The sequence below is a fragment of the Methylobacterium sp. ARG-1 genome (genome assembly GCF_001262595.1).
Lineage (GTDB): Bacteria > Pseudomonadota > Alphaproteobacteria > Rhizobiales > Beijerinckiaceae > Methylobacterium > Methylobacterium brachiatum.
Map to the genome: position 1 here is coordinate 223,120 of NZ_LHCD01000004.1, position 88,050 is coordinate 311,169.

Annotated in this window: 89 protein-coding genes and 2 pseudogenes (1 of these 91 only partly in view); 36 read left to right on the forward strand and 55 right to left on the reverse strand. The window is 68.2% G+C overall.

Annotation, left to right across the window (positions count from 1 at the left end):
* Both AKJ13_RS06895 and pdeM read left to right on the forward strand, forming a co-directional pair.
* A protein-coding gene (locus AKJ13_RS06895; protein WP_050732685.1) for a ligase-associated DNA damage response DEXH box helicase crosses the window boundary here: on the forward strand, positions 1–881 show its 3' end. It extends 1,636 nt beyond the left edge of the window; only the last 881 of its 2,517 coding nucleotides appear in the window; its start codon lies beyond the left edge, outside the window; it ends in the stop codon at positions 879–881.
* Positions 882–922: 41 nt separating this feature from the next.
* The gene (gene pdeM / locus AKJ13_RS06900; protein ID WP_007567852.1) at positions 923–1,636 is read left to right on the forward strand and encodes a ligase-associated DNA damage response endonuclease PdeM; all 714 of its coding nucleotides are present in this window, start codon (positions 923–925) and stop codon (positions 1,634–1,636) included.
* A 7-nt stretch (positions 1,637–1,643) separates the two neighbouring features.
* Here pdeM and AKJ13_RS06905 read toward each other — a convergent pair whose 3' ends face one another.
* From AKJ13_RS06905 to AKJ13_RS06915, 3 genes are all read right to left on the reverse strand, one after another.
* The gene (locus AKJ13_RS06905) at positions 1,644–2,033 is read right to left on the reverse strand and encodes a DUF3455 domain-containing protein (RefSeq protein WP_050732686.1); all 390 of its coding nucleotides are present in this window, start codon (positions 2,031–2,033) and stop codon (positions 1,644–1,646) included.
* A 199-nt stretch (positions 2,034–2,232) separates the two neighbouring features.
* Positions 2,233–3,693: a PAS domain-containing methyl-accepting chemotaxis protein gene (locus tag AKJ13_RS06910; protein ID WP_050732687.1), complete on the reverse strand. Its 1,461-nt coding sequence runs from the start codon at positions 3,691–3,693 to the stop codon at positions 2,233–2,235.
* A gap of 196 nt (positions 3,694–3,889) precedes the next feature.
* Positions 3,890–4,876 (reverse strand): CorA family divalent cation transporter, encoded by a 987-nt coding sequence (locus AKJ13_RS06915; RefSeq protein WP_050732688.1) that lies wholly within the window; start codon positions 4,874–4,876, stop codon positions 3,890–3,892.
* A 210-nt stretch (positions 4,877–5,086) separates the two neighbouring features.
* Between AKJ13_RS06915 and groES the strand changes: the two genes are divergently transcribed.
* A complete protein-coding gene (gene groES, locus AKJ13_RS06920) occupies positions 5,087–5,377 on the forward strand; it encodes a co-chaperone GroES (protein ID WP_007567860.1) in 291 nt (96 codons plus the stop codon).
* Positions 5,378–5,449: 72 nt separating this feature from the next.
* Complete coding sequence (groL, locus tag AKJ13_RS06925; protein WP_050732689.1) at positions 5,450–7,093, forward strand: chaperonin GroEL; 1,644 nt, start codon at positions 5,450–5,452, stop codon at positions 7,091–7,093.
* Positions 7,094–7,173: 80 nt separating this feature from the next.
* Here the strand turns inward: groL and AKJ13_RS06930 are convergent, their stop codons facing one another.
* The 8 genes from AKJ13_RS06930 to AKJ13_RS06965 all read right to left on the reverse strand — a co-directional run bounded on the left by AKJ13_RS06930 (position 7,174) and on the right by AKJ13_RS06965 (position 15,208).
* Positions 7,174–7,992: a prephenate dehydrogenase gene (locus AKJ13_RS06930; RefSeq protein ID WP_050732690.1), complete on the reverse strand. Its 819-nt coding sequence runs from the start codon at positions 7,990–7,992 to the stop codon at positions 7,174–7,176.
* A 370-nt stretch (positions 7,993–8,362) separates the two neighbouring features.
* Entirely contained in the window at positions 8,363–8,872 is a 510-nt protein-coding gene (gene fae / locus AKJ13_RS06935; RefSeq protein ID WP_007568574.1) for a 5,6,7,8-tetrahydromethanopterin hydro-lyase, read from the reverse strand.
* 239 nt (positions 8,873–9,111) lie between these two features.
* On the reverse strand, positions 9,112–9,945 hold the full coding sequence (locus AKJ13_RS06940; protein WP_050732691.1) for a triphosphoribosyl-dephospho-CoA synthase: 834 nt from the start codon (positions 9,943–9,945) through the stop codon (positions 9,112–9,114).
* Positions 9,942–10,850, reverse strand: a complete 909-nt coding sequence (locus AKJ13_RS06945) for a RimK family alpha-L-glutamate ligase (protein ID WP_050732692.1) — start codon at positions 10,848–10,850, stop codon at positions 9,942–9,944. The genes AKJ13_RS06940 and AKJ13_RS06945 overlap by 4 nt, the downstream gene beginning before the upstream one ends.
* Positions 10,851–11,097: 247 nt before the next feature.
* Positions 11,098–12,072, reverse strand: coding sequence for a methenyltetrahydromethanopterin cyclohydrolase (gene mch / locus AKJ13_RS06950; RefSeq protein ID WP_050732693.1), 975 nt, complete (start codon positions 12,070–12,072; stop codon positions 11,098–11,100).
* On the reverse strand, positions 12,072–13,220 hold the full coding sequence (locus AKJ13_RS06955; RefSeq protein ID WP_050732694.1) for an ATP-grasp domain-containing protein: 1,149 nt from the start codon (positions 13,218–13,220) through the stop codon (positions 12,072–12,074). Before AKJ13_RS06955 ends, mch begins: the two co-directional genes overlap by 1 nt.
* Positions 13,221–13,242: 22 nt before the next feature.
* Positions 13,243–14,136: an NAD(P)-dependent methylenetetrahydromethanopterin dehydrogenase gene (locus AKJ13_RS06960; protein ID WP_050732695.1), complete on the reverse strand. Its 894-nt coding sequence runs from the start codon at positions 14,134–14,136 to the stop codon at positions 13,243–13,245.
* 91 nt (positions 14,137–14,227) lie between these two features.
* Positions 14,228–15,208: a beta-ribofuranosylaminobenzene 5'-phosphate synthase family protein gene (locus AKJ13_RS06965; RefSeq protein WP_082316884.1), complete on the reverse strand. Its 981-nt coding sequence runs from the start codon at positions 15,206–15,208 to the stop codon at positions 14,228–14,230.
* A 297-nt stretch (positions 15,209–15,505) separates the two neighbouring features.
* On the opposite strand from AKJ13_RS06965, the gene AKJ13_RS06970 reads away from it, so the two are divergent.
* The 16 genes from AKJ13_RS06970 (at position 15,506) to folK (ending at position 29,178) form a co-directional block, all read left to right on the forward strand.
* Positions 15,506–16,585 (forward strand): formyl transferase, encoded by a 1,080-nt coding sequence (locus AKJ13_RS06970; RefSeq protein WP_050732697.1) that lies wholly within the window; start codon positions 15,506–15,508, stop codon positions 16,583–16,585.
* The gene (locus AKJ13_RS06975) at positions 16,579–18,210 is read left to right on the forward strand and encodes a formylmethanofuran dehydrogenase subunit A (protein ID WP_050732698.1); all 1,632 of its coding nucleotides are present in this window, start codon (positions 16,579–16,581) and stop codon (positions 18,208–18,210) included. Before AKJ13_RS06970 ends, AKJ13_RS06975 begins: the two co-directional genes overlap by 7 nt.
* A 27-nt stretch (positions 18,211–18,237) precedes the next feature.
* Positions 18,238–19,185: a formylmethanofuran--tetrahydromethanopterin N-formyltransferase gene (gene fhcD / locus AKJ13_RS06980; RefSeq protein WP_050732699.1), complete on the forward strand. Its 948-nt coding sequence runs from the start codon at positions 18,238–18,240 to the stop codon at positions 19,183–19,185.
* Positions 19,186–19,188: 3 nt separating this feature from the next.
* Positions 19,189–19,983, forward strand: a complete 795-nt coding sequence (locus AKJ13_RS06985; RefSeq protein ID WP_050732700.1) for a formylmethanofuran dehydrogenase subunit C — start codon at positions 19,189–19,191, stop codon at positions 19,981–19,983.
* 130 nt (positions 19,984–20,113) lie between these two features.
* The gene (locus AKJ13_RS06990; RefSeq protein WP_050732701.1) at positions 20,114–20,320 is read left to right on the forward strand and encodes a hypothetical protein; all 207 of its coding nucleotides are present in this window, start codon (positions 20,114–20,116) and stop codon (positions 20,318–20,320) included.
* Positions 20,321–20,366: 46 nt separating this feature from the next.
* The gene (locus tag AKJ13_RS06995; protein ID WP_050732702.1) at positions 20,367–22,001 is read left to right on the forward strand and encodes an ATP-binding protein; all 1,635 of its coding nucleotides are present in this window, start codon (positions 20,367–20,369) and stop codon (positions 21,999–22,001) included.
* Entirely contained in the window at positions 21,998–22,702 is a 705-nt protein-coding gene (locus tag AKJ13_RS07000) for a response regulator transcription factor (RefSeq protein ID WP_007564433.1), read from the forward strand. The genes AKJ13_RS06995 and AKJ13_RS07000 overlap by 4 nt, the downstream gene beginning before the upstream one ends.
* A gap of 222 nt (positions 22,703–22,924) precedes the next feature.
* Positions 22,925–23,014, forward strand: a complete 90-nt coding sequence (gene pqqA, locus AKJ13_RS07005) for a pyrroloquinoline quinone precursor peptide PqqA (protein ID WP_007564431.1) — start codon at positions 22,925–22,927, stop codon at positions 23,012–23,014.
* A 34-nt stretch (positions 23,015–23,048) separates the two neighbouring features.
* A complete protein-coding gene (gene pqqB / locus AKJ13_RS07010) occupies positions 23,049–23,948 on the forward strand; it encodes a pyrroloquinoline quinone biosynthesis protein PqqB (RefSeq protein WP_050732703.1) in 900 nt (299 codons plus the stop codon).
* A 186-nt stretch (positions 23,949–24,134) separates the two neighbouring features.
* Positions 24,135–25,220 carry a pyrroloquinoline-quinone synthase PqqC gene (pqqC, locus tag AKJ13_RS07015; protein WP_050732704.1) on the forward strand — a complete coding sequence of 362 codons (1,086 nt, stop codon included), beginning with the start codon at positions 24,135–24,137 and terminating at the stop codon, positions 25,218–25,220.
* Entirely contained in the window at positions 25,217–26,362 is a 1,146-nt protein-coding gene (gene pqqE, locus AKJ13_RS07020) for a pyrroloquinoline quinone biosynthesis protein PqqE (RefSeq protein ID WP_050732705.1), read from the forward strand. The genes pqqC and pqqE overlap by 4 nt, the downstream gene beginning before the upstream one ends.
* Positions 26,359–27,069: a hypothetical protein gene (locus tag AKJ13_RS07025; protein WP_082316880.1), complete on the forward strand. Its 711-nt coding sequence runs from the start codon at positions 26,359–26,361 to the stop codon at positions 27,067–27,069. Before pqqE ends, AKJ13_RS07025 begins: the two co-directional genes overlap by 4 nt.
* Positions 27,050–27,412 (forward strand): hypothetical protein, encoded by a 363-nt coding sequence (locus AKJ13_RS07030; protein ID WP_050732706.1) that lies wholly within the window; start codon positions 27,050–27,052, stop codon positions 27,410–27,412. Before AKJ13_RS07025 ends, AKJ13_RS07030 begins: the two co-directional genes overlap by 20 nt.
* A gap of 88 nt (positions 27,413–27,500) precedes the next feature.
* The gene (gene folP / locus AKJ13_RS07035; RefSeq protein ID WP_050732707.1) at positions 27,501–28,337 is read left to right on the forward strand and encodes a dihydropteroate synthase; all 837 of its coding nucleotides are present in this window, start codon (positions 27,501–27,503) and stop codon (positions 28,335–28,337) included.
* Positions 28,334–28,711: a dihydroneopterin aldolase gene (folB, locus tag AKJ13_RS07040; protein WP_050732708.1), complete on the forward strand. Its 378-nt coding sequence runs from the start codon at positions 28,334–28,336 to the stop codon at positions 28,709–28,711. The genes folP and folB overlap by 4 nt, the downstream gene beginning before the upstream one ends.
* A complete protein-coding gene (gene folK / locus AKJ13_RS07045; protein ID WP_082316881.1) occupies positions 28,708–29,178 on the forward strand; it encodes a 2-amino-4-hydroxy-6-hydroxymethyldihydropteridine diphosphokinase in 471 nt (156 codons plus the stop codon). Before folB ends, folK begins: the two co-directional genes overlap by 4 nt.
* 6 nt (positions 29,179–29,184) lie before the next feature.
* On the opposite strand, the gene xoxJ is transcribed toward folK, so the two are convergent.
* The 6 genes from xoxJ to AKJ13_RS07075 form a co-directional block, all read right to left on the reverse strand.
* Positions 29,185–30,030, reverse strand: coding sequence for a rare earth element methanol dehydrogenase accessory protein XoxJ (gene xoxJ, locus AKJ13_RS07050; RefSeq protein ID WP_050732709.1), 846 nt, complete (start codon positions 30,028–30,030; stop codon positions 29,185–29,187).
* A complete protein-coding gene (locus AKJ13_RS07055; protein WP_050732710.1) occupies positions 30,030–30,641 on the reverse strand; it encodes a c-type cytochrome, methanol metabolism-related in 612 nt (203 codons plus the stop codon). The genes xoxJ and AKJ13_RS07055 overlap by 1 nt, the downstream gene beginning before the upstream one ends.
* A 132-nt stretch (positions 30,642–30,773) precedes the next feature.
* The gene (xoxF1, locus tag AKJ13_RS07060; protein ID WP_007564409.1) at positions 30,774–32,579 is read right to left on the reverse strand and encodes a lanthanide-dependent methanol dehydrogenase XoxF1; all 1,806 of its coding nucleotides are present in this window, start codon (positions 32,577–32,579) and stop codon (positions 30,774–30,776) included.
* A 795-nt stretch (positions 32,580–33,374) separates the two neighbouring features.
* Complete coding sequence (locus AKJ13_RS07065; RefSeq protein ID WP_007564406.1) at positions 33,375–33,662, reverse strand: hypothetical protein; 288 nt, start codon at positions 33,660–33,662, stop codon at positions 33,375–33,377.
* A gap of 205 nt (positions 33,663–33,867) precedes the next feature.
* The gene (gene rnd, locus AKJ13_RS07070) at positions 33,868–35,055 is read right to left on the reverse strand and encodes a ribonuclease D (protein ID WP_050732711.1); all 1,188 of its coding nucleotides are present in this window, start codon (positions 35,053–35,055) and stop codon (positions 33,868–33,870) included.
* Positions 35,056–35,143: 88 nt separating this feature from the next.
* The gene (locus tag AKJ13_RS07075; RefSeq protein ID WP_244471528.1) at positions 35,144–35,542 is read right to left on the reverse strand and encodes a hypothetical protein; all 399 of its coding nucleotides are present in this window, start codon (positions 35,540–35,542) and stop codon (positions 35,144–35,146) included.
* Positions 35,543–35,675: 133 nt separating this feature from the next.
* On the opposite strand from AKJ13_RS07075, the gene aspS reads away from it, so the two are divergent.
* The 4 genes from aspS to AKJ13_RS07095 are packed head-to-tail and all read left to right on the forward strand — an operon-like array spanning position 35,676 to position 39,805.
* The gene (gene aspS / locus AKJ13_RS07080) at positions 35,676–37,520 is read left to right on the forward strand and encodes an aspartate--tRNA ligase (protein WP_050732777.1); all 1,845 of its coding nucleotides are present in this window, start codon (positions 35,676–35,678) and stop codon (positions 37,518–37,520) included.
* 13 nt (positions 37,521–37,533) lie between these two features.
* Positions 37,534–38,406: a glycosyltransferase family 2 protein gene (locus AKJ13_RS07085; protein ID WP_050732712.1), complete on the forward strand. Its 873-nt coding sequence runs from the start codon at positions 37,534–37,536 to the stop codon at positions 38,404–38,406.
* On the forward strand, positions 38,403–39,479 hold the full coding sequence (locus AKJ13_RS07090) for an acyltransferase (RefSeq protein WP_050732713.1): 1,077 nt from the start codon (positions 38,403–38,405) through the stop codon (positions 39,477–39,479). Before AKJ13_RS07085 ends, AKJ13_RS07090 begins: the two co-directional genes overlap by 4 nt.
* A gap of 41 nt (positions 39,480–39,520) precedes the next feature.
* Positions 39,521–39,805 carry a hypothetical protein gene (locus AKJ13_RS07095; RefSeq protein ID WP_050732778.1) on the forward strand — a complete coding sequence of 95 codons (285 nt, stop codon included), beginning with the start codon at positions 39,521–39,523 and terminating at the stop codon, positions 39,803–39,805.
* Between the two features lie 64 nt (positions 39,806–39,869).
* Here the strand turns inward: AKJ13_RS07095 and AKJ13_RS07100 are convergent, their stop codons facing one another.
* Positions 39,870–40,166, reverse strand: coding sequence for a hypothetical protein (locus tag AKJ13_RS07100; protein WP_144426200.1), 297 nt, complete (start codon positions 40,164–40,166; stop codon positions 39,870–39,872).
* Positions 40,167–40,908: 742 nt separating this feature from the next.
* On the opposite strand from AKJ13_RS07100, the gene AKJ13_RS31300 reads away from it, so the two are divergent.
* Positions 40,909–41,592, forward strand: a complete 684-nt coding sequence (locus AKJ13_RS31300) for a hypothetical protein (RefSeq protein ID WP_144426201.1) — start codon at positions 40,909–40,911, stop codon at positions 41,590–41,592.
* Positions 41,593–41,605: 13 nt separating this feature from the next.
* On the opposite strand, the gene AKJ13_RS07110 is transcribed toward AKJ13_RS31300, so the two are convergent.
* Positions 41,606–41,860 carry a DUF3297 family protein gene (locus AKJ13_RS07110; protein ID WP_050732716.1) on the reverse strand — a complete coding sequence of 85 codons (255 nt, stop codon included), beginning with the start codon at positions 41,858–41,860 and terminating at the stop codon, positions 41,606–41,608.
* 44 nt (positions 41,861–41,904) lie between these two features.
* Complete coding sequence (locus AKJ13_RS07115) at positions 41,905–42,522, reverse strand: CatB-related O-acetyltransferase (protein WP_050732717.1); 618 nt, start codon at positions 42,520–42,522, stop codon at positions 41,905–41,907.
* Between the two features lie 78 nt (positions 42,523–42,600).
* Here AKJ13_RS07115 and AKJ13_RS07120 point away from each other — a divergent pair, with 78 nt between their 5' ends.
* Positions 42,601–44,928 (forward strand): NADP-dependent malic enzyme, encoded by a 2,328-nt coding sequence (locus tag AKJ13_RS07120; RefSeq protein ID WP_050732718.1) that lies wholly within the window; start codon positions 42,601–42,603, stop codon positions 44,926–44,928.
* 56 nt (positions 44,929–44,984) lie between these two features.
* Here AKJ13_RS07120 and AKJ13_RS32205 read toward each other — a convergent pair.
* From AKJ13_RS32205 to AKJ13_RS07145, 5 genes and pseudogenes are all read right to left on the reverse strand, one after another.
* Positions 44,985–45,317, reverse strand: a pseudogene (locus AKJ13_RS32205) (methyl-accepting chemotaxis protein); the annotation flags it as partial.
* A gap of 245 nt (positions 45,318–45,562) precedes the next feature.
* A complete protein-coding gene (gene ppx, locus AKJ13_RS07130) occupies positions 45,563–47,116 on the reverse strand; it encodes an exopolyphosphatase (protein ID WP_050732720.1) in 1,554 nt (517 codons plus the stop codon).
* Between the two features lie 285 nt (positions 47,117–47,401).
* The gene (locus tag AKJ13_RS07135; protein ID WP_050732721.1) at positions 47,402–49,990 is read right to left on the reverse strand and encodes an RNA degradosome polyphosphate kinase; all 2,589 of its coding nucleotides are present in this window, start codon (positions 49,988–49,990) and stop codon (positions 47,402–47,404) included.
* A gap of 91 nt (positions 49,991–50,081) precedes the next feature.
* Positions 50,082–50,792, reverse strand: coding sequence for a hypothetical protein (locus tag AKJ13_RS07140; protein ID WP_050732722.1), 711 nt, complete (start codon positions 50,790–50,792; stop codon positions 50,082–50,084).
* Positions 50,793–50,812: 20 nt separating this feature from the next.
* Positions 50,813–51,943 (reverse strand): AI-2E family transporter, encoded by a 1,131-nt coding sequence (locus AKJ13_RS07145; RefSeq protein ID WP_050732723.1) that lies wholly within the window; start codon positions 51,941–51,943, stop codon positions 50,813–50,815.
* Positions 51,944–52,099: 156 nt separating this feature from the next.
* Here AKJ13_RS07145 and purM point away from each other — a divergent pair, with 156 nt between their 5' ends.
* Positions 52,100–53,167 carry a phosphoribosylformylglycinamidine cyclo-ligase gene (gene purM, locus AKJ13_RS07150; RefSeq protein ID WP_050732724.1) on the forward strand — a complete coding sequence of 356 codons (1,068 nt, stop codon included), beginning with the start codon at positions 52,100–52,102 and terminating at the stop codon, positions 53,165–53,167.
* The gene (gene purN, locus AKJ13_RS07155) at positions 53,167–53,817 is read left to right on the forward strand and encodes a phosphoribosylglycinamide formyltransferase (protein WP_050732725.1); all 651 of its coding nucleotides are present in this window, start codon (positions 53,167–53,169) and stop codon (positions 53,815–53,817) included. Before purM ends, purN begins: the two co-directional genes overlap by 1 nt.
* 58 nt (positions 53,818–53,875) lie before the next feature.
* On the opposite strand, the gene AKJ13_RS07160 is transcribed toward purN, so the two are convergent.
* Both AKJ13_RS07160 and ndk read right to left on the reverse strand, forming a co-directional pair.
* Complete coding sequence (locus AKJ13_RS07160) at positions 53,876–54,241, reverse strand: hypothetical protein (RefSeq protein WP_050732726.1); 366 nt, start codon at positions 54,239–54,241, stop codon at positions 53,876–53,878.
* A 168-nt stretch (positions 54,242–54,409) separates the two neighbouring features.
* Positions 54,410–54,832, reverse strand: coding sequence for a nucleoside-diphosphate kinase (gene ndk / locus AKJ13_RS07165; RefSeq protein WP_050732727.1), 423 nt, complete (start codon positions 54,830–54,832; stop codon positions 54,410–54,412).
* Between the two features lie 269 nt (positions 54,833–55,101).
* Between ndk and AKJ13_RS07170 the strand changes: the two genes are divergently transcribed.
* Positions 55,102–55,566 carry a DUF2147 domain-containing protein gene (locus AKJ13_RS07170; protein WP_007564362.1) on the forward strand — a complete coding sequence of 155 codons (465 nt, stop codon included), beginning with the start codon at positions 55,102–55,104 and terminating at the stop codon, positions 55,564–55,566.
* 3 nt (positions 55,567–55,569) lie between these two features.
* On the opposite strand, the gene AKJ13_RS07175 is transcribed toward AKJ13_RS07170, so the two are convergent.
* The gene (locus AKJ13_RS07175; RefSeq protein WP_050732728.1) at positions 55,570–56,205 is read right to left on the reverse strand and encodes a glutathione S-transferase N-terminal domain-containing protein; all 636 of its coding nucleotides are present in this window, start codon (positions 56,203–56,205) and stop codon (positions 55,570–55,572) included.
* 236 nt (positions 56,206–56,441) lie between these two features.
* Here AKJ13_RS07175 and AKJ13_RS07180 point away from each other — a divergent pair, with 236 nt between their 5' ends.
* The 5 genes from AKJ13_RS07180 to AKJ13_RS07200 all read left to right on the forward strand — a co-directional run bounded on the left by AKJ13_RS07180 (position 56,442) and on the right by AKJ13_RS07200 (position 60,731).
* Positions 56,442–56,735 carry a hypothetical protein gene (locus tag AKJ13_RS07180; RefSeq protein WP_050732729.1) on the forward strand — a complete coding sequence of 98 codons (294 nt, stop codon included), beginning with the start codon at positions 56,442–56,444 and terminating at the stop codon, positions 56,733–56,735.
* A 119-nt stretch (positions 56,736–56,854) separates the two neighbouring features.
* Positions 56,855–58,891 (forward strand): FUSC family protein, encoded by a 2,037-nt coding sequence (locus AKJ13_RS07185; protein WP_050732730.1) that lies wholly within the window; start codon positions 56,855–56,857, stop codon positions 58,889–58,891.
* 24 nt (positions 58,892–58,915) lie between these two features.
* On the forward strand, positions 58,916–59,110 hold the full coding sequence (locus AKJ13_RS07190; RefSeq protein WP_050732731.1) for a DUF1656 domain-containing protein: 195 nt from the start codon (positions 58,916–58,918) through the stop codon (positions 59,108–59,110).
* Positions 59,111–60,166 carry an HlyD family secretion protein gene (locus AKJ13_RS07195; RefSeq protein ID WP_050732732.1) on the forward strand — a complete coding sequence of 352 codons (1,056 nt, stop codon included), beginning with the start codon at positions 59,111–59,113 and terminating at the stop codon, positions 60,164–60,166.
* A gap of 79 nt (positions 60,167–60,245) precedes the next feature.
* Entirely contained in the window at positions 60,246–60,731 is a 486-nt protein-coding gene (locus AKJ13_RS07200) for a DUF3280 domain-containing protein (RefSeq protein WP_050732733.1), read from the forward strand.
* A 525-nt stretch (positions 60,732–61,256) separates the two neighbouring features.
* Here the strand turns inward: AKJ13_RS07200 and gatB are convergent.
* The 5 genes from gatB to AKJ13_RS32210 all read right to left on the reverse strand — a co-directional run bounded on the left by gatB (position 61,257) and on the right by AKJ13_RS32210 (position 65,372).
* Positions 61,257–62,729 (reverse strand): Asp-tRNA(Asn)/Glu-tRNA(Gln) amidotransferase subunit GatB, encoded by a 1,473-nt coding sequence (gatB, locus tag AKJ13_RS07205; RefSeq protein WP_050732734.1) that lies wholly within the window; start codon positions 62,727–62,729, stop codon positions 61,257–61,259.
* A gap of 229 nt (positions 62,730–62,958) precedes the next feature.
* Positions 62,959–63,258 carry a hypothetical protein gene (locus AKJ13_RS07210; protein ID WP_050732735.1) on the reverse strand — a complete coding sequence of 100 codons (300 nt, stop codon included), beginning with the start codon at positions 63,256–63,258 and terminating at the stop codon, positions 62,959–62,961.
* Positions 63,255–64,733 carry an Asp-tRNA(Asn)/Glu-tRNA(Gln) amidotransferase subunit GatA gene (gene gatA, locus AKJ13_RS07215; protein WP_050732736.1) on the reverse strand — a complete coding sequence of 493 codons (1,479 nt, stop codon included), beginning with the start codon at positions 64,731–64,733 and terminating at the stop codon, positions 63,255–63,257. Before gatA ends, AKJ13_RS07210 begins: the two co-directional genes overlap by 4 nt.
* 74 nt (positions 64,734–64,807) lie before the next feature.
* On the reverse strand, positions 64,808–65,095 hold the full coding sequence (gene gatC, locus AKJ13_RS07220) for an Asp-tRNA(Asn)/Glu-tRNA(Gln) amidotransferase subunit GatC (RefSeq protein ID WP_007564343.1): 288 nt from the start codon (positions 65,093–65,095) through the stop codon (positions 64,808–64,810).
* A 136-nt stretch (positions 65,096–65,231) separates the two neighbouring features.
* Positions 65,232–65,372 carry a hypothetical protein gene (locus tag AKJ13_RS32210; protein WP_165486560.1) on the reverse strand — a complete coding sequence of 47 codons (141 nt, stop codon included), beginning with the start codon at positions 65,370–65,372 and terminating at the stop codon, positions 65,232–65,234.
* A gap of 171 nt (positions 65,373–65,543) precedes the next feature.
* Between AKJ13_RS32210 and AKJ13_RS07230 the strand changes: the two genes are divergently transcribed.
* The gene (locus AKJ13_RS07230; protein ID WP_050732737.1) at positions 65,544–66,110 is read left to right on the forward strand and encodes an SMI1/KNR4 family protein; all 567 of its coding nucleotides are present in this window, start codon (positions 65,544–65,546) and stop codon (positions 66,108–66,110) included.
* A gap of 9 nt (positions 66,111–66,119) precedes the next feature.
* Complete coding sequence (gene ruvX / locus AKJ13_RS07235; protein ID WP_007564337.1) at positions 66,120–66,614, forward strand: Holliday junction resolvase RuvX; 495 nt, start codon at positions 66,120–66,122, stop codon at positions 66,612–66,614.
* Here ruvX and dprA read toward each other — a convergent pair.
* The 22 genes and pseudogenes from dprA to AKJ13_RS07345 all read right to left on the reverse strand — a co-directional run.
* Positions 66,604–67,806, reverse strand: a complete 1,203-nt coding sequence (gene dprA / locus AKJ13_RS07240; RefSeq protein WP_050732738.1) for a DNA-processing protein DprA — start codon at positions 67,804–67,806, stop codon at positions 66,604–66,606. The two genes, ruvX and dprA, sit on opposite strands and share 11 nt — an antisense overlap.
* Before the next feature lie 37 nt (positions 67,807–67,843).
* Positions 67,844–68,449, reverse strand: a complete 606-nt coding sequence (gene plsY, locus AKJ13_RS07245) for a glycerol-3-phosphate 1-O-acyltransferase PlsY (protein ID WP_050732739.1) — start codon at positions 68,447–68,449, stop codon at positions 67,844–67,846.
* Positions 68,449–69,753 carry a dihydroorotase gene (locus tag AKJ13_RS07250; protein ID WP_050732740.1) on the reverse strand — a complete coding sequence of 435 codons (1,305 nt, stop codon included), beginning with the start codon at positions 69,751–69,753 and terminating at the stop codon, positions 68,449–68,451. Before AKJ13_RS07250 ends, plsY begins: the two co-directional genes overlap by 1 nt.
* The gene (gene hisF, locus AKJ13_RS07255; RefSeq protein ID WP_050732741.1) at positions 69,750–70,553 is read right to left on the reverse strand and encodes an imidazole glycerol phosphate synthase subunit HisF; all 804 of its coding nucleotides are present in this window, start codon (positions 70,551–70,553) and stop codon (positions 69,750–69,752) included. The genes AKJ13_RS07250 and hisF overlap by 4 nt, the downstream gene beginning before the upstream one ends.
* A gap of 18 nt (positions 70,554–70,571) precedes the next feature.
* A pseudogene (locus AKJ13_RS32570) lies at positions 70,572–70,964 on the reverse strand (DUF29 domain-containing protein); the annotation flags it as partial.
* A gap of 97 nt (positions 70,965–71,061) precedes the next feature.
* Positions 71,062–71,805: a 1-(5-phosphoribosyl)-5-[(5-phosphoribosylamino)methylideneamino]imidazole-4-carboxamide isomerase gene (gene hisA, locus AKJ13_RS07265; RefSeq protein ID WP_050732742.1), complete on the reverse strand. Its 744-nt coding sequence runs from the start codon at positions 71,803–71,805 to the stop codon at positions 71,062–71,064.
* Between the two features lie 37 nt (positions 71,806–71,842).
* Complete coding sequence (gene hisH / locus AKJ13_RS07270) at positions 71,843–72,502, reverse strand: imidazole glycerol phosphate synthase subunit HisH (protein ID WP_050732743.1); 660 nt, start codon at positions 72,500–72,502, stop codon at positions 71,843–71,845.
* 19 nt (positions 72,503–72,521) lie between these two features.
* Positions 72,522–73,001, reverse strand: coding sequence for a DUF2628 domain-containing protein (locus AKJ13_RS07275; protein ID WP_050732779.1), 480 nt, complete (start codon positions 72,999–73,001; stop codon positions 72,522–72,524).
* Positions 73,002–73,077: 76 nt separating this feature from the next.
* Positions 73,078–73,665, reverse strand: coding sequence for an imidazoleglycerol-phosphate dehydratase HisB (gene hisB / locus AKJ13_RS07280; RefSeq protein WP_050732744.1), 588 nt, complete (start codon positions 73,663–73,665; stop codon positions 73,078–73,080).
* Between the two features lie 88 nt (positions 73,666–73,753).
* On the reverse strand, positions 73,754–74,629 hold the full coding sequence (locus tag AKJ13_RS07285; RefSeq protein ID WP_050732745.1) for an S-methyl-5'-thioadenosine phosphorylase: 876 nt from the start codon (positions 74,627–74,629) through the stop codon (positions 73,754–73,756).
* A gap of 297 nt (positions 74,630–74,926) precedes the next feature.
* Entirely contained in the window at positions 74,927–75,838 is a 912-nt protein-coding gene (locus tag AKJ13_RS07290) for a cytochrome c1 (protein ID WP_050732746.1), read from the reverse strand.
* Positions 75,839–75,856: 18 nt separating this feature from the next.
* Positions 75,857–77,143 (reverse strand): cytochrome b N-terminal domain-containing protein, encoded by a 1,287-nt coding sequence (locus AKJ13_RS07295; protein ID WP_050732747.1) that lies wholly within the window; start codon positions 77,141–77,143, stop codon positions 75,857–75,859.
* 13 nt (positions 77,144–77,156) lie between these two features.
* Positions 77,157–77,750, reverse strand: coding sequence for a ubiquinol-cytochrome c reductase iron-sulfur subunit (petA, locus tag AKJ13_RS07300; RefSeq protein WP_050732748.1), 594 nt, complete (start codon positions 77,748–77,750; stop codon positions 77,157–77,159).
* 203 nt (positions 77,751–77,953) lie between these two features.
* Entirely contained in the window at positions 77,954–79,819 is a 1,866-nt protein-coding gene (locus AKJ13_RS07305) for an ABC transporter ATP-binding protein (protein WP_050732749.1), read from the reverse strand.
* Positions 79,820–79,982: 163 nt separating this feature from the next.
* On the reverse strand, positions 79,983–80,564 hold the full coding sequence (locus AKJ13_RS07310) for an AprI/Inh family metalloprotease inhibitor (RefSeq protein WP_050732750.1): 582 nt from the start codon (positions 80,562–80,564) through the stop codon (positions 79,983–79,985).
* 165 nt (positions 80,565–80,729) lie between these two features.
* Entirely contained in the window at positions 80,730–81,554 is an 825-nt protein-coding gene (locus AKJ13_RS07315; RefSeq protein WP_050732780.1) for a succinate dehydrogenase iron-sulfur subunit, read from the reverse strand.
* A 93-nt stretch (positions 81,555–81,647) separates the two neighbouring features.
* Positions 81,648–83,465: a succinate dehydrogenase flavoprotein subunit gene (sdhA, locus tag AKJ13_RS07320; RefSeq protein ID WP_050732751.1), complete on the reverse strand. Its 1,818-nt coding sequence runs from the start codon at positions 83,463–83,465 to the stop codon at positions 81,648–81,650.
* Between the two features lie 32 nt (positions 83,466–83,497).
* Positions 83,498–83,917 carry a succinate dehydrogenase, hydrophobic membrane anchor protein gene (sdhD, locus tag AKJ13_RS07325; RefSeq protein ID WP_050732752.1) on the reverse strand — a complete coding sequence of 140 codons (420 nt, stop codon included), beginning with the start codon at positions 83,915–83,917 and terminating at the stop codon, positions 83,498–83,500.
* Between the two features lie 10 nt (positions 83,918–83,927).
* Positions 83,928–84,329, reverse strand: coding sequence for a succinate dehydrogenase, cytochrome b556 subunit (sdhC, locus tag AKJ13_RS07330; RefSeq protein WP_050732753.1), 402 nt, complete (start codon positions 84,327–84,329; stop codon positions 83,928–83,930).
* Between the two features lie 132 nt (positions 84,330–84,461).
* A complete protein-coding gene (locus AKJ13_RS07335) occupies positions 84,462–85,763 on the reverse strand; it encodes an SLC13 family permease (RefSeq protein ID WP_050732754.1) in 1,302 nt (433 codons plus the stop codon).
* 190 nt (positions 85,764–85,953) lie between these two features.
* Positions 85,954–86,562: a hypothetical protein gene (locus AKJ13_RS07340; protein ID WP_050732755.1), complete on the reverse strand. Its 609-nt coding sequence runs from the start codon at positions 86,560–86,562 to the stop codon at positions 85,954–85,956.
* 160 nt (positions 86,563–86,722) lie between these two features.
* Positions 86,723–88,050: AMP nucleosidase (locus tag AKJ13_RS07345; protein WP_050732781.1), on the reverse strand; the 1,328-nt coding region annotated here is incomplete at its 5' end.

Sequence of the window (88,050 nt, forward strand, 5' to 3'; positions counted from 1 at the left end):
TCGAGGGCCTGGCCGAGGACGAGGCCCTGGTGACCCGCGCGCCGCTCGGCACCGATCCGGCGATCCCCTCTTATGCGGGCGCGAAGTTTCCGCTCTCGACCTTCCTGGCCGAGCGGGTCCGGGCGATCATCGCCGACCCGTTCGAGTGGGACCGCCTTCCGAAGCAGATCGGCGAGTACCTGCAGCAGCAGCGCCGCCGCTCGGTCCTGCCGGGCGAGCGCGACCTGCTCGTCGAGACCTTTCCCCGGGGCAAGCGCCATTACCTCACGGCCTTCCCGTTCGAGGGCCGGCTGGCCCACCAGACGCTCGGCATGCTGCTCACCCGCAGGCTGGAGCGCGACGGGCTGCGCCCCCTCGGCTTCGCGGCGAACGATTACGGCATCGCGATCTGGACCACCCGGGACGTGTCCGAGCGGGCCGTGCTCGATCCCGACTTCATCGGCGACCTGTTCGCGGTCGACATGCTGGGTGACGACCTGGAAGCGTGGCTCGACGAATCGGCGATGATGAAGCGCACCTTCCGGCAATGCGCGGTGATCGCCGGCCTGATCGAGCGCCACCATCCGGGCCTGAAGAAGTCCGGCCGGCAGGTCACGATCTCCACCGATCTGATCTACGACGTGCTGCGCAAGCACCAGCCCGACCACCTCCTGCTCCGGGCTGCGCGGCAGGATGCGGCAACCGGACTCCTCGACGTGAGGCGCCTCGGCATGATGCTAGAGCGCATCCAGGGGCGAATCATCCACAGGGCTCTCGACCGGGTCTCCCCGCTCTCCGTATCCGTCATGCTCGAGATCGGGCGTGAGCGGGTCTACGGCGAGGGTGCCGACGAGATCCTGGCCGAGGCGGAGGCCGAGCTTCTTCAGGAAGCTCTGTCCTGACCGGCGATCCGCCCTCCCCCGACGAATCCGAGGATGCGATCTTGGCGGCCGGCCTGAGACTCGAGAAGACTCACAAGCACCCGACCCTGTTGCTGGCGGGCGAGACCCTGATGCTCGACCTGTGCGGCGGCGTATGGCTGCCGGAGCATCGCACGCTGATCGTCTCCGACCTCCACCTGGAGAAGGGGTCGTCCTACGCAGCCCGCACCGGCCAGTTTCTGCCGCCCTACGATACCCGCGAGACCCTGGCCTGTCTGCACGAGGCTGTGACCCGCCACGATCCGGCTCGCGTGGTCGCCCTGGGCGATTCGTTCCACGACGACCGCGGGCCGGAGCGGATGGAGCCCGGCGACCGGGCCATGGTGGCGGCTCTGCAGGAGGGACGGGACTGGGTCTGGATCGCCGGCAACCACGATGCCGCTGTCAGCGAGGGCGTCGGCGGCCGCTATGCCGACGCGCTGACCCTCGGCGGCCTTGTCCTGCGCCATGAGCCGAGCGCGGAACCCGTGATCGGCGAGATCGCGGGCCATCTCCATCCCTGCGGCAAGGTCGCGATGCGTGGCCGGGCGGTCCGCCGGCGCTGCTTCGTCACCGACGGCACCCGCCTCGTGATGCCGGCCTTCGGTGCCTATGCCGGCGGGCTGAATGTCCGCGACCGGGCGATCGAAGGCCTTTTCCCGAACGGGTTCACGGCGCATCTGCTCGGGGACGGACGGGTCTTCGCCATCGGCCGGGCGCAACTCGCCCGGGACTGACGCACGCTCAGCGATAGAACGTGTAGGTCGCGGTGTAGGGCACGCGCACCGTCTGTCCCGGCGTGCAGCCGCCCGCCGGCTTCTCCCCGCCATCCGTGTCGCTGCGCAGCACGTAGCGTGTCCCCGCGAGCATTCCCGATCCGGCGGCGCGGGCGGAGAGCATGAGCCAGGCGACGGCGTGCGGTTGTGGCGCCGGGGCCTGGTCGATCACCGACCCGACCACCCGGGACCCATCCTGGATCTCCCAGGTCGGACCCTCGAAATGGCGCCCGACCACGCGCCCATCCGGCTGGACGAGGTCCGCATCGGGCTTGGCGGCGCTCCAGACCGGGCCCCCCGCCCCGGAGATGCACGTATAGATCTGCGCTCCCCGCGCGGCGAAGCTGGCAATCGACACGCTTCCGGCCGGCGGCGCGAGAGGCGCCGGTTCAGCGAGGGCGAAAGCCGGCGCGCAGCACGCGAGGGCGATGAGGGCAGGCCGCAGGGTTCTAGTCAGGGCGTAGGCGATCGGTTCAGCTCCGTCCGGACGGGTCGAACCACGGAACGGGGGAAGCCGCGTGCGGGTTTCATGCCGCGGCCTGTCCCCGTCCGCTGGCTCAGGCGGATTTCATGAACCGATCGATGCTCTCCGCGAGATCCGAGGAGTGGACGGCCAGGCTCTCGGCGACGCCCAGGACGGCCTCAGCCAGTTGACCGGTGGCATTGGCGGCCTGCGAGACCCCGCCGATATTGCCGGACATCTCGTGGGTCGAGACCGCCTGCTCCTCGACGGCGCTGGCCATCGCCAGGGTCAGCGTCGAGAGTTCGGCCACGGCGGCGGTGATCATCTCGATCGCCCCGACCGCCTCGCCGGTGGCGTTCTGGATCGCCGCCACCTGCTGGGTGATCTCCCCCGTGGCCTTGGCGGTCTGTTCGGCCAGAGCCTTGACCTCGCTGGCGACCACGGCGAAGCCCCGCCCGGCGGCACCGGCACGGGCCGCCTCGATCGTAGCGTTCAGCGCCAGCAGGTTGGTCTGGCCGGCGATCGACTTGATCATGCTGACGACCGCGTCGACCTCGCGGGCGTTCTCGGCCAGTTGCCGCATCGTCGCGTCCGTGGTCTCGGCCTGGATGGCGATCTGCCGAGCGCGCTCCGAGACCCGACCGACCTGGCCGGAGATCTCTTGGATTGCGCCATTCATCTGCTCGGAATTCGACGCGACCGACGAGGCCTTCTGACGGGCAGAATCCGCCGACTGCGTCAGCCCCTCGGCCGAGTGCTGCATGTCGCGGACCGCCGACCCGACGGCGTCGACGACGCGGCTCACGTCGGTGGCCATGTTCACCTGCGCGGACACGACTGCCCAGGTCAGCATCGGGCCGATATACCGGCCCTTCCGATCGTTGACGGCGGTGACCTGCAGGTCGAGCGTCTCCGGGCCGACCTTGATCTTGGTCCGGTGCGGCAGCCGGCTCGCATCCGCCAGCATGTTGCGCTGGTGGTGCGGGTTCTTGTGGAACACGTCGAACGAGTTGTTGACCATCTCGTCGACCTTGATCGGCAAGTATTTCTCCAAGGGGGCCAGCGTCTTGCGCGAGGTGGTGTTCAGGTAATTTATTTTGAAATCGTTTTGCGGATCGGCGGTCATGACCGCAACCGGCATGTTGTCGATCATCGACATCAGGCGGTCGATATCATTCTTCTTGGCCGAGATGTCGGCGGCGAACTTGACCACCTTCACCGGTTTGCCGCGGGCATCGAGCACCGGATTGTAGGTCGCTTCCAGCCAAACCTCCGACCCGTCCTTGTCGAGGCGCAGAAACTCGCCGGTGACGTATTGCCCGTCCTTCAACTTCGCCCAGAAATCCGTGTATTCCGCGCTCCTGGCAAAGGCCGGGTCGACGAAGATGCGATGGTGCTTGTCGCGGACATCCGCCAGGGTGTACTTCATCAATCTGAGGAAGTTCTCGTTGGCATCGAGAACCTGGCCGTCCATCGAGAATTCGATGATGGCCAGCGACCGATTCAAGGCGTCGAGCTTGGCCTGCGACTCGCTGTAAACCGATTTTTTGAACATATCACTGCTCGCGCTTCTCGAGCGGAAACCTAGCGCATAGTACGTTAATTTTGACCTAACTTGCCGAATTCAGAAACGGTACCGGTTTAGATTGCGGCGCGCAAGACAGATTTGTGAATTTTTGAAAACCTGTGCTTACAGTATTCCGGGATTTTCAGGGATGTTCCGGCAAACATTCTAAACTTAGGTGCGAATATCAGAACCATCCGCGTATCCGGAAGTACACGATCGGTGCCAGGGCGCTGAACAGGATCAGGCCGAGCGCGTAAGGGTAGCCGTAGGCCCAGTCCAGTTCGGGCATGTGTTTGAAGTTCATGCCGTACATCGAGGCGATCAGGGTCGGCGGTACGCCCACAACCGAAACGACGGTGAGGACGCGGAAGACGTTGTTCTGCTCGATGTTGATGAGCCCGAGCGTCGCGTCGAGGAGGAACTGAACGTTCTCGGCGAGCCGTGTCTCGAACTCGTCGAGGGATTCGATATCCCGCCGAATCGTTTCGAAGCGCCCATCCTCCGGCAGCCCGAGCCCATCGCAGGCAGCCGACACGAACGGCACGATTCGCTCGAGGCCGAGCAAGCTGGCGCGGATCTTCCCCAGGACCTTTCCGCGGTTGCTGATCCCGCGCAGGATCCGCCGCAGCGCCAGGTCGCGCCGGCGCGGCGGAGGGCTCTCCATCCGGCGGCGATTCGCGCCACGCAGGTCGAAATCGAAGATGCGCGTCGAGAGCTGGTCGAGTTCCGAGGCCATGTCCTCAAGGGCGTCTGCCAGGCTGTCGACCAGCTCCTCCAGGATGACCAGGAAGATCTCGCTCGGGGATACGCTGCCGTCGCCGTCGACGATCCGTTTCTGGGCCGAGTCCACCGCGCGCAGCTCGTGGAACCGGATGGTGACGAGGTGATCCTTCGATAGGAGGAAGCCGAGCGGCTTCAGCTGCGACTCGCTGCGCTCGAAGGTGATCATCGGCGTCGAGAGCGACAGGCCGCCTTTCACCCGCCGCAGCCGGCTGGAGGATTCGACCTCGGACAGCGCCGCCCGCGACGGCACGCGCAGACCGGTCGCCGCCTCGACGGCGGCGGCTTCCTCGGAGCTCGGATCGTTCAGGTCGAGCCAGACGGCGTTGCCGGGAATCGGGCCGCCGAGTTCCGGCGCAACCGCGCCGTCGGGTCCGTGCAGGCTCAGCATGAGAGCGCGTTGTCCGTGGGAAAAGGAAGGCTGATGTCGCGTCATCGCGCCGTCGCGCGCAGGTGCGACAGCCTTGACTCGGAACCAGGCGAGGGCTATCTCGCCGCCGTCATTGGCACTCGCCAAGACAGAGTGCTAACAGTCGGGTTTGGAAGCGGTCCCGCAGGCCGCATCAACGCCAACTGCAGACCTGAAGCAAGAGGGCAGCTCATGAAGTTCCGTCCGCTGCACGACCGCGTGGTCGTCCGTCGCATCGAGAGCGAGGAGAAGACCAAGGGCGGCATCATCATTCCGGACACCGCCAAGGAGAAGCCGCAGGAAGGCGAGATCGTCGCCGTCGGCCCCGGTGCTCGCGACGAGCAGGGCCGCGTCAACGCGCTCGACGTCAAGGCCGGCGACCGCGTCCTGTTCGGCAAGTGGTCCGGCACCGAGGTCAAGATCGACGGTCAGGATCTCCTGATCATGAAGGAATCCGACATCATGGGCGTCGTCGCTCTCTGATCGGATCGCCTTTCCCCGCCCTTTGAGGCCGTCTGAGGCCTTGGGGTTCAACCCAAATACAAGAGGCAAACCATGGCAGCGAAAGACGTTCGTTTCTCCGCCGACGCGCGCGATAAGATGCTGCGCGGCGTCGACATCCTCGCCGACGCGGTGAAGGTGACGCTGGGCCCGAAGGGCCGCAACGTCGTGATCGAGAAGAGCTTCGGCGCCCCGCGCATCACCAAGGACGGCGTGACCGTCGCCAAGGAGATCGAGCTCGCCGACAAGTTCGAGAACATGGGCGCCCAGATGGTGCGCGAAGTGGCCTCGAAGACCAACGACATCGCGGGTGACGGCACCACCACCGCGACCGTGCTGGCCCAGGCCATCGTCCGCGAGGGCGCCAAGTACGTCGCCGCCGGCATCAACCCGATGGACCTGAAGCGCGGCATCGACCTCGCCACCGCCGCTGCGGTGAAGGACATCATCGCCCGCGCCAAGAAGGTCTCGACCTCCGACGAGGTCGCCCAGGTCGGCACGATCTCCGCCAATGGCGACAAGGAGATCGGCGAGATGATCGCCCACGCCATGCAGAAGGTCGGCAACGAGGGCGTCATCACCGTCGAGGAGGCCAAGACCGCCGAGACCGAGCTCGACGTCGTCGAGGGCATGCAGTTCGACCGCGGCTACCTCTCCCCGTACTTCATCACGAACGCGGAGAAGATGGTCGCCGAGCTCGAGGATCCCTACATCCTCATCCACGAGAAGAAGCTGTCGTCGCTCCAGGCGATGCTGCCGGTGCTCGAGGCCGTGGTCCAGACCGGCAAGCCGCTGCTGATCATCGCCGAGGACATCGAGGGCGAGGCCCTGGCGACCCTCGTGGTCAACAAGCTGCGCGGCGGCCTGAAGGTCGCGGCCGTGAAGGCGCCGGGCTTCGGTGACCGCCGCAAGGCGATGCTCGAGGATATCGCGATCCTGACCAAGGGCCAGATGATCGCCGAGGATCTGGGCATCAAGCTCGAGAACGTGACGCTCCCCATGCTCGGCCGCGCCAAGCGCGTGCGCATCGAGAAGGAGAACACCACGATCATCGACGGCGTCGGCGAGAAGTCCGACATCGAGGGCCGCATCGCGCAGATCAAGGCGCAGATCGAGGAGACCACCTCGGACTACGACCGTGAGAAGCTTCAGGAGCGTCTGGCCAAGCTCGCGGGCGGCGTCGCGGTGATCCGCGTCGGCGGCGCGACCGAGGTCGAGGTCAAGGAGAAGAAGGACCGCGTCGACGACGCCCTCAACGCCACCCGCGCGGCGGTCGAGGAAGGCATCGTCCCGGGCGGCGGCACCGCGCTGCTGCGCGCGAAGAAGGCGGTTGCCGAGCTGAAGTCCGACATCCCGGATGTCCAGGCCGGCATCAAGATCGTCCTTAAGGCCCTTGAGGCCCCGATCCGCCAGATCGCCCAGAACGCGGGCGTCGAGGGCTCGATCGTGGTCGGCAAGATCACCGACAACACCTCCTCGGAGACCTACGGCTTCAACGCCCAGACCGAGGAGTATGTCGACATGATCCAGGCCGGCATCGTCGACCCGGCCAAGGTGGTGCGCACCGCTCTGCAGGACGCCGCTTCCGTGGCCGGCCTGCTGGTGACCACCGAGGCGATGGTCGCCGACGCGCCGAAGAAGGACAGCGGCGCCCCCGCGATGCCGGGCGGCGGCGGCATGGGCGGCATGGACTTCTAAGTCCAAGCCACCCGGTCGGGACAAAGGAAGGGGGTCGCCGCGAGGCGGCCCCTTTTCTTTTGGGCAGCCTGGTTCCCTCATCACGCTCCGGCCTGTGTCCGGGCGGTTCGAGTGGCCGGCCACTCGCCGGCAGCGGGATCGCCGTCCCGGGCGAGATCGGCCTCGACGTGAGCGGCGAGGCTGAAGAAGCGCTGGCGGACCTCGGCGGCGAACGGGTTCGACCGCTCAATCGCCTCAAAGACTTCGGGCGCGTCATGCCGGACCATGTCCACCGCCTGCATGAGCAATGAAAAGCTGCGCGTCGTCATGTGCGTCGGGAGTGGTTCCATGGCGACGAGCACCCGCGCGATCAGATGGGTCAGGCCTTGGACCGCTGCGGCCTCGCGGTCGTGGGCTTCCGGCGTCGTGACGATCACTTTCAGCTTCAGCACTTTCCGAAGGAAAGCGGCTGCACGCCGCCCACGCCGTCCAGAGACCGGACACACGGCGATACTCAGGCCGGCGATCCCGTCGGCGGCGCTCTGCGGGCCGAACAGAGGATGGGTGCCGAGGATCTCGACGCTGTGGGGTAGCCCCGCCCGCATGATCGCGACGGGCTCCATCTTCACCGAGCCAACATCGACCACCAGCGTTCCCGGCCGGAGATGCGGGCTTATCGTGGACACGACCGCGGCCAGGCTGGAAACCGGAACGGCGAGGATGACGACCGGGCAACGAGCCACCGCCGCCAGGTCCGTCCGCACGGCACCGTAGGTCTGGATATCGGGCTCGGCCGGGCGCGGGTCGTAGACGCGCAATGCCATATGGGGCGCGAGGTATCGGGCCATCAGACGACCGAAGGCGCCGAAGCCGATGATGCCGATTACCGGGCGGAGCTGAGTGGCTTGGGAGACTGACACGGTGACCTCGGGCAGGCGCGAGGTCGGCGGATCAGGAACAGGAGCAACCGCCGACGACGCAGCGGTTGTGCATGACAAGCAGGCCGCCGCTAAGGGAGCGGCGCGTAATACGATCCGGTGCGGAACAAGCTTAGCATGGTGGGGAGCCTCTAGGCGGTCCCGCCGAGCGCGTCAACCGGACCGCACCGACGGCCAGATCGGGCTGAACACGCAGCGTTCCGCTTCGAACGTGTTTTAAGAACGAAAAACGGGACGGCTTGCGCCGTCCCGTCGGTGGTCGTTCCTATCGGCCTAAGAAGATCGAAGCCAGTCGCTGGAGCAGGCCCCGCGGTGCGGGCGGAGGCTCATTCTGCCCAGGACGGTCCCCGATCTAATTGGCGGCGAAGGGATGCTGGGCCGAGTTGCGCTGCTCGGTGACGGTCGAAGCCTTCGGCTCGCCGTTCACGGCGCGCTGGATCGAGAGCTTGGTCGCCTCGTAGTTGTACTTCTGGATCTTGGCGTCGTCGGCCGCTTCCCAGTGAATGAACACACCGACCAGGATGAACAGATCGTCGGCCTCATCGGCCGGGATGATGCCTTCGGCAACGGCGTCCTGGACGGCCTTGGCAACGCCGTGCTGGGCCGGGCCGAACATCTGGACGGCCTGACGGGCGTCGTTGATGGTGACCTTGTTGAACATCAGGGTGTTCGGCTTGCACGGCAGGTTCGGCGCGATGACCGCGAGCAGGCTGGTGAAGCCGTGCTTGTTGTTCACGAGGCCGTTGCAGAAAGCCGTCTCGGCGGGCGAGCCGCGCGGTCCGATGATCAGGTCGATGTGAGCGACTTCGTTGCCGTCGCCGACGAGGGCTTCGCCAACCTGAACCTTGGTGATCTTCGCCATTCGGTGTCTCTCCCTGGATTCCGAAATAGGGCCGCGGCGCCGGGCGATGCCAGCGGCCGGGAAGCCATCCTTGTTATCGGCGCCCGATCCTCCGGCCGAGCCGGTTGGGCCGAGCCGGTTGGGCCGGACAGCGCGCCGGACCCTACAGTGCGGCCCTGCGGCTCACAACCCGCGCAAGGCCCTGGACCTGAGGAATTTCTTTGACGGCGGACCGCGAAAGGCCGGAACTTTTCCGTGCTTCACGCGAGGGCGGCGCCGGCCGCCGTCAGGGCTTCCCAGAAGACGGTCGCCACCGTGAAATCCGCGCTGGTCCCGGGATTCAAGGCACGTGCCTTCAAGGAGGCGTCGAGAGCGAGCAGCGTTTCCACCGGCCGGTCCGCGAGATTGAGGTTAGCCAGCATTGTATCAACCTCCCGGCGCACGGCCTCGGCGACCGATGCGCCGGCCTTGCGGGCAATGTGGCTGTCCGGAACCGAGCGGAGATAGGCCAGATGGATCGCCGTGGTGCACCATGTCGGATCGAGGCCGGCGGTGCGCGCCTCGGCCAGGGCCGGCAATCCGATCGCGGAGATATCCGTGAAGCCGGTGTCGTAGGCGCGCGCGATGCGGTCGCGACCGGCCGCCTCCGCCATAGCCGCGCGCAGGGAGGGCGGGGCGTCAGACGTGACGTCGTGCCGCTCGGCCCGGCCGAGGCCGCCCGGATTGGCAAGCCGGATCGCCGCGAATACGGCTTCGGAATCCGCAGCCTCGAGCGTGTCGAGCACCGCGGCGACCGATCGACCCTGCTCGGCTGCGGCGGCGAGCGGGGCGCAGAGCAGTAGAATGCCGAGATTGGTGTTCTGGCCGACGGCCGCCAGGGTCGCCGCCACGCCGGCGCGGACCCGTTCGCCGATTCCCGTGCTGGCCCGGGCCAGTTCCGGGGCCGAGACATCGGCGCTGGTCACGAAATCCGCCACCACCATGCGATGGCCGGCCGCGTAGGCGTGGACGTTGCCGGGCTTCAGCGCTTCGAGTTCTGCCAGGCAGGCGGCGCGGTAGAGCGTCCCGATCAGCCCTGGGTCGAGGGCGCTCATGCCACCACGAGCCGCGGAACGCTGGCGCCCCGGACGGCGGCGAGAAAACCCCGAACCACGGTGGCGGCGATGTCGGTCTCGCACACCGTCTGGAGGCCCGACCAGGCCGGCATGGAATTGACTTCGAGGATCGAGAAGCCGCCCTCCCCGTCTTCGACCAGGTCGACTCCGGAATAATCGACCCCGACCGCCGCTGCTGCGGCCTCCGCCATTTCGGCGGCAGCCGGCGGCATTGCCCAGTGCAACGGACGGCCGCCGCGATGGACGTTGGTGATCCAGCCGTCGCCCTCGCGAATCATGCCGGCAATCGCCCTGCCGTCACAAACGAAGACGCGGTAGTCGCGCCACAGGCCGTCGCGCCGGGGCACGTAGCGCTGGAGATAATAGACCCTCGCCACTGCGTCCTCGTCGGGCAGGTCCTCGGGCCGCTCGATCAGGGCCAGCCCCTCTCCCTGCGAGCCGAAGAGCGGCTTGAGCACCAGCGGCGCGCCGGGGCGGCTCTCCTGGTCGACGATCCCAGCGGCGGCCTCGCGCTTCGAGACAACCCAGGTCTCCGGCGTCGGCAGGCCGGCACGGGCGATCAGCAGGGAGGTTGCCGCCTTGTCCACGGAGCGCTCGATGGCGGTGGGCGCATTCCACACGGTGACGCCTGCCGAGACCAGGGCGTGCAGCACGCCGAGCCGCATGGTGGTCGCCTCGAACGTGCCGCCCGCAATGGTCCGCAACAGCACGCCGCTGGGCAGTGAGCCGGCAAAACCCGGGACCCGCAGGGGCTCGCCGCCCCCGGTGGCCACGATCACGTCGGCCAGCGAGAACAGCACCGGCTCGACGCCCTGCGCCCGCAGGGCCGCCAGGAGCCGGGCCTTGTGCCAATTGCCGTTATCGGCCGCCAGGGCGATGCGCATGGATGGAAGACTCTCGACGGCCCTTCCGTGCGGGGAAGGCTTCAGCCGTTGCGGTTTCGAGGCGTATCGTGACGGGCCGGCCGCGACACGCACCCTGTCTATCGGGGCCAACCGACCACGTGTTGCCCGATGCGGCGCGGGTCCCCTCCCCCGTGCGGGAGAATGTGCCTACGCCGCAAATGACCCATGACGGATCCTGTCCCGGCCTCTGACCGTGATGGGCTGAGGCCGGAATGTCCTGTGGCTGTTACGCGAACGATGCCTCCACCAGGGTCGGCTCCAGGCGGCCGCCGCGGTAGGTGGCGCCGGTGCGCACCGACGTGACGATCGCCTCGGCCGGCGAGAACAGCGCGCCGTCGATCTTGTAGAAATCGCCGTTCACGCGCGAGAAGATCTCGGCGAAGGGTGCCCCGTGATCGCTCGAGGTGGTGGACGGGATCTGCTCGGCGAGCTGCTTGGCGTCGGCATCGTCGGCATCGACGAAGAGCTGGACCCGGCCGCCGTAGATGATCGCGTCGTTGGTCCGGCCCATCGCCTTGATAAAATCCGGATGCGGCGGCGAGAGCGGCGCCGAGCCGATTCCGTCGACGATCGCGTGCAGGTCGAAGCCGACCGTGTGGGCCTTGTGCAGGGCGACTTCCAGCACGCGGGCGACGACCTGGGTCGAGCCGGCGAGGCTCTGCGTCGGCGCGAAGATGAAGGTCAGGTCCTCGGGACGCAGGCCGGTGGCCTCGGCGACCTTGGCAACGACGCTTTCCGGCGGTCCGCCCGCCGCTTCGAGGACCAGGGCGGTCTTCGTGGCCGAATCCCGGTAGCCCAGTTCCTCGTACAGATGCTCGACGGCCGCGACTGCGCGGCCCGGGCCAGAGCCGAGAGCGAAGAAGCCGGAATCGCCGGCCTCGTCGGCGAGGCTCCAGCCGGCATACTGGCTACCCAGGCAGGCGAGCACCGGATCGGCCGCGTGGACGATCACGGAATACGGCCAGGAGGCGATCGGGCCGCTCGGGGCGATGCTCACGGTGCCGAGGCCGCCGAGGCAGATCTCGGCGATGCGCCGTCCGGCCTCGATCGAGCCCCGTGCCTGCGCGCCGGCATCGACCATCCGGGCACCGCCCGCCGCCTGTGAGACCGACAGGCGCAGGGTCGCGGCGTCGGCCACGAACCGCTCGATCAGCGGCGCCGTGAGCGCGTTGACGCTGGGATAGGATTGGCTGGCACTCATCACAGGGTTTCCTCGGGGTGCGTTTTCTTTGCGGCCAGGTCGGCTTGGAGCCGCGCCGTCCGCGTCTTCAAACTGTCGAGCGCCGCCTGCCGGTCGGCCCCTAGGGCAAGCACCGTGCAGAGGGGCGCGTCGCGGCGGACCACCGTGCCGGGGCGCGGGCGGTCGCGCACGTGATCCGGCCACGGACAATCCGGGACGGGCGCATGCTCCCGATCCGCGTAACAGATCTGCGCGGCGGCCGCATCCGCCGGTTGCGGGCCGAGCACCGGCATGGCGCCGAGGCTGGCCTCGATATGGGCGGCCAGCAGGGGCGTGCTCCGGCGATCCAGGATATCGAGGGTCGCGCCGGGCCGCGGGTTGATCTCGGTGAGCCACCAGCCGGATTCATCGGCCAGGAAATCGGCGCTGCCGAGCCCGCGCAGCCCCGTCGCCGCGATGAGGCTCTCGACCGCCTCCGCGACGGCCTGCAGCAAGGGTGCGGGAAGAGGCTGGGCCTCCGCATCAGCCCCAACGAGGGCGCCGCCGTAGCGATAGGGCCGGATCGGTGACGGCGCGCACCATTGCTCGGTGACGGCCAGCACCTGCATCGTCTGCCCGTCGGCGAGGAAGTTCAGGGCGTGGGGCCGGCCGGGTGCTCGGGCCTGAACATAATGGCCCTCCGGCGCGGGGCCGCGCGTGGCCGGCCGGATATGGCTGCCGCCGCTGCCGCCGACCCGCTTGAGCAGCCAGCCGGACGGATCGGGCAGCGGACCCGTCGCGATCGCCGGATGCGGGATTCGGAAGCGGTCGCACAGGGCGGCGAATCCGAGCGGGTCCTTCAGCGCCGCGACGGCGTCCGCGTCGGCGCCGATCAGCCGGTGGCGCGCCGCGATGCGGGCGACGAGGTCGGGTGCGTCCTCGAACCCGCTGCCGAGGACGATGCCCAGGCGAGATCCGGCGCAAGCCGCCAGGTCGTCGATCGCCGCGAGCATCGCGTCGTCGGCGATCCGGCTGCCGAAGCGACCCGGCAGCGGCCTATAGGCTTCGCTGAGCGCCAGCGTATCGGCATCGCCGAACAGGTCGGCCACGAAGGGACGAAGGCCCGCGCGCCGAGCCGCCGCGGCGAGGGCGCGCCCGGCCTGCGCGGCGATCAGGATCGCCTCGGACATGCCGGGATGCGCCCGTGTTGGCTCAACCGGCGATATCGACCGCCAGGGTATAGGCGTCGCGGAAATCGAGGCAGAGCGGCGTGTCGGAGGCGAGCATCCGGTCGAACAGGCGGCGCTGCGTCTGGTATTTCACGTTGCCCACCGCCAGGGCACCGATGCCCACGCCCTTTCCAGCCGGAAGCGGCACGTCGACGGCGTTGACGTCGATCCCGGCGATGCCGGCCGGCGGCACCGCATTCACGTCGGAGGCGACCAGCAGCTTCGGAGCGGATTTCAGATCCTCGGCCGAGAGGATCGGGATGCCGGCCGGACCGGCGGACAGGATCACGTCGGCGTCGCGGATGGCGCGGCGGCGATCCTCTGGTGTGGTGCCGTCGACGGCGCCGACCTCGATGCCGAAGCGCCATTTCATCGTGAAGGCGATCTTCGAGACCCGCTCCTCGCCGTCATGGCCCACCAGGACGGTCTGTGCGCCCTGCAGCGCGCCGATCACCGCCGCCACGTAGGCCACGACGCCGGCGCCGCCGAAGATCACGATGCGCTTGCCGGTCAGGTCAGTGTTGAATTTTTGCCGCAGCGCACGGGAGACCTGCGCCACCATGGCGGCGCCTGTGGTGAACGAGCCGGCGGGATCGGCGAAGACATGGTTCACGAAGGGCGGCACGAACGCCTTCTTGGCCCGGTCGACCATGTCGAGGGCGTCCTCGGCGTTCTTGCCGCCGATGAAGATGCCGGTGCGGGTGCCGTCGGCCGGTGCGCGCGAGAAGATCGAATCCTGGGTCAGCGAGACGACGTCGGCGAGGCTGACCTCCGTGTAGGTCACCACCGTCTCGAAGCCGGCATCGATGGCCATGTTCACGTCGAACGGGCTCATGTGCCGGAGCGGCGTCAACATGTGGAGGATCGAGCGGGCCATGACGTTCTATCCCGTGGGGCGCGCATCAACCTGCGCCTGCCGACCGTCCAAACCCGCTGCGGGTGCCGCGGTCAAGTGCGCGGGCGGCAGTTCAGTCCGCCGTGGTTATCGATGCGCCGGTGTTGCGGCCGCGGGCGATGAGAAAGCGCAGCGGCCCGCCGCGGTCGAGACTTTGCACGAGGGCTCTCGCCTCGGCCTCGCTCGGCATCAGCACGAAGCCGGTCGGCCCCCAGGAGGATTGGCCGTAGCCGGGCACGCCCTGCGCGGCGACCTGGGCCAGCGCCTGCGCGACTGCGGCGCTGGCATAGCGACCGCCCTGATGCGGGGCGAAATGGTCGCCGATCAGATCCTGGATCCGGGTGATGCCGGCGCCGAAGCCCTGCGGTTCCGCGAGCGCGACCGCCGGCAGCACCTGCATCAGCACGATTCGGCAGATCTCCGCCGCCTGCGCCTCCGGGAAGCGCGGCAGGTCGCGAAAGGCCTCCACCTCCCGCGTGCCGTGCACGCCGGCCATGCTCTGATCGAGAATGAGGACGATGCGCCAAGCCTCGGGATAGGAGAGGCGCGCGATCACCGGCGGCGGGCCGCCGTCGCCGCCGCGGCCGCCATCGACGATCAGACCGCCTTCCGTGAAGGCGCTCAGGCCGACGCCCGACCGGTTGCCGCGATCGAGGCTCGAGGAAAAAGTTGCCGCCGAAAAAGTCTCTCGGCTGAGGCGTGCCAAGGCGGCCGCCACGGCCAAGGCCAGCTGGGTCCCAGATCCGAACCCGGCATGGGCCGGGATCGTCCGCTCGACTTCGATCGCGACAGAGTCCGGCTGCCCGAGATGGTCCGCCGCGGCGCGGGCGTAGCCCCGGACCCGCTCGGCTTCCGCGCCGGTGACGGAGAGATGCGCGGAATGGCGGGCGGTCAGCGCGACGGACGGGGCGTCGATGGCGAGGCCGATGCTGCCGAAGCGTCGTCCCAGCCCGCCATGCAGGTCGAGGAACCCGAAATGCAGCCGTGCCGGCGCCTCGACTCGGACGATGCTGCTCGGAGCGGTTGCCGTGTTCCGCTGGGGGACCTCGCCCACGCCCATTCCTTCGCAATCCACCGCCGAACCGCCGGGCTTTTCCCATGCGGCGGGCGCCCGAAGCAACGGGATCTTGCGGCCGATCGGACGAACCACGGTGGGCCCCCCTTGCCGCGGGGCGCGGATGAATGCAAACCTAGGCCAGCGACGGCGCGCCGAGTTGCCGCCCGCCCGGATTAGTCGGGCGGTCGAGCCATTCCGATCCGGCGGGATTCTCCTTCGGGAGTGAACCCGCTTCGTCCGGTCTTACGGCCGTCGCCCGCTCCGAAGCCAAACAATAACGTCGCGTGAGGGAGCATGGCAGCCTGGGTGAAGGGTGGCGCGACGGACGCGGACACCGCCATCGGGGCGGCCGTATCCCTGCTCGCCAAGGCGCGCGCGCCGGTGATCGCCGGCCTCAGCGCCGATGTCGCCGCGATCCGCGCGGCCTACGATCTTGCGGGGCGCATCGGCGCCTCGATCGACACTGCGGGGGCAGTCGGCACCTATGCCGAGCTCGGCGCGCTGAGCCGGGTCGGGGCCATGACCTCGACGCCCGCCGAGGCGGTCGGCCGTGCCGATGCCGTCTTGGTCGTCGGCGCGGCGCCTTGGCATACGCCGCTCCTGCAGCGCCTGACGGGGGCAAAGCCCACGCGGGGTCGCGCCGCCGGTGCGGACCGGACGCTCCTGGCGCTCGGCGCCGGGTCGGAGGGTTCGAAGGCTTCGCTGTCCTGCCCGGCCGCGGGCGGGTTGGCTGAGGCGGTCGCGGAGCTGCGCGCCTACGCCAAAGGGCATCTCGCGGGTGATACGCCGCAGGCCGAGCTCGTCGCGCGGATCGCTGCCGCACAATACGGCGTCCTTCTCTACGATCCCACCGAACTCGGTGAGCTCGGCGTGGAGATGCTTCAGGGCTTCGCCATGGAGCTGAACGAGACCACGCGCTGCTTCACGCTCGCCGTCGCGGGGCCCGATCAGGACCGCGCCGTGGTGCCCGTGGCCGCTTGGTTGACCGGCCAGGCGCCGCGCAGCGGCTTCGGACGCCGCGTGCCCGAACATGATCCGTGGCGGTTCGATGTCGCCCGCCAGGTTGCCGCTGGCGAGGTCGATGCCGTCGTCTGGCTCGCCGCATTGCCCCTCGACCGGCCGGAATGGCTGGCTGCGGTGCCGTCCATAGCCTTGGTCGCCGAGGCCGAGGCTTCTCTCGCCGATGTGGTGATCGCGGTCGGGCGTCCCGGCCGCGATCTCGGCGGCGTCTTATGGAATGAGCAGCGCGCCGCGCTGACCTATTGGCCGGCCTCGGCGCCGACGGACCTGCCGTCCGCCGCGTCGGTGCTGGGTGCCCTGACGGAGCGCCTGGCCGAAGGTCGCCCTGCCTCGAGGAGTGAGCCCGCATGCTGAGCGTGATCCGGGGCGGGCGCGTCGTCGATCCGACCGCGTCCCGCGATGCCGTTGGTGACGTCTGGATCGAGGACGGCCGCGTGGTCGAGCCGGCGGGCCAGGAGCCCGATCGGGTGATCGACGCGTCGGGCTGCGTCGTGATGGCGGGCGGCGTCGAGGTGCATTCGCACATCGCCGGCGGCAACGTGATCACCTCGCGCCTGCTCCTGCCAGACCTCTACGTGAGCGAGGCCTCGCCCGAGGGGCATCCCTTCGCCCATGCGGGCGGAGCCGCGGGCTGGATCGGGTCGACCTACGCGCGGATGGGCTACACCACGGCGGTGGAGCCGGCGATGCCGCCGACCCACGCGCTGGCAACCCAGCTCGAACTCGCCGACATCCCGCTGCTGGATCGCGGCGCGCTCACCGTGATGGGCAACGACGATCAGCTGCTGCAACTGCTGCGCGAGCGCCAGGGCGGCAACGCCGTGCGCGACCTCGTCGCGCTCTCGGTCGCCACGTCGCGCGGCCTCGGGGTCAAGTGCATCAATGCCGGCGGTGCCTCCGCCTTCAAGGACGGCGCTCTGCGCCTGTCGCTGGACGACGAGATCCCGGTCTACGGTCTCTCGACCCGGCAGATCATGGGCTCGCTCCTCGACGCAGTCGAGGAAATCGGTGTCCCACACCCGCTGCACGTCCACTGCAACAATCTTGGCCTGCCCGGGGCAGACGATTCCTTCGTCGAGACCCTGGACGCGGCGGAAGGTCGGCGCATCCATTTCGCCCACGCGCAATTCTACGCCTACGGCGCGACCGAAGGTGGTGGCTTCCGTTCCGCCGCCGAGCGGATCGCGCAGGCCATCGCCGACAACCCGAACGCGACCCTCGATATCGGGCAGGTCGTGTTCGGCCAGACGGTGACCGTGTCGCTCGACATCCTGCGCCAGTTCGCCGGCCGCAAGGGCGCCAAGCCGAAGAAGTGGGTTCTGAACGCCGGCGATGCCGAGGGCGGCGGCGTCGTGCCGTTCCTGTACCGGCCGCGCGGCCCGACCAGCTCGCTACAATGGGCGATCGGCCTGGAGATCATGCTGCTCTCGACCGATCCGGAGCGCACGATCCTCACCACCGACCACCCCAACGGCGGCCCGTTCACGCAATATCCGCGGATCATCCATCTGCTGATGGACAAATCCGAGCGCGACCGCGAGATCGCGACGCTGCCGGGCATCGTCGGCGAGCGGTCCGGCCTTCCCGGCCTGGAGCGGGAATATACCCTCTCGGAGATCGCCCAACTGACCCGGTCCGGCCCGGCCAAGCTCTTAGGCCTCGCGGATCGCGGCCATCTGCGGCCGGGCGCCTGCGCCGACGTCGCGGTCTACCGCGACGACACGAACCGCACGGCGATGTTCACCGCCGCCAAGCTCGTCCTCAAGGACGGGGTGCCGATCGTCGAGGACGGCGAGGTGGTCGAGTGGCGCGCGGGCCGGACGCTGTCGCTCTCGGTCGAGTCGGATCCGGCGATGGCCAAGCGCGCCGATACCTACCTGACGGACCGGTTCGGCGCGGGGCTCGACAGCTTCACGGTGCCGGATGCGGCCTTCGACGCGGATGCGGACACCTTCGAGGCCGTGCCATGCCGGGCGTGATCAGCGAGGCGAGTGGCGGAAACAACCATGTCTGAGCTCAGCCTCAACGGCATCCCGATCGTCGACACCTTCGCGGAAGCGTTCGACGTTGCCGGGACCGCCATCATCGTCACCAACGACACCGCCAAATGGGCCATGATCGCGGCCACCACCATGACGGGCTTCGCCACGTCGGTGATTGGCTGCGGAGCCGAGGCCGGCATCGATGCCGAGCTGACGCCGGAGGAGACTCCGGATGGCCGGCCCGGCGTGCGCATCCTGCTGTTCGGCTTCGAGCCGAACGGTCTGAAGGACCAGCTGATCAAGCGCGTCGGCCAGTGTATCCTCACCTGCCCGGGCACGGCCTGCTATGCCGGCGTGGATGGGCCGACCAAGATCAAGCTCGGTGGCGCGATCCGGTATTTCGGTGACGGCTTCGCCATTGCCAAGCGCCTGCCCGATACCTCCGGCAAGGCCCGGCGCTACTGGCGCATCCCGGTCATGGACGGCGAGTTCCTCTGCGAGGATTCGGTCCGGGCCGTCGACGGGGCGGTCGGCGGCGGCAACCTGCTGTTCCTCGGGCGGACGCATAAGGATACGCTCATCGTCGCCGAGGCGGCGGTCGAAGCTGCCAAGGCGGTTCCCGGCGCGATCCTGCCGTTCCCGGGCGGCATCGTCCGCTCAGGCTCGAAGGTCGGCGGCCGGACCAAGGGCATGATGGCCTCCACCAATGACGCCTATTGCCCGACCTTGAAGGGCCGGGCCGGCTCGGCGCTTCCCGCCGATTGCGGCGTCGTGCTGGAGATCGTGATCGACGCCCTGACCTCGCAGGGCGTGTCCGACTCGATGCGCGCCGGCCTCCACGCCGCCACCGAGATCGGCGGCAAGCACGGGCTGATCGCGGTCACGGCCGGAAATTACGGCGGCAATCTCGGCCGCCACCATTATCATCTGCGCGACCTGCTCGCGCGCGACGACGCCAAGACGGAGGGCTGAGCCTTGAGCACCCTCACCCTGCGCGCGGCCCCGCCCGAGCGGCTCGACTTCCTCAACATCAACCCGCTGGCGCTCAGCCGCCTGTCCCAGGCCGAGGCCGAGCGCCTGGAGGTCGGGACGACCCGCACCGGTATGCGTCTCGGCGATTGCTTCACGGTCGCGCTCGACGGCTCCGACACCCTGACCATCGAAGGCGGCCATGAGCGCCTCGACCGCGTTGGCGCCTCCCTGTCCGAGGGGACGATCCGCGTCACCGGTGATGTCGGCCAGCGCCTCGGCGAGGGCATGGCCGGCGGCAGCCTGACCGTGGCCGGCCATGCCGGCCCCTATGCAGGTGCCGGTGCCACCGGCGGTACGATCACGATTGAGGGCGATGCCGGCGACTATGCCGGTGGGGCCGTCTACGCGGCCAAGGCCGGTCTCGACGGTGCGACGCTGATCATCCGCGGGACGGCCGGGGCCCATCTTGGCGACCGGATGCGGCGCGGGCTTCTTCTGGCAGGCCGGGCGGGCGCCTATGCCGGCTCGCGGATGATTGCCGGGACCCTGGCGGCGCTCGCGGTGGGCGACCATCCGGGCTACGGTATGCGCCGCGGGACCCTGCTGGTCGGGTCGCACGGGCGGCTGTCGCCGACCTTCGTGGAGACCGGGACGCACGACCTCGTGTTCCTGAAGCTCCTGGCGAAATCCCTGTCGGGTATCAGCGCGGAGCATGCCGCGCTGCTCGGCCGGCCGCTGCGCCGCTATTCCGGCGACCTCGCCACGATCGCCAAGGGCGAGATCTGGGTCGCGTCCTGACGCCGCTCTGGGCAGAGCGGCCGTGCGCGGCATATGCTCTGCCCAAGCCGGCCCGCACGAGGCCGGCAAGGTTCTGCATCTTCCACGCGACGGACACCGTCTATCAGGATGATGCACGAGGGAGACGCCCATGCTCCTGCTTCTGTCCATCTGCCTCGTCGCCCAGCCCTCGACCTGTCGCGAGGACCGGATCGAGATGTCCTACGAGGGCTCGACCCCCTTCATCTGCCTGCGCCATTCGCAGAGCGCGCTGGCGACCTGGCAGGCCGCCCATCCGGATTGGCATGTCGAACGCTGGCGCTGCGCCGCGCGCGGCAGCCTGCCGAAGAATCTGTGACGGCGCGCAGCAACCGCGCACGGCGCTTCCCGCCGGGATGGGGCCGATGCGTTCGCTGAAGCTCCGCTTCGCGCTGCTGCTCGGCGGTACCGCCGTCGTCGTGATGCTCGCGGCCATCGCGGCCTTGGCCTCGATCGCGGCTGCCGAGCGAACCGTCGACCGCACGCTGGAGGCGCAGCGACGCCTGGAATTGCTCGCCGAGCTGTCCGGCCGCCTGACCCAGTTCGGCCTAGCGGCGGTCGAGACCGTGGGCAATCCCGACGGTCAGCCCGAGGCGATGGCGATCGCCCGCGACAATGCCGACCGTGCGCTGACCACGGTGGACGAGGCGCTCGCGCAGAGCTTTCCGCCGAGCGACGACCCGGCCGACCGCATGCAATACGCTGCGCGGACGCGCCCGATGGCGCAGCTGCGCGCCGCCCGCGTCGTGCTCGACCGTCAGGTGGCCCGGATCAACCGCCAGACCGAGCCGGAGAAACGTCAGGACGCGATCAAGGGCGCGCTCAACGGCTTCGGGGCGATGACCGGCCAGCCGCTCTCGTTCCTGATCGAGGCCGAGCGGCGCAGCATGGCACTGGGGTCCGAGCAGGCGCGGGCCCTGTCGGCACGGCTGCGCGTGGCGGCGGCATCCGCGGTCGCGGCCGCCCTGGTCCTGCTGGCGGTGCTGTATCGCGGCGTGACCCGGCCGACCCTGGCGCGGATCGAGGAGGTCCGGCGGGCCGCAAGCGCCATCGGTCACGGCGCCCTCGACACGCGCCTCTCTGTGGCGACCCGCGACGAACTCGGGCTGCTGATGACCAACGTCAACCGCATGGCCGCGCGGCTCGCCCGTCGTGAATCGCGGGTCGCGGCCGACCGGGCGGCGTTGGAGGATACGGTTGCGGCGCGCACCGCCGATCTGCGCGCGGCCAATGCCCGGCTTGAGGCCGTGGACCGCTCCCGACGGCGCTTCTTCGCCGATGTCAGCCACGAACTGCGCACGCCGCTCACCGTGATCCTGGGCGAATGCGATCTCGCCCTGCGCGGCGTGTCCCGGGGCGCCGATCCGGGGCCGGTCTTCACGACGATCCGCAAGCGGGCGCAGCGGCTGAAGCTGCGCGTCGAGGACCTGCTGCGCGTCGCCCGCTCCGAATCCGGTGAGATCGAGTTCGACAAACGCCCCCTGGGACTCGCCTCGGTGCTCGCAGAGGCCGTCGACAACATGGGCTCCGAGGCGGCCCGCCGCCGGGTGGAGCTCAGTCTTGATCCCGGCAGCCAGGATGTCGAGTGCCTGGCCGACCGCGAGTGGCTCCGCCAGACCGTCGAGAGCTTGGTGGACAATGCCCTGCGCCACGCCAAGGGGCTGACCCGGATCGAGGTCGCGCTGTCGGCCGAGCCCGGCGCTCGCGCCCGGATCACCGTCACGGATGACGGCCCGGGTTTCGGCGCCTCCGAGGCCGAGCTGTTCGAGCGGTTCCGGCGCGGCGCCGGGGCGAGCCCGGACGAGACCGGCTTCGGCATCGGGCTCGCCTTGGCGCGCTGGATCGTCGAGCAGCATGGCGGCACCATCCGCCTCGGCGCCGGTTCGGACGGGCGCGGCGCCCGGGTCAGCCTGGACATGCCGGCGCTCGATCCGGCATGGGAGATCGGCACGGTCGGGAACGCGGCCGGCGACGCGCAGGTGAGGGAGCCGGCCGCATGACGCGGATCCTGATCGTCGAGGACGATATCGATATCCGTGGCCTTCTGGCCCGCGGCCTGGAAGCCGAGGGGTTCGAGGTCGGCACCGCCGCCTGCGTCGACGAGGCTCTGAAGGCCGCCCACGATCCGGCGCCCGGCGCGGTCCTGCTCGACATCAACCTGCCGGACGGGTCCGGGCACGATGTCTGCCGATCGCTGCGCGAGGGTGGCTTCCCGGGCGCGATCCTGTTCCTGTCCGCCCGCGACGAGATCCGCGACCGCGCCGAGGGGCTGGCGCTCGGCGCCGACGATTACATCGTCAAGCCGTTCGTGTTCGACGAGCTGGTGGCGCGCCTTCGCACGCATCTGATGCGCCGGGAGCAGGCCGAGGCGCCGCGCTCGCGCATCACCGCCGGCCGGCTGATGCTCGATCTCGACACACGCCAGGCGAGCTGCGGCGAAGCCAGCGCGCGCCTGACCCCCCGCGAGGCCGACCTGCTCGCCATGCTGATGGAGAGCATCGGCAAGCCGGTGTCCCGGGCCGACATCTTCGACCGTCTCTGGGCCAGCCAGGGCGGCCTCTCGCTCAACGTGGTGGACGTCTATATCGGCTATCTGCGCTCCAAGATGGCCGACTTCGTGCGCTTTGGCGGCCCGGGATTGGTCACCGTCCGGGGCAAGGGCTTCATGCTTGAGCTGCGCGGTCCCGACTTCCGTCAGTGAACGACTATACTTAAGTCAAATTCGGTAACGTTTCCGGCGCGGCGCCGGGCATTTAGGTCGAGTCTCACGAAAAATTTGGGAGGATCCGGCAAGTTAGTGCTTGAAGACCGCAGCTGAATCGCCGATATCGAGTGCGCGCCGGAAATCAGAGCGCCATCAGTGTCTTAGGGGCCTCTTAGGAACCCGTGACGCTTGGTGAGGATACCGCCAAGGAGAAACACCATGAAGTGGGCTGCCCCCGTTGTGTCCGAGATCTGCGTCGGCATGGAAGTGACCAGCTACGAGTCCGCTGAGATCGACACCTTCAACTGAGTTTCCAGGAGCCGGGGATCGCGGGAACCGCACCATGCGCGTCGTGATCCTCGGCTCCGCGGCCGGCGGCGGCCTTCCTCAGTGGAATTGCCGCTGCCCCATCTGCGCCATGGCGCGGTCCGAGCCCGACCGGGTGCGAGCCCGGACGCAGTCGAGCATCGCGGTCTCCGCAAACGGAACCGACTGGCTCCTGATCAACGCGTCGCCCGACATCCGGCAGCAGCTTTTCGACAATCCCCAGATGCATCCCCAGGAGGGATTGCGGCACTCGCCGATCCGGTCCGTCCTCCTGACCAACGGGGACGTGGACCATGTGGCAGGTCTCCTGACCCTGCGCGAGGGCCAGCCCTACTCGCTCTACGCCACCCGCGGCATTCTGGATTCCGTCAACGCCAACCGCGTGTTCGACGTTATGGCCGAGGGCGTCGTCGCCCGGCAGGCGGTCACCATGGACCGGCGTTTCGAGCCGCTGCCCGGCCTGTCGGTCACGCTGTTCCCGGTACCCGGCAAGGTGCCGCTCTGGCTCGAAGACGAGACCATGGAGATCGGCGCCGAAACGGAGACCACCGTGGGCGCCCTGATCGAGGCGAATGGCCGTCGTCTCGCCTACATCCCCGGTTGCGCCCGGGTCACGGACGGCCTGCGCGACCGGATCGCCGGCGTCGACGCCCTGCTGTTCGACGGCACCGTGCTGCACGATGACGACATGATCCGGGCCGGTGTCGGCACCAAGACCGGCTGGCGCATGGGCCATGTCCCGATGCGCGGGGCGAACGGTTCGATCGACGCCCTGGCCGGCACAGCGATTGGGCGTCGGGTATTCGTCCACATCAACAACACCAACCCGGTCCTGGTCGAGGGCTCGCCGGAACGGGCCGATGTCGAGGCGGCCGGTTGGACAGTGGCCCATGATGGGCTGAGCCTCACCCTCTGAGGCACATTCGACCAGCGGTTGGGTGCGGGCCCGGTCGGCACTATATTGAGACCAAGCCCGGATATTCACCCGACCGGGGTCTCGTCTCGAGAGGCAGCGACTGGTTTCGGGATGACGACGACGCTCTCAGCTAGGGCGGGATCGGAATACAGGAAACGCGACCCTAGGACGGATTCCGGAAACGCCATGAACGCAGTCTTCCCGACCCCCGATGCCGCTGACAGCCAGCGCCTCCTGAGCCCGGACGAGCTGGAGGCGGCGCTCCGCGACATCGGCGCGCGCCGGTACCACAACCTGCATCCGTTCCACCGGCTCCTGCACGACGGCAAGCTCTCGAAGGATCAGGTCCGGGCCTGGGCACTGAACCGCTACTACTACCAGGCAATGATCCCGGTGAAGGACGCCGCCGTCCTCGCGCGTATGACCGACGCGTCCCTGCGGCGGATCTGGCGGCAGCGCATCGTCGATCACGACGGCGACCATCCGGGCGACGGCGGGATCGAGCGCTGGCTGAAGCTCGCCGAGGGCGTCGGCTTCGAGCGCGACTACGTCCTCTCGACCCGGGGTATCCTCTCGGCGACGAAATTCTCCGTTGAGGCCTATGTTCACTTCGTCGCGGAGAAGAGCCTGCTCGAGGCGATCGCCTCGTCGCTGACAGAAATGTTCTCGCCGACCATCATTTCCGAGCGTGTCGCCGGAATGCTGAAGAACTACGACTTCATCACTAAGGACACGCTGGCCTATTTCGACAAGCGCCTCACCCAGGCGCCGCGCGACGCCGACTTCGCCCTCGACTACGTGAAGACGCACGCGACAACGCCCGAGCTGCAGCGCCAGGCGATGGCCGCGCTGACGTTCAAGTGCAACGTGCTCTGGACGCAGCTCGACGCCCTCTACTTTGCCTATGTCGCCCCCGGGATGATCCCGCCGGACGCCTGGACGCCGGGGACCGGGCTGGTCGCCGAGGCGCCGGCGTCTCAGGTGGCGCCCGGTGTCCGCAAGATGGTTGCCGGGGATCGGCCGCGCCTGCCGCGCGGCGTCCGCCTGCGCCACGACGAGACCCGCGGCAAACACGTCCTGCTCGCCCCCGAGCGGACCTTCGACCTCGACGACAACGCCGTGGCGGTGCTCAAGCTGGTGGACGGCAACCGCACCGTCGCGGCGATCGCCGATGAATTGGGCCGGACCTATGCGGCCGACCCGCGCGCCATCGAGGCCGACATCCTCGTGATGCTGGACGGTTTGGCGGAGAAACGGGTCCTGGAGCGATGAACGCACTGACGCCGAACCGGCCGGACGTGCCGGCGCCGGTCGGTCTGCTCGCCGAGCTAACCCACCGCTGCCCGCTGCGCTGCCCCTATTGCTCGAATCCGCTGGAGCTCGATCGCCGGTCCGGCGAGCTCGACACGGCGACCTGGCAGCGCGTCCTGACCGAGGCGTCGGGCCTCGGCGTGCTTCACGTTCACCTGTCGGGCGGCGAGCCGACCGCCCGCAACGACATCGTCGAGATCACCAAGACCTGCGCGGATCTCGGGCTCTACTCGAACCTGATCACCTCCGGGGTCGGCGGCGCGCTGTCCAAGCTCCAGGCGCTCTACGACGTCGGGCTCGACCACGTGCAGCTCTCGGTGCAGGGCGTCGATGCGCAGAATGCCGAGAAGATCGGCGGCCTGAAGAACGCGCAGCCGCAAAAATTCGAATTCGCCGCCAAGGTGGTCGAGCTCGGTCTGCCGCTGACGCTGAACTCCGTCATTCACCGCGGCAACATTCACGAGGTCGAAGGCTTCATCGACCTCGCCGTGAAGATGGGCGCCAAGCGCCTCGAGGTGGCGCACACCCAGTATTATGGCTGGGCCTACGTCAACCGCGCCGCCCTGATGCCGGACAAGGCGCAGGTCGATGCCTCAATCCGGATCGTCGAGGCCGCGCGCGAACGTCTCAAGGGTCAGCTCGTCATCGATCTCGTCGTACCGGATTACTACGCGAAATACCCGAAGGCCTGTGCGGGCGGTTGGGGCCGCAAGCTCATGAACGTCACGCCCCAGGGCAAGGTCCTGCCCTGCCACGCGGCCGAGACGATCCCGGGCCTCGAATTCTGGCACGTCACCGAGCACTCGCTCGGCGAGATCTGGCGGGACTCCCCGGCCTTCACCGCCTATCGCGGAACCGACTGGATGCAGGAGCCCTGTCGCTCCTGCGACCGGCGGGAGAAGGATTGGGGCGGCTGTCGGTGCCAGGCCCTGGCGCTCGCCGGAGATGCCGCGGCCACGGACCCGGCTTGCTCGCTCTCGCCGCTCCACGCCAAGGTGCGGGCGCTCGCCGTCGAGGAGGCGGCCGAGACCCCGCCGGATTACGTCTATCGGACGATCGGCAGCAACGTCCGGTCGCCGTTCAAGGAGGAAGTCAACTCGTGAAGCTTCTCGCCACGACAGCCGTCGCGCTGGTGCTGGCCGCTATGCCGGCGCTTGCCGAGGATGCGCCCAAGCCCGGGACGGTCACCCAGGTCAACGCGGCGGCTCCGCCCAGTGCGGCCGATCTTCTGTTCGACCAGCCGCATATGAAGAACGCCGCCCCCGGTTCGACGATCACGTACGATTACCTGCGCCGCTCGGGCATTTCCAAGGGACCCTTCGGCCCGCCGCTCTCGGATACGGTCACGCTCAAGCTGGAGCCCGGGAAGACTCCCGAGGGGCGGGACATCAGCGTGACGATGTTCTCCGGCATGAACCGGATGCCGGCCGGCCCCTTCGAGGATATGAGCGGCAACCCAGTGGTCTCGCTCTTCCTCGAGAACCATCTGCGCTCGCTGGCGAAGGTCCTGGAGGCGAATCCGCGTTACCTGAAGCTCGCGATCCGCAAGGGTCTGCGCGAGGGCGCGGCCGTGACGCCGACCAAGGTCACGGTGGGCGGCCGCGAAGTTGATGGCTGGCGGGTCGAGATCCAGCCCTTCGCCAAGGATGCCATGGAACAGCGCATGCGCGGCATGGACAAGATGACCTACACCTTCATCACGTCCCCGGAGGTTCCCGGCCAGATCGTCTCCATCGAGGCGCAGTCGAAGAATGCCGAGGGCGGCGAATTGCTTGAGGAGAAGCTGAGCTATGATCAGAAAGCTGGCTGAACGCGGCGCGCTGGCCGCCCTCGCCCTGTCCCTCTCGGCCGTCGCCGGTTGGGCGGCGGACGAGAACGATTATCCCACCGATGCGCGGGTCGATTACGTCTTCGGCTGCATGGCCGCCAACGGCCAGACCCGCGAGAGCATGCAGCGCTGCTCCTGCTCGCTCGACCAGCTCGCCGCGATCCTGCCCTACGACAAGTACGTCCAGGCTAGCACAGTCCTGTCCATGCGCCAGGGCATCGGCAACCGGGCGAACGAGTTCAAGTCCACCAAGATCTTCGACGACAAGGTCGCGGATCTTCGGCGCGCCCAGGCCGAAGCGGAAATCCGCTGCTATCGCGGATGATGACGCGTCGGTGACGGTCGGCGTTGCGCTGGCCTGTTGTTTCGATCACACCGGGTCCCGAACCGCTCCTGAGAACGGGACCCGATCCGTGCCCCCCTCCCCCGGCCTGTCCGACCTGTTGCCCGGCCTCGGGTCGCGCACGCTGGTCATGGGCATCCTCAACGTCACGCCCGATTCCTTTTCCGATGGCGGCCTGTTCACCGGCGAGGCCGAAGCCGTCGCGCAGGCCGAGCGCCTTGTGGCCGAGGGTGCCGCGATCCTCGATATCGGCGGCGAGTCGACCCGGCCCGGCCACGTTCCCGTCCCGGCCGAGGAGGAGCAGGCCCGCGTTCTGCCGGTGATCCGGGCCGTGGCGCCCCGAATGACGGTCCCGATCTCGATCGACACCTACAAGGCCTCCACGGCCCGCGTCGCCCTTGAGGCCGGGGCCCGCATCGTCAACGACGTCTGGGGCCTCCAGCGCGAGCCCGACATCGCCACGGTGGCGGCCGCGCATGGCGCGCCGGTCGTGATTATGCACAACCGCGAGACCATCGACGCCGACCTCGACATCGTCGCCGACATGCGGGCCTTCTTCGAGCGCTCGCTGGACATCGCGCGCCGGGCGGGCATTCCGGACCGCGACATCGTGCTCGATCCCGGTGTGGGTTTCGGCAAGACCTGGTCGCAGCACCTCGAGGCGCTCCGGCGCCTGCCCGAGATCCAAGCCCTCGGTTTCCCCGTCTTGGTCGGGGTGTCCCGCAAGTCGCTGCTCGGCCGCCTGCACGATCGCGAGACCCGTCCCGCGGACCGGCTCTATGGATCCCTGGCGGCCCACACGCTCGCCGCGACCCTGGGGGCCAACATCGTCCGGGTGCACGATGTCGCCGCCCATATCGACGCGATGCGGGTGGTCGACGCCGTCATGCGCCCGGAGGCCCAATGAGCATGGACCGGATCGGGGTCGCGCGCATCGCGGTGTTCGGCCGCCACGGCGTGCTGCCCGAGGAGGCGGTTCTCGGCCAGCGCTTCTATATCTCGTTGGATGCGCGCGTCGATCTCGCACCGGCCGGCCGCTCGGACGACGTCGCCCACACGGTGAGCTACGCGGATCTGACGCAGATCGCCGTGGATATCGCCACGGAGCGGCGCTTCAACCTAATCGAGGCTCTGGCTGAGGTCATCGCGGCCACGATTCTCGAACGCTTCGGCTCGGTCGAATCGATCACGGTGCGGGTCGATAAGCCGAGCGCGCCGGTCCCGGCGATCCTGGACGGGGTCAGCATCGAGATCACGCGGCACCGCGGAGAGAACGCGTGAGAGCCTATCTCGGCATCGGCAGCAATATCGGCGACATGGCCGCGATGCTGGACCGCGCGGTCGCGGGGCTCGGTGCGACGCCGGGTATCCGGGTGGCCGCCCGTTCCGCCGATTACCGGACTCCGCCCTGGGGCAAGACCGATCAGCCCTGGTTCCTTAACGGTGCGGTGGCCGTGGATACCGACCTCGACCCGCACGGCCTGCTCGACGCGTGCCTGGCCGTCGAGCACGCGCTCGGACGGATCCGTGAAGAGCGCTGGGGGCCGCGGGTGATCGATATCGACGTCCTGGCCTATGAGGGCGCGGCCGTCGACGACAACCGTCTCGTGCTGCCGCACCGCCATGTGCGCGAGCGGGCGTTCGTTCTGGTGCCGCTGGCCGAGATCGCCCCCGATCTCGTGATCGGCGGCGAGCGGGTCGTCGATGCCTTGGCAAAGCTCGACCGGGCCGGGATCGAGCGGGCCTGAACCCGCTCAGCGCTCGTTCGGCTCAGCGAGCTTGCTCTCCTCGTCGTCCAAGAGCGGCACGTCGTAATCGCGCAGCACCTTGTCGATATCGGACTTGCGCTTGCGCAGGACGGTGTTCAGCGAGCGCTTCCAGTCGTTCTCGCCGAGCCGCACGCCCATGGCGATCCGGTAGGCCATCGGCGGACGCGGCGGCTCCTTAAGCAGGGGCACGACCGTCATCGGCGTGCCGGATTGCTTGGCGAGCCAGCCGGCGGCGGGTCCCCAGAGCACGGCCGCGTCGATCTCCTTGGCGGCGAGCGCCCCGATGATCTCGGCGCCCACTGTCTGGAACTTGCGGGACGGGTCGAGCTGGTAGGGCGCGTAGGCCTTCATGGTCGTGACCAGGCCCAGATCGCCCATCCGGTTTACCGGCGGCGTGCCGGCGATCACCCCGATCGCCTTGCCCTTCAGCCGCGGGTCGTCGAGGGCGGTGATGCCGTCGAGTTCACCCGTCCGGGTGACCAGCGTGTAGGACGAGCGGTAGTACGGGTTGGTGGTCTGGACGAGGTCGCTGCCGAAGGCCTGGCCGATGATCAAGTCGCACAGGCCGGTGCCGAGCGTGTTGCGCACGAAGCCCGGGCCTTGCGTCAGCCAGTAATAGCGGAGCTTGACCTTCAGCTCGTCGGCGATGATCGCCGCGATCTTGTTCTCGAAACCATCCTCCTTGCGTTCGGAGAACGGCATGTTGCCGGGATCGCCGCAGACGCGCAGCACATCGGTCGTGACCGTGTCCGGCAGGTGCTGCGCGGTGGCCCCCTGCGCCACCGTCATCGACAGGGCGCAGAGGGCGAAAGTCCGGAGCAAGGGCGCCATCAGCCGCCCATGCACTCCTTCTCGGCCTTCCGGGCGGCCTCGGGCTTGTCCTCGTGTTCGGAGGGACGCACGCGGCCCACCGCGCCGTCAGCACGCGCCTTGAGGTAGGTGTAGAGGTCGTCCGAGTAGCACATGACGTTCTTGTTGTCGCCGAAGGCGGGCATGACCTTCTGCTCCGACGCGCTCACGTCCTGCTTGCCACCGACCAGGATGCCGATGAACTCCTCGTACGAGAGGGTCTTCAGCGAGTCCTTCAGCGCCGGCGCGTAGGTCGAGCCCATGCCGTCGGGACCGTGGCAGACGTGGCACTCGGCGTGATAGCGGCGGTAACCGGAGTAGGTGTACCAGTCCAGCTTCTTGCCGTCGTCGGTGACGTGATACGTCGGATGGCCGTCGGCATCGAAATACTTGCCGTCCTCGACCTTAACGGCGGCGTTCTTCTTCAGTAGCGCAGGGTCCTGCTCGGCGGTCTTGTCGTTCGCGTTGAGCGAATTGGCGAGCGCCGGATTGGCAGGCTTGGCATCCTCAGCATGTACGGCAACCGCGGAAACGGTCGCTAGGGCGAGGGCGGCGAGAACCGGCCGCGTTACGATGTTGCTGAGGTTGTGCAACGTGTAGTCTCCCTAGAACGAGGCCCTTCGTCTCGCGTTGAGCCGCGGCCTCTTACAACAAATTCTAATCACAAGGGTGCCGGCGCGGAAACCCGCGCCGGCACCATTTTGCTACCGAGACCCTGCGGCCGATTAGTTCGGCAGAGCGAAGACGGTCAGCTGACCACCGAGGTTGGTGTACTGCGACAGAGCCGCGTAACCACCCACCGCGCCGAGGCCGGCGTTCGGGTCGGTCAGGCCGGCCGCGAGGCCGATGCCGGCCCAGCCGCCGACGCCCGAGAGGACGCCCACGTACTGCTTGCCCTTGAGCTGGTAGGTCATCACGTTGCCGATGATGCCCGACGGGGTCTTGAACTTGAACAGCTCCTTGCCGCTCTTGTCGTCGACCGCCTTCAGGTAACCCTCGAGGGTTCCGTAGAACACCACGTCACCGGCGGTGGCGAGAGCACCGGACCAGACCGAGAACTGCTCGGCGTTGGACCACTTGATCTTACCGTTGACGCCGTCCCAGGCGATGAAGTTACCCATGCCGCCGTGCGAGTTCGGGGCCGGGTACATCGACAGGGTCGCACCGACGTAGGGCTGACCCGGGGTGTAGGTCACCCGGAACGGCTCGTAGTCCATGCAGACGTGGTTGGTGGGCACGTAGAACAGGTTGGTCTTCGGCGAGAAGGCAGCAGGCTGCTGATCCTTGGTGCCCAGCGCCGCCGGGCAGATACCCTTGGAGTTGGTGTCCTCGCCGTTCTGCTCGGTCGAGTACTTCGACACGACCAGCGGCCGGCCGTAGTTCTTCGAACCCTTGTCCATGTCGACCTTGGACGCCCAGTTGACGGCCGGATCGAACTTCTCGGCGACCAGCAGGGCGCCGTTCTCGCGGTTCAGCGTGTAGCCGAAGCCGTTACGATCGAAGTGGGTCAGGAGCGGCTGCTCCTTGCCGTCGATCTTCTGATCCGTGAGGATCATCTCGTTGATGCCGTCGTAGTCCCACTCGTCGTGCGGGGTCATCTGGTAGACCCACTTGGCCATACCGGTATCCGGGTTACGCGCCCAGATGGTCATGGACCACTTGTTGTCGCCCGGACGCTGCTTGGGGTTCCAGGTCGAGGGGTTGCCCGAGCCGTAATACATCAGGTCGAGCTTGGGGTCGTACGAGAACCAGCCCCAGGTGCAGCCGCCGCCGGTCTTCCACTGATCGCCTTCCCAGGTCTTCAGCGAGGAATCCTTGCCGATGGGCTTGCCGAGCGAGGTGGTCTTCTCCGGGTCGACGATCATCTGATCGTCCGGGCCCTCGGAGTAGCCGCGCCACACCTTCTTGCCGGTCTTCAGGTCGTAAGCGGTGACGTGGCACTGCACGCCGAACTCGCCGCCCGAGATGCCGACGATGACCTTGTCCTTCACGGGCAGAACCGTGGCGGTGTTGGTCTCGCCCTTCTTCGGGTCGCCGTTGACGACCGACCAGTTCACCTTACCGGTCTTGGCGTCGAGCGACACAAGGGTGGTGTCGGCCTGGTGCAGCAGGATGGCGCCGTCGGCGTAAGCCAGGCCGCGGTTGACCGTGTCACAGCACATGACCGGGATCACGGACGGATCCTGCTTCGGCTCGTACTTCCAGACGATCTTGGCCTCGTGCTCGAGGTCGAGAGCGTACACGATGTTCGGGAACGGCGTGTGGACGTACATCATGTTGCCGATCACGAGCGGCGAGCCCTCGTGGCCGCGCAGCACGCCAGTCGAGAAGGTCCAGGCGACCTGGAGGTTCTTCACGTTCGACGCGTTGATCTGATCGAGCTTCGAATAGCGCGTATTGGCGTAGTCGACGGTCTGAAGCGCTTGCTCCGCCGGGTTGGCGATGCTCTTCAGGACGCTTTCGTTGGCCAGCGCCGGCGCGGCGATGGCCGCGACACCTGCGCCGAGCGCGAGGAGATGTACCGCTCTCATGGGTTCCTCCGACAAGTCTTTAAGAGTCTTTCAGACGCGCTGAGAGAGTGGCGTCACTCGGACCCCGACCTGACTGTTTGCGACAGGGATGGACGCTTCGGTAGCGGGCGTAGCGGACTTGAGGAGACCAAAAGATCCCCTCGCCAGGAGCCGCCATCCCTGAGGCGGCCCCCTCGAAACCGAAGCTTGAATGGACCTTAAGAGATTTTTGAGCGCCGTCAACTCGCTGTTCTCCGACCCTGACGACACGGTGAAAGCTTCTTTTCGCATGACAAAGTCCGGTGGAATGTCATTGCTGCGCGAAAAGAAATGTTGCGGCGCACAAGCGCGGCTGGAGGTCTACGGCTCGATCTCGCGTCGGCGTAACGCACGCTCATGCAAGTCTTGCACAGCCCGCGAGAATGCCGTGATCAACTATGCTTCGGTTGCGTGGGCTGGTCCTGACCTGTGACCGCCTGGCACCTCCTCCGACGTCTTCGGGGTTGCGGTGCGCAATCGCCGTCTGTGGAAACCAGACGCCTGTTTCATAGGTTGAGGATGCTGCGTTCTCTCGCCGCATGGGTTGTAAGCCATTCGGGTACGCAGTGAGCGTCGCTCATCGCGATGCTGTGATTGCCGAATCGTCCTGAAACTTCGCGCGACGAGACAAGCAGGACGTCGAGGGTCCAGCAGTTGAGGCACGTTCAGCGGGCCCCAGCATCAAGGCTGCAGGCAAAACAGGAAAATCGCGACCGACGATTCGCCTCGAATCTGTACGCCGTGACGCTTGACCGACGTCTGTGCCTGGGACCCCCGTCAGAGGGCTCCGACCGCACCAGTGCTCTCGAACTCCGCGGTGTCGCCGACAAGGTCCGTCAGCGAGATGTCGAGGCGGCGACCGGTCTTGAGACGCAGCTGCGCGTCGGGTTCGAGCCAGATCGGCCGCAGCCCGGCATGGCTGCCATGGAGATCGCCATAGGCGAAAAGACCGCCTTGCCGGCGCTCCACCACGACGCGGTAGCGAACCCGTACGGTTTCGCACCCTTCGGCCGTAACGAGGCCGCGCCCGGTCAGCGTCGTGAGAATCTCGTTCGGCTCGAACATACGCGGGACGCGGTGGCAGGATTAAGTGGCAATCGCCTTTGCCACTTAATCCTGCCACCGCGGCGTGTCACGCCCTCGTGATGCGCTGGCCCGACAAACCGCGTGGGTTGCCCGCGGAAGCGCCCCCCCGGTCACGGACCGACCGTCGGTGTTCCCTATCCCGGAAGTCCGACCCTCAGAGGTGTGCCCGGCAGGAACGCCCTGATCAGCCGAGCGCGACAGGTCGATCGGCAGCGTGCGTCGGCTCCAGCTCCCGGACCACGATCCGCCCGCTCTCGACGGAGAGCGCGAGATGGCCCTGCTTGAGCGCCAGGGCCTTGTCGCCGAACAGGGTTCTGCGCCAGCCCTGGAGCGCCGGCACCTCGGCAGCGTCGTCATCCGCGATGGCTTCAAGATCGTCGACCGTCGCGATGATTTTCGGCGCCACGGCCTCGGATTCGCACACCGCCTTCAGCAGAACCTTCAGCAGCTCGACGATCGCGCCGTTGCCGCCGCTCCGGCGCATCCGCTCGGGCATGCGGATGTTGCCGGTATCCCGCGCGAGGCCGCGTTCCACCGCCGCCAGGATATCGGCGCCGGTGCGCGAGCGCTCGAACCCGGCCGGGATGGTGCGCAGCCGGCCCAGGGCCTCGGCGTTGCGCGGCGCCGCGGAGGCGACGTCGATGACGGCTTCATCCTTCAGCACGCGGCCACGCGGGACGTTGCGGGCCTGGGCCTCGCTCTCGCGCCACGCCGCCACCTCCATCAACACTGCGATCTCGCGGGGCTTGCGCATCCGGCCGGACAGCCGCCGCCAGGCCTGCGTGGGATCCGCCCGGTAGGTCTCCGGCGAGGTGAGAACCGCCATCTCCTCGTCGAGCCAGGCGCCGCGATCCGTGCGCAGGAGCTCGGCGACGAGGACCTCGTAGACCTTCACCAGATGCGTCACATCGGACAGGGCGTAGCTGAGCTGGGCCTCCGAGAGCGGACGGCGCGACCAGTCGGTGAAGCGCGAGGACTTGTCGATCTTCGCCTTGGCCACGTCGTTGACGAGCTGCTCATAGGACACGGAGTCGCCGTAGCCGCAGACCATGGCGGCCACCTGGGTGTCGAAGAACGGCTGCGGCAGGATCCCACCCAACAGCCAGATGATCTCGAGGTCCTGGCGGGCGGAGTGGAACACCTTCACGGTCCGCTCGTCCGCCATCAGGTCAATGAACGGCTGCAGGTCGATGCCCGCCGCCAAGGGATCGACCAATACGCCGGTCCCGTCCGGCGCCGCGATCTGGATCAGGCACAGTTTCGGATAGTACGTCGTCTCGCGCATGAACTCCGTGTCGACCGTCACGAAGGGTTGCTCGGCGAGACGCGTGCAGACGTCATGCAGCGCGGCGGTGGTTGTAATCAGGTCCATGAATCCGGCTATACGCAACCGACGCCGTCATGGGGAGCCGCCGACGCGAAGGTCCCCATGTTTCACACGGTCAACGTCGTCGCGCCGTCTACGCCGGGCCTGCCAGGGCCGCACGCCGGCGCGCTTCGGTCTGCCGGCGGATCCGCACCACGTCGGCCCGGCGCTGAGCCTCGGCGCGCCCGAGCAGCCGGTCCAGAATGCCGGTCTCGACGCGCTCACCGGTCGCTCCGTCGGTAAGGCGGCGGATCCGGTCGACCCGGAAACCGCGATAACCGCCGTGTCGCGTGTCGATACCGCCCAGCAGGGTGCGCCCCGGCCCGAGCTTCAGCTCGCGCGCCGACAGCGAGCGGTTGCTCCACGTGCCGGTCGCGTCCTCGTAGACGAGGTCGAAACGGCCATCGAGCGGCAGCGTGCGCCAGGCGCCGGGCGGGCTTTCGACGGGCCGGGCGGGGCGTCCCTTCGGATCGGAAAAAGCGTTGTGCCTCATGGACATCATGTGGGTATTGACCGTCCGATCCGGTAGGTCCGCGGCCCGATCCGGAAGCGGATTCCGGCCGCCCATGCTTGACTTGGGGGGCCTCGCGTGAATGGTGCCGGCCTTCCCAGAGAAGAAGCCCGTCATGCACCGTTACCGTTCCCACACCTGCGGGGCGCTCCGCCCGTCCGACGTCGGACAGACCGTCCGGCTCTCCGGCTGGTGCCATCGCATCCGCGACCATGGCGGCGTGCTGTTCATCGACCTGCGCGACCATTACGGGCTGACGCAATGCGTGGTCGATTCCGACTCGCCGGCCTTCAAGGCGGCCGAGGTGGCGCGCTCGGAATGGGTCGTGCGGATCGACGGGCGCGTGCGCACCCGGCCCGCCGGAACGGAGAACGCCGAGCTGCCGACCGGGGCGGTCGAGGTCTATATCGACGACCTCGAGGTGCTGGGTCCGGCCGGCGAGCTGCCGCTGCCGGTCTTCGGCGACCTCGAATACCCGGAGGAGACGCGGCTCCGTTACCGCTTCCTCGACCTGCGCCGGGACAAGCTCCACGCCAACATCATGAAGCGCGGGGCGATCATCGACGCGCTGCGGCGGCGGATGCGCGACGGCGGATTCTTCGAGTTCCAGACGCCGATCCTGACCGCCTCGTCCCCTGAAGGCGCACGCGATTATCTCGTGCCGTCGCGGGTCCATCCCGGCAAGTTCTACGCGCTCCCGCAGGCGCCGCAGCAGTTCAAGCAGCTGACGATGATCGCCGGCTTCGACCGGTACTTTCAGATCGCCCCCTGCTTCCGCGACGAGGACGCCCGGGCCGACCGCTCGCCGGGCGAGTTCTACCAGCTCGATATCGAGATGAGCTTCGTCACCCAGGAGGACGTGTTCCAGGCGGTGGAGCCGGTCCTGCGCGGGGTCTTCGAGGAGTTCGCCGAGGGCAAGCGCGTCACGAAGGAGTTCCCACGCATCACCTTCGCGGACTCGATGCTGAAATACGGCGTCGACAAGCCGGACCTGCGCAACCCGCTGATCATCGCCGACGTCTCCGACCTGTTCGCCAGGGACGACGTGGCGTTCAAGGCGTTCAAGGGCGTGATCGCCTCCGGCGGCGTGGTCCGGGCGATCCCGGCGACCGGGGCCGCTTCACAGCCGCGCTCGTTCTTCGACAAGCTGAACGACTGGGCCCGCACCGAGGGTGCGCCCGGGCTGGGCTACGTGGTGTTCGAGGAGGAGGCCGGCCAACTCACCGGCAAGGGGCCGATCGCCAAGTTCATCCCGGGCGAGGTCCAGGCGCTGATCGCTCAGAAGACCGGGGCGAAAGCCGGCGACGCGGTGTTCTTCTCCGCTGGTACCGAGGCGAAGGCCGCGGCGCTCGCCGGCAAGGCCCGCATCCGCATCGGCGACGAGCTGGGCCTGTGCGACAAGGACCAGTACGCGTTCTGCTGGATCACCGACTTCCCGATGTACGAGTGGAGCGAGGAGGAGAAGCGCATCGACTTCTCCCACAACCCGTTCTCGATGCCGAACATCGACCGCGAGGAATTTCTGGCGCTCGACCTCGATGCCCTGGCCACGGAAGGCCAGGACGGTGAAGTCACGAAGAGAATCCTCGGTATCAAGGCGTTCCAGTACGACATCGTCTGCAACGGCATCGAGCTGTCCTCCGGCGCGATCCGCAACCACCGCCCCGACGTGATGGAGAAGGCTTTCGCCATCGCGGGCTATGGCCACGAGGTGCTGGAGCAGAAATTCGGCGGCATGCTGAATGCCCTGCGCATGGGCGCCCCGCCGCACGGCGGCATCGCCCCCGGAGTCGATCGCATCGTCATGCTCCTGTGCAACGAGCCGAACATCCGCGAGGTGGTGCTGTTCCCGATGAACCAGCGCGCCGAGGATCTGATGATGGGCGCCCCCGCCGAGGCGACGCCCAAGCAGCTGCGCGAGCTGCATATCCGGCTTAACCTGCCCGAGAAGAAGGCTTAAGCCCGGCCGCGCAGTGCCGCGCCTCGTCGCGATCATCGTCGCGCATGACAGCGCGGCGGTGCTGCCCGCCTGCCTTGCCGCGCTCGCAAGCCAACACGTGCCGGCGATCGTGGTGGACAATGCCAGCCGGGATGCCTCCGCTGACATGGCGGAGGCCGCTGGCGCGCAGGTGATCCGCAACGCCCGCAACGAGGGCTACGGCCGCGCTAACAACCGGGGCGTCCGGGCCGCAGTGACGGCGGAGCACGTGCTCATCGTGAACCCGGACGTGATCCTGAGGCCGGGTGCGGTGGACGCTTTGGTAGCCGCGGCGCGGGCGTGGCCGGATGCCGGCCTGCTGGCACCGCGCCTCGTCGAGCCCGATGGGCGCTTCTTCTTCCAGGCGCGCTCGCTGCTCGCGCCCTATCTGACCAATCCCGGCGGCCGGCTGGTGCTGCCGCAGGGGGATGCCTGCGCGCCGTTCCTCTCGGGGGCCTGCCTGATGATGCCGCGCCGCCTGTTCCTAGACCTCGGCGGCTTCGACGAGCGCATCTTCCTGTTCTACGAGGATGACGACCTGTGCCGACGCGTGGCCGAGGCCGGGCGGGCGCTGGTCCATGTCCACGCCGCCGAGGCCCTGCACGGACGCGGCCGCTCCTCGGCGCCCGAGCGGGGCCGCGTGTTCCGCACCCGCTGGCATCAGGCCTGGTCGCGGGCCTATGTCAGCCGCAAATACGGCCTGCCCGATCCGAGCCTCGCGACCCTGGTGACCAACCTGCCGAAGGTGCTGCTCTCGGCCCTGGTGCTGCGCCGGGCCGGCGTCGAGCGCTACGGTGGTTCGGCGGCCGGCGCCCTCGCCTTCCTCCGTGGCCGGACCGCTCTCGCCCGTGAGGGTCTGCCCGAATGAGCGCGCCAACCATCGCCGACGCTCTCGGAGCCGCGCGCAACGGCTTCACCGGCCTGCGGCTGGCCCTGGCGATCGCCGTGGTCGTGTCCCACGCTTTCAGCGTCGCCACGGGTTCCGCCGGGGACGAGCCCCTGGCGCGGCTGACCGGCTACACGCTGGGCGAGCACGCGGTGAACGGTTTCTTCGCCGTATCAGGCTTCCTCGTGACCATGAGCTGCGACCGGCGCGGGATCCGCGACTACGCCCTCGCCCGGACGTTGCGGATCCTGCCCGGGCTGGTGGCTGCGACCCTCGTCGTGTCGCTGGGTCTCGGCACGGCGCTGACCCGCCTGCCCGTCTCCGAGTATCTGCGCGAGCCGGGCCTGTGGTCGTTCATCCGCGGGACGCTGGCGACCTTCAAGAGCAACGCCGCCCTCCCCGGCGTGTTCGAGGCCAACCCGTACCGGGCGCCACTCGGCACGGTCTGGACGCTGAAATACGAGGTGCTGTGCTATCTCGGCGTCCTCGGTGCCGCCCTGTGCGGCCTGCTCCGGCGGCGCTGGTCGGCCCTTGTGATCGTGGCGGGGCTCGCGCTGGCGCTGACCATCGTGGGCGGCCTGCGGGGCGCCGACCTGCCGAAGGGCACGGAAACCGCCCTACGTCTGCCCCTGATCTTCGCGGCCGGCGCGAGCCTGTATCTCTGGCGTGAGCGGCTGCGGATCTCCGGCGCCGCCCTCGCCTGCCTCGCCTTCGGCGCCTTCGTCCTCGCGCGGACGCCGGCCTATCCAGCCCTGCTGTTCTTGGCGGAGGCCTACGGCGTGGTCTGGCTCGCCCTCGGGCCTCTGGCCCGCGGGTCGTTCGATCCGCCCGCCGACTTGTCCTACGGGATCTATCTCTACGGCTGGCCGATCCAGCAGACCCTGCACGCCCTGTGGCCGCAGATGTCGGGGCCCGCGTTGCTGGCCCCTGCCCTCGCCGTAACGGTGCCCGTAGCGGCCCTGTCCTGGTACGGGATTGAGTGGCCGGCCCTGGCGCTCAAAGCGCGGGCGCTGGGACGGCGACGCCTCGGCACAATCGAACCGGCAGGGCCGTGACGGATCCCGACAGGCTGCTCCCGCCCGCCGCAGCTCTGGCGATGGCGGCGAGGCTTTTGGAAGCGCAGGGTTTCACGATCGTCACGCGGAACGAGCGCGGCGACAGCCTCTACCTCGCGCGTCCGGGCCAGGACGCGACCCTTCGCCTGTCCAACCATGCGCGCCGGCCGCGGCAGCGGCGGAACCATCCGGAGGTCGTGACGAGCCTTGTGGTGGCGACGCCGAAACGGCCGGGCCAACTCGCGGTGATGGTCGCGGCGGCGGTGCGGGATTTTGCGGCCTGCACATCCAGAGCTGCGGCCAAGGCGCTGCCAGCTCACAAATAGGAAAATATTGGCATCTCGCGACGCTCAGGATAGGTTTTTTATCCAGGCGGAGGTAGGGCGTACGTCACAACTGACCAACGATCGTCACGCTCAGGACGTCGCTGCCCTTCGCACCGAGCTCGCTGGCCTCGCCGTTGGCGTCAAGCTGATCCAGCTTGAGCGCGTTCTGAGCCGTAAGTACCGCCCCGATCAACCGCGCGCGCCAGCTGGTCAGTCCGATGGCGGCCGCTGGCTTCCGGAGGGCACCGGCGGCGAAATCCAGGCTGAATCGCAAACGGAAGACGCTGTCCTCGAAGATGGATCGCGGGTTCTCTCGATCCGGATTCGGGCCAAACCGCATACGGACTGGGACGAGCAGCACACGGTCATCGGACCAGATGGCACGCGAACGGTCTTCGAGACCTCAGGTCTCACGCAGACGATGCGTGATGGTGACAGCGACGAGATCCTGGCTCGAAGTCTCCTCACACAGGATGGAGCGGAACCGGAAGCCTTCGTCCAACTGGCCCGGGGTCGGCCACGCCCGTCAGTCGAACTGGCGCGGCGATTCGCGAAGACGTTCGAGGCCGCAGGATCGCTCTTCTCGGTTCTGTCTGGGCGGAACACCAGCGATCGAAAGGCTATCTTCGCTGCTCCCGCGAGCGAGTATATCCCCGGGGATCCTTACAACGATCGAGCCATGTGGGTCGGGGCCGTAGGGCAGACTGAGTTGGACCAGTTGTGCCCTCGTAACGGGGGGTGCAGGCTATAGCGGACGCCGTCTCTGCAGAAGTAAGGGCGTCCGGAAACTATTTTGATGAGCAAGATTTCGGCAATAAAGTCCATGTTGGGATCGCAGGTATAATAAATGCCAGGAAAGATCCCAATCTTGTGGCCGAGAACTTTTATGATGCTACGACAGGCAAAATTGCTCGATACGGAGCGAGGGGGTCAATACGGCTGGATGTGCTCGAACATTCGCAGCCATCGACAGTCTGTGTCTATGATCATAAGACCGGAAACGCGTTTCTCAGAGGACCGCGGTCAGTCGACGTTGTCACAGTAGTGCAGAGGCGCTTCCCGGATATGCTTCGATATATTCTAATCCAGATAAAGCCGATGACATGACGAACGCTCGTCAAGTTCGGCCCATCTTTCGAATCTTGAGAAAGAAGTATCCGTGTTTTGCACGGACGAGCGGTCGCTTCCTATTTGTGGCGCCGGTTCACCATATCGCGTGCGGCATCTTTATTGAACGATGCTCTGACCCCAACTGTTTCTGGCCGAGATTAGTCCTGACGGCGCTCTACTTTTTTGGCTTGGACGTCGATATTGCGATCGGTACATACTTCGAAGATTTGAATCGGCCTTCGGCATCTGAGAGCAAGTTCTGGCTTTGGTCCGATCCTACGACGATACAGGAAGCCATCGCGGTCATAGAAGCAGTCGCGCTCCCGAAACTGCGGTTCTATGGAACGCCGGAAGGCTACGCGACGCTGCCGCCGAGGCCACATACAGTCCATAACGAGCCCGCCGAAGACCGCATGCTCGTCCACATCGCGGCCGGCGATCTCGAGACCGCTCGAGCGATCTGGCACGAACGACAGCTGTGGCACGCCGGCAAGTCGTTCCCGCCAGGGACGCGTGCGGATCGCTGGCGACTGCAGCTCGCTGCCGTGGCCGAGCCGCTCATGGCTGACGATCGGCCGGCATTGGCAAAGATCCTGCACAATTGGGAGGCGGCCAACGTTCGCGGGACGGAGCTGGAGCCCTACTGGGAACTCACCCCATTCCCGCTGGAGCGATGAACCCGCCAGATTCTCATTCTGCGTCCGCCGCGTCGCGCAGGTAAGGCTCCACCGGGCCCTTCAGCTTCACCGTCATCGGGTTTCCGGCGCGGTCGAGGGTCTTGCCGGCCGAGAGGCGCACCCAGCCTTCGCTCACGCAATACTCCTCGACATTGGTCTTCTCGACGCCCTTGAAGCGGATGCCGACGCCGCGCTCAAGCAGGGCCGCGTCGTAATACGGGCTGTCCGGGTTGACCGAGAGGCGGTCGGGCAGCGCGAGATCGGACATGGGCGGGCTCCAAGTTCGGCGTGAGCGGAAAACAGGCCCGCGGATTACGCAATCCCCTGCCCGCCCGCAACGCCGGTCGCCGCGGCGACCAAAGCCGCGATGTCGCTGCCCTGCAGCAGCGGCACCAGCCGCGTTACGTCCGCGTGCGGCAGGTCCCACCACGCCGCGGCCAGCAAGGCCTCCACGGTCGCCGCGTCAAACCGGTGCCGCACCACCCGCGCCGGATTGCCCGCCACCACCGCGTAGGCGGGCACATCGCGGGTCACCACGGCGCGGGCCGCCACCACGGCGCCGGACCCGATCGTGACGCCCGACAGGATCATGCAGCCCGAGCCGAGCCAGACATCGTGCCCGATCACCACGTCGCCCCGGGACGCGTGGAAATCCTCCGGCGCCTGTGCGTCCGGAAACAGCCCACGCATCGCGGCGAACGGGTAGGTCGACACCCAGTCCAGCCGGTGGTCGCCGCCGAGCAGGATCTCGACCTTGTCGGCGATGGAACAATAGCGGCCGATCGTCAGCCGCCGCCCGCTTTCCGGGAAACGGACTTTTGGACGCCCGTACGAATAAGCGCCTATGGAGAAGCCGTAAGCCCTCGCCACCTTGGCGAGGTGGATCCGCGTCTCGTTGTGCGGGTTGCGCCCCCTGCGCAGCCGGTGCAACAGACCCCTCACGATGGGATCCGGCGCGGTTTGCGACCGCGTCGTCTCCGGGAAAGCAGGCGAGCTGGAAGGTGCGCGATGGCCGATAACATGTCCGAGGACCTCAAGGCCGGGGCGCTCGTCTACCACCGCCTGCCGCAGCCCGGAAAGCTGGAGATCCAGGCGACCAAGCCGCTGGGCAACCAGCGCGACCTGGCGCTGGCCTACTCACCCGGCGTCGCGGCCGCCTGCATGGCGATCCACGACGATCCGCAGGAGGCCGCTACCCTCACGATCCGCCAGAACCTCGTCGCCGTGCTTACCAACGGCACGGCCGTGCTGGGCCTCGGTGATATCGGCCCGCTGGCCTCGAAGCCCGTGATGGAGGGCAAGGCGGTCCTGTTCAAGAAGTTTGCTGGGATCGACGTCTTCGACATCGAGGTCGACCAGAAGGATGTCACCAAGCTCATCGATGTGGTCTGCGCCCTCGAGCCGACCTTTGGCGGAATCAATCTCGAGGACATCAAGGCGCCCGAGTGCTTCGAGGTCGAGGAGCAGTGCCGGGCGCGGATGAACATTCCGGTCTTCCATGATGACCAGCACGGCACCGCGATCATCGTGGCGGCGGCCGTCCTCAACGGCCTCGAACTCGCCGGCAAGAAGCTGTCCGACGTCCGCATCGTCACCTCGGGCGCCGGTGCGGCGGCCATTGCTTGCCTCAACCTGCTCGTCTCGCTCGGCGCGACCCGGGAGAACATCACGGTCACCGACATCAAGGGCGTGGTCTACAAGGGCCGCGCCGAGCTGATGGACCGCTGGAAGGACGTCTACGCCCAGGAGACCGAGGCGCGCACGCTCGCCGACGTGATCCCGGGGGCGGACGTGTTCATCGGCCTCTCGGCCGGCGGCGTCCTGAAGCCCGAGCTTCTGGAGAAGATGGCCGAGAAGCCGCTGATCATGGCGCTGGCCAACCCCTATCCGGAGATCATGCCGGATCTGGCCCAGCAGAAGCGCCCCGATGCGATGATCTGCACCGGACGCTCGGATTTCCCGAACCAGGTCAACAACGTCCTGTGCTTCCCCTACATCTTCCGGGGTGCCCTCGATGTCGGCGCCACCAGCATCAACGAGGAGATGAAGCAGGCCGCCGTGAAGGCGATCGCGGCGCTCGCCCGCGAGACCCCCTCCGACGTGGTCGCCCGCGCCTATGGCGGCGAGGCCCGGCCGTTCGGTCCCGAATCCCTGATCCCGAGCCCGTTCGACCCGCGCCTGATCGTGCGCATCGCCCCGGCGGTGGCCAAGGCCGCGATGGAGTCCGGCGTGGCCGGCCGGCCGCTCGCGGATTTCAATGCCTATGTCGAGAGCCTCGACCGGTTCGTGCACCGGTCCGGCCTCATCATGAAGCCGCTTTTCTCCAAGGCTAAGGCCGAGCCGAAGCGCGTGATCTACGCCGAGGGCGAGGATGAGCGCGTGCTGCGCGCCGTCCAGGCCATCGTCGAGGACAAGGTCGCGCTGCCGATCCTCGTCGGCCGCCCGCGGGTGGTCGAGTCGCGGCTCAAGCGCTTCGGCCTGTCGATCCAAGAGGGCCGCGATTTCGAGCTGATCGATCCCGAGGACGATCCCCGCTACCGCGCCTATGTCCAGACCTACCTGGATGTCGCCGGCCGGCGCGGCATCACCCCGGATGCGGCGCGCACCCTGGTGCGCACCAACAACACCGTAATCGGCGCCATCGCGGTCCGGCGCGGCGAGGCCGACGCGCTGATCTGCGGCCTGGAGGGCCGGTTCGAGACCCGGTTGCGGATCATCCGCGACGTGATCGGCCTGGCGCCCGGCATCGCCCAATGCGCCGCCATGAGCCTGATCGTCACCAGCGAGGGCGCCTACTTCCTGGCCGACACCCATGTCCGGCAGAATCCGACGGCGGAAGAGATCGCCGAGGTCGCCCAGGCCTGCGCGGGCCATGTCAGCCGCTTCGGCTTGACGCCGAAGATCGCCCTGCTCAGCCACTCGGATTTCGGCCAGTCGGATTCGCCCTCGGCGATGAAGATGCGGGAGGCGTTGGCGCTGCTGCAGGCCCGCGACCCCGACCTGATGGTCGACGGCGAGATGCAGGCGGATTCGGCCCTCTCCGAACTGGTCCGCGACCGGGTCCTGCCCGGCTCGCGGCTCAAGGGGGCGGCCAACGTCCTGATCTTCCCGAACCTCGATGCGGCCAACATCGCGTTCCAGTTCGCCAAGGTGCTGGCGGACGCGCTTCCGGTGGGGCCGCTGCTAATCGGCCCGGCCAAGCCCGCCCACATCCTGACGCCCTCTGTCACAGCCCGGGGCATCGTCAACGTCACGGCCGCGGCCGTGGTCGAGGCGCAGTCCGAGCCGGCGCCGCTGCCCAACGGCGAAAGCGGCGTCGGTATGATCTCCGAGTGATATGATCGCACCGATCCCGGCGGCCCGAACCGCCGGGATCGGTCAAAAGGGTCGGTTCAGGCCGCCCGGGCGGTGTCTACGAAACGGGCGACCGCGGCGCCGAGGTGCTCGGATTGCTGCGATAATTCGGTGGCGGCATCGCGAATTTAGCTCGTCGCCGTGTCGGTCTGATCCGCGGCTTCGGCGACGGCGGTGATGTTGTGGGTGACCGAGCCGGTCCCCTGTGCTGCCTGTCCGACGTTGCGGACGATCTTTTGCGTGGCCGCGCCCTGCTCCTCGACCGCCGCGGCGATCGAGATCGCCACACCGCTAATCTCCTGAATGCGCGTGGTGATCGAACCGATCTCCGTGACCGCCCGGCCCTTGGACGCCTGAACCTGGGCGATCTGGGTCGCGGTCGCCGTCAGGGTTTGGGCCGTGGATTGCAATTCGGCATCCGCGGCCGTGCCCGGGGCAATGATACCGCCGACCGCCCGCCCGAAGGCTTCGGCCTTCTGGTGCATCCCCACCTTGCGCCGCGCCTCGGCCGCGAGGCGGGCCTGCGTCGTTTCCGCTTCGAGCTGCCGGTGCATCGGGATGGGCAGCGGTGCATCCCGGCCCACCCGCCTGGGCGGTGTCCGCGGCCGTGAAACGATCAGCCGGCGGTGCCGCCGATCTCGATCCTCCCGTCCAGGCCGACCACACGGCCGAGACCGCGGACGCGGTTCAGCAGACGGTCGCTGGCGAGGGCGGCCCAATCCTGGGGTATCCGCAGCGTGACGCGGCCCTCCTCGATGAGGAGCGGTGCCCGGGTGAGCGCGCCATCCATGCCGGCGGAGATCGGGAACGCGACGCGCAGCAGCGCGCCGAGCAGGCGCGCCCGTTCGAACAGGCGCGGACCAGCGATGGAACGAAGAATCGGGTTGGCCTTTTCCGGCGCCAGCCCGCTGTGCCGCAGCGACACCGCGAGGGCGAGATAGGCCCGCCCGGGATGATCGACCCCGACGAAGGCGGCGTTCTGGATCGCCGCGATGCTCTGCTCGTCGCGATAATCGGGATGGGCCCGCCAGCCGACATCTGAGAGCAGGCAGCCCGCATGGCGCAGGCGCCGCTCGTCCGTGGTCTCGGGCCCGTCCAGCGTCGCCACGAACCGGTCCGTCCAGGCCACCAGCTCTTCCCCGTGGCGGGGCGAGCGGGCGCGCAAGGCGTTGAATTCCGCGGCCGAGGCGAGGAGCGGATCGATCAGGCGGGAATCGCGGTCGAGCTGCTCGAACAACAGCCCCTCCCGGACCCCCGAGGCCGAGATTGCGATCTCTCGGGGCCGTCCGACCCGGATGATCTCTTCGAGGACGACGGCGCCGTAGGCCAGGAGCGGGCGACGCGCCTCCGAGATCGCGTCGACATCCTGCAACATCGCGACGTCGGTCTCCTCGACGATCTGCAAGAAGCTCATCTCGTCAGTGGGTTCCACCGAGTAGCCGTGCATCACGTGGACGGGATAGCCGCGGGCGGCCTGATGCAGGCGCGCAAGCGCCCGCCATGTGCCACCGACCGCGTAGAACGTGCGGCCGCGCAGGGTCTCGAGCTGCGGCTCGGCCTTGCGCATATGCTCGCGCACGATCTTCGCCGCCTTCTTGATCGACCCGCCGGAGAGATCCTGCAGGGCGAGGCCGCCGAGCGGCATGGTCACGCCCTGACCGACCACCGTGCCGCGCACGTCCACCAGTTCGAGGGAGCCGCCGCCCATGTCGCCCACGACCCCGTTCGGTGCGTGGAAGCCCGAGATCACGCCCATCGCGGAGAGCTCCGCCTCGCGCCGGCCGGATAGCAGCTGGATCTCCTGGCCGCAGGCCGCCTCGGCCGCGCGCAGAAAATCGGGTCCGTTCTCGGCATCGCGAGCGGCCGCAGTCGCCAGGACGAACACCCGGCCGACCCGCATCGTCTCGCACAGCACCCGGAACCGCCCGAGGGCGGTCAGCGCGCGGTTGACCGCATCCTCGTTGAGCCGGCCGGTGGTCAGGACGTTGCGGCCCAGGCCGCACAGCACCTTCTCGTTATAGAGCGGCGTCGGCGCGCGGCTCAGGCCGTCATAGGCGACGAGCCGAACCGAGTTGGAGCCGATATCGATGATCGCCACCGGCGGCTGCGGGTCGCGCGAGGGCCTGTCCGCGGAATGCGCGAGGGTGAGGTTGGCGCGAGGGCTGCCCAAACGTCCGAGTCCTTGATGGAGCGCGGCAAGCCGGACCGGCGGGCCGCGGGTGCAATCCAGAGCTGCGTTCGACGATGTTGCCACCGAACTCGGCTCCAAGTCGATGATACGAAGTGCCTTCGACCGCGCCGCTGTCCTCGGCGACGCCGACTGCTCTAAGCCCAATGGCACCAGCAGGGCAACGTTACGCCCGCCCGGCTTTCTGCCCGGGCGCAGAGTTCGCACGCAGAACTGCACAACCCGCTTGTGAAACCTGTCGAATTGCCTTCGCATGCGCCGGGGCACTTAGCCACGCTGCGCCCGGCGGCTCAGGGCCCGGGGGCTCGACTTCTTCGATGCTTTGCCGCGTCCGGAAAGACTCGGGTTCGTCATGAAGTACTTGTGCGCGTTGAACGGCTCCTCGCCCTCCGCGGGTTGGATCCGCTCGCAGCCGCCGGATGCGAGCAACCGCCAGCTTTGGCGGTTGTCCAAGAGATTGGCCAGCATGATCTGGTCGAGAACCTGCTGATGCACGGTCGGATTCGTGATCGGCAACAGCGCCTCGACCCGGCGGTCGAGGTTGCGGCTCATGAGGTCGGCCGACGAGATGTAGATCGTGGCCTTCGGGTGCGGCAGCCCGACGCCGTTTCCGAAGGCGTAGATCCGCCCGTGCTCCAAGAAGCGTCCGACGATCGACTTGACCCGGATCGTCTCCGAAAGGCCGGGAATGCCAGGTCTCAGGCAACAGATACCGCGCACGACGCAGTCGATCTGAACCCCGGCGGAGGACGCATCGTAGAGCGCGTCGATGATCTGCGCATCGACCAGGGAGTTGCACTTGATCCAGATGGCGGCCGGACGGCCCGCCTTGGCGTGGGCGATCTCCGCCTCGATGTTTTCCAGCAGCCGGTTCTTCAGCGTCAGCGGCGAGACCGCCATCCGCTCCAGCTCGGCCGGCTCGGCATAGCCGGTGATGAAGTTGAAGATCCGCGAGACGTCGCGCGCGATCGCCGGGTCCGCGGTGAAGAACGACAGGTCTGTGTAGATGCGGGCCGTGATCGGGTGGTAGTTTCCTGTGCCGACGTGGCAATAGGTGACGAGCTTGTCGCCCTCGCGCCGGACCACCAGCGACAGCTTGGCGTGCGTCTTCAACTCGACGAAGCCGAACACGACTTGCGCGCCCGCCTTCTCCAGGTTGCGCGCCCAGCGGATATTGGCCTCCTCGTCAAACCGCGCCTTCAGCTCGACGAGCGCGGTGACCGACTTGCCGAGTTCGGCGGCTTCGGCCAGCGCGGCGACGATCGGCGAGTTCGACGAGGTGCGATAGAGCGTCTGCTTGATCGCCACCACGTTCGGATCCCTGGCTGCCTGGGCCAGGAACTGCACCACCGAATCGAACGATTCGTAGGGGTGGTGGACGATGAAGTCCTTCTGCCGGATCGCCGCGAACACGTCGCCGCCGCTCTCGCGGATGCGTTCGGGAAAGCGGGGGTTGTACGGCTTGAACTTCAGGTCGGGCCGGTCGATCCCGACGATCTGCGACAGCTCGTTCAAGGCAAGCATGCCCTCGATCAGGAAGATCGCGTCCGCGGAGATCTCCAGCTCGTCGGCGACGAAGCTGCGCAGCTCCTCCGACATGCCGGCCTCGACCTCCAGACGGATCACCACGCCCCGGCGGCGCTGCTTCAGAGCGGTCTCGAAATGCAGGACGAGGTCCTCGGCCTCCTCCTCGATCTCCAGATCCGAATCGCGCACCACCCGGAACGCGCCGCTGCTCTTGACCAGGTAGCCCGGGAACAGCCGCCCGGTGAACATGCCGATCACCTGCTCGATCGAGATCAGGCGCGCGGCGGTCTCGCTCTCACTGGTGGGCAGCCGGACGAACCGGTCGATGACGCCGGGCACCCGGATCAGGGCGCGCAACAGCCGGCCGTCGCGCGGCCGCACCAGCATCAGCGCGATGGTGGTGCCGAGATTCGGGATGAACGGGAACGGGTGCGCCGGGTCGATTGCCAGCGGCGTCAGCACCGGCGAGACGTGGTTGAGGAAATACTCCTCCAGCCAGGCGGTCTGCTCGGACGTGAGGCCCGCGGGCTCGACGATCTCGATCTCGGAGGCCTGCAACTCCACGCGCAACTCGCGCCAGCGCGCCTGCTGATCGGCGGCGAGGCGCGACACCTCGATGCCGATACGGTTCAGCTGCTCGGACGGCGTGAGCCCGTCCTGCGACGGCAGAGTCAGCCCGGCCCGGACTTGGTCGATCAGGCCGGCCACCCGAACCATGAAGAACTCGTCCAGGTTGTTCGCCGAGATCGACAGGAAGCGCAGGCGCTCGAGCAGCGGATGGTTCGGGTTGGAGGCCTCTTCCAGCACCCGACGGTTGAACTGCAGCCAGGACAGCTCGCGGTTCACAAACCGCTCGGGCGAATGGCGCAGCGATCGTCCGGCTTCAACCACCGGTTCGCGGGCGGCGCTCACGGCCGGTTCCGCAGGCGCGGCGGCTGCGGCAGCGGGCCACTCGTCGGCAGTATCGACCGGCGCAGGTGCCGCCTCCCGGGACGCCGGCGCGGTATCGAGCGACGCGCTCTTGGGCGTTTCACTGGTCGTGCCCGCCTCCGGGGCAGCCGTGCTGGTGGCACCCGCGGACTTTGCGGCGGCGTTCGAAGCTGTGGCGCTCTTCGCGGATGGGGCCTTGGCAGCGTGCGCTCTGGTGGATGCCGTCCTGGGAGAAGCGCTCGGCGCGGCCGGGGCCGTTGCGCCCTGGTCGGCCGTGGTCCTGGCCGGGGCGCGCCTCACGGGGGCGCGGCGTTGCGGCGGATTGGTCGCGTCGGGCCGACGGGGCTCCGCGGCCTCTTCGGCGGCGTCGCGATCCATGGGCTTCTGCGTCGATTCCATTCCGATTCCTGTCCTTGCCCGTCGCGGCGCGTTTAGCATTCTACACCCGTAGCTTTCACGACGCTTTCGTGACGGCTACCGGTTTCCCTCGTTACGCCTCCGCGTCGGCCTCGTCGTCGAAGCCCATCCGACGGAGCACCGCCAGCGCCAGCGGTCGGCTGATCCGCCGGCCGCGCCCGAGCGCGTCCCGGTCGAGCTCCGCCACCAGGTCCCTGGCCCGGCCCAGAGAGCGGTCGATCCGCAACGCCAGCGCGTCGATCACGCTGAGATCGACCACCAGCTGGCGGTCCACGAACAGCTTGACCAAGACGGCGCGCAGCAGGGCGTCGTCCGGGGCCTCGATCGCGATGTTGGGCGCGAGACGCAGCCGCGAGCGCAGATCCGGCGTCGCGAGCCCCAGCGCGTCGATCCCGGCGGCGCTGGTCAGCAGCACCGGGCAGGCCAGCTCGCGGGCGCGGTTGAGCAGGTGGAACAGGGCGGCCTCGTCACGGCCGGCATCCCGGTCGATATCCTCGATCACCAGCGCCCCATTCGACACGAGGTGCTGGACCGTATCCGACCCGACTGCGCTCGCCGACGCGGTCCAGGCATGGGCCCGCTCGGCCCAGATCGCCGCCAGATGGCTCTTGCCGCTGCCCGACGGGCCGGTCAGCACGAGCACGCTGTCCGGCCAGTCCGGCCAGGCCTCGATCAGCGCGTAGGCCGCTTCGTTCGCCGGCCCGACCAGAAAGTCCTCGCGGCCGTAGCGAGGATCGAGCGGCAGGTCGAAGGCCAACTGCCGGGGGGGAACGTTCTCGCGCATGGGTTGCTCAGATGGGTCGGTCAGGATGACCGGGTACCGGTCGCCGTCAAGGTCCGGCCGGCCTCGTCGTTGAGGTCGATCAGCACCGGCTGCTCGGCATGGTACAGGCGGCTCTGGAGATACTGCGCCAGGGCGAAACGCACGAGCACGCCGATCGAGGCGGCCACCGGGACGGCCAGCAGCAGGCCGACGAAGCCGAACAGGGTCCCGAAGGCCAGCAGCGCGAACATCAGCCAGACCGGATGCAGGCCGGTGGATTCACCAACGAGCTTGGGCGCGATGACGTTGCCTTCGAGGAACTGGCCGATGAGGAACACGCCCACCGTCAGCCCGAGATGCAGCCAGTCCGAGGATGGCCAGAACTGCACCAGCGCGACGCCGACCGAGAGCAGGAAGCCGGTCAGCGTGCCGACATACGGGATGAAGGTCAGGAAGCCGGCGATCAGGCCGATCAGCACGCCGAAATTGAGCCCCACCAGCCAGAGTCCGACCGCGTAGAAGCTGCCGAGGATAAGGCAGACCAGCGTCTGGCCGCGCACGAAGCCGGTGATCGCACCGTCGATCTGCCGGGCGAGGTCGCGCACCGTGGCCCGGTGCCGGGGCGGTACCCAGCTATCCAGCGCGGCCATCATCCGGTCCCAGTCGACCAGGATGTAGAAGGCCACCACCGGGGTCACCACCAGCAGCGACGCGATCGAGATCAGAGCCTGGCTGCCGGACCAGATCGACTTGAGGAAGGCGAGCAACCAGGCGCCTCCCTGGCTCGCCAGGGTGCCCACCGAGGATTGCAACTCGGTCAGGACGTTGTCGCCACCGATCCGCTCCAGCAGCGGGCCGGCACGCTCGGCGATGATTCCCTGCAGCCGCGAGACCATGCCGGGCAGCGCGTTGACGAGTGCGGCCATCTGGTTGGCCGTCAGCGGGATCAGGATCAGCAGTGAGACGATCAGCGCGACCACGAACAGCGCCAGGATCAGGAGGCTCGCCGCCAGCCGGCCGAGCCCGAGGCGCTCCAGCCGATCGGCCAGCGGATCGAGCAGGTATGCGAGCGCGATGCCGGCCACGAAGGGCAACATGACCTCCCGCAGCAGGTAGACGAGGAGGCTCAGGGCGACGAGGGTCCCCAGCCCGATCACAGCCCGCGTCCGCATGATGTCGCCCCCTGACGCAACCTACGACGCCCTGTCGCAGAGTGGGCATCGGTCGTCTGCCGATCAAGACTCGCGATCAAGCCTTGACGCTGCCGACTCGCGCCGCGCGTTGGAAGCCGCTAAGGCGAATTCGATGATGACCGGGACGACGCTGGCATGACGGCCAAGGACGCACAGGGACTGACCTACGCGGAGGCGGGCGTCGATATCGACGCCGGTAACGCCATGGTCGAGACGATCAAGCCACTGGTGCGCTCGACGCGCCGGCCGGGGGCGGATGCCGAGATCGGCGGCTTCGGCGGCCTGTTCGATCTGAAGGCCGCGGGCTTCCGCGACCCGATCCTGGTGGCGGCCAATGACGGCGTCGGCACCAAGGTGAAGATCGCCATCGAGACCGGCCGGCACGACACGATCGGCATCGACTTGGTCGCGATGTGCGTCAACGATTTGGTGGTTCAGGGCGCCGAGCCGCTGTTCTTCTTGGATTACTACGCCACCGGCAAGCTGGTGCCGGGCGTCGGCGCCGACATCGTGCGCGGGATCGCCGAGGGCTGCCGGCAGGCGGGCTGCGCGCTGATCGGCGGTGAGACCGCCGAGATGCCGGGGCTCTACGACGGCTCCGATTACGATCTCGCCGGCTTCTCCGTGGGTGCCGCCGAGCGCGGCACGCTCCTGCCGAAACCCGGTATTCGCCCGGGGGATGTGGTGCTCGGCCTCCCCTCCTCCGGGGTCCATTCCAACGGCTTCTCGCTGGTCCGCCGGATCGTCGCCAAGACCGGCCTCGGCTGGGACGCGCCGGCGCCCTTCGACCCGTCGCGAAGCCTCGGCGATGCCCTCCTGGAGCCGACCCGGATCTACGTGAAACCCCTGCTGGCCGCGCTGGAGGCGACCGACGGCATCCGCGCGCTCGCCCACATCACCGGCGGCGGCTTCCCGGACAACCTGCCCCGTGTCCTGCCGGACGATGTCGGCATCGCCATCGACCTCGACGCCATCACTCCGCCCCCGGTGTTCGGCTGGCTCGCCCGCGAGGGCGGCGTCGCCGAGGCGGAGATGCTGCGGACCTTCAATTGCGGGATCGGCATGGTGGTGATCGCCGCCGCCGACGCGGTCGACGACGTCGACGAGGCCCTGACCCGGGCCGGCGAGGCACCGGTGCGCCTCGGCCGGATCACCGCGCGCGGGCCCGAGCCGGTGACGTTCAGCGGGCGCCTCGCGCTCTGATGGCGACCACGGGCAAGACTCGCGTCGCGGTCCTGATCTCGGGGCGCGGCTCGAACATGGTCGCGCTGATCGAGGCCGCGAAAGATCCCGCCTACCCGGCCGAGATCGTTCTGGTCCTGTCGAACCGGCCGGACGCCGCCGGTTTGGCGCGGGCGGCCGAGGCCGGGATTCCAGCACGCGCGATCGACCACAGAGCCTTCCCGGATCGCGCCAGCTTCGACGCCGCCCTCGATGCGGAGCTCCGGGCCGCCGATATCGACCTCGTTTGCCTGGCTGGCTTCATGCGAATCTTCACGCCCGGCTTCGTAGCCGGCTGGGCGGGGCGGATGCTCAACATCCATCCCTCGCTGCTGCCCCTGTTCAAGGGCACGCACACGCACGCACAGGCGCTCGAGGCCGGCGTGCGGCTCCATGGCTGCACGGTGCATTTCGTGGTGCCGGAGCTCGATGCCGGGCCGATCGTGGCGCAGGCCGCGATCCCGGTGCGCCAGGGCGACGATCCCGACAGCCTCGCCGAGAGGGTGATCGTCCAGGAGCGCCGGCTCTATCCGGCGGTGCTGGCCCTGGTGGCCGGCGGACGCGCCCGCCTGGATGGCGACCGCGTCGTCATCGCCGACGCGGCACCGGACGGGGTGCTGTTCAGTTTGTAACGGGGGTTCCGAAGGGACAAGTCCCCTCGGCAGGGTCCGGGGCAGCGCCCCGAAATGATCAGATCGGCCGCTGCAGCTTGCAGCTGTCCAGCGCCGCAAGCGCCTTGGAGCGGGCGGAATCGTTGAAGTAACCGGTGGCCCGGTAGGCTTCGATCTCGGACTCGTCGAGGCTGCGCAGGGTCTGCTTGGCGTAGCAGCCGCACGGACGCTCCAGGGACGCCTCGGGGGCGCTGGTCAGCCGGGCCTGAACGACGGTGCAAGCGTGGCGCACGCGGCCCTCGAGATTGCCCTTCGTGGCGGTCTTGAGCGCCGGATCCGGCTCGTACTGCTGGAACGGGGCCGGGGATCCGCCCGCGAGAGCGGCAGTGGCGCCGAACGCGATCAGGCCGGTCGCGATCAGCAGGGGCAGGCGGCGCATCGTCATGGTCTTGGGGGTCCGGGCTGAGGTTCAAATAACCTTGGCCGTTGGACGCCGCCGGGCGCCGATCCGTCAATGGCGGACCGGACACACAGGGCGGCATTCACCCTGCCGCGGGGGCGCCGTATCAGGATGGCGGAACGGTGTGCCCGGCCCGCCACCCCGGCATCGGCCTCAGGCGGCGATGTCGGAATCCTTGAAGAACTGCGCGATCTCGATCTTGGCGTTCTCGGCGCTGTCCGAGCCATGCACGGTGTTCTCGCCGACCGACTCGGCGAACCGCTTGCGGATGGTGCCCTCGGCGGCCTGAGCCGGGTTCGTGGCGCCCATGACTTCACGGTACTTGGCGACAGCGTTCTCGCCCTCGAGCACCTGCACCACCACGGGGCCCGAGGTCATGAAGCTCACGAGTTCACCGAAGAACGGACGCTCCTTGTGGACCTCGTAGAACTTCTCGGCCTGCTCCTTGGTCATGCGGATGCGGCGCTGGGCGACGATGCGCAGGCCCGCCTCCTCGATCACCGCGTTCACGGCGCCGGTCAGGTTGCGCCGGGTGGCATCGGGCTTGAGGATCGAGAAGGTGCGCTCGGTGGCCATGGTCTGTCCGGTCTGTCTGTGGAAAAGGCGGAGGGTGCGCGCCGGGCTGCCGGGCGCATCTCAGGCGCGAAAATTTCGCTTCGGCGGCAGGCTTATAGCGGGCGCCCTACCGGGCCTCAAGCTGCGCGCGTTCGCGCTATGAAACAAGCCTGGCCGTGGCTCTGCCGCAACACCGCCGAAAAATCGCCTGATTGCGACGGCTCAGTCGCCGCAAGCCGATTTCGTCAGCCTCTCAGGCGCCCTCGGTGCCCAAATCTCGGAGACGAACCATGCGCCTCGCCCTGTCCGCCACCCTGCTGCTCGCCGGCCTCTCCACCGCCTCCGCCGATACCGGGAAGGATCCGTCCGGCACCTGGCTCACCGGAGATGGCCGCGCCAAGATCCGGATCGACCGGTGCGGCCCGGGCCAGAAGCTTGTCTGCGGCAAGGTCGTGTGGCTCAAGGCGCCGACCGCGGAGAACGGCGCCGCCAAGACGGATCTGAAGAACCCGGATCCGAAGAAGCGCAACCGCCCGGTGATCGGCCTGCAGCTCATCGACGGCTTGAAGCCCGACGAGGAGAAGTTCACCGGCGAACTCTACAACATCGAAGAAGGCAAGGTTTACACTGTCAGCCTGGAGCGTGAGAGCGAGGCCGAGCTCAGCGTCTCGGGCTGCATGCTCAAAGTGCTGTGCGGGTCCCAGACCTGGACCCGCGTGCCGGACGTGAACCAGCAGGCCGCCAACAAGAACTGAGGCTCAGATCGCCGCGAGGCCGCGCTGGACGGCCGGCCTCGCCAAAACGGTCTCGAGCCAGCGCGCGACGTTCGGCAGGGCGGCGATGTCGACGCCCTGCTTGAAGTTCAGCTTCGCCCAGGTCACCGTCGCGATGTCGGCGATGGAATACGCGCCTGCCAGGTAGTCCCGTCCTTCGAGCCGGCGCTCCAGCACCCCGTAGAGCCGGTTGGCCTCGGCGGTGAAGCGCTCGATGGCGTAGGGGACCTTCTCGGGCGCGTAGATCTTAAAATGGTGCGTCTGGCCGAGCATCGGGCCGAACCCCGCTACCTGCCAGAACAGCCACTCGTCCACCGCCACCCGGGCGCGCTCGTCCGCCGGGTAGAACTGGCCGGTCTTGCGACCCAGATATTGCAGGATCGCGCCCGATTCGAACACCGTGATCGGCTCTCCGCCCGGGCCGTCCGGATCAACGATCGCCGGAATCTTGTTGTTCGGCGAGATGGCCAGAAAATCCGGCGCGAACTGTTCGTTCTTGCCGATATTGACCGGGACAACCCGGTACGGCAGCCCGCACTCCTCGAGCATCACCGGGATCTTCCAGCCGTTCGGCGTGCTCCAGGTATGGACGTCGATCGGCCGCCCCGACACCGCTGCCATAATCTACCTGCTCCTCGACCGATCACACGGCGGCGCGGCGATCCCCCGCCGATCTCGGACAATCCCGGCAGTGAAGACGATTTCCCGGCCGCGCTCAAGGGCGGCGCGCGAGCGCGGCTCACGTTTTGGAGAGCGAGCCCCAGACCTGTTGGCGAAAACCGCCACGCTCTTGTCTAAAGCGCGACCGTGCGGCGAGACTGCGGCGCGGAATCGTTGTGATACCGGGGGGATTCTCGATGATCGACCGTCTTGTGCGGATCGCGGTGCTGAGCGCGCCGCTCTTCATGGTTCAGCCGCTCCTTGCCAAGGAGGCGCCGGCGAGTGCTCCGTCCACCAGCGAGGCACCAGCGGCCAAGGAGCCGGCTGCGAAGGCGCCGAGCGCCGGGCAGAGCGCGGCACGGGAGCGGCAGAAGAAATGCGGGGCCGAGTGGCGTGCGCTCACCGATGCTCAGAAGAGTGCTCAGGGACCCAAGTGGCCGCAATTCTGGAGCAGCTGCAACAAGCGCTTGAAAGGCGGCGATAAAGCCTGACTTCCACGCGAACCGCCGCGCTTCTCGTTCGTTGCTGGATTTGTATCGAGCAGGAACGGGACCCGTTGCGAAGATGGCGGATCGGCGGGGGTCTCGGCCGTTGATGGGTCTCTTGCGGCATGTCTGAGACATCCGCCGCGAACGGGCCGGCGCTCCCCGCCCCGGCTTTCGATCGTCTGCTCGACTTTTTCGACGCTTGGGTGCCCAAGCCGGCGGCCTGGGCTTTCGCCCTGCGCATCTGGATCGCCATGATGCTGGCGCTCGCTGCGGCCTTCTGGCTGCAGCTCGACAGCGCCTCGTCGGCGGCAACCTGCGTGGCGATCCTCGCGCAACCGAAGCGCGGGCAGGCAATCTCGAAGGCCGTCTACCGCCTCCTCGGCACGCTGATCGGCGCCGCTGTGTCGATCGTGTTCATGGCGCTGTTCGGGCAGGACCGGGTCCTGCTGCTGGTCTCGTTCACGACCTGGCTCGGCCTGTGCGTGTTCACCGCGCAATACCTCCAGGATACGCGCGCCTACGGCGCGATGCTGTCGGGCTACACGGTGGCGATCATCGCGCTGGGCCAGATCGATGAGCCGCAGGGCACTTTCGACGCAGCGGTCTCCCGCGTCGCCGTGATCGTGCTGGGCATCATCGTGATCACCTTCATCAACGATGCCCTCGTTTCTCCGAGCACGTGGCGGACCTTGCTTCCGCAACTCCGAAAGGCCTGGGACGACACGCGTGCCTACGCGCGCGAGACCCTCACCAACGGTGATCTCGGCGCGTCCCGCACCGCCGCGCTGATCCGGACGATCGCGCCGCTGCGGCCGGACGCCAACGCGATCGCCGGGGAGCTCGACGACGGCCCCTGGCGGGCCGCGGGAGCGCGCAGCTGCATCGCGGCTTTCTACGTCTTCGCGGCGGCGATCCGTGCGGTCGCGGCGGCGGCCGCCTGTCTGCCCACCCGCAGCCCTGCGGTCGAGGAGGCGCTTCAGATCTGCCACCGCGTCGCCGAGGATCCCGATTCCGAGACCCTCGAACGCGACGACGAACGCCTGCGCGCCCTTGTCGATGACGCCATCCGCGACGGCGACCGGCCTCTCGACGAGGTCATCGTCCTCCAGCGCGCCCTCGACGTGGTCTGTGCGGCGGCCTTCGCGCAGGACGGCATCCGGGCGGTGGCCGACGGCCATCGGCCGCTTCGGGACGCGGCCCTGCCGACACATCGGGATTTTCCGGTCGCCCTGCGCGGGGCCCTGCGGGTCGCGATCGGCTTCGCGATCACCGCCGCCGCCTTCGTAGCGCTCGGCCTGCCGGAAGCGTCCTTCGCGCTGGTGCAGGTCGCCGCGACCGCCGCTCTGTCCTCCACCACGCCCGATCCGAAGAAATTCGCCAACGGCGTCGTGATCGGCATGACGCTGGCGGCGACCTTCGCGGGCGTCGCCCGGTTCGTGTTCCTCGACGGGGTCCAGGGCTTCCCGATGCTCGCCCTCGTGATGGCGCCGGTGATCTTCTTCGGCTGTTTCCTGTCGCTGAACCCGAAGACCTTCGGTGTCGGCTTCATCGTGATCGTGTTCTTTCCGGTGCTGCTGGGCCCGTCCAATCCGCAGAGCTACGATGCGCAGAGCTTCCTGCTGAACGCGTTCCTCGTCGTGGTGGCCGCCACCATCCTGTCCATCGTGGTGCGCCTGGTGCTGCCGATCACGCGCGAGCGTCAGCGCGTCTATGCCCTCGATTCGGCGCAGCGCGCCCTGGCCGATGCCCTGGTCGGCGAGGGTGGCGACGCGACGACGCGCACCAGTCTGAACGCCGACCGGTTGCTCCAGTTTGCCGGCTACAGCTCCGGAAGCGGCGCCGTGCGCCGGGCCAGCCTCTCGCATGCCTTCGCGCTGGCGCGCCTGGAGGCGGCGGCCGCCCGGGCCCATGCCGAGCTTCGGCGGCTCTGGTCGGTGGTTCCGCTGCGCGAAGCGATCCAGCGAGCCGGCGCCGGGCTGGCCGCCGGCGATGATCGTGTGCTCGAGACCGGTGCGCGGGATCTCATCCGGGCCGCGTCACAGCAGGACCGGATTGTGCGGCTCACCACGGCGCGGGCTGCCAGCGACCTGGTGACGGCAGCCCGTACCATCGCGCGCCATCGACGCTTCTTGCGTCGGCTCGGCATCGCACGCTTCTGACGCTGAGGTTGGGTCGGGACCGGCATGTACGAGGATATCCATATCGGCGGGGTGCTGATCTCCTCGTTCGTCGCCTATGCGCTTGTCGCCTTCGTCATCCTCATCTGCCTGCGGTGGTTCTTCGCCCGCATTCGCTTCAGCCGTTACGTCGCCAACGCCCCACTGGCCGAGGCCGGCATCTACGTCTGTGTCCTCGCCCTCCTGATTGCGTTCATCTAGATGCCCGCCACAACCGCCGATGAGGACGATCCCAAGGCTGCCTCCCGCACGGACGCGCGGAGACAGGCCGATCCGCCGCGCCTGACCGCGCGCCGGGGCCGCACGGCGAAGATCGTTCGCCTGGCTGCCACCGGGGTGATCCTGCTCGTCGCCTTCGTGGCGGCCGTGTTCGTCTGGAACTTCTACGTGGTGGCGCCGTGGACCCGGGACGGCCGGGTGCGCGTGCAGGTCGCCAACATCGCCCCGCAGGTGTCCGGGCAGATCGTCGACCTGCGGGTCCAGGACAACCAGTTCGTCCACAAGGGCGACCTACTCTACGTCATCGACCCGGTGGATTTCGAGGTCGCGGTCACATCGGCGGACGCCGAGGTGAAGAATCGCGAGGCCGACCTTCAGGTCAAGAATGCGCAATCGGCCCGCCGCCAGGCGCTCACCACCGTCTCCACATCGGTGGAGGAGAAGCAGCAGTTCGCCGGTACCGCCAAAATCGCCGAGGCGTCCCTGGAAAGCGCCCAGGCGCAGCTGCGCCAGGCCAAGGTCAATCTCGAGCGCACGCAGGTGAAATCCACGGTCAACGGCCGCGTCACCAACCTGCTGATGCGCGTCGGCGACTACGCCCGCACCGGCACCTCGAACATCAGCGTCGTCGATACGGATTCGTTCTGGATCGACGGCTATTTCGAGGAGACGAAGATGGCCAACGTCCATGTCGGAGACGCCGCTGACATCAAGCTGATGGGCTACGCGCCGCACCTGACCGGGACGGTCGAGAGCATCACGCTGGGCATCTCGACGGCCAACGCCGCCGCCAGCACCCAGGGGCTGCCGGATGTGAACCCAGTCTATACCTGGGTGCGGCTCGCCCAGCGCGTGCCGGTGCGCGTCCGGATCGACCACAAGCCCGACGACGTGCCGCTGGTGGCCGGCATGACCGCTACCGTGGTGGTCGGCACCGGCCGCGCGCCACTGCCGACATGGTTCATGGATCTGCGCGATCGGGTGGCTGGCCCGACCGCCAGCCCTGCCGGTGGGCAGGCCGAAGCCGATCGGCGCTGATCGGGGCCGCCGGGACATCGCCGCGCCTTGCCGCGTTGGCCCTCAACGGCGCCGCCTGCGCGCCGATGAGGAGACGCCCATGTTCCGGACCGCTTTCTGCGCGGCCGCCCTGTTGCTCGCGGCCGGCCCTGCTGTCGCCGCTCCCGAGAAGGCCGCGGTGTTCGATTTCCAGTTCTCCAACCTCTCGCCGGTGCCGGGCGACGAGGCCGACCGGGCGCGGCTCGACCGCACCAGCGCCCAGCTGCGCGAACTTCTGGCGAAGAAGGGCCTGTTCGAGATCGTGCCGACCGACCCGGTGAAAGAGGAGGTCGCAAAGAGCGCGGATCTGCGTCGCTGCAACGGCTGCGCCGAGGATTTCGCGCGCAAGCTCGGCGCCGACGTGGCGATCACCGGCGAGGTTCAGAAGGTGTCCAACCTGATCCTGAACCTCAATGTCTATGTCAAACAGCTCTCTGGCAAAGTCCCGGAGAAGGCCTACAGCGTCGACATGCGCGGCGACACCGACGAATCCTTCGCGCGCGGGATCCGGTTTCTGGTCGAGAACAACATGGGTGCCGGCAAGTAGAGCGCGGCCGACCCGGACGGGCGCAAGCTAATTTTTGCGCTGCCGTACGCGCCGCCATAAGTGTTTGATCCGGCGACGCTGCGCTGCGGTGACGCCGGACGAAAGCAGAGAAAAGCGAGCGTGGCCGGAAATTCCGTGTTGACGCGACTCCGAAGCCGGCGCAGTCTTCGGATGTGTTCAGCGACAGCGGACACGGGCCGGATCAATAGTTCAGCGCAGCAGGCATGTGCTGGTGTTGAGCGGTCATCCGAAGCTGGAGGAGACAGGCATGACTCCACCGCAGCGTGACGCCGCTGAGACGGTTCAGGGACAGGTTCGGCCCGGAACCTAGCGGCATTGAACGAACAACCGGACGGAAGGCAGCTCCAGGGGCGCAGAAGCGGCCGATACGGCACGTCTTCGAAGACGCGAAAGGCCCCACCTCAAGCTGCTGCCGCTACGGTTTCTTATGTCAGGACCCGCTCTGCCATCACCCGCCCGGCTGTGCCGCGGCGGGATGTCATCGTGCCGCGATCCGAACGCGGGTCAGGCAATCCCGAGCTTCGCCTTGAGCAACGCGTTGACCGCCGCCGGATTGGCCTTGCCGCCGGTGGCCTTCATGGTCTGGCCGACGAACCATCCGAGCAGGGTCGGCTTCTCCTTCGCCTGGGCGACTTTGTCGGGGTTGGCCGCGATGATCTGGTCGATGGCGGCCTCGATGGCGCCGGTATCGGTCACCTGCTTCATGCCGCGGCTGTCGACGATGGCGCGCGGGTCGCCCCCCTCGGTCCAGACGATCTCGAACAGATCCTTGGCGATCTTGCCGGAGATCACGCCCTCGCCGATCAGGTCGACGATCGCGCCGAGTTGGTCGGCGGAAACCGGCGTCGATTCGATCGAGAGGCCTTCCTTGTTCAGGCGCCCGAACAGCTCGTTGATCACCCAGTTGGCCGCGGCCTTGCCGTCACGGCCCTTGGCCACCGCCTCGTAGTAGTCGGCTGAGGCCCGCTCGGCCACGAGCACGCCGGCATCGTAGGGCGAGAGGCCGTAATCCTTGACGAATCGCGCCTTCTTCGCGTCCGGCAGCTCCGGCAGGCCGGCCGCCAGAGCGTCGACATAGGCTTGGTCGAACTCGAGCGGCAGCAGGTCGGGATCGGGGAAGTAGCGGTAATCGTGCGCCTCTTCCTTGGAGCGCATCGAGCGGGTCTCGCCCTTGCCAGGGTCGAACAGCCGAGTCTCCTGGTCGATCTTCCCACCATCCTCCAGGATCGCGATCTGGCGGCGCGCCTCGGTCTCGATCGCCTGGCCGATGAAGCGGATGGAGTTGACGTTCTTGATCTCGCAGCGGGTGCCGAGCGGCTCGCCGGGGCGGCGCACCGAGACGTTCACGTCGGCGCGCAGCGAGCCCTTCTCCATGTCGCCGTCGCAGGTGCCGAGATAGCGCAGGATCGTGCGCAGCTTGGTCACGTAGGCCTTGGCCTCTTCCGATGAGCGCAGATCCGGCCGGGAGACGATCTCCATCAGCGCCACGCCCGAGCGGTTGAGGTCGACGAAGCTCTTGGTCGGATCCTGGTCGTGCAGCGACTTGCCGGCATCCTGCTCCAGATGCAGGCGCTCGATGCCGACGGTGATCGACGTGCCGTCGGCCATGTCGACCAGCACCTCGCCCTCGCCGACGATCGGGTCCTTGTACTGCGAGATCTGGTAGCCCTGCGGCAGGTCCGGGTAGAAGTAGTTCTTCCGGTCGAAGACCGAACGCAGGTTGATTTGGGCCTTCAGGCCGAGTCCGGTGCGCACAGCCTGGGCGACGCATTCGGCGTTGATCACCGGCAGCATGCCCGGCATCGCGGCATCGACCAGCGAGACGTGGTCGTTCGGCTCAGCCCCGAACTCGGTGGAAGCGCCGGAGAACAGCTTGGCACGGCTGGAGACCTGGGCATGGACCTCCATGCCGACGATCACCTCCCAGTCGTGCAGGCCGCCCTTGATGAGTTTTTTGGGATCGACAGGTGCGTTCATGGTCGTCCGGGCCGGAATGTGATGCGGTCTCCGCACGATCCGATCCACAACCTCATCCTGAGGTGCTGCGCAGCAGCCTCGAAGGAGGGCTCCAGGGACCGCGCGGAGCCTGGAGGGCTCCTTCGAGGCCCACTGACGCGGTCACCTCAGGATGAGGTCGTGGGTGGGATCGCGGCGTGTGCCGCGTTCCTACTCTTGAAAGACACTTACGGGTCGCCCCGCGCAAGAATCAAGCGCGCCGGGCGATAGCCCGCCGGGCGCCGTAGCCGAAGATCGCCCAGAGCAGGGCGGCGACGGCGCGCACCGGGAAGAAGGTTGGGCCGTCATGGGTGATCGGGGCCGGCCAGGGGATCCCGGCCGCGCTCACCGCCCAGGAGAACAGCACCGAGAAGCCGAGCGCTGCGATCGCCGCGATGAACACCTTGCCGAACTGGCTGGCGGTCCAGCCGAGATAGACCGCCACCAAGATCAGCGCCGGATCGAACGCGGCCCAGATCCAGACCGTCCAGGGATAGAACGGGACCGTCATGCCCACCAGGGCTCGGGCAGCACCGTCCGGCCTGCGGCCTCCTCGATCGCCTGGGCGACCGCGAACAGCGTCTCCTCGTCGAACGGCCTGCCGATCAGCTGGAGGCCGAGCGGCAGGCCCTGCCCGTCGATGCCGGCCGGGACCGCGATGCCGGGAAGGCCGGCCATGTTCACCGTCACGGTGAACACGTCGTTGAGGTACATCTCCACCGGGTCGGCCGAGGCCTTCTCGCCGATCCCGAAGGCGGAGGACGGCGTCGCCGGGGTGAGAATCGCGTCGACGCCCGCCGCATAGGCCTGCTCGAAATCGCGCTTGATCAGCGTGCGGATCTTCTGGGCGCGCACGTAATAGGCGTCGTAATAGCCGGCCGAGAGCACGTAGGTGCCGATCATGATCCGGCGCTTGACCTCGCGGCCGAAGCCGGCGGCGCGGGTGTTCTCGTACATCCCGGCGATGTCCTTGCCGGGCACGCGCAGGCCGTAGCGGACGCCGTCGTAGCGGGCGAGGTTCGAGGAGGCCTCTGCCGGAGCGACGATGTAATAGGCCGGCAGCGCCGAGGAGGTGTGCGGCAGCGAGATCTCCTTGATCGTCGCGCCGGCCGCCTTAAGCCAGGCGGCGCCGTCGTCCCAGAGCTTCTGGATCTCAACCGGCATGCCGTCGACCCGGTACTCTTTAGGGATGCCGATGGTCAGCCCCTTCACGCCGCGGGAGACCGCAGCCTCGAAATCCGGCACCGGAAGGTCGACGCAGGTCGTGTCGCGGGCATCCGGGCCGGCCATGGAGCCGAGCAGGATCGCGCAGTCGCGCACCGTGCGGGCGATCGGGCCAGCCTGGTCGAGGGAGGAGGCGAAGGCTACCGTGCCCCAGCGCGAGCAACGGCCGTAGGTCGGCTTGATCCCGACCGTGCCGGTAAAGGCGGCGGGCTGGCGGATCGAGCCGCCGGTATCGGTGGCGGTGGCGCCTAGGCACAGCCGCGCGGCGACCGCCGCGGCCGAGCCGCCCGACGAGCCGCCCGGCACCAGCTGCGCGTCCGAGCCCTTGCGCCGCCACGGCGATACGACGTTGCCATAGGCGCTGGTCTCGTTGGACGAGCCCATGGCGAACTCATCGAGATTGAGCTTGCCCAGCATCACCGCGCCGTCGCGCCACAGATTGGCCGAGACGGCGGATTCGTAATGCGGCACGAAGGTCTCGAGGATCTTCGAGCCGGCGGTGGTGGTGACGCCGTCGGTGCAGAACAGATCCTTGATCCCGAGCGGGATGCCTTCCAGCGGGCGGGCGTCGCCGGCGCCGATCTTCTTGTCCGCTTCGTCCGCCATCTTGAGCGCGTGATCGGGCGTCTCGCGAATGTACGCGTTCAGCACGCGGGCCTTGGCCATCGCGTCGAGATGCGCCTGGGTCAGCTCGCGGGCCGAGATCCGCTTCGCCTTGAGGGCGTCGCGCGCCTCGGCCAGGGTAAGTTCGTTCGGATCCACGCTGTTCACGTCCTCGCGCGCGCCGCCGCGCGCATGCCGCCAGAATTCATGCTTCGCCGAAGGCCGGAAGCAGCCTACTCGACGACCTTCGGAACCAGGAAGTAATTGTCTTCGGTTTCGGGGGCGTTGGCGACCACGTCGGCGGCGCGGCCGCCCTCGGTGACCACGTCCTCGCGCTTCTTCATCGCCATCGGGGTGACCGAGGTCATCGGCTCGACGCCGGACACGTCCACCGCGCCGAGTTGCTCGACGAAGGCCAGGATGGCGTTCAGCTCACCCTGCAGCGGACCGACCTCGTCGTCGGTGACTGCGATCCGCGCCAGATGCGCGATGCGCCGAACCGTCTTCTCGTCGACCGACATGCCGTCCCGTTCGTCCCTGCCCGGGAGGCATCCCCGGCGCCGGGCCGGGCTATAGCACTGCGCTTCGACGCGCCGCAACGCGGGCGGTGGTCTGCGTGGCCGTGCCGTGGGAAGAGATCCGGTCGGACCGGGGGGATCAGGTCACCACGTGGTTCGGCGTCACCGACATCTCGATCGTGATCCCGGCCTGACGTGCCGGCCGGAAGACGGATTGCGAGACGCCGAAGACCAGAACTTCGAAGGCCAGGACCAACATCCAGCACTGCTTGCGGGTCATAGGCTGCTTGCGGCGGGAGGGGCGCGGGGCGCTCGGCTGGCCTATCGTCGGCATGGCGATACCCAAAACGTGGATTAACGAAATCTTAACCTACCTATTCGCGAACGGATCCGGGTGCATCTGGGTCGATCTGCGGAGAGCGTTAACGCTGTGGACGAGGGAGCGGGTTTGATGTGGGAGCAGGTGTTCACGAGCCTGTCGCCAGGCTTTCTGACACAGCCGGAGGATCTCGACCGCGCCGCCGCGGAGCTCGGCTTCCCCCTGCCCGCCTCCTACCGGAGCTTCTGCGAGACCTGCGGCATCGGCCTGGCGGCCGAGCAGTTCCGGATCGCCGTGCCGGCTCCGTTCGAGGCCAGCGATCTTGCGACTCAGGCCGGGGTGATCGCCGTCAGCGTGGGCAACGCGGTGGCGATGCTGGAGGGTGACGGCGAGCCGCACCGCTTCGATGTCGAGGACGGCGACCCGGCGGTAATCGAGCGCGCCTGCTTCTTCGGCGCGGGCGAGGATGGCAGCTTCCTGTTCTGGGATGTGTCCGGAGCGACTGACGAATACGACATCTGGCTGCTCGCCCCCGATCTCGAGACCGTGCGTTTCGGCGGCGAGAACTTGGCCGATTTCTTCGACCGCGTGACCCGACCCTCCGCCGCCATCGTCCTGGGTCCGGGCGCGACACCCCTCCCGGCCCGGTTTGACGGGATCGCGGAGGCAACGCTGGCGCGGGGCGCCGGGCTGGCGTAGGGCCAAGCCATGAATTTCGACGAGATCCGTACCTTCGCGGCCGCCTCACGGGGCGGCGCGCGCCTGATCGGGGTCGATCTCGGCACCAAGACGATCGGGCTCGCCCTGTCGGATCTGGGCCGGCAGATCGCGACGCCGCTCGAGACTATCCGCCGGGTCAAGTTCACCCCCGATGCCCAGCGCCTTGCCGCGCTCTGCCGGCAGCACGCGGTCGGCGGTCTGGTGATCGGCCTGCCGCTGAACATGGATGGCAGCGAGGGGCCTCGCGTTCAGTCGACCCGCGCCTTCGTGCGCAACCTGAAGCCGATCATCGACATCCCGCACGTCTTCTTCGACGAGCGCCTGTCCACCGCTGTCGTGACCCGGGCGCTGATCGAGGCGGATGCGTCCCGGGCGCGGCGGGGCCAGCTCGTGGACAAGCTCGCCGCCGCCTACATCCTGCAGGGTTGCCTCGACGTGATGCGCAACCTCGCCGATTCCGACGCGGACCCCGTCAGCGACTGACCAGCGAGACCGCGCCGCTGCCGTGCCGCTCGAGGCGACCGTCGAGCTCCAGCTCCAGCAGCACGGTCTGCACCACGCGGGCGCCGACGCCGGCACTGCGCGCGAGTTCGTCGGTGCCGACCGGGCTTGGCCCCAGCAGGGCGATGATCTTTTGCCGGTCGTCCGCGGGCTCGTCCGGCTCGACGACCGGGGCGTCGAAGGCGAGATCAGGGTCTGCGCCACCGTTCAGCAGGCTCGCCTGTCCCTCCAGATCGATCTCGTCCCAGAAATCCGGCTGCTCGGCGAGGTCGGGCCGTTGCCGCGCGGGGGCGGCGTCCGGATCGGGGCCGCGCTCGATGATCGGGCCGATCACGTCGAGGACGTGATGCACGTCGGCCACCAGGGTTGCCCCCTGGCGGATCAGGTCGTTGGTGCCCTCGGCCCGCGGATCCAGGGGCGAGCCCGGGACCGCGAAGACCTCGCGATTCTGCTCCAGGGCGTAGCGCGCCGTGATCAGGGAGCCGGACCGACGCGCCGCCTCCACGACGATCGTACCGTAGGCCAAGCCGGAAATGATCCGGTTGCGCCGGGGGAAGTCGCGGCCGCGCGCCTCCCAGCCCATCGGCATCTCGGCCAGGACCGCCCCGCCCTCCCCTAGGATCGCCTCCACCAGACCGACATGGCTCGCCGGGTAGATCCGATCCTGGCCGCCGGCCATGACGGCAATGGTGCCGGTCTGCAGGGTGGCTTTGTGCGCCCGCGCATCGATCCCGCGGGCGAGGCCCGACACGACGACAAGTCCGGCTTCCCCAAGGCCCCGGGCCAGCCGCTCCGTGAAGGCGAGCCCGGCGGTGGAGGCGTTGCGCGATCCCACCAGCGCCACCGAAGGCCGGTTCAGGATCTGTGGCGCGCCGCGCAGGGCGATGAGCGGCGGAGCCGCGTCGGTGAGCTGGAGCAGACGGGGATACGTCGCTTCCCCGGTGGCAAGCAGGCATCCGCCGAGGCGCGCGAGGGCAGCGATTTCGTCCTCGGCCTGCGCCCGGCTGAACGGCGCGATGCGCCGGCCCTGACGACGGCTCAAATCCGGCAGCGCCTCAAGGGCTGCGGCCGCACCGCCGAACCGGTTGATCAGGGAGCGGAAACTGCGCGGGCCAATGCCCTCGGTCCGGATCAGGCGCAGCCAGTCGAGGCGCTGCGCATCGGTGAGCTGCATGACGCACCCCCGGAATCACGCCATCAGGCGCGTACGCTCAGCCTTTCTGGCCGATGCGCCCCTCGGTGCCGGCCGCGAGTCGCCGGATGTTGGGAGCGTGCTTCCACCATAACAGCACGCCGAGCAGCAGGAACAGCGCAGCTTGCGTCGGCGCGCCGAGTGCCCACAGCACCAGCGGCGTTGCCGCGGAGGCCGCCAGGGCGGCGAGCGACGAGTATTTCAGCGCGAAGGCGAGGCCGAGCCAGATCACCGCGAAGGCGGCCAGCGCCGGCGGGCTGAACGCCAGCAGCACGCCGATGAAGGTCGCGACTCCCTTGCCGCCCTTGAAGCCGAGCCAGACCGGGAAGAGATGGCCGAGGAAGGCCCCGAGCCCCGCGGCCAGCGCCGGGCCTTCGCCGCCGAGTTGACGGGCGATCAGCACGGCGGCCGTCCCCTTCAGGGCGTCGCCCAGCAGGGTTGCAGCGGCGAGACCCTTTCGACCGGTGCGCAGCACGTTGGTCGCGCCGATATTGCCGGAGCCGATCGCCCGGACGTCGCCGAGACCGGCGAAGCGCGTGAGAATCAGACCGAACGGGATCGAGCCCAGGGCGTAGCCGAGGCCCAGGCCGCCGAGGGCCGCCGGCGTCGCGAGATCGGCCAGCATCAGGCCGCCGCCGCGAGATCGTCGATCGCGTGCACGATCCGCCCGGAAACCAGGGTGAGCACCGCGGCCCCCTGGAGGCGCGCTTCATCAAAGGGCGAGTTCTTCGAGCGCGACTTCAGCCGACGCTTGTCGAGCACGTAAGGCAAGTCGGGATCGATCAGCACGAGGTCGGCCGGCGCGCCGACTGCCAATCGGCCGGCCTCGCGCCCGAGGATCCGGGCCGGGTTCACGGTCAGCGCCGCGATCAGCTTGTTGAGCGTGAGGTCGCCGGTATGGACCAACCGTAGGGACGCGCCGAGCAGGGTCTCGATCCCGAGCGCGCCGTCGGCGGCTTCCGCGAAGGGCAGGCGCTTCGTCTCCACATCCTGCGGATTGTGATCCGAGACGACCACGTCGATCACGCCCTCGTCGAGCGCCCGGACCATGGCGTGCCGGTCGGCCTCGTCGCGGAGCGGCGGCGAGAGCCGGCAGAAGGTGCGGTAATGGCCGATATCGTTCTCGTTCAACACGAGGTTGTTGACCGAGACGCCGCAGGTCACCGGCAACCCGTCCTGCTTGGCCCGGCGCACGATCTCCACCGAATCGGCGGTCGAGATCATCGCCGCGTGGTAGCGGGCGCCGGTCAGCCGGACGAGGCGGATGTCGCGCTCCAGCATCACGGTCTCGGCCTCGCGGGGGATGCCCATCAGCCCGAGGCGCGAGGCGAGCTCGCCCTCGTTCATCACCCCCTCGGCGACGAGGTCGGCATCCTCGACATGCTGCATCAGCAGGGCGTCGAAATCCCGGGCGTAAGTCAGGGCGCGGCGCATCACCTGGGCATTCGCCACGGCGTGCAGCCCGTCGGTAAAGGCCACCGCGCCGGCCTCCTGGAGCAGGCCGAACTCGGTCATCTCCTTGCCGGCCAGGCCCTTGGTGATAGCGGCAGCGGGCAGGACATGGACGCACGCGGTATCGCGGGCGCGGCGGAGTACGAAGTCGACGATCGCCGGGCCGTCAATCACCGGGTTGGTGTCGGGCATGCAGACCAGGGTCGTGACGCCGCCCGCCGCCGCCGCGGCACTGGCCGAGGCCAGGGTCTCGCGATGCTCGGCCCCCGGCTCGCCCACGAAGGCGCGCATGTCGATCAGTCCCGGGGTCAGGATTCTTCCGCGGCAGTCGATCCGGGCGGCGTCCGCCGGGGCTCCGGGCGCGCCGCCCTCGGCGATGTCGGCGATGCGGCCGTCCTGCACCAGCACGGCACCGCGCGTCTCGCGCCCCGTCGCCGGATCGAGGAGGGCCGCGTTGGCGAGAAGAATGCTGGTCACAGGGGCGCCCTCGCGGATGATGCCGGGCCGTCGAGACGCATCGCGAGGCCGGCAGCCGCCATATGGGCCTTGGCCTCGGCGACGCTCGCCTGCCCGAAATGGAAGATCGATGCGGCCAGCACGGCGCTCGCCCCGCCCTGGGCCACGCCGGCCACGAGGTCGTCGAGGCCGCCAACCCCGCCCGAGGCGATCACCGGCACGGTCACGGCATCGCTGATCGCCCGCGTGAGGGCCAAGTCGTAGCCGGAACGGGTGCCGTCCTTATCCATGGACGTAACCAGCAGCTCTCCGGCGCCCTTCTCGGCGACCAGGCGGGCGAAGGCTAAGGCGTCGATCCCGGTCGGGTCGCGACCGCCATGGGTGAAGATCTCCCACCGGGCGGGCTCGCCGGGACCGGAGACCCGCTTGGCGTCGATCGCTACCACGATGCACTGCGCGCCGAATTTTTCCGCCGCCCGGGCGACGAGGTCCGGGTCCTTTACGGCCGCGGTGTTGATCGCGACCTTGTCGGCGCCGGCGAGCAGCAGCGCGCGCACGTCCTCGACGGTGCGGACGCCGCCGCCGACCGTGAGCGGCATGAAGCAGGCCTCGGCGGTGCGGCTGACGATATCGAGCAGCGTGCCCCGGGCCTCGCGGCTCGCGGTGATATCGAGGAAGCAGAGCTCGTCGGCGCCGGCGGCGTCGTAGACCTTCGCCGCCTCCACCGGATCGCCGGCATCGCGCAGCCCCTCGAAGCGGACGCCCTTCACGACGCGACCGTCCTTCACGTCGAGGCAGGGGATGATGCGGGTTTTGAGCACGAGCCCTCGGCGGTCCGATCAGGATTCGGGATCGATCGCGAACGGACGATCCATGATGTCCTGATACGTGTACGGGCAGGCTTCTGGGAAGTGCCTCAACGCCAGGCCTGTGGCGTCCGCGGCTTCGTGGCGGGCAGAGCGATAGGCCCGCTCGACAGCGTCGCTCAACCGGTTCCTTAGACTCGGGCTGTCTTGCAGTCCGTCGGAGACGTGATTCCGCTGCACCGCGATCTGGATCGCCTCGCATCGGTTCTGCAAACCGGGGCGGCGATCGATCGTAAGCATGGTCATCAGTAAACCCCGCAGAGCATCAACCAAGCTCCCGAACTAAGTCCGGCCTAAGCTCTCGATGTCATCCGCGAGGTTCGCACAGTCGAGCCCCGCGACATCGCCCGCCCGCAGGCGGGCGCCCTGCTCCTGTGTTCAGATGTAAAAGTCGTCTCGGTAAGCCGTTCCGCGGCAGGCCATCGAAGCCTCCGAGTCGAGGTCCTACGATCGGAAAAGCCTATCACGCCGCCGGGCCGTGCGCCCGCGCGATGGCGGCGAGCGCCGCTTGCGGGTCGATGCGGCCGTCATAGAGGGCCCGTCCGGTGATGGCGCCGGCGATGAGGGCGCAATCGGGCTGGAGCAGCCGGTGCACGTCGTCGATGGAGGCGAGACCTCCCGACGCGATCACCGGGATGCGCACGGCCTGGGCCAGCGCCAGGGTCATCTCGACGTTGAGACCCTTCAGGATGCCGTCGCGGGCGATGTCGGTGTAGATGATCGCCGCGACGCCGGCATCCTCGAAGCGGCGGCCGAGCTCCTCGGCGGTCATGCTGGAGGTCTGCGCCCAGCCCTCGACGGCCACCCGCCCGTCCTTGGCGTCAATGCCCACTGCGATTTTGCCGGGATGCAGGCGCGCCGCCTCGCGGACGAAGGCGGGATCGCGCACCGCGGCCGTGCCGATGATCACCCGGGCGACGCCCTTGGCAAGCCAGCCCTCCAGCGTCTTCATCTCGCGGATGCCGCCGCCGAGCTGCACCGGGATGCCGACCCGGGCCAGGATCGCGTCGACTGCGGCGGCGTTGCGCGGCACGCCCGCGAAGGCGCCGTCCAGATCGACCACGTGGAGCCAGGGAAAGCCCTGCTCCTCGAAGGTCGCGGCCTGCGCGGCCGGATCGTCGCCGAAGATCTTGGCCTGCGCCATGTCCCCCTGCACGAGGCGGACGCAGCGTCCCTCCTTCAGGTCGATCGCCGGGTACAGGATCACGAGTGCTGTCTTCCTTCTCACTGAAACCGGAGCGCGTTCAGGGGCGCCAGTTCAGAAAATTCGCGATGAGCGCCAGGCCGAGGCGCTGACTCTTCTCGGGGTGGAACTGTGTGCCGGCGACGTTGCCGCGGGCGACCATTGCGGTGACGGGACCGCCGTAATCGGCCTGAGCCACAACATCCTCCGGGCATTCCGCGGCGAGGGCGAAGCTGTGCACGAAATAGGCGTGCAGGCCGTCCTCACCCGTGGGAATGCCAGCGAGCAACGCGTGGTCGTGCGCCGTCCGCAGGGTGTTCCAGCCCATGTGGGGAATCTTGAGCGCCGGGTCGGACGGACGGATCGGCTCGACATCGCCCGGGATCCAGCCGAGACCGGGCGTCGTCTCGTATTCCAGCCCGCGGCTCGCAAGCAGCTGCATGCCGACGCAGATTCCGAGGAACGGTCGGCCGGCGACCTGCGCCACCTCGGTCATGGCCTCGACCATGCCGGGGACGGAATCGAGCCCGCGCCGGCAATCCGCGTAGGCGCCGACGCCCGGCAGCACGACGCGGTCGGCAGTGGCTACGACGGCCGGGTCTGAGGTCAGGCAGATGCGCGTGTCGCGCCCGGCCTCACGGGCTGCGCGCTCGAACGCCTTGGCGGCCGAATGGAGGTTGCCCGACCCGTAATCGATGATCGCGACCGTCTCGGTGCTCATGGGCGTCTCGACCTGCCACTCACCGGGCGATTTCCTGGGCGGGGAACAGGCCGATCACCGGCTCGGTGCGACGGGTCGGGCCGGCCGGGAACGGCGGGCGAGGTGCCGGCGCGGTGGCGTCGAGCCAGCGGCCCAGCGCCTTGGCCTCGGCTTCCTCGGCGGTGGCGGCCATCACAGCGTCCCGCGCCGGCCATCCCCGGCGCGCCAGGGTCCAGCGGCGCAGGCTCGACGCTTCGAGGCCGATCAGCCAGGAGGCCAGCAGGGTCACGAGGGTGGCAATACCCGGGGGCAGCCCGAGGGCATGACCGAGGCCGGCGAGCGCCATCAGGCCGGCGAGCACGATCAGCGCCGCGATCCAGAGGCGGTGATAGAGGAACCACAGCAGGCTGAACGCGAAGGCCGGCCAGGAGAATCCATCCCGCACGAGCACCGCCCGCTCCAGGCCGATGGACTCACCCGGCCGCGCATCGGCCGGCAGGTGGAGCGTGTAGCTGCGCATCCGCATCGCGGAACTCCCGGTGAGAGCGTTCGCCGACGGCCGGAACGACCATTCGGGAGCGCGACGAAACCTTGGTCTACAGGGAGCCCTTCGTGGAGGGAACGCGCCCCTCCTCGCGGGGGTCGATCGCCACCGCCTTCCGCAAGGCGCGGGCCAGCCCCTTGAAGCAGCTCTCTGCGATGTGGTGCGCGTTGTCGCCGTACAGGGTCTCGACGTGCAGCGTCAGCCCGGCATTCATCGCGAAGGCCTGGAACCACTCGCGCACCAGTTCGGTGTCGAACTGGCCGATCTTCTCGACCCGGAAGGTTGTGCGGAACACCAGGAACGGCCGGCCCGAGATATCGACGCAGACCCGGGTCAGCGCCTCGTCCATCGGCAGGTGGATGTCGGCGTAGCGCGTCACCCCGCGCTTGTCGCCGAGCGCCTTGGCGAAGGCCTGGCCCAGCGCGATGCCGCAATCCTCGGCCGAGTGGTGCTGGTCGATATGCAGGTCGCCGTCGACCTTGACCTCGAGGTCGAACAGGCTGTGCCGGGCTAACAGATCGAGCATATGGTCGAGGAAACCGATGCCGGTGGCGATCTTCGATTGCCCGGTCCCGTCGAGGCCGACGCTGACCGCGATATCGGTCTCGGCGGTCTTCCGGCTAATGGAGGCGCTGCGCATCTTGTTTCGGACTTCGCGTCGGGGCCGGCCAGGGGCCGCGAGCGCGTTCTAGTGTGAGTTCGTCCGGAATGGAAAGGGCGAAGCCGCCCTATCCCTGGAGCACCCGCCCCGCCACCGCGTCGAGCTTGGCGAGGAGCGCCGGATCGCGGGCGGTCGGCGCGGTCATGATGGCGCCGTCGAGCGCGCGGTGCGAGCCCGCCGGGCACGGCTCACGCTCGGCCGGGAAGTCGCGGGCGAGCCGCGCCACCAAGCGGGCCGCCTTGTCGGCGTTGGTCCGGGCGACCGCGATCACTGCGGCGACATCCACGGCATCGTGGCCCGGGTGCCAGCAATCGTAGTCGGTGACCATCGCGATCGTGGCGTAGGTGATCTCGGCTTCGCGGGCGAGCTTGGCCTCGGGCATGTTGGTCATGCCGATCACGTCGAAGTCCTGCGCCTTGTAGGCGCGGGATTCGGCAAGCGATGAGAATTGCGGCCCGTCCATGCACACATAGGTGCCGCCGCGGTGGACCGCGATGTCCTCGGCCTTGGCGGCCGTGGCGATCCGCGCCTGCAGCGCCGGGCCGACCGGGTGCGCGACGGAGACATGCGCGACGCAGCCGTCGCCGAAGAACGAGGAAGCACGCCCATGCGTCCGGTCGACGAACTGGTCGACCAGCACGAACAGGCCCGGCGGTAGTTCCTCGCGAAACGACCCGCAAGCCGAGAGCGCCACGAGGTCTGTGACACCGGCGCGCTTCATCGCATCGATATTCGCGCGGTAGTTGATGCCGGACGGCGGTAGCCGGTGGCCCCGGCCATGGCGCGCCAGGAACACGATCCGGGTGTTCGCGATCCGCCCGATGCGCAGCGCGTCCGAGGGTTCGCCCCAGGGCGAGGCGACGCGTTCCTCGCGCACGTCCTCAAGCCCCGGCAGATCGTAGACGCCGGACCCGCCCATAACTCCGAGCACCGCTGCCGTCATGCCGCTTGTCCTCATGTCGTGGCGCCGCCGCCAGGGCGTCGGATATCCCATCCACCACCCCATCCTGAGGTGTCGGAGCGAAGCGGAGGCCTCGAAGGAGCCTCCATACCGCGAAGCGATCCCTGGACCCCTCCTTCGAGGCCCGCTGGCGCGGGCACCTCAGGATGAGGGGGTGTATGGGATCCGCCCAGCCGGAAGGCGGACGGCCGCGTTCGCCGAGCGGTAGCACGCAGCCCCCGCCCAAAAAAGATGGGCCCCCGAAGGAGGCCCATCCGGCAAAGGTGGTGCGGAGCCGGCTCAGAAGGTCTTGTGCAGCTCCGGCTGGAGGCCGTGGACCTCGCCGCCGACATCGGCCCAGATCTTCTTCTTCACGTAGTAGAGCAGCCCCGACATCACGATCAGGAACAGGATCACCCGGAAGCCCAGAGCCTTGCGATCCATCATGTGCGGCTCCGCCGCCCACATCAGGAAGGCGGAGACGTCCTTCGCGTACTGGTCCACCGTCTCGGGGACCACGGGCTGGCCGTCCTCGCCCTTGGCGTATGTGACCTGTCCGTCCGTGATCGGCGGCGGCATCGCGATGATGTGGCCGGGATAGTACTTGTTGTAGTGGCCGCCATCGGGAACGGAGAAGTCCTTCGGCGGCTCCTCGTAGCCGTTGAGCAGGGCATGGATGTAGTCGGGCCCGTGCTCGGAATAGCCGACGAACGGCAGCCAGTCGGTCAGGAAGTAGAGCGAGCCGCGGGAATAGGTCCGCGCCTTCGCGATCACCGAGAAATCGGGCGGCGCCTTGCCACCGTTGGCGGCCGCCGCGGCCTGGTCGTTCGGGAAGGGCGGCGGGAACGTGTCGGCCGGCCGGCCGGGCCGGTCGAACATCTCGCCGGAATCGTTCGGACCATCCTTGACCTGATAGGTCGCGGCCAGGGCCTTGACCTGGGCTGCTGAGAAGTGCGGCCCGCCTTCCTGAGCGAGGTTGCGGAAGGCGACCAGCTTCATCGAGTGGCAGGAGGAGCAGACTTCCTTGTAGACCTGGAAGCCGCGCTGCAGCTGCGCGGTGTCGAACCGGCCGAACGTGCCGGCGAAGCTCCAGTTCACGCGGCCCGGGATCGGGCCGCCATGCCCGTCCTCTGCGGAGGCTGGCGCGGCGCCGAACAGGAGCGCCGCGAGAGCGACGGCGGCGGTGGTCGAGAAGACGCGGGTCATCATCATGGTTCCGTCGTCAGCCCGTCAGCCTTTGGTGGTCGGAGCAGCGGCGGCGCCCGCCGGCATACCCGATCCACTCACCTGTTTGCCTGGCCCGGTGACGCTCTCCAGGATCGACCCGGGGAGCGCCTTCGGCGTCTCGAACAGGCCGCAGAGGGGCATCACGATCAGGAAGTGCGCGAAGTAGTAGGCCGTGCAGACCTGTGCGGCGAGGACGTAGCCCCCCTCGGGCGGCTGCGATCCGAGCCACCCGAGCAGCAGGGTCGCACCGATGAACACCCAGAAGAACTGCCGGTAGATCGGCCGGTAGTTGCAGGACCGAACCCGCGACGTATCCAGCCACGGCGCGAAGGCCAGGATGATAACCGCGGAAAACATCAGGATCACGCCGCCGAGCTTGCTCGGGACCGCGCGCAGGATCGCGTAGAACGGCAGGAAATACCATTCGGGGACGATGTGCGCCGGGGTTACCGCGGGATTGGCCGCGATGTAGTTGTCGGCGTGGCCTAGGTAGTTCGGCTGGTAGAACAGGAACCACGCGAACAGGATCATGAACACGAAGACTGCGAACAAGTCCTTGATGGTCGCATAGGGCGTGAACGGCACAGCGTCCTTGCCCGACTTGATCGGGATACCAACCGGATTGTTCTGGCCCGTGACGTGCAGCGCCCAGACGTGGAGGACGACAACGCCGGCGATCATCCACGGAAGCAGGTAATGCAGGGAGAAGAAGCGGTTCACAGTCGGGTTGCCGACCGAGTAGCCGCCCCACAGCAGCGTCTGGATCGTGTCGCCGACCACCGGGATCGCTGCCAGGATGTTGGTGATGACCGTCGCGCCCCAGAAGCTCATCTGGCCCCAGGGCAGCGTGTAGCCCAGGAAGGCGGTGGCCATCATCAGCAGGTAGATGATCACGCCGAGGATATAGAGCACCTCGCGCGGAGCCTTGTAGGATCCGTAATAGAGGTTGCGGAACATGTGCAGATAGACGGCGACGAAGAACATCGACGCGCCGTTGGCGTGCGCGTAGCGCAGCAGCCAACCGTAATTCACATCGCGCATGATCTTCTCGACGGAGTTGAACGCGCCCGTCGCCGAAGGCTCGTAGTGCATCGCCAGCCAGACACCGGTGACGATCTGGATGCCCAGAAAGGCGATGAGGATCGCCCCGAAGGTCCAGAAATAGTTGAGGTTCCGCGGGACCGGGAACGCCACGAACGAGGAGTGGACGAGCCCGACGATGGGCAGCCGGGCCTCGAACCACTTGGCGACGCGGCTCTTCGGGACGTAGGTGCTGGCAGTTCCGCTCATGTCCGCGTCCTTCTCACGCCGCTTCCTTGCCACCCTCGCCGATCCGGATCTTGGTATCCGTCTCGAAGGCGTAGGGCGGGATCGGCAGGTTGATGGGCGCAGGCCCGTGGCGGACGCGCCCGACCGCGTCGAATTGCGAGCCGTGGCACGGGCAGGCCCAACCCTCGAAATTGCCCTGGTGGCCGATCGGCACGCAACCGAGATGCGTGCAGTTGCCGTAGACGACCAGCCACTGGTCGTGGCCGTTCTTGACCCGCGTCGGGAACGCAGCGGGGTCGATCATGGCTGAGAGCGGGACCGCCTGCATGTCGGTCACCTCCTTGGCCGTGAGCTTGCGCACGAAGATCAGCTTGCCGCGCCAGAACACGTTGATGATCTGGCCGTCCTGGATCGGTGTCAGATCGACATCGATCGGCGCGCCGGCCGCGATCGTCTCGGCATCGGGCGCCATGGACGAGATCAGCGGCCAGACCGTAGCGGCGGCCCCGACCGCGAGTCCGGCCCCGGTGGCGAGGAACAGGAAATCACGGCGGCTGCCTTCGTGGGGGCCGTCCGTTCGGGCGCTGCCATCCCGGGTCGCGGGAGCAGTGGCGGAGGTGGTCGCCAAGATTCGGAACTCCGTGCGTTGGCGTGAGGGCCGCAGGTGCCCTGCCCTGATTTCCCGGCCGGGCCGCGATCAAAGCATTATCGTTCTAATCTGAGCAATGAGACCGTGTGCCACCCCCAAGTCAAGCTGCCATGGAGCGCCTCGCGAGGGAGTTAGGTCACGATCGTTGTCATATGTTGCCGAATGCCGGTTCGGCCGCATCGCTACGCCACGGCGTCGTCGAACTGCGCCGTTCCACCGTCCAGGAAGCCGCCCGACTGGCGGGCCCAGAGCCCGGCATAGACGCCGCCGCGGGCGACGAGCTCGGCATGGGTGCCCTCCTCGACGATTCGGCCGCGGTCGATCACCACGAGGCGGTCGAGCGCCGCGATGGTCGACAGGCGGTGGGCGATCGCCACCACGGTCTTGCCGGCCATCAGCGTGTCGAGCGAGTCCTGGATCGCCGCCTCGACCTCGCTGTCGAGGGCCGAAGTCGCCTCGTCGAGAATCAGTATCGGCGCGTCCTTCAGCATCACGCGGGCGATCGCGATGCGCTGGCGCTGGCCGCCGGAGAGCTTGACCCCACGCTCGCCGACCTGGGCGTCGTAACCCCGTCGGCCCTTGTGATCGATGAGATCGGCGATGAACCGGTCGGCATGGGCCAGTTTCGCCGCGCGCTCGATCTGCTCCTGCGTGGCGCCCGGACGGCCGTAGGCGATATTCTCGCGGATCGAGCGGTGCAGCAGCGACGTGTCCTGGCTGACCATGGCGATGGCCTCGCGCAGGGATTGCTGCGTCACGGTGGCGATGTCCTGGCCATCGACCAGGATGCGCCCGCTCTCGACCTCGTAGAGGCGCAGCAGCAGGCTCGCCAGGGTGGACTTGCCCGCGCCGCTCACCCCGACCAGTCCGACCTTCTCGCCGGGGCGGATCGTCAGGCTGAAATCCTCGATTACCGTGGCGTCGCCGCGGCCGTAATGGAATCCGACATTCTCGAACCGGATCTCGCCGCCGCTGACGACGAGGTCCCGGGCCTCCGAAGCATCGACCAGGGCGTGCGGCCGCGCCATGGTCTGCATGCTCTCCTGGATGACGCCGACATTCTCGAACACGCCGCGGACCGTCTGCATCACCCAACCCGACATGGCGATGAGGCGCAGGATCAAAGCGAGCCCGGCCGAAGCCTCGCCGGTGGTCATGCCGCCGTCGCGCCAGAGGATCAGGCAGGCCGCGCCCGTGGCGATCAGCAGCGTGCTGTTCAGCAGCCCGAGCAGACTCGTGGTCAGGGTTACCAGCCGGAACTGGTACAGATAGGCATCGGTATGGACCTCAACCGCGTCGCGCACCGTCGCGCGCTCCTCGCGGTCACGGGCGAAGAGCTTTACGGTCAGGATGTTGGTGTAACTGTCGACGATGCGGCCGATCAGCACCGAGCGGGTGTCGGCGGTCTTGTGCGAGCGGGCGCGGGCCCGGGGCACGAACCAAGTCGTCAGGGCGGCGTAGGCGGCGATCCAGACCAGCACCGGCAGGGCGAGCCAGGGCGAGATCGAGCCGAACAGACCGACCGCCGTCACGGCGTAGATCGCCACGTAGAGCAGCGTGTCGATGAACACGACCGCCAGCTCCCGCACCGCCGGGCCAACCTGCACCACCCGGTTGGCGAGCCGACCGGAGAAGTCGCCCTGAAAGTACGAGAGCGCATGCCCCAGGGTGTAGAGATGCGCCCGCCAGCGGATCTGGCTGGTCGATTGCGGCACGATCAGCTGGTTGGACAGCACCTCGTGCAGCCAGATCGAGAGCGGCCGGACCAGGGCGATCAGCAGGAATACCAGGCTCAGCCCGACAGCGTGGTCAGAGAGGACGGTGGCCCGGTCGGCGGTGGCGAGCAGGTCGATGAACCAGCGCATCACCAGGTAGAGGGAGGCCTCGACGGTCCCGGCGACGACCGCGATGACGAACAGGGCTGCCAGGGCCGCCCGAATCGGGCGCAGGTAGAAGCCGGCGAAACCCAGGACCGTCTGCGGCGGGGTTCGCGTCTCGTCGAAGGGCGCGAACGGATCGACCCGGCGCTCAAGCCAATTCAAAAACATATGTTCGGGGCGCACCGCTGTGGGAAACCCTGATGTAAGGGCGGTGCGCTGGCCGCCAAGCGCGCGCGGTCGTCGCGGCGCCGGAAGTCCAGAAAGTATTCCTTATGCGGGACCGGCCCGTCTCGGCCGATCCCTCTTCACATGCGCGGCCCTGCGGTCCGGCTCAGCGCGCCAGAGCGAGCGTGGCCCCCGATTTGGTCAGCGCTCCCTCAAGTGCGCCGCTGCCCTGGCGCAGACGCGCCGCTACGGTGCCGCCCGGCTGGTAGAGATAGACCTCGCCGTCGCGGAAGTCCCAGGCCGAGACCCGTGCCAGGTCCTTGTTGGGACAGCCGGAAGCCGAGGCCTTGTAGAGGTCGAGGGCCGGCGCGCTGGACAGGGTAACCTTGCAGCTCGCGCCCGTGGCGTCCTTGGCATCCCAGCTGCCGACCACCGAGGCGCGGCCGCTCGTGACCACCGGCGGCGGCGGCGCGGGCGGCGCCACCGGCTCAGCGATCACCGTCGGCCCGTTCGGCGCGGCATTCGCCTGGGCGCCGGGCGGGGGCGGCGCGTCGGGGCTCGCGCTCGCACCGGGCGGGGGCGCGAGCGGCGCCGCCGTCACGGTCCCTGAGGGAACCGCCTGTACGGCATCCAGGGACGCTTGAGACGGCGTCCGGCCCCTCGGGCTCTCCAGACGGGTCGTCGCACAGGCGCCCAGAGTGGCGCTCAGGCAGAGGGCAGCGAAGATCGGCAGGCTCGGGCGCAGCATCGGACCACTTTGGATCAGGCTTGGGGTCGCGCGCGATGGCGCTTCACCCCTGACTCCGTGCCAAATGCGCTGACCGCAAGGCGGCCGCCCGGGCCGCCCCCGACTCCGCTGCGGAGGAGCGGCCTTTTCGCCCCGGTGTGGCCGGGGCGCCTCACCGGTGTGCGGTCAGACCACCCGCTCGACCATCATCTTCTTGATCTCGGCGATGGCTTTGGCCGGATTCAGGCTCTTGGGGCAGGTGTTGGCGCAGTTCATGATCGTGTGGCAGCGGTAGAGCCGGAACGGATCGTGCAGGGCATCGAGCCGATCGCCGGTGTTCTCGTCGCGCGAATCGATCAGCCAGCGATAGGCCTGCAGCAGCGCCGCCGGGCCGAGGAACTTTTCGCCGTTCCACCAGTAGCTCGGGCAGGACGTGCTGCAGCACGCGCACAGGATGCATTCGTACAGGCCGTCTAGCTTCGACCGGTCCTCGGGGGTCTGGCGCCACTCTTTCTCGGGGGCGGGCGTCTCGGTCTGCAGCCAGGGCTCGATCGCGGCGTGCTGAGCGTAGAAGTTGGTCAGGTCCGGGACCAAATCCTTCAGCACCGGCATATGCGGCAGCGGGTAGATCCGAACCGCGCCGTCCTTGTCCTTGCGGGTCATCACCGGCAGAGCGTTGTCCGGGCTCTTGCACTCGTCGATGCCCATTGTGCAGGCGAGCGCGTTCTGGCCCTCAATGTTCATGGCGCAGGAGCCGCAGATGCCCTCGCGGCAGGAGCGGCGGAAGACCAGGGTCGAATCGACCCTGTTCTTGATCCACAGCAGCGCGTCGAGCACCATCGGACCGCAATCGTCGCGATCGACCTGATAGGTGTCGATCCGCGGGTTGGCCCCGTCATCCGGGTTCCAGCGGTAGATCTTGAATGTCTGCAGGTTCTTGGCGCCGGGCGGCGGCGCCCAGGTGCGGCCCTGCGTGATCTGAGAGTTCTTCGGAAGGTTGAACTGGGCCATTGCGATCATATCCGGCAATATCGGTCAGAACCGGAAACCGGTCTGAGGGGATGCACGCGCCGCGCATCGGCACGTGCATCGTGATGGTTGGCCTCAGTACACGCGCGCCTTCGGCTCGATGTACTGGATCTCGTTCGACATCGTGTAGGTGTGCACCGGCCGATAATCGATGTTGACCTGGTGCCGGCCCTCGTCGAGCCAGGAGAGGGTGTGCTTCATCCACTCCTTGTCGTCGCGATCGGGGAAATCCTCGCGGGCATGGGCGCCGCGGGATTCCTTGCGGTTAACGGCCGATTCCATCGTCACAACCGCCTGGCCGATCAGGTTGTCGAATTCCAGGGTCTCCAGGAGGTCGGTGTTCCAGACCAGCGACCGGTCGGCGATCTTCACGTCGGCGGCGGCGTTCCAGACCTTGTGGATCAGGCCCTTGCCCTCCTCCAGAACCTCGCCGGTGCGGAACACGGCGCAGTTGTTCTGCATCGTCTTCTGCATTTCGGCGCGCAGCTCGGCGGTCGGCGTCGAGCCGTTGGCGTGACGGAAGCGGTCGAGGCGCTCGAGCGCCTTGTCGGTGGCGCCTTTGGGCAGTTCCTGGGCCCGGCCGTTCGGCTCGACGATCTCGGCGCAGCGCTTGCCGGCGGCACGGCCGAACACCACGAGGTCGATCAGGGAGTTGGAGCCGAGGCGGTTGGCGCCGTGGACCGAGACGCAGGCCGCCTCGCCGATCGCCATCAGGCCCGGCACCACCGTGTCGGGGTTGCCGTCGCGGAGGGTGAGCACCTCGCCGTGATAGTTCGTGGGGATGCCGCCCATGTTGTAGTGCACGGTCGGGATGACCGGGATCGGCTCCTTGGTCACGTCAACGCCCGCGAAGATCTTCGCACTTTCCGAGATGCCCGGCAGGCGCTCGTGCAGGATCTTCGGGTCGAGGTGATCGAGGTGCAGGTAGATGTGGTCCTTGTTCTTGCCGACGCCGCGGCCGTCGCGGATTTCCATGGTCATGGAGCGGGAGACGACGTCGCGCGAGGCGAGGTCCTTGGCCGAGGGGGCGTAGCGCTCCATGAAGCGCTCGCCCTCGGAATTGGTCAGGTAGCCGCCCTCGCCGCGCGAGCCCTCGGTGATCAGGCAGCCGGCGCCGTAGATGCCGGTCGGGTGGAACTGCACGAACTCCATATCCTGGAGCGGCAGCCCGGCGCGCAGAACCATGGCGTTGCCGTCGCCCGTGCAGGTATGGGCCGAGGTCGCCGAGAAGTAGGCGCGGCCGTAGCCGCCCGTCGCCAGGATGGTCTGCTGGGCGCGGAACCGGTGGATCTCGCCGGTGGCCTGGTCGAGGGCGATGACGCCGCGGCAGCGGCCTTCCTCGTCCATGATCAGGTCGAGGGCGAAATACTCGATGAAGAAGTCGGTCTGGTTCTTCACCGCCTGCCCGTAGAGGGTGTGCAGCATGGCGTGGCCGGTCCGGTCGGCCGCCGCGCAGGTCCGCTGGGCGGTGCCCTTGCCGTAATCGGTGGTCATGCCGCCGAACGGGCGCTGGTAGATCTTGCCCTCTTCCGTGCGGGAGAAGGGCACGCCCCAATGCTCGAGCTCGTATACGGCGGCCGGGGCGTTGCGGACGAGGTACTCGATCGCGTCCTGGTCGCCGAGCCAGTCCGATCCCTTCACGGTGTCGTACATGTGCCAGCGCCAATCGTCCGGGCCCATATTGCCGAGCGAGGCCGAGATGCCGCCCTGCGCCGCCACGGTGTGCGAGCGGGTCGGGAACACCTTGGTGATGCAGGCGGTGCGCAGGCCGGCCTCGGAGCAGCCGACGGTGGCGCGCAGGCCCGCGCCGCCCGCGCCGACGATCACCACGTCGAAGGCGTGATCGTGAATGGTGTAGGCAGGCCCGCTGCCGTTTGTGCCGTTGGCGGCCATGATCGGCTCCTCGAAATGCGTGATGGCGGGGTTCAGGCCGGCTGTCCGAAGCCGATGCGCAGGACCGCGTAGAGGCAGGCCACGGCCACCAGGACCGCGTAGGCGTTGTTGGCGAACACCGCGGCGATCTTCGTGCCCTGGCCGTGCACGTAATCCTCGATGATCACCTGCATGCCGATCCGCATGTGGATGGTCACCGACAACAGCGCCAGGATCAGGATGATTGAGACCAGGGGCTTCGCAATCAGATGCGTCGCTTCGACGTAGCCCCGACCGGCCATGCTGGCGACAATCACCACGAAGGCCAGCATCAGGACGACGTTCGCGACCGCGGTCACCCGTTGCTGCCACCAATGGCTGGCGCCGTGATGGGCGACGCCGAGGCCGCGGACGCGCGCGCGCGGGGTGCGGATGGAAACGCGGGTGTCCTGGCGGATCTCTTCCTTAGCCATGCCAGCCTCCTCAGCGGACCAGAAGGGCGACCGCCCAGATAACGATGGTGAGCGCGACGGACCCGATCAGCGTCAGGCGCGCCATGCTCAGGCGTTTCTCCCGGTCGAACCCGACGCCCGTATCCCAGACCAGGTGGCGTAGGCCGCCGAGCATGTGGTGCATCAGCACCCAGGTGTAGGCGAACAAGATCAGCCGGCCGAAGATCGAGCCGAAGACGCCGGCCACGTAGGAATAGGCAACCGGCCCGGATGCAAGCGCGACGAGCCAGATCGCCACCAGCGCAGTCCCGCCATAGAGCGCGGTGCCGGTAATACGGTGAAACACCGACATCGCCATCGTCCAGGTCCAGCGATAGATCTGGAGATGCGGTGAAAGCGGCTGTGCCACTGTCGGGCGCGCGGTGGGTGCCATTGGGTTGAAGCCTCGCAGCTGCGAACTGGACCGTCTCTAATCTGGTGGTAGCGCTAGTGCCTCCGGCGGCAAGCCGCAATGTGTCATGCTGCGGCGCAATGCAGAGCGCGTGTTGATAGAGCGGCGGATCTGTCACTTGAGTTGCCCCAGCAGACGCCACCAGGCGTAATCGAGGGGTGCGGCGACCACGAGCGAAGCCAGGCCGAAGGCCAGGGTGAGTCGGGTGGCGTCCCGCAGGCGCACGCCGCCGAGCTCGCTGGCGAAGACGATGGGTGGGGCCTGGTAGGGGAAGAACAGGGTCGAGTAGCCGATCACCTGGATCGACACGACGGCGAGCGCTGAGAGGCCGCTGGCCTGAACCATCTCTCCCGCCAGCGCCGTGTAGAGGGCCGGCGCGCCGTTGGCGGTGACCAGCAGCGTCATGAGGGTGCTGATGCCGGTCAGCACCGCGAAATTCTGGGTCGGCGCATCGGGGGTGAGCGGCGCCACCGCGAGCAGCCCATGGCCCAACCGCGCCCCGAGCCCGGTCTCGTTGACCAAAGCGACCAAGCCGAGCAGCCCCGCGATATAGAAGCAGGTCCGCAGGTTCACCTGCTGGAACGACTCGGCCGGCAGGACCCCGATCCGCGGCAGCAGGCAGAACACGGCGGCCGCGAGCCCGACCCAGGCCGGGGCGAGGCCGTGCAGGCTGTCGGTGACCCAGAGGGCCAGGGTGCAGGCCAGGATCACTGCCAGGCGCCGCTCCGCCGCGGAGACGGGCGGCAGCACCGGAAGGGCCTGAGCGCCGTGGCTGAGGCGGTCGGGGAACAGCCGCACGATCAGAGCCACCAGCATCACGCCCTTGACCAGCGCCAGGACCGGTGCGTGCAGGAGGAGATAGGACAGGTAGGAGAGGTGCAGGCCGAGCACCTGCTCGGCCGAGCCGGCCATCACGAGGTTCGGCACGTTGGCCGGCAGGATCGCGGCCGACAGGATCGGGGTCGCCACGCCCACCGCCAGGACGGCACCGGTCCGCCCCGGCCGGCCGGACACCAGCCCGAACCCGTCGCAGAGCGCCAGCGTCACCGGGACCATCAGGGCGATCCGGCCGAGGTTGGATGGCATCACGAAGGCGATGAGGAAGCTCAAAATCACCAGACCCGCGATGAAATACGCGTAGGAACCGGACAGGCGCCCGGCCAGCGCCCGGGCCATCCGGGCGCCGAGGCCCGTGCGGGTCATGCCCTGGCCCACCACCATGCCGGACAGGACCAGCCAAAAGGCTGCGGCCGAGAAGCCGGAGAACACCGTCGCGGCGCTGCCGAGTCGCAGCAGCATCGCCAGCCCGAAGAAGGCCAGCGCGGTGACGATCTCGGGCAGAAGCGCGGTCGCCCACAGGCCCATGCACAGGACCAGCAGCGCCGCTGTCGCCGGGATAACCGCCGCCCCGCTCATCCACTCCCCCCGCGCCTCGTGCGGCCGCAGGCATGAGCCGGTTTGGAACGCTTCGCAATTCGGGAGTCCGCGACGCAGCCTTCGCCGCAGACGAAGGCTGCGGGTCCGGAGAACGGGACCGGACATGGAAAAGCCCGGCCGATGCCGGCCGGGCTTTTCCGTCGTGAGGCCGCTTCGAAACGCGCGGCGCTCAGTAGCCGTAACCGAAGGTGCTGCAATAGGCCGGATCGTAGCCGTAGCCGTAACCGCCGGCGCAGCTATCGTCATAGCCGTAGCCGAAACCACCTAAGCCGTAGCCAACGCCCAGTCCAAGTCCGACGCCGGCCAGACCGTAACCGAGGCCGCGACCGTAGCCGCCGCCATAGCCCCGCCCGTAAGAGCCGCGATTGGCGTAGCCCCGACCGGCAAAGCCGCGGTTTCCGATCACGCCGCGCCCACCATAGACGGCGCCGCCGCGCTGGAAACCGCTACCGCCAAAGCCCCGGCCGACACCGATCCCCGGTGCCCCGACACCCGCACCGCGAAACCCGCCGCCGGCGAGACCAGCACCGCGGAATCCGCCGCCACCCAGACCGCCGCCGCGGAAACCGCCACCAGCAAGTCCGCCACCGCCCAGTCCACCGCCCCGGAACCCGCCGCCGCCGAAGCCACCACCATGGAAGCCGCCACCGCCGAACCCGCCGCCGTGAAACCCGCCGCCGTGAAACCCGCCGCCGCCGAACCCGCGGGCGTCGGCGCTCGCAGGAACGAAGGCGAAGGCCGCCAAAAGTGCCGTCGATGCGAAAGCAAAGCGCTTCATTGAAAAGTCCAATCCTCGAGAGGAGTATGACTTTTCAACGTGCCATCGATCTCCCGTATCCACGTTCGATGATTGATCGTGGCGTGTCAGTCCGTCGCTGTTCGGCAATCCAGCCCCGAAATCCCGCGAAAGCTTGTCCGTATGTACGGGCGAACGCGCTTTAGCGGAACGGCGGCTCGTCGAAGCTGCGCAGCTTGCGCGAATGCAGCCCGTGCCGGTCTGCCCGCAGCGCGTCGAGGGCCGCCAGCCCAACCCGCAGATGCTCGGAGACCGCCCGGTCATAGAAGGCGTTCGCGGCACCGGGCAGCTTGATCTCGCCGTGAAGCGGCTTGTCGGAAACACAGAGCAGCGCCCCATACGGCACGCGCAGGCGAAAGCCCTGCGCGGCCACGGTGCCGCTCTCCATGTCCACCGCGATGGCGCGCGACTGATTGATCCGCCGCCGCTCCTGGCTGAACCGGAGCTCCCAGTTGCGGTCGTCGTAGGTGACCACCGTGCCGGTCCGCAGGCGGCGCTTGAGCGCGTCAGCCTGCTCGCCGGTGACCGAGGCGGCGGCGCTCTGGAGCGCGACCTGAACCTCGGCGAGCGCCGGCACGGGAACGTCCGGCGGCACAAGCTCGTCCAGAATCCGGTCGCGGCGGAGATAGGCGTGGGCCAGGACGTAATCGCCGATGGTCTGCGACTGGCGCAGGCCGCCGCAATGGCCGACCATCAGCCAGCAATCCGGGCGCAGCACCGCCAGATGGTCTGTGATCGTCTTCGCGTTCGAGGGGCCGACCCCGATATTGACCAGGCTCGTGCCCTGCATGGTGCCGTCGGCGCCCCGGGCGACGAGGTGATAGGCCGGCATCTGGTGCCGGTGCCACGGCGAGGCGGCGATCACCGCGGCGGGATCGGCCGTGGCCGCCTCCGCCCGGCTTACGGAGATGCCGCCGGGCAGGACCAGCCGCTCGAAGCCTTCCTCTCCCGAGGCCAGGCGCTCGAGCCCGTGGCGGACGAATTGGTCGACGTAGCGGTGATAGTTGGTGAGCAGGATCCAGGGCTGGACCTCGCGCCAGTCGCAGCCGGTGTAATGGACCAGGCGGCGCAGCGAGTAATCGACCCGCACCGCGTCGAACAGAGCCAGCGGCAGCGGCTCGCCGTGGACGAGATCGAAGGTGCCGTCGGCGATCTCATCGCCCACCAGCGACAGGAGCGGAACGGGGAAGTAGGTGGCGAGCTCGGCGCCGTCCACCGCGCTCCCGCGGGCATCGAGGCCTGCCTCCAGGACGTAGGGATAGGGGATTTCCTGAGCGCTCAGGCCGACCTCGATCTGGATGCCGTAATCGTCGATCAGCGGTTGCAGCTGCCGGGTCAGGTAATGGCGGAAGAAGGCCGGATGCGTCACCGTGGTGGCGTAGGTTCCGGCCGCCTGGAGCTTGGCAGTCGCCCGCCGCACCCGCGGCAGCGGGCCGGCGGGGCGGTAGCTGATCCGCAATTCGGGATAGC

Coding starts and splice junctions, on each gene's coding strand:
- AKJ13_RS06910 (WP_050732687.1), bottom strand. CDS start 3,693: ATGTTCAAAAAATCGGTTTACAGCGAGTCGCAGGCCAAGCTCGACGCC.
- AKJ13_RS06915 (WP_050732688.1), bottom strand. CDS start 4,876: ATGCTGAGCCTGCACGGACCCGACGGCGCGGTTGCGCCGGAACTCGGC.
- groES (WP_007567860.1), top strand. CDS start 5,087: ATGAAGTTCCGTCCGCTGCACGACCGCGTGGTCGTCCGTCGCATCGAG.
- groL (WP_050732689.1), top strand. CDS start 5,450: ATGGCAGCGAAAGACGTTCGTTTCTCCGCCGACGCGCGCGATAAGATG.
- fae (WP_007568574.1), bottom strand. CDS start 8,872: ATGGCGAAGATCACCAAGGTTCAGGTTGGCGAAGCCCTCGTCGGCGAC.
- AKJ13_RS06940 (WP_050732691.1), bottom strand. CDS start 9,945: ATGAGCGCCCTCGACCCAGGGCTGATCGGGACGCTCTACCGCGCCGCC.
- AKJ13_RS06945 (WP_050732692.1), bottom strand. CDS start 10,850: ATGCGCATCGCCCTGGCGGCCGATAACGGCAATTGGCACAAGGCCCGG.
- mch (WP_050732693.1), bottom strand. CDS start 12,072: ATGAGTGCCAGCCAATCCTATCCCAGCGTCAACGCGCTCACGGCGCCG.
- AKJ13_RS06955 (WP_050732694.1), bottom strand. CDS start 13,220: ATGTCCGAGGCGATCCTGATCGCCGCGCAGGCCGGGCGCGCCCTCGCC.
- AKJ13_RS06960 (WP_050732695.1), bottom strand. CDS start 14,136: ATGGCCCGCTCGATCCTCCACATGTTGACGCCGCTCCGGCACATGAGC.
- AKJ13_RS06970 (WP_050732697.1), top strand. CDS start 15,506: ATGGCAGCCTGGGTGAAGGGTGGCGCGACGGACGCGGACACCGCCATC.
- AKJ13_RS06975 (WP_050732698.1), top strand. CDS start 16,579: ATGCTGAGCGTGATCCGGGGCGGGCGCGTCGTCGATCCGACCGCGTCC.
- fhcD (WP_050732699.1), top strand. CDS start 18,238: ATGTCTGAGCTCAGCCTCAACGGCATCCCGATCGTCGACACCTTCGCG.
- AKJ13_RS06990 (WP_050732701.1), top strand. CDS start 20,114: ATGCTCCTGCTTCTGTCCATCTGCCTCGTCGCCCAGCCCTCGACCTGT.
- AKJ13_RS06995 (WP_050732702.1), top strand. CDS start 20,367: ATGCGTTCGCTGAAGCTCCGCTTCGCGCTGCTGCTCGGCGGTACCGCC.
- AKJ13_RS07000 (WP_007564433.1), top strand. CDS start 21,998: ATGACGCGGATCCTGATCGTCGAGGACGATATCGATATCCGTGGCCTT.
- pqqA (WP_007564431.1), top strand. CDS start 22,925: ATGAAGTGGGCTGCCCCCGTTGTGTCCGAGATCTGCGTCGGCATGGAA.
- pqqB (WP_050732703.1), top strand. CDS start 23,049: ATGCGCGTCGTGATCCTCGGCTCCGCGGCCGGCGGCGGCCTTCCTCAG.
- pqqC (WP_050732704.1), top strand. CDS start 24,135: ATGAACGCAGTCTTCCCGACCCCCGATGCCGCTGACAGCCAGCGCCTC.
- pqqE (WP_050732705.1), top strand. CDS start 25,217: ATGAACGCACTGACGCCGAACCGGCCGGACGTGCCGGCGCCGGTCGGT.
- AKJ13_RS07030 (WP_050732706.1), top strand. CDS start 27,050: ATGATCAGAAAGCTGGCTGAACGCGGCGCGCTGGCCGCCCTCGCCCTG.
- folB (WP_050732708.1), top strand. CDS start 28,334: ATGAGCATGGACCGGATCGGGGTCGCGCGCATCGCGGTGTTCGGCCGC.
- xoxJ (WP_050732709.1), bottom strand. CDS start 30,030: ATGGCGCCCTTGCTCCGGACTTTCGCCCTCTGCGCCCTGTCGATGACG.
- xoxF1 (WP_007564409.1), bottom strand. CDS start 32,579: ATGAGAGCGGTACATCTCCTCGCGCTCGGCGCAGGTGTCGCGGCCATC.
- AKJ13_RS07065 (WP_007564406.1), bottom strand. CDS start 33,662: ATGTTCGAGCCGAACGAGATTCTCACGACGCTGACCGGGCGCGGCCTC.
- rnd (WP_050732711.1), bottom strand. CDS start 35,055: ATGGACCTGATTACAACCACCGCCGCGCTGCATGACGTCTGCACGCGT.
- AKJ13_RS07075 (WP_244471528.1), bottom strand. CDS start 35,542: ATGAGGCACAACGCTTTTTCCGATCCGAAGGGACGCCCCGCCCGGCCC.
- aspS (WP_050732777.1), top strand. CDS start 35,676: ATGCACCGTTACCGTTCCCACACCTGCGGGGCGCTCCGCCCGTCCGAC.
- AKJ13_RS07090 (WP_050732713.1), top strand. CDS start 38,403: ATGAGCGCGCCAACCATCGCCGACGCTCTCGGAGCCGCGCGCAACGGC.
- AKJ13_RS07095 (WP_050732778.1), top strand. CDS start 39,521: ATGGCGGCGAGGCTTTTGGAAGCGCAGGGTTTCACGATCGTCACGCGG.
- AKJ13_RS31300 (WP_144426201.1), top strand. CDS start 40,909: ATGACGAACGCTCGTCAAGTTCGGCCCATCTTTCGAATCTTGAGAAAG.
- AKJ13_RS07110 (WP_050732716.1), bottom strand. CDS start 41,860: ATGTCCGATCTCGCGCTGCCCGACCGCCTCTCGGTCAACCCGGACAGC.
- AKJ13_RS07120 (WP_050732718.1), top strand. CDS start 42,601: ATGGCCGATAACATGTCCGAGGACCTCAAGGCCGGGGCGCTCGTCTAC.
- AKJ13_RS07135 (WP_050732721.1), bottom strand. CDS start 49,990: ATGGAATCGACGCAGAAGCCCATGGATCGCGACGCCGCCGAAGAGGCC.
- AKJ13_RS07140 (WP_050732722.1), bottom strand. CDS start 50,792: ATGCGCGAGAACGTTCCCCCCCGGCAGTTGGCCTTCGACCTGCCGCTC.
- AKJ13_RS07145 (WP_050732723.1), bottom strand. CDS start 51,943: ATGCGGACGCGGGCTGTGATCGGGCTGGGGACCCTCGTCGCCCTGAGC.
- purM (WP_050732724.1), top strand. CDS start 52,100: ATGACGGCCAAGGACGCACAGGGACTGACCTACGCGGAGGCGGGCGTC.
- purN (WP_050732725.1), top strand. CDS start 53,167: ATGGCGACCACGGGCAAGACTCGCGTCGCGGTCCTGATCTCGGGGCGC.
- AKJ13_RS07160 (WP_050732726.1), bottom strand. CDS start 54,241: ATGACGATGCGCCGCCTGCCCCTGCTGATCGCGACCGGCCTGATCGCG.
- ndk (WP_050732727.1), bottom strand. CDS start 54,832: ATGGCCACCGAGCGCACCTTCTCGATCCTCAAGCCCGATGCCACCCGG.
- AKJ13_RS07170 (WP_007564362.1), top strand. CDS start 55,102: ATGCGCCTCGCCCTGTCCGCCACCCTGCTGCTCGCCGGCCTCTCCACC.
- AKJ13_RS07175 (WP_050732728.1), bottom strand. CDS start 56,205: ATGGCAGCGGTGTCGGGGCGGCCGATCGACGTCCATACCTGGAGCACG.
- AKJ13_RS07180 (WP_050732729.1), top strand. CDS start 56,442: ATGATCGACCGTCTTGTGCGGATCGCGGTGCTGAGCGCGCCGCTCTTC.
- AKJ13_RS07185 (WP_050732730.1), top strand. CDS start 56,855: ATGTCTGAGACATCCGCCGCGAACGGGCCGGCGCTCCCCGCCCCGGCT.
- AKJ13_RS07190 (WP_050732731.1), top strand. CDS start 58,916: ATGTACGAGGATATCCATATCGGCGGGGTGCTGATCTCCTCGTTCGTC.
- AKJ13_RS07195 (WP_050732732.1), top strand. CDS start 59,111: ATGCCCGCCACAACCGCCGATGAGGACGATCCCAAGGCTGCCTCCCGC.
- AKJ13_RS07200 (WP_050732733.1), top strand. CDS start 60,246: ATGTTCCGGACCGCTTTCTGCGCGGCCGCCCTGTTGCTCGCGGCCGGC.
- gatB (WP_050732734.1), bottom strand. CDS start 62,729: ATGAACGCACCTGTCGATCCCAAAAAACTCATCAAGGGCGGCCTGCAC.
- AKJ13_RS07210 (WP_050732735.1), bottom strand. CDS start 63,258: ATGACGGTCCCGTTCTATCCCTGGACGGTCTGGATCTGGGCCGCGTTC.
- gatC (WP_007564343.1), bottom strand. CDS start 65,095: ATGTCGGTCGACGAGAAGACGGTTCGGCGCATCGCGCATCTGGCGCGG.
- AKJ13_RS32210 (WP_165486560.1), bottom strand. CDS start 65,372: ATGACCCGCAAGCAGTGCTGGATGTTGGTCCTGGCCTTCGAAGTTCTG.
- AKJ13_RS07230 (WP_050732737.1), top strand. CDS start 65,544: ATGTGGGAGCAGGTGTTCACGAGCCTGTCGCCAGGCTTTCTGACACAG.
- ruvX (WP_007564337.1), top strand. CDS start 66,120: ATGAATTTCGACGAGATCCGTACCTTCGCGGCCGCCTCACGGGGCGGC.
- dprA (WP_050732738.1), bottom strand. CDS start 67,806: ATGCAGCTCACCGATGCGCAGCGCCTCGACTGGCTGCGCCTGATCCGG.
- plsY (WP_050732739.1), bottom strand. CDS start 68,449: ATGCTGGCCGATCTCGCGACGCCGGCGGCCCTCGGCGGCCTGGGCCTC.
- hisH (WP_050732743.1), bottom strand. CDS start 72,502: ATGAGCACCGAGACGGTCGCGATCATCGATTACGGGTCGGGCAACCTC.
- AKJ13_RS07275 (WP_050732779.1), bottom strand. CDS start 73,001: ATGCGCAGCTACACGCTCCACCTGCCGGCCGATGCGCGGCCGGGTGAG.
- hisB (WP_050732744.1), bottom strand. CDS start 73,665: ATGCGCAGCGCCTCCATTAGCCGGAAGACCGCCGAGACCGATATCGCG.
- AKJ13_RS07285 (WP_050732745.1), bottom strand. CDS start 74,629: ATGACGGCAGCGGTGCTCGGAGTTATGGGCGGGTCCGGCGTCTACGAT.
- AKJ13_RS07290 (WP_050732746.1), bottom strand. CDS start 75,838: ATGATGATGACCCGCGTCTTCTCGACCACCGCCGCCGTCGCTCTCGCG.
- AKJ13_RS07295 (WP_050732747.1), bottom strand. CDS start 77,143: ATGAGCGGAACTGCCAGCACCTACGTCCCGAAGAGCCGCGTCGCCAAG.
- AKJ13_RS07305 (WP_050732749.1), bottom strand. CDS start 79,819: ATGTTTTTGAATTGGCTTGAGCGCCGGGTCGATCCGTTCGCGCCCTTC.
- AKJ13_RS07310 (WP_050732750.1), bottom strand. CDS start 80,564: ATGCTGCGCCCGAGCCTGCCGATCTTCGCTGCCCTCTGCCTGAGCGCC.
- AKJ13_RS07315 (WP_050732780.1), bottom strand. CDS start 81,554: ATGGCCCAGTTCAACCTTCCGAAGAACTCTCAGATCACGCAGGGCCGC.
- sdhA (WP_050732751.1), bottom strand. CDS start 83,465: ATGGCCGCCAACGGCACAAACGGCAGCGGGCCTGCCTACACCATTCAC.
- sdhD (WP_050732752.1), bottom strand. CDS start 83,917: ATGGCTAAGGAAGAGATCCGCCAGGACACCCGCGTTTCCATCCGCACC.
- sdhC (WP_050732753.1), bottom strand. CDS start 84,329: ATGGCACCCACCGCGCGCCCGACAGTGGCACAGCCGCTTTCACCGCAT.
- AKJ13_RS07335 (WP_050732754.1), bottom strand. CDS start 85,763: ATGAGCGGGGCGGCGGTTATCCCGGCGACAGCGGCGCTGCTGGTCCTG.
- AKJ13_RS07340 (WP_050732755.1), bottom strand. CDS start 86,562: ATGAAGCGCTTTGCTTTCGCATCGACGGCACTTTTGGCGGCCTTCGCC.